This is a genomic window from Streptomyces sp. NPDC127092 (assembly GCF_042722475.1).
Lineage (GTDB): Bacteria > Actinomycetota > Actinomycetes > Streptomycetales > Streptomycetaceae > Streptomyces.
Window position 1 is genome coordinate 1 of the sequence record NZ_JBHXFE010000005.1, and the last position, 112,961, is coordinate 112,961.

Annotated in this window: 101 protein-coding genes and 4 pseudogenes (1 of these 105 running past the window's edge); 51 read left to right on the forward strand and 54 right to left on the reverse strand. The window is 73.5% G+C overall.

What is annotated here, in order from left to right; all coding sequences use genetic code 11:
* From ACFWJO_RS05610 to ACFWJO_RS05625, 4 genes are all read left to right on the forward strand, one after another.
* Positions 1–3,243, forward strand: a 3,243-nt coding sequence (locus ACFWJO_RS05610) for an amino acid adenylation domain-containing protein (protein ID WP_386863533.1), incomplete at its 5' end; no start/stop codon positions are given.
* A gap of 6 nt (positions 3,244–3,249) precedes the next feature.
* Positions 3,250–4,560 carry an MFS transporter gene (locus tag ACFWJO_RS05615; RefSeq protein ID WP_386863534.1) on the forward strand — a complete coding sequence of 437 codons (1,311 nt, stop codon included), beginning with the start codon at positions 3,250–3,252 and terminating at the stop codon, positions 4,558–4,560.
* Between the two features lie 132 nt (positions 4,561–4,692).
* Positions 4,693–5,592 (forward strand): dimethylargininase, encoded by a 900-nt coding sequence (gene ddaH / locus ACFWJO_RS05620; protein ID WP_386863738.1) that lies wholly within the window; start codon positions 4,693–4,695, stop codon positions 5,590–5,592.
* A 302-nt stretch (positions 5,593–5,894) separates the two neighbouring features.
* Complete coding sequence (locus tag ACFWJO_RS05625; RefSeq protein WP_386863535.1) at positions 5,895–6,101, forward strand: hypothetical protein; 207 nt, start codon at positions 5,895–5,897, stop codon at positions 6,099–6,101.
* Between the two features lie 41 nt (positions 6,102–6,142).
* Here ACFWJO_RS05625 and ACFWJO_RS05630 read toward each other — a convergent pair whose 3' ends face one another.
* Positions 6,143–9,334: a BTAD domain-containing putative transcriptional regulator gene (locus ACFWJO_RS05630; protein ID WP_386863739.1), complete on the reverse strand. Its 3,192-nt coding sequence runs from the start codon at positions 9,332–9,334 to the stop codon at positions 6,143–6,145.
* A gap of 342 nt (positions 9,335–9,676) precedes the next feature.
* Between ACFWJO_RS05630 and ACFWJO_RS05635 the strand changes: the two genes are divergently transcribed.
* The gene (locus tag ACFWJO_RS05635) at positions 9,677–10,720 is read left to right on the forward strand and encodes a hypothetical protein (RefSeq protein ID WP_386863536.1); all 1,044 of its coding nucleotides are present in this window, start codon (positions 9,677–9,679) and stop codon (positions 10,718–10,720) included.
* Positions 10,721–10,754: 34 nt separating this feature from the next.
* Here the strand turns inward: ACFWJO_RS05635 and ACFWJO_RS05640 are convergent, their stop codons facing one another.
* The 3 genes from ACFWJO_RS05640 to htpX form a co-directional block, all read right to left on the reverse strand.
* A complete protein-coding gene (locus tag ACFWJO_RS05640; protein WP_386863537.1) occupies positions 10,755–11,876 on the reverse strand; it encodes a lipid II:glycine glycyltransferase FemX in 1,122 nt (373 codons plus the stop codon).
* Positions 11,877–11,994: 118 nt separating this feature from the next.
* Entirely contained in the window at positions 11,995–12,633 is a 639-nt protein-coding gene (locus ACFWJO_RS05645) for a hypothetical protein (protein WP_386863538.1), read from the reverse strand.
* Between the two features lie 5 nt (positions 12,634–12,638).
* Complete coding sequence (htpX, locus tag ACFWJO_RS05650; protein ID WP_386863539.1) at positions 12,639–13,556, reverse strand: zinc metalloprotease HtpX; 918 nt, start codon at positions 13,554–13,556, stop codon at positions 12,639–12,641.
* A gap of 177 nt (positions 13,557–13,733) precedes the next feature.
* Here htpX and ACFWJO_RS05655 point away from each other — a divergent pair, with 177 nt between their 5' ends.
* The 4 genes from ACFWJO_RS05655 to ACFWJO_RS05670 all read left to right on the forward strand — a co-directional run bounded on the left by ACFWJO_RS05655 (position 13,734) and on the right by ACFWJO_RS05670 (position 17,016).
* Complete coding sequence (locus ACFWJO_RS05655; RefSeq protein ID WP_386863540.1) at positions 13,734–14,120, forward strand: GNAT family N-acetyltransferase; 387 nt, start codon at positions 13,734–13,736, stop codon at positions 14,118–14,120.
* An 88-nt stretch (positions 14,121–14,208) separates the two neighbouring features.
* Entirely contained in the window at positions 14,209–15,219 is a 1,011-nt protein-coding gene (locus ACFWJO_RS05660) for a PfkB family carbohydrate kinase (protein ID WP_386863541.1), read from the forward strand.
* A gap of 29 nt (positions 15,220–15,248) precedes the next feature.
* Entirely contained in the window at positions 15,249–15,956 is a 708-nt protein-coding gene (locus tag ACFWJO_RS05665; protein ID WP_386863542.1) for a ribonuclease H, read from the forward strand.
* Positions 15,957–16,287: 331 nt separating this feature from the next.
* Positions 16,288–17,016, forward strand: a complete 729-nt coding sequence (locus ACFWJO_RS05670; protein WP_384412661.1) for a GNAT family N-acetyltransferase — start codon at positions 16,288–16,290, stop codon at positions 17,014–17,016.
* 306 nt (positions 17,017–17,322) lie between these two features.
* Here ACFWJO_RS05670 and ACFWJO_RS05675 read toward each other — a convergent pair whose 3' ends face one another.
* The 4 genes from ACFWJO_RS05675 to ACFWJO_RS05690 form a co-directional block, all read right to left on the reverse strand.
* Complete coding sequence (locus ACFWJO_RS05675; protein ID WP_386863543.1) at positions 17,323–17,715, reverse strand: STAS domain-containing protein; 393 nt, start codon at positions 17,713–17,715, stop codon at positions 17,323–17,325.
* A gap of 118 nt (positions 17,716–17,833) precedes the next feature.
* Positions 17,834–18,754: a universal stress protein gene (locus ACFWJO_RS05680; RefSeq protein ID WP_386863544.1), complete on the reverse strand. Its 921-nt coding sequence runs from the start codon at positions 18,752–18,754 to the stop codon at positions 17,834–17,836.
* Positions 18,755–18,836: 82 nt separating this feature from the next.
* Positions 18,837–20,483: an FAD-dependent oxidoreductase gene (locus ACFWJO_RS05685; protein WP_386863545.1), complete on the reverse strand. Its 1,647-nt coding sequence runs from the start codon at positions 20,481–20,483 to the stop codon at positions 18,837–18,839.
* A gap of 38 nt (positions 20,484–20,521) precedes the next feature.
* The gene (locus ACFWJO_RS05690; RefSeq protein WP_386863546.1) at positions 20,522–21,436 is read right to left on the reverse strand and encodes a diiron oxygenase; all 915 of its coding nucleotides are present in this window, start codon (positions 21,434–21,436) and stop codon (positions 20,522–20,524) included.
* Positions 21,437–21,597: 161 nt separating this feature from the next.
* Here ACFWJO_RS05690 and ACFWJO_RS05695 point away from each other — a divergent pair, with 161 nt between their 5' ends.
* Both ACFWJO_RS05695 and ACFWJO_RS05700 read left to right on the forward strand, forming a co-directional pair.
* Positions 21,598–22,017 carry a DUF4440 domain-containing protein gene (locus tag ACFWJO_RS05695; protein ID WP_386863547.1) on the forward strand — a complete coding sequence of 140 codons (420 nt, stop codon included), beginning with the start codon at positions 21,598–21,600 and terminating at the stop codon, positions 22,015–22,017.
* A 58-nt stretch (positions 22,018–22,075) separates the two neighbouring features.
* Positions 22,076–23,065, forward strand: coding sequence for a sigma-70 family RNA polymerase sigma factor (locus tag ACFWJO_RS05700; RefSeq protein ID WP_386863548.1), 990 nt, complete (start codon positions 22,076–22,078; stop codon positions 23,063–23,065).
* On the opposite strand, the gene ACFWJO_RS05705 is transcribed toward ACFWJO_RS05700, so the two are convergent.
* The 3 genes from ACFWJO_RS05705 to ACFWJO_RS05715 form a co-directional block, all read right to left on the reverse strand.
* Complete coding sequence (locus ACFWJO_RS05705) at positions 23,049–23,417, reverse strand: DUF4180 domain-containing protein (RefSeq protein ID WP_386863549.1); 369 nt, start codon at positions 23,415–23,417, stop codon at positions 23,049–23,051. The genes ACFWJO_RS05700 and ACFWJO_RS05705 overlap by 17 nt on opposite strands.
* Positions 23,414–23,863 carry a helix-turn-helix domain-containing protein gene (locus ACFWJO_RS05710; RefSeq protein WP_386863550.1) on the reverse strand — a complete coding sequence of 150 codons (450 nt, stop codon included), beginning with the start codon at positions 23,861–23,863 and terminating at the stop codon, positions 23,414–23,416. The genes ACFWJO_RS05705 and ACFWJO_RS05710 overlap by 4 nt, the downstream gene beginning before the upstream one ends.
* A gap of 428 nt (positions 23,864–24,291) precedes the next feature.
* Positions 24,292–26,238 (reverse strand): protein kinase, encoded by a 1,947-nt coding sequence (locus ACFWJO_RS05715; RefSeq protein WP_386863551.1) that lies wholly within the window; start codon positions 26,236–26,238, stop codon positions 24,292–24,294.
* Positions 26,239–26,540: 302 nt separating this feature from the next.
* Here ACFWJO_RS05715 and rpmG point away from each other — a divergent pair, with 302 nt between their 5' ends.
* The 3 genes and pseudogenes from rpmG to ACFWJO_RS05730 all read left to right on the forward strand — a co-directional run.
* Complete coding sequence (gene rpmG, locus ACFWJO_RS05720; protein WP_384412628.1) at positions 26,541–26,705, forward strand: 50S ribosomal protein L33; 165 nt, start codon at positions 26,541–26,543, stop codon at positions 26,703–26,705.
* Positions 26,706–26,740: 35 nt separating this feature from the next.
* Positions 26,741–26,863 (forward strand): type B 50S ribosomal protein L36, encoded by a 123-nt coding sequence (gene ykgO / locus ACFWJO_RS05725; protein ID WP_384412625.1) that lies wholly within the window; start codon positions 26,741–26,743, stop codon positions 26,861–26,863.
* Positions 26,864–27,124: 261 nt separating this feature from the next.
* A pseudogene (locus tag ACFWJO_RS05730) lies at positions 27,125–27,850 on the forward strand (aminoglycoside adenylyltransferase domain-containing protein); the annotation flags it as partial.
* A gap of 48 nt (positions 27,851–27,898) precedes the next feature.
* On the opposite strand, the gene ACFWJO_RS05735 reads toward ACFWJO_RS05730, so the two are convergent.
* The gene (locus ACFWJO_RS05735; protein ID WP_386863552.1) at positions 27,899–28,804 is read right to left on the reverse strand and encodes an arginase family protein; all 906 of its coding nucleotides are present in this window, start codon (positions 28,802–28,804) and stop codon (positions 27,899–27,901) included.
* Positions 28,805–29,079: 275 nt separating this feature from the next.
* On the opposite strand from ACFWJO_RS05735, the gene ACFWJO_RS05740 reads away from it, so the two are divergent.
* Together ACFWJO_RS05740 and ACFWJO_RS05745 are read left to right on the forward strand one after the other, a co-directional pair.
* Positions 29,080–30,024 (forward strand): LysR family transcriptional regulator, encoded by a 945-nt coding sequence (locus ACFWJO_RS05740; RefSeq protein WP_386863553.1) that lies wholly within the window; start codon positions 29,080–29,082, stop codon positions 30,022–30,024.
* 90 nt (positions 30,025–30,114) lie between these two features.
* Entirely contained in the window at positions 30,115–31,518 is a 1,404-nt protein-coding gene (locus tag ACFWJO_RS05745; protein ID WP_386863554.1) for a carbohydrate-binding protein, read from the forward strand.
* 101 nt (positions 31,519–31,619) lie between these two features.
* Here the strand turns inward: ACFWJO_RS05745 and ACFWJO_RS05750 are convergent, their stop codons facing one another.
* Together ACFWJO_RS05750 and ACFWJO_RS05755 are read right to left on the reverse strand one after the other, a co-directional pair.
* A complete protein-coding gene (locus tag ACFWJO_RS05750; protein WP_386863555.1) occupies positions 31,620–32,189 on the reverse strand; it encodes a GNAT family N-acetyltransferase in 570 nt (189 codons plus the stop codon).
* Positions 32,186–33,496: an FAD-dependent oxidoreductase gene (locus ACFWJO_RS05755; RefSeq protein WP_386863556.1), complete on the reverse strand. Its 1,311-nt coding sequence runs from the start codon at positions 33,494–33,496 to the stop codon at positions 32,186–32,188. The genes ACFWJO_RS05750 and ACFWJO_RS05755 overlap by 4 nt, the downstream gene beginning before the upstream one ends.
* Before the next feature lie 566 nt (positions 33,497–34,062).
* Between ACFWJO_RS05755 and ACFWJO_RS05760 the strand changes: the two are divergent.
* A pseudogene (locus ACFWJO_RS05760) lies at positions 34,063–34,554 on the forward strand (discoidin domain-containing protein); the annotation flags it as partial.
* A 93-nt stretch (positions 34,555–34,647) separates the two neighbouring features.
* A pseudogene (locus ACFWJO_RS05765) lies at positions 34,648–35,355 on the forward strand (chitosanase); the annotation flags it as partial.
* Between the two features lie 187 nt (positions 35,356–35,542).
* On the opposite strand, the gene ACFWJO_RS05770 reads toward ACFWJO_RS05765, so the two are convergent.
* The 5 genes from ACFWJO_RS05770 to ACFWJO_RS05790 form a co-directional block, all read right to left on the reverse strand.
* Positions 35,543–37,930, reverse strand: a complete 2,388-nt coding sequence (locus ACFWJO_RS05770; RefSeq protein ID WP_386863557.1) for a protein kinase — start codon at positions 37,928–37,930, stop codon at positions 35,543–35,545.
* Between the two features lie 102 nt (positions 37,931–38,032).
* Entirely contained in the window at positions 38,033–38,368 is a 336-nt protein-coding gene (locus tag ACFWJO_RS05775; protein WP_386863558.1) for a hypothetical protein, read from the reverse strand.
* A 176-nt stretch (positions 38,369–38,544) separates the two neighbouring features.
* Positions 38,545–38,805 carry a DUF6296 family protein gene (locus ACFWJO_RS05780; RefSeq protein WP_386863559.1) on the reverse strand — a complete coding sequence of 87 codons (261 nt, stop codon included), beginning with the start codon at positions 38,803–38,805 and terminating at the stop codon, positions 38,545–38,547.
* A 19-nt stretch (positions 38,806–38,824) separates the two neighbouring features.
* Positions 38,825–39,661: an N-formylglutamate amidohydrolase gene (locus ACFWJO_RS05785; RefSeq protein ID WP_386863560.1), complete on the reverse strand. Its 837-nt coding sequence runs from the start codon at positions 39,659–39,661 to the stop codon at positions 38,825–38,827.
* Positions 39,662–39,720: 59 nt separating this feature from the next.
* Entirely contained in the window at positions 39,721–40,734 is a 1,014-nt protein-coding gene (locus ACFWJO_RS05790; protein ID WP_386863561.1) for an aldo/keto reductase family oxidoreductase, read from the reverse strand.
* A 241-nt stretch (positions 40,735–40,975) separates the two neighbouring features.
* Between ACFWJO_RS05790 and ACFWJO_RS05795 the strand changes: the two genes are divergently transcribed.
* Positions 40,976–41,638 carry an HPP family protein gene (locus ACFWJO_RS05795; protein WP_386863562.1) on the forward strand — a complete coding sequence of 221 codons (663 nt, stop codon included), beginning with the start codon at positions 40,976–40,978 and terminating at the stop codon, positions 41,636–41,638.
* 34 nt (positions 41,639–41,672) lie between these two features.
* Here the strand turns inward: ACFWJO_RS05795 and ACFWJO_RS05800 are convergent, their stop codons facing one another.
* On the reverse strand, positions 41,673–42,056 hold the full coding sequence (locus ACFWJO_RS05800) for an ATP-binding protein (RefSeq protein WP_386863563.1): 384 nt from the start codon (positions 42,054–42,056) through the stop codon (positions 41,673–41,675).
* A gap of 264 nt (positions 42,057–42,320) precedes the next feature.
* Between ACFWJO_RS05800 and ACFWJO_RS05805 the strand changes: the two genes are divergently transcribed.
* Entirely contained in the window at positions 42,321–43,193 is an 873-nt protein-coding gene (locus ACFWJO_RS05805) for a SigB/SigF/SigG family RNA polymerase sigma factor (protein WP_386863740.1), read from the forward strand.
* 98 nt (positions 43,194–43,291) lie between these two features.
* Here the strand turns inward: ACFWJO_RS05805 and ehuA are convergent, their stop codons facing one another.
* The 10 genes from ehuA to ACFWJO_RS05855 all read right to left on the reverse strand — a co-directional run bounded on the left by ehuA (position 43,292) and on the right by ACFWJO_RS05855 (position 51,765).
* Complete coding sequence (gene ehuA / locus ACFWJO_RS05810) at positions 43,292–44,098, reverse strand: ectoine/hydroxyectoine ABC transporter ATP-binding protein EhuA (RefSeq protein ID WP_386863564.1); 807 nt, start codon at positions 44,096–44,098, stop codon at positions 43,292–43,294.
* Positions 44,082–44,723, reverse strand: coding sequence for an ectoine/hydroxyectoine ABC transporter permease subunit EhuD (gene ehuD / locus ACFWJO_RS05815; RefSeq protein ID WP_386863565.1), 642 nt, complete (start codon positions 44,721–44,723; stop codon positions 44,082–44,084). The genes ehuA and ehuD overlap by 17 nt, the downstream gene beginning before the upstream one ends.
* On the reverse strand, positions 44,723–45,397 hold the full coding sequence (ehuC, locus tag ACFWJO_RS05820) for an ectoine/hydroxyectoine ABC transporter permease subunit EhuC (protein WP_386863566.1): 675 nt from the start codon (positions 45,395–45,397) through the stop codon (positions 44,723–44,725). The genes ehuD and ehuC overlap by 1 nt, the downstream gene beginning before the upstream one ends.
* A complete protein-coding gene (gene ehuB, locus ACFWJO_RS05825) occupies positions 45,394–46,311 on the reverse strand; it encodes an ectoine/hydroxyectoine ABC transporter substrate-binding protein EhuB (protein WP_386863741.1) in 918 nt (305 codons plus the stop codon). The genes ehuC and ehuB overlap by 4 nt, the downstream gene beginning before the upstream one ends.
* 23 nt (positions 46,312–46,334) lie before the next feature.
* Positions 46,335–47,234, reverse strand: coding sequence for an ectoine hydroxylase (gene thpD, locus ACFWJO_RS05830; protein WP_386863567.1), 900 nt, complete (start codon positions 47,232–47,234; stop codon positions 46,335–46,337).
* A 53-nt stretch (positions 47,235–47,287) separates the two neighbouring features.
* Entirely contained in the window at positions 47,288–47,722 is a 435-nt protein-coding gene (locus ACFWJO_RS05835) for an ectoine synthase (RefSeq protein ID WP_386863568.1), read from the reverse strand.
* 120 nt (positions 47,723–47,842) lie between these two features.
* Entirely contained in the window at positions 47,843–49,129 is a 1,287-nt protein-coding gene (gene ectB, locus ACFWJO_RS05840) for a diaminobutyrate--2-oxoglutarate transaminase (protein WP_386863569.1), read from the reverse strand.
* Between the two features lie 104 nt (positions 49,130–49,233).
* The gene (gene ectA / locus ACFWJO_RS05845) at positions 49,234–49,917 is read right to left on the reverse strand and encodes a diaminobutyrate acetyltransferase (protein WP_386863570.1); all 684 of its coding nucleotides are present in this window, start codon (positions 49,915–49,917) and stop codon (positions 49,234–49,236) included.
* A gap of 312 nt (positions 49,918–50,229) precedes the next feature.
* Positions 50,230–50,685: a DUF5709 domain-containing protein gene (locus ACFWJO_RS05850; protein WP_386863571.1), complete on the reverse strand. Its 456-nt coding sequence runs from the start codon at positions 50,683–50,685 to the stop codon at positions 50,230–50,232.
* A 141-nt stretch (positions 50,686–50,826) separates the two neighbouring features.
* A complete protein-coding gene (locus ACFWJO_RS05855; RefSeq protein ID WP_386863572.1) occupies positions 50,827–51,765 on the reverse strand; it encodes a GlxA family transcriptional regulator in 939 nt (312 codons plus the stop codon).
* Positions 51,766–52,031: 266 nt separating this feature from the next.
* Between ACFWJO_RS05855 and ACFWJO_RS05860 the strand changes: the two genes are divergently transcribed.
* The 4 genes from ACFWJO_RS05860 (at position 52,032) to fusA (ending at position 56,168) form a co-directional block, all read left to right on the forward strand.
* Positions 52,032–52,571 (forward strand): hypothetical protein, encoded by a 540-nt coding sequence (locus ACFWJO_RS05860; protein WP_386863573.1) that lies wholly within the window; start codon positions 52,032–52,034, stop codon positions 52,569–52,571.
* Between the two features lie 2 nt (positions 52,572–52,573).
* The gene (locus tag ACFWJO_RS05865) at positions 52,574–52,879 is read left to right on the forward strand and encodes a DUF3817 domain-containing protein (RefSeq protein WP_386863574.1); all 306 of its coding nucleotides are present in this window, start codon (positions 52,574–52,576) and stop codon (positions 52,877–52,879) included.
* Positions 52,880–52,968: 89 nt separating this feature from the next.
* Positions 52,969–53,667 carry a hypothetical protein gene (locus tag ACFWJO_RS05870; RefSeq protein ID WP_386863575.1) on the forward strand — a complete coding sequence of 233 codons (699 nt, stop codon included), beginning with the start codon at positions 52,969–52,971 and terminating at the stop codon, positions 53,665–53,667.
* A 491-nt stretch (positions 53,668–54,158) separates the two neighbouring features.
* On the forward strand, positions 54,159–56,168 hold the full coding sequence (gene fusA / locus ACFWJO_RS05875) for an elongation factor G (protein WP_386863576.1): 2,010 nt from the start codon (positions 54,159–54,161) through the stop codon (positions 56,166–56,168).
* A 154-nt stretch (positions 56,169–56,322) separates the two neighbouring features.
* Here fusA and ACFWJO_RS05880 read toward each other — a convergent pair whose 3' ends face one another.
* Positions 56,323–56,679: a VOC family protein gene (locus ACFWJO_RS05880; RefSeq protein WP_386863577.1), complete on the reverse strand. Its 357-nt coding sequence runs from the start codon at positions 56,677–56,679 to the stop codon at positions 56,323–56,325.
* Between the two features lie 44 nt (positions 56,680–56,723).
* Positions 56,724–57,851, reverse strand: coding sequence for a nitric oxide synthase oxygenase (locus tag ACFWJO_RS05885; RefSeq protein WP_386863742.1), 1,128 nt, complete (start codon positions 57,849–57,851; stop codon positions 56,724–56,726).
* A 471-nt stretch (positions 57,852–58,322) separates the two neighbouring features.
* On the opposite strand from ACFWJO_RS05885, the gene ACFWJO_RS05890 reads away from it, so the two are divergent.
* Positions 58,323–59,147 (forward strand): DUF4389 domain-containing protein, encoded by an 825-nt coding sequence (locus ACFWJO_RS05890; RefSeq protein ID WP_386863578.1) that lies wholly within the window; start codon positions 58,323–58,325, stop codon positions 59,145–59,147.
* A gap of 131 nt (positions 59,148–59,278) precedes the next feature.
* A complete protein-coding gene (locus ACFWJO_RS05895; protein ID WP_386863579.1) occupies positions 59,279–60,052 on the forward strand; it encodes a DUF4232 domain-containing protein in 774 nt (257 codons plus the stop codon).
* Positions 60,053–60,077: 25 nt separating this feature from the next.
* Here the strand turns inward: ACFWJO_RS05895 and ACFWJO_RS05900 are convergent, their stop codons facing one another.
* A complete protein-coding gene (locus ACFWJO_RS05900) occupies positions 60,078–60,515 on the reverse strand; it encodes a nitroreductase family deazaflavin-dependent oxidoreductase (RefSeq protein WP_386863580.1) in 438 nt (145 codons plus the stop codon).
* Positions 60,516–60,694: 179 nt separating this feature from the next.
* On the opposite strand from ACFWJO_RS05900, the gene ACFWJO_RS05905 reads away from it, so the two are divergent.
* From ACFWJO_RS05905 to ACFWJO_RS05930, 6 genes are all read left to right on the forward strand, one after another.
* Positions 60,695–64,303 carry a DUF4132 domain-containing protein gene (locus ACFWJO_RS05905; RefSeq protein ID WP_386863581.1) on the forward strand — a complete coding sequence of 1,203 codons (3,609 nt, stop codon included), beginning with the start codon at positions 60,695–60,697 and terminating at the stop codon, positions 64,301–64,303.
* A complete protein-coding gene (locus ACFWJO_RS05910) occupies positions 64,300–65,403 on the forward strand; it encodes an AAA family ATPase (RefSeq protein ID WP_386863582.1) in 1,104 nt (367 codons plus the stop codon). Before ACFWJO_RS05905 ends, ACFWJO_RS05910 begins: the two co-directional genes overlap by 4 nt.
* A complete protein-coding gene (locus ACFWJO_RS05915) occupies positions 65,403–67,790 on the forward strand; it encodes a DUF5682 family protein (RefSeq protein ID WP_386863583.1) in 2,388 nt (795 codons plus the stop codon). Before ACFWJO_RS05910 ends, ACFWJO_RS05915 begins: the two co-directional genes overlap by 1 nt.
* Positions 67,787–68,935 (forward strand): VWA domain-containing protein, encoded by a 1,149-nt coding sequence (locus ACFWJO_RS05920; protein WP_386863584.1) that lies wholly within the window; start codon positions 67,787–67,789, stop codon positions 68,933–68,935. Before ACFWJO_RS05915 ends, ACFWJO_RS05920 begins: the two co-directional genes overlap by 4 nt.
* Complete coding sequence (locus ACFWJO_RS05925) at positions 68,932–70,956, forward strand: hypothetical protein (RefSeq protein ID WP_386863585.1); 2,025 nt, start codon at positions 68,932–68,934, stop codon at positions 70,954–70,956. The genes ACFWJO_RS05920 and ACFWJO_RS05925 overlap by 4 nt, the downstream gene beginning before the upstream one ends.
* Before the next feature lie 78 nt (positions 70,957–71,034).
* Positions 71,035–72,294 carry an MFS transporter gene (locus tag ACFWJO_RS05930; RefSeq protein ID WP_386863586.1) on the forward strand — a complete coding sequence of 420 codons (1,260 nt, stop codon included), beginning with the start codon at positions 71,035–71,037 and terminating at the stop codon, positions 72,292–72,294.
* A gap of 50 nt (positions 72,295–72,344) precedes the next feature.
* Here the strand turns inward: ACFWJO_RS05930 and ACFWJO_RS05935 are convergent, their stop codons facing one another.
* Positions 72,345–73,016: a 2-phosphosulfolactate phosphatase gene (locus ACFWJO_RS05935; RefSeq protein WP_386863743.1), complete on the reverse strand. Its 672-nt coding sequence runs from the start codon at positions 73,014–73,016 to the stop codon at positions 72,345–72,347.
* A gap of 73 nt (positions 73,017–73,089) precedes the next feature.
* Positions 73,090–73,302: a hypothetical protein gene (locus tag ACFWJO_RS05940; RefSeq protein WP_386863587.1), complete on the reverse strand. Its 213-nt coding sequence runs from the start codon at positions 73,300–73,302 to the stop codon at positions 73,090–73,092.
* Between the two features lie 202 nt (positions 73,303–73,504).
* On the opposite strand from ACFWJO_RS05940, the gene ACFWJO_RS05945 reads away from it, so the two are divergent.
* The gene (locus tag ACFWJO_RS05945; protein WP_386863588.1) at positions 73,505–74,983 is read left to right on the forward strand and encodes a glutamate-cysteine ligase family protein; all 1,479 of its coding nucleotides are present in this window, start codon (positions 73,505–73,507) and stop codon (positions 74,981–74,983) included.
* A 125-nt stretch (positions 74,984–75,108) separates the two neighbouring features.
* Entirely contained in the window at positions 75,109–75,705 is a 597-nt protein-coding gene (locus ACFWJO_RS05950; RefSeq protein WP_386863589.1) for a hypothetical protein, read from the forward strand.
* A gap of 33 nt (positions 75,706–75,738) precedes the next feature.
* Here the strand turns inward: ACFWJO_RS05950 and ACFWJO_RS05955 are convergent, their stop codons facing one another.
* From ACFWJO_RS05955 to ACFWJO_RS05970, 4 genes are all read right to left on the reverse strand, one after another.
* Positions 75,739–77,139, reverse strand: a complete 1,401-nt coding sequence (locus tag ACFWJO_RS05955) for a GH1 family beta-glucosidase (RefSeq protein WP_386863590.1) — start codon at positions 77,137–77,139, stop codon at positions 75,739–75,741.
* A 138-nt stretch (positions 77,140–77,277) separates the two neighbouring features.
* Positions 77,278–78,183 (reverse strand): carbohydrate ABC transporter permease, encoded by a 906-nt coding sequence (locus ACFWJO_RS05960; RefSeq protein ID WP_386863591.1) that lies wholly within the window; start codon positions 78,181–78,183, stop codon positions 77,278–77,280.
* The gene (locus ACFWJO_RS05965; protein ID WP_386863592.1) at positions 78,180–79,127 is read right to left on the reverse strand and encodes a carbohydrate ABC transporter permease; all 948 of its coding nucleotides are present in this window, start codon (positions 79,125–79,127) and stop codon (positions 78,180–78,182) included. Before ACFWJO_RS05965 ends, ACFWJO_RS05960 begins: the two co-directional genes overlap by 4 nt.
* Before the next feature lie 135 nt (positions 79,128–79,262).
* Positions 79,263–80,564, reverse strand: a complete 1,302-nt coding sequence (locus ACFWJO_RS05970; protein WP_386863593.1) for an extracellular solute-binding protein — start codon at positions 80,562–80,564, stop codon at positions 79,263–79,265.
* Between the two features lie 308 nt (positions 80,565–80,872).
* Here ACFWJO_RS05970 and ACFWJO_RS05975 point away from each other — a divergent pair, with 308 nt between their 5' ends.
* Entirely contained in the window at positions 80,873–83,641 is a 2,769-nt protein-coding gene (locus tag ACFWJO_RS05975) for a glycosyl hydrolase (RefSeq protein ID WP_386863594.1), read from the forward strand.
* A 73-nt stretch (positions 83,642–83,714) separates the two neighbouring features.
* On the opposite strand, the gene ACFWJO_RS05980 is transcribed toward ACFWJO_RS05975, so the two are convergent.
* Both ACFWJO_RS05980 and ACFWJO_RS05985 read right to left on the reverse strand, forming a co-directional pair.
* Entirely contained in the window at positions 83,715–84,950 is a 1,236-nt protein-coding gene (locus tag ACFWJO_RS05980) for a glycosyltransferase 87 family protein (protein WP_386863744.1), read from the reverse strand.
* 319 nt (positions 84,951–85,269) lie between these two features.
* The gene (locus tag ACFWJO_RS05985) at positions 85,270–86,298 is read right to left on the reverse strand and encodes a LacI family DNA-binding transcriptional regulator (RefSeq protein ID WP_386863595.1); all 1,029 of its coding nucleotides are present in this window, start codon (positions 86,296–86,298) and stop codon (positions 85,270–85,272) included.
* Positions 86,299–86,566: 268 nt separating this feature from the next.
* On the opposite strand from ACFWJO_RS05985, the gene ACFWJO_RS05990 reads away from it, so the two are divergent.
* On the forward strand, positions 86,567–87,427 hold the full coding sequence (locus ACFWJO_RS05990) for a ClpP family protease (protein ID WP_386863596.1): 861 nt from the start codon (positions 86,567–86,569) through the stop codon (positions 87,425–87,427).
* A 26-nt stretch (positions 87,428–87,453) separates the two neighbouring features.
* Here the strand turns inward: ACFWJO_RS05990 and ACFWJO_RS05995 are convergent, their stop codons facing one another.
* Positions 87,454–88,689 (reverse strand): serine hydrolase domain-containing protein, encoded by a 1,236-nt coding sequence (locus ACFWJO_RS05995; RefSeq protein ID WP_386863597.1) that lies wholly within the window; start codon positions 88,687–88,689, stop codon positions 87,454–87,456.
* Between the two features lie 305 nt (positions 88,690–88,994).
* Between ACFWJO_RS05995 and ACFWJO_RS06000 the strand changes: the two genes are divergently transcribed.
* Positions 88,995–89,558 carry a GNAT family N-acetyltransferase gene (locus ACFWJO_RS06000; RefSeq protein WP_386863598.1) on the forward strand — a complete coding sequence of 188 codons (564 nt, stop codon included), beginning with the start codon at positions 88,995–88,997 and terminating at the stop codon, positions 89,556–89,558.
* Between the two features lie 204 nt (positions 89,559–89,762).
* Here the strand turns inward: ACFWJO_RS06000 and ACFWJO_RS06005 are convergent, their stop codons facing one another.
* The gene (locus ACFWJO_RS06005; protein WP_386863599.1) at positions 89,763–90,290 is read right to left on the reverse strand and encodes a hypothetical protein; all 528 of its coding nucleotides are present in this window, start codon (positions 90,288–90,290) and stop codon (positions 89,763–89,765) included.
* Between the two features lie 258 nt (positions 90,291–90,548).
* Here ACFWJO_RS06005 and ACFWJO_RS06010 point away from each other — a divergent pair, with 258 nt between their 5' ends.
* Genes ACFWJO_RS06010 through galE form a run of 3 tightly spaced genes read left to right on the forward strand, consistent with a single transcriptional unit; the run spans position 90,549 to position 92,312 of the window.
* Positions 90,549–91,103 (forward strand): hypothetical protein, encoded by a 555-nt coding sequence (locus tag ACFWJO_RS06010; protein ID WP_386863600.1) that lies wholly within the window; start codon positions 90,549–90,551, stop codon positions 91,101–91,103.
* A 7-nt stretch (positions 91,104–91,110) separates the two neighbouring features.
* Entirely contained in the window at positions 91,111–91,269 is a 159-nt protein-coding gene (locus ACFWJO_RS06015) for a hypothetical protein (protein WP_386863601.1), read from the forward strand.
* 47 nt (positions 91,270–91,316) lie between these two features.
* Positions 91,317–92,312 carry a UDP-glucose 4-epimerase GalE gene (gene galE, locus ACFWJO_RS06020; RefSeq protein ID WP_386863602.1) on the forward strand — a complete coding sequence of 332 codons (996 nt, stop codon included), beginning with the start codon at positions 91,317–91,319 and terminating at the stop codon, positions 92,310–92,312.
* 59 nt (positions 92,313–92,371) lie between these two features.
* Here galE and ACFWJO_RS06025 read toward each other — a convergent pair whose 3' ends face one another.
* Positions 92,372–92,785: a DUF4345 domain-containing protein gene (locus ACFWJO_RS06025; protein ID WP_386863603.1), complete on the reverse strand. Its 414-nt coding sequence runs from the start codon at positions 92,783–92,785 to the stop codon at positions 92,372–92,374.
* Between the two features lie 90 nt (positions 92,786–92,875).
* On the opposite strand from ACFWJO_RS06025, the gene ACFWJO_RS06030 reads away from it, so the two are divergent.
* Entirely contained in the window at positions 92,876–93,490 is a 615-nt protein-coding gene (locus ACFWJO_RS06030; RefSeq protein ID WP_386863604.1) for a TetR/AcrR family transcriptional regulator, read from the forward strand.
* On the opposite strand, the gene ACFWJO_RS06035 is transcribed toward ACFWJO_RS06030, so the two are convergent.
* The gene (locus ACFWJO_RS06035; RefSeq protein ID WP_386863605.1) at positions 93,491–94,201 is read right to left on the reverse strand and encodes a TetR/AcrR family transcriptional regulator; all 711 of its coding nucleotides are present in this window, start codon (positions 94,199–94,201) and stop codon (positions 93,491–93,493) included. It lies immediately after the preceding gene.
* A 122-nt stretch (positions 94,202–94,323) separates the two neighbouring features.
* Here ACFWJO_RS06035 and ACFWJO_RS06040 point away from each other — a divergent pair, with 122 nt between their 5' ends.
* Complete coding sequence (locus ACFWJO_RS06040) at positions 94,324–95,703, forward strand: saccharopine dehydrogenase family protein (RefSeq protein WP_386863606.1); 1,380 nt, start codon at positions 94,324–94,326, stop codon at positions 95,701–95,703.
* A 57-nt stretch (positions 95,704–95,760) separates the two neighbouring features.
* A complete protein-coding gene (locus tag ACFWJO_RS06045) occupies positions 95,761–96,903 on the forward strand; it encodes a hypothetical protein (RefSeq protein ID WP_386863607.1) in 1,143 nt (380 codons plus the stop codon).
* A gap of 93 nt (positions 96,904–96,996) precedes the next feature.
* Here the strand turns inward: ACFWJO_RS06045 and ACFWJO_RS06050 are convergent, their stop codons facing one another.
* The 8 genes from ACFWJO_RS06050 to ACFWJO_RS06085 all read right to left on the reverse strand — a co-directional run bounded on the left by ACFWJO_RS06050 (position 96,997) and on the right by ACFWJO_RS06085 (position 104,900).
* Positions 96,997–98,070 (reverse strand): alpha/beta fold hydrolase, encoded by a 1,074-nt coding sequence (locus ACFWJO_RS06050; RefSeq protein ID WP_386863608.1) that lies wholly within the window; start codon positions 98,068–98,070, stop codon positions 96,997–96,999.
* A 14-nt stretch (positions 98,071–98,084) separates the two neighbouring features.
* A complete protein-coding gene (locus ACFWJO_RS06055; RefSeq protein WP_386863609.1) occupies positions 98,085–99,461 on the reverse strand; it encodes an esterase/lipase family protein in 1,377 nt (458 codons plus the stop codon).
* Positions 99,462–99,717: 256 nt separating this feature from the next.
* Positions 99,718–100,203, reverse strand: a complete 486-nt coding sequence (locus ACFWJO_RS06060) for a DUF3291 domain-containing protein (RefSeq protein WP_386863610.1) — start codon at positions 100,201–100,203, stop codon at positions 99,718–99,720.
* 32 nt (positions 100,204–100,235) lie between these two features.
* Complete coding sequence (locus ACFWJO_RS06065; protein ID WP_386863611.1) at positions 100,236–101,114, reverse strand: helix-turn-helix transcriptional regulator; 879 nt, start codon at positions 101,112–101,114, stop codon at positions 100,236–100,238.
* A 42-nt stretch (positions 101,115–101,156) separates the two neighbouring features.
* On the reverse strand, positions 101,157–101,957 hold the full coding sequence (locus tag ACFWJO_RS06070; RefSeq protein WP_386863612.1) for a hypothetical protein: 801 nt from the start codon (positions 101,955–101,957) through the stop codon (positions 101,157–101,159).
* A 125-nt stretch (positions 101,958–102,082) separates the two neighbouring features.
* Positions 102,083–102,625 (reverse strand): GNAT family N-acetyltransferase, encoded by a 543-nt coding sequence (locus ACFWJO_RS06075; protein WP_386863613.1) that lies wholly within the window; start codon positions 102,623–102,625, stop codon positions 102,083–102,085.
* Between the two features lie 98 nt (positions 102,626–102,723).
* Entirely contained in the window at positions 102,724–103,614 is an 891-nt protein-coding gene (locus ACFWJO_RS06080; protein WP_386863614.1) for an NAD-dependent protein deacetylase, read from the reverse strand.
* Positions 103,615–103,859: 245 nt separating this feature from the next.
* Complete coding sequence (locus ACFWJO_RS06085) at positions 103,860–104,900, reverse strand: vWA domain-containing protein (RefSeq protein ID WP_384423347.1); 1,041 nt, start codon at positions 104,898–104,900, stop codon at positions 103,860–103,862.
* 353 nt (positions 104,901–105,253) lie between these two features.
* Here ACFWJO_RS06085 and ACFWJO_RS06090 point away from each other — a divergent pair, with 353 nt between their 5' ends.
* The 6 genes from ACFWJO_RS06090 to ACFWJO_RS06115 all read left to right on the forward strand — a co-directional run bounded on the left by ACFWJO_RS06090 (position 105,254) and on the right by ACFWJO_RS06115 (position 110,824).
* A complete protein-coding gene (locus tag ACFWJO_RS06090; RefSeq protein WP_386863615.1) occupies positions 105,254–106,975 on the forward strand; it encodes a PP2C family protein-serine/threonine phosphatase in 1,722 nt (573 codons plus the stop codon).
* 323 nt (positions 106,976–107,298) lie between these two features.
* Complete coding sequence (locus tag ACFWJO_RS06095) at positions 107,299–107,763, forward strand: RICIN domain-containing protein (RefSeq protein WP_386863616.1); 465 nt, start codon at positions 107,299–107,301, stop codon at positions 107,761–107,763.
* Between the two features lie 117 nt (positions 107,764–107,880).
* On the forward strand, positions 107,881–108,498 hold the full coding sequence (locus ACFWJO_RS06100; RefSeq protein ID WP_386863617.1) for a dihydrofolate reductase family protein: 618 nt from the start codon (positions 107,881–107,883) through the stop codon (positions 108,496–108,498).
* Positions 108,499–108,502: 4 nt separating this feature from the next.
* Entirely contained in the window at positions 108,503–109,345 is an 843-nt protein-coding gene (locus ACFWJO_RS06105; RefSeq protein ID WP_386863618.1) for an alpha/beta fold hydrolase, read from the forward strand.
* Positions 109,346–109,464: 119 nt separating this feature from the next.
* Positions 109,465–109,926 (forward strand): pyridoxamine 5'-phosphate oxidase family protein, encoded by a 462-nt coding sequence (locus ACFWJO_RS06110; protein ID WP_386863619.1) that lies wholly within the window; start codon positions 109,465–109,467, stop codon positions 109,924–109,926.
* A 172-nt stretch (positions 109,927–110,098) separates the two neighbouring features.
* Positions 110,099–110,824, forward strand: a complete 726-nt coding sequence (locus tag ACFWJO_RS06115) for a hypothetical protein (RefSeq protein ID WP_386863620.1) — start codon at positions 110,099–110,101, stop codon at positions 110,822–110,824.
* A 33-nt stretch (positions 110,825–110,857) separates the two neighbouring features.
* Here ACFWJO_RS06115 and ACFWJO_RS06120 read toward each other — a convergent pair.
* Positions 110,858–111,081 (reverse strand): annotated as a pseudogene (locus ACFWJO_RS06120) (transposase); the annotation flags it as partial.
* A 728-nt stretch (positions 111,082–111,809) separates the two neighbouring features.
* On the opposite strand from ACFWJO_RS06120, the gene ACFWJO_RS06125 reads away from it, so the two are divergent.
* Positions 111,810–112,391 (forward strand): hypothetical protein, encoded by a 582-nt coding sequence (locus ACFWJO_RS06125; RefSeq protein ID WP_386863621.1) that lies wholly within the window; start codon positions 111,810–111,812, stop codon positions 112,389–112,391.
* A gap of 181 nt (positions 112,392–112,572) precedes the next feature.
* Positions 112,573–112,961, forward strand: partial view of a hypothetical protein gene (locus tag ACFWJO_RS06130; protein WP_386863622.1) — the 5' end (the start) only. The gene runs 574 nt beyond the window's last position; 389 of the gene's 963 nt are visible here — the first part of the coding sequence; the start codon lies at positions 112,573–112,575; its stop codon lies off the right edge, out of view.

Sequence of the window (112,961 nt, forward strand, 5' to 3'; positions counted from 1 at the left end):
GCCCTGGACGACCTGGTCGGCTTCTTCGTCAACACCCTGGTCCTGCGCACCGACACCTCCGGAGACCCCACCTTCGCCGAACTGCTCCACCGGGTCCGCGAGACCCAGCTCGACGCCCACGCCCACCAGGACGTGCCCTTCGAGCGCCTCGTCGAGGAGCTCAACCCGGCCCGTTCGCTGGCCCGCCACCCGCTCTTCCAGGTGATGCTGCTGCTCCAGGGCGGCGGCCAGGGCGACCCGGAAGGGGCGCCGCTCGACCTGGCCGGGCTCGCCGCCACCGTCGAACCGGTCGGCGGGTACGTGGCCAAGTTCGACCTCTCCATCGCCATGGGCGAGTCGTTCGACGCCGCCGGCGCGCCCGCCGGACTCGAGTGCGCGATCGACTTCGCGACCGACCTCTTCGACCGGGAGACCGTCGAGTCCCTGGCGGTCCGCCTCGGCCGCCTGCTCTCGGCCGCGGCCGCCCGTCCCGACCGGCCCGTCGGCCGCATCGACCTCCTCTCCGCCGCCGAACGCGCGCAGCTCGTCGCCAGTGCTGACGCGCTGCCGCCGGAGGTGCCGCTGCTGCCCGCCGTCTTCGAGGCCCAGGCGGCCCGTACCCCGGAGGCGACCGCCCTCGTCGCCGGGGACGTGCGACTGAGCTGGGCCGAACTGAACGACCGTGCGGACCGCCTCGCCGACCGCCTGACGGCTGCGGGCGCCGGACCGGACTCGGTGATCGCCCTGGCCCTGCCGCGCTCCGCGGACACGGTGGTCGCGCTGCTCGCCGTACTCAAGTCCGGTGCCGCCTCGCTCGCGCTGGACGCCGAGTACCCGGCCGACCGCACCGCCGCCATGCTCGCCGACGCGGCGCCCGCCCTGGTCGTCACCGGCGACGGCTGGCCCCTGCCCGAACTGCTCGCCGAACTGCCCGCCCTGACCACCGCACCGGTGGACGACACGGACCCGGCGCCCAGCACCGACCAGACGTACGGCACCGCTTCGACGTACGACACGGACCCGGCGCTGAGCACGGACCCGGCGCCCACCACCGACCCGGCGCCCACCACCGACCCGGCGTCCGGCGCACACCCGGCGGCCGAGGCCGGCCGCCGCTCCGCCGCCGGCGACCCGCCGCACCGCGTCGTCGCCTCCGACGCCGCGTACGTCATCTACACCTCCGGCTCCACCGGCCGGCCGAAGGGCGTGGTGGTGACCCACGGTTCGATCGCCGCGCTGCTGGCCTCGCACCGCTCCGCCACCGGCCCGATCGGCGCCGCCGAGCGGCGCCACGGCCGCCGCCGCGTCGCGCTCACCGCCTCGCTCTGCTTCGACGCCTCCTGGGACGGCCTGCTCTGGCTGGCCTCCGGCCACGAGCTGCACCTCATCGGTGACGAGGTCCGCCGCGACGCCGCCGCCCTCGTCCGGCACGTCCGCGAGCAGTCGGTCGACGTCCTGGAGGTGACCCCGTCCTACGCCGAACAGCTCGTCGACGAGGGCCTGTTGGACGCTCCCACAGCCTCGGGCGCCCCGCGCGTGCTGCTGCTCGGCGGCGAGGCGGTCGGCCAGTCCCTGTGGGACCGGCTGCGCGAGGCACCGGCGACCGTCGCCCACAACCTCTACGGACCCACCGAGTCCACCGTCGACGCGCTCGCCCAGCCCTTCGCCGCCACCGAGCGCCCGGCCCTCGGCCGGACCGCCCTCGGCACCCGCGCCTACGTCCTCGACGAACACCTGAACCCCGTGCCGCCCGGCGTCCCCGGCGAGCTCTACCTGGCCGGCGCGGGCCTCGCCCGCGGCTACCTCGGCCGCGCGGCGCTGACCGCCGAGCGCTTCGTCGCCGACCCGTTCGCACCGGGGGAGCGGATGTACCGCACCGGCGACCTGGTCCGCCGCACCCGCGACGGGAACACCGACTACCTGGGCCGCACCGACCACCAGGTCAAGATCCGCGGCTTCCGGATCGAACTCGGCGAGATCGAGCACGTGCTCACCCGGCACCCGCAGGTCCAGGCCGCCACCGTCACCGTCCACGAGGACGACACCACCGGGCCCCGCCTGGTCGCCCACGTCGTCGCGGACGGACCGCTCGACGGGGCCGAACTGCGGGCCTTCGCCGCCGGGTCGCTGCCGGGCTACATGCTCCCGGCAGCCGTCGTCCGGCTCGACGCGCTGCCGCTGACCGTCAGCGGCAAGGTCGACCGGCGCGCGCTGCCCGCGCCGGACTTCTCCGCCTCGCCCACCGGCCGCGCACCCCGGACGGCGCACGAGGAAGTGCTCTGCGAGCTCTTCGCCGAGGTCCTCGGACTCCCGGACCCGGTCTCCGTCGACGACGGCTTCTTCGACCTCGGCGGCCACTCCCTCCTCGCGATGAAGCTGCTCGGCCGGATCCGCACCGCGCTCGGCGCCGACCTCGGCATACGGGCCCTCTTCGAAGCCCCGACCGTGGCCGCCCTGGCCCGGCGCGTCGACCGGGACCCCTCGGACGCGGCCACCACCGACGCCCGCAGCGCCCTCGACGTGCTCCTCCCGCTGCGCGCCGGTGGCACCAAGGCCCCGCTGTTCTGCGTCCACCCGGCCGCCGGCGTCAGCTGGGTCTACTCCGGACTGCTGCGCCACCTCGCCCCGGACCGTCCGGTCCACGGCCTCCAGGCGCGCGGACTGAGCGGAGCGACCGCACCGTCCTCCGTCTCCGAGATCGCCGAGGACTACGTACGGCAGATCCGCGCCGTCCAGCCGGAAGGCCCGTACCACCTGCTCGGCTGGTCCTTCGGCGGAGTCGTCGCCCAGGCGATGGCCGTCGCCCTCCAGGCCGCCGGCCAGGAGGTCGCCCTGCTCGCCCTGCTCGACGGCCTGCCCGCCGACCCCGCCCGGTACGCCGCCGCCGGCACCCCGTCGCCCGGCGACGACCCGGTCGACACCCTCGCCGAACTGCTCGCCTCGCTGGGCCACGACCCCGCCGGCGCCCGCGGCGCGGCCGACCTCACCGCACTCCTCGGCGAGGCCGCCGGCGTCCTGCCCGACGTGTTCGAGCTGCACCGCAAGCTGATGGCCGAGCACGTGCCGGACCGCTACCGGGGCGACGCCGTCTTCTTCGGCGCCACCCTCGACAAGCCCGCCGACTGGCCCTACGCGGCGGCCTGGGGCCCGTACGTCGAAGGCCGCGTCGAGGAGCACCGCATCCCCTGCACGCACGGCGCCATGACGCGGCCGGAGCCCCTCGCACGGATCGCCGCCGTGCTGGCCGAGAAGCTTGGAGAGTGACCCGCCATGACCACCGCTTCCGTCAGGCCGCCGTCCCCCGGCCCCTCCTCGCCGCCGGCGACGCGACCGCCGCGGAGAAGCCGCTGGGGCCTGTGGGCACAGGGCAACTTCCGCAGGCTCTGGATCGGCGAGACGACCAGCGGCCTCGGCACCGCGGTCGGCAACGTCGCCCTCGCCCTGGTGGCCGTCGTCACCCTGGAGGCCTCGCCGTTCACGGTCGGCCTGCTGACCGCCTCCGCCTGGGTGCCGTGGCTCTTCCTCGGCCTGTTCGCGGGCGCCTGGGTGGACCGCTGGCCCCGGCTGAAGGTGATGCTGGTCTGCGACCTCCTCCTGCTGCTGCTCTTCGGCAGCGTGCCGGTCGCCGCCTGGCTGGGCGTGCTGACCATGGCCCAGCTGGTCGTCGTGGCCCTGCTCGCCGGAGCGGTCAAGGTGTTCCTGTCCACCGCGAACAGCGCCGTACTGCCCGCACTGGTCGCCAAGCAGGACCTGCTGGAGGCCAACGTCAAGCTGCGCTCCGGTGACGCGGCGGCGGAGATCGCGGGACCGGGCCTGGCGGGACTGCTCTCCCAGGCGTTCGGTGCGGTCAGCGGACTGCTCGCCGACGCGATCACCTACCTCGTGGCGGCGGTCTGCGTCGGCTCGCTCAAGGTCGAGGAGAAGCCGCCGGCGGTCTCCGAACGGCGCGGGATCCTGCGCGAGATCGGCGAAGGCGTCCGTTTCCTGGTGCGCGACCCGTACCTGCGCACGCTCGCGAGCTTCGCGGCCGTCGGCAACCTCGGCCTCAACGGCATCCAGGCCGTGCAGACCGTCTTCCTCATCCGCAGCGTGGGCGTCACACCCGGCGGCGTCGGGGCGGTGTTCGCGGTCGTGTCGGTCGGCGGCCTTGCCGGAGCGGCGCTCGCCGGGCGGATCGCCCGCCGCTTCGGCACGGCACGGGGGCTGCTCCTCTGCGAGCTGGCCGGCGCGCCGTTCATCCTCCTGCTGCCGCTGGCGGGAGAGCGCCTGCCGCTGGCGGTGAGCGCCGTCGCCTGGGCCGTCGCGGTCTGCGGAGTGATCGCCGGGAACGTCATCGCCGGCAGCTTCTACCAGGCGTACTGCCCGCCCGCGATGATCGGACGGATCCGGGCCAGCGCCTCGACCGTCAACTTCAGCGCGATCCCGCTGGGAGCCCTGCTCGGCGGCTGGCTCGGCGAGGTGCTCGGCGCCCGCACCACCATCTGGATCATGGCGAGCGTGCTGCTCTCCGCCGGCATGGTGCTCCTCGCCAGCCCGCTGCGCGCGATGCGCAGCTTCCCCGAACGCCCGGCGGAGTCCTGACGCACCCGGCCTCCGTCCGGCGGAGCACGGCCCGGTCCGGGTTGCCGATCCGCCGGACGGATCCCGGCCGCCGCCCGGTGTTTCCCGGCGCCACCCGCAGCCCCACCCCTCGTCTTCACCCGCGGCGACCAGATTCGTCCCCCGGATCCGCGCTCGTCCGCGAACCACCACCCTCACCCTCGACCTCACCTTCACCCTTCCACCCCTACGGAGCCTCCCGTGACCCGCATCGCCCGTCCGCGCCGCTTCCTGATGTGCCGTCCGACCCACTTCGAGGTCAGCTACGCGATCAACCCGTGGATGGACCCGGCCAAGCCGGTCGACACCGACCTCGCCGTCCTCCAGTGGGAGCGGCTGTACGAGCTGTACGCCGACCTCGGGCACCGCGTCGACCTGATCGACCCGCTGCCCGGGCTTCCCGACATGGTCTACGCGGCGAACGGCGCGACCGTGGTCGACGGCAGGGTGCTCGGCGCCCGGTTCCGCAACGCCGAGCGGGCCGCCGAGGGCCCCGCCTACCTGGAGTGGTTCCGGGCCAACGGCTTCGTCACCCACGACCCGGTGCACGTCAACGAGGGCGAGGGCGACCTGCTCCTCACCGGCAGCTACCTGCTGGCCGGGCGCGGCTTCCGGAGCGTCTCCGCCGGGCACGCGGAGGCCCAGGAGTTCCTCGGCCGCCCGGTGATCGGTCTCGACCTGGTGGACCCGCGCTTCTACCACCTGGACACGGCGCTCAGCGTGCTCGACACCGACGAGGTCATGTACTACCCGGGCGCGTTCTCGGCGGGCAGCCGCGCGGTGCTGCGCCGGCTCTTCCCGGACGCGGTGCTGGTGGAGGAGGCGGACGCGGAGGTGTTCGGGCTCAACGTCATGAGCGACGGTCTGAACGTGGTGCTGCCGGAGGCCGCGACCGGGGTGGCGGCCAGGCTCAGCGAGCGGGGGTTCCGGCCGGTCGGGGCGGACCTCTCCGAGCTGTTCAAGGGCGGCGGCAGCGTGAAGTGCTGCACGCTCGAGATCCGCGAGGCGGTCTGATCCCGTTCGACACCGGCGGTCACCGCCCCGGTCGACACCGGCGGTCGACACCCGCGGTGGACACGCGCAGTCGACGCGCGCAGTCGACACCCGCGTTCGCCACCCCCGGTCAACGCCCCCGGTCAACGCCCCCGATCAACGCCCCGATCAACGCCCCGATCAACGAGGCCGATCGACGTACGGTGCTCGTACGTCGATCGGCCGTTGAACGTGCCTTGCCATGCTGATCCCATCAGCCCGGAGCACTCCGGAAGCCCCGCAAAAACCCCTTCCCATCAGGGAAGACGTCCTAGGGAGCAGTCATGGCCAAGCGTGCGAACACCCTCGGTGCCACCCGGATCCGCCTGGCCCTCGGGGCCCTCGGCCTCGGCGCGGTGATCGCCCTCGGCGCCACCGGTACGGCGATGGCCGACGGTCCCGCCGCGACCGGCACGTCCACCACCCAGCCGGCCCCGGCCCCGACCCCCACCCCGACCGACGACACGGACTGGAACAGCACCGGTTCCTGAACGACGGCCGTACCACCGAGCAGTACCGTTTCTCCACAGACTCAGGGATCGACCAGGGCGAACGCCGGCTCCTGGAGCAGCCCGGCCACCTCCGCGGCCTCCGGAAGTCCCAGCCGGCAGAAGATCTCGTACGCCTGCCGCAACCGCGCCCCCGCCTCGGCCCCGCGCCCGAGGTCCGCCAGCGAGCGGCCCAGCACCACCAGCGCCTGGGCCTGGTCCCGTTCCGCCCCCAGCTCCTCGCAGAGCACCAGCGCCTGACCGGCGTGGTCGAGGGCCTCGTCGGCCCGGCCGAGCGAGCGGAGACTGTCCGCCAGCCGGTAGCGCGCGTGCGCGGCCCGGTCCCGCAGACCGGCTCCCGTCGCCACCGTCAGACACTCGCCGAACCAGGTCACCGCCTCCTCGTGCCGCCCGAGTCCGTGCAGCGCCAGGCCGAGGACGTACAGCGTGTACGCCCGACCCGGATCGTCCTGCCGGGTCCGCAGCTCCGCGAGCACCTCGTGGCAGATCTCCACCGCCTCCGCCGCCCGACCGCTGCGGACGCGCGCCAGCGCGGCGTTCACGGTCGTCACCAGGGCACCGGACCGGTGCCCCAGTTCGTTCGCGAGCAGCAGCGCCTCGTCGTAGTGGTTCACCGCCTCGTCGAAGCGGCTGAGGAACTGGCAGATCAGCCCGAGGTCGTTGAGTGCCTGCCGCAGGATCACCGTGTCGCCGGCCGTCCGCGCCGCGTCCACCGCCTGCCGGGCCGCCGCCTCCGCCGCGTCGAGGCGGGTCGCCGCCAGGGCGACGTTCCCACGCAGGAAATGGGCCCGTCCGGCGGCCCGCACGTCGCCGTGCCGCGTCGCGGCCTCCGCCAGCGCGTCGGCGGTGGTGGCGAGTTGCCGGCTCGGCGGGGTCAGGACGAACGGGGTCAGCGCGATCAGCAGGTCGATCGCCGCACGCAGGGCGGTGCACCCGACACCTCCCGGCGTGCCCGCCGCCGTGACCGCCGGAGTTCCCGCGCCCGCGTCCGCGGCGACCTGGGCCGCGAGCGCCGCCGCGCCCGCCCGCTCCGCCACGACCCACTCGCGCGCGGCGGCCCACCCGGCCAGCGGTACGCCGGGGGAGCGGGCCGGACCCAGCGCGCCCGCCGCCGGATCGCCCGGAACCGCGTGCTGGAACGCGGTGCAGGCGGTGGCGAGCAGGTGGTCGAGGAGCCGGTCCCGGGCCGCCACCGCCTCCCCGCCCGCCGGTGCGTCGCCCGCCGGGGCAGCGCCTCCCTCTTCCGCCGGGCGCCGCCGGGCGAACGCCCGCAGCAGGTCGTGGTACCGGTACCGCCCCGGGAAGGGCGACTCCACCATCGCCACGTCCACCAGCGCCTCCAGCAGGTCCTCGGCGTCGTACTCGTCGAGGTCGAGCAGCGCCGCCGCGGCCGGCAGCCCGATGTCGGGCCCGTCCACCGAGGCGACCAGACGGAACGCCCGCGCCTGGTCCGCGGTCAGCTGGCGGTAGCTCAGTTCGAAGGCGGCGGCGACCGCGAGGTCACCGATCCGCAGCTCGTCGATCCGCCGCCGCTCCACGTGCAGCCGGCGGCTCAGCGTCTCCACCGTCCAGCCCGGCCGGGCCGCGAGCCGGGCGGCCACGATGCGGACCGCCAGCGGCAGATACCCGCAGGCCACCACGAGGTCGAGCGCCGCCTCCCGCTCGGCGGCCAACCGCTCCTCGCCGATGGTGCGGCCGAGCAGGGCCAGTGCCTCCGAGGGCTGGAACACGTCGAGGTCGACCTGCACCGTGGCCGGCAGCCCGGCCGGGCGGGTGCGCCCGGTGGTGAGGACCGCGCAGCCGACCGAACCCGGGAGCAGCGGCCGGACCTGCGCCGCGTCCTTGGCGTTGTCCAGCACCAGCAGCAGCCGCCGCCCGTCCACCACGGACCGGAACAGCGCCGAACGCGCGTCGAGACCGTCCGGCACCGCGTCGCCCGACACCCCGAGCGCCACGAGGAACCCGCTGAGCACCGCCTCCGGATCGGCCGGTACGGGATCGGAGCCGCGCAGGTCCACGTACAGCTGGCCGTCCGGATAGGACTCCCGCACCCGGTGTGCCACGTGCAGCGCGAGTGCCGTCTTGCCGACGCCGCCCATGCCGACCACGGTGGCGATCACCAGGGCCTGCGCGGACGGCGCACCGAGCGCCTCGTGCAGGACCCGGACGGGTGCCGTCCGACCGGTGAAGTCCGCCGCGTCCGGCGGCAGTTGGGCCGGCCGTGGCGGCGCGGCGGCCGGCCTGCCGGCCGGCGCCTCCCGGCCGCCCTGCTCGCTCCGGCCGTCCCTCCGCCGCCCGCCGTCCGTTTCCTCCCGGTGGCCGCCCGGTTCGTCCGCCCGGGAACCGGCCGTGTCCGGGGAAGCCACCTCGCCGGTGCCGCCCCGGACGACGCCCGTGTCCTTCTGCCCCTCGGCCTCCGCCGAAGCTCCCGCATCCGTTCCCGCCGCCGGCACCGGCCCCTGGCTCACCGCCGTCGCCCCGGCCACCGGGGCCGGCTCCGGCGCGGCCAGCGCCGGATCGCCCTCCAGGATCCTGCGGTGCAGCTGGTCGAGCTCCGCGCCGGGCGCGACGCCCAGCTCCGCGAGGAACAGCTGCCGCGCCCCGCGGTAGACCGCCAGCGCGTCCGCCTGCCGCCCGGCCTGGTACAGCGCCCGCATCAGCAGCCCGTACGCCCGCTCGTGCAGCGGGTGTTCGGTGGTGAGCGCGGTCAGCTCGGGGATGCACCGCGAGTGGCGGCCGAGGGCCAGGTCGAGCCCGATCCGTTCCTCCAGGAGGGTCAGCCGCAGCTCCTCGAGGCGCTGCCGGTGCCGCTCCGCGAACGGTCCGGGGATGCCGGTCAGCGGTTCGCCCTGCCACAGCTCCAGCGCCTGGTTCAGCAGGTCGCGGGCGCGCAGCGGGTCGGTGCGCGCGGTGCGCTCCGCCTCGGCGGCCAGTGACTCCGCCTGCGCCGCGTCGACGGCGAGCTTCGGCAGCACCAGCCGGTAGCCGTCGCCCATCGACACCAGCACGCTCGACGCCTGCCGGCCGCCGTGGCCGGATCTCGCCCCCTCCTCTTCCCCTCCCGGGTCACCCGCGTCCAGCATCTTGCGCCATCGCCACGCGTACGTGCGCACCGTCGTCATCGCCGCGCTCGGCGGTTCCTCGCCCCACAGCGCGGCGATCAGGTCGGTGGCGCTCGCCGAGTACCCCGGCCGCAGCAGGAGAACGGCCAGCATCGCCTGCTGCTGCGGACTTCCCACCTTGAGCGGAGTCACCCCGCGGTGAGCCCGCATCAGACCGAGTAACGAGAAACGGAGATCGCCCATATCCTGCCCCCACCCGCCCCAGACCGTGGCCGCCCCGTTCGGCGCACATGTCAGCCTTTGTGTGACCTTTTTAACCACAGCGTCGCACTCGGTGTCGAGAGCCTGTCGGGTCTGTTGAGTCTGTGGTGATCAGGCGTTGAACCCCGCCGGTCAGAATCGTCGTGCCGCGGGCCCGCCGGAGACGGAACGGCACCGCCCGCCCGCCCCCTCGGCCGCCGGTGGCGCCGGGCCTGACCATACATTCGGAGGCGGATGTCCGTGAACACCGCATTGCTGTACCGGCTGCTCGACACCGACCCGGCGGACGGGCCCGCCGAACTGCTCCACCGCGCCCGGGCCGGCCGTCACCTGCCCCACCTGGTGCTGTCCGCCCTGGCCCGCGACGGCGTACGGATGGGCGAGCCGGCCCGTGCCGAACTCCGCCGCGCCCGCGACCGCGCCGCCCACTACGCCCGCCTCGCGGCCGAACTCGCCCGGTCCACCGGCGTCCGCGCCATCCGGGGCCTGCCGCTCGCCGGCTACTACCCGGCCGGGCTCCTCCGGCCGCTGGGCACCCTCGACCTCGTCGCCCCCGACCAGGCCGCCCTGTGGCAGGCCGTGATCCGGCTGGTCACCGACCACCCGGTGGAGCACATCGACGTGTCCCTGCTTGGCGACCGGCCCCACCACACGGCCGTCACCGTCCACTGGCCGGCCGAGGACCCGCTGGCCGACCCCTGGTACCGCGTCCACCTCACCACCGCGGCCCTGCCCGGCGACGGCGCGACCGTCCCCGTCCGGCCCTACCTCGTCGCCGACCAGCACGTCGAGTGCCTCATCGCCCTCGCCGAGACCCGCCTGCGGAAGCCGGCCCGGACACCCGGTCCCGTCACCGTCCTCGACGTCGCCGGCCTCACCGGCCAGCCCTTCGAACCCGCCGAGACCGCCGCCGTCCTGGCCGCCTACCGCCTGGCCCCCGAGGCCGCCACCCTCCTCGACCACGCCGCCGGCCATCTGCCGCTCGGAGCGCTGGCCGCCGTCCGCGCCGCGCTCACCCCCGAGCTCGGCCCCGAACGACGCCGCCGCGCCGAGGCCACCACCCGACGCCTCGCGACCCGCCACGGCACCCTCCTGCGCCGTACCGTCATCCGCCACACCTGGGACGAGTCCCGTCTGCTCACCCCGGCGCCCGACACGCCCCTGCTCCTCACCCCCGTGGCCGACTACCTCCTCACGCCGACCCCCGTCACACCCGTCACCCCGACCCTCCGCACCGCGGCCCTCCGGGCCCTCCACGAGTGGGACACCGCGTGCTGAGGCGCACGGTCGCGGCCCACCGTCCGCCGGAGCGCTAACGGCGGGACAGGTACAGGCCGAGGGCCTTGTGCAGGAGCCGGTTCAGCGGGAAGTCCCACTCGCCGAGGTACTCGACGGCCCGGCCGCCCGTGCCGGCCTTGAAACGGAGCAGGCCCAGCAGGTGGTCGCCCTCGTCCAGGATGTCGGTGATGCCTCGCAAGTCGTAGACGGCCGCGCCCCGTTCGTGGGCGTCGCACATCATCCGCCACTGGATGGCGTTGTTCGGCTGGACCTCCCGCCTGCGGCCGGTGGAGGCGCCGTACGAGTACCAGACGTGCTCGCCGACGGTCAGCATCGTCGCGGCCGCGAGCACCTCCCCCTCGTGGTGGGCCAGGTAGAGCCGCATGCGGTCGGGGTGCTCGGAGGTCAGCGCCGTCCACATGCGCTCGAAGTACGCCAGGGGGCGCGGGACGAAGCGGTCGCGCTCGGCGGTCTCGACGTAGAGCCGGTGGAAGTCCCGCAGATCCTCGTAGCCGCCCTGGACGACCTTGACGCCGGCCTTCTCCGCCTTCTTGATGTTGCGGCGCCACTGCTGGCTGAAGTCCCCCCGGACCTCCTCCAACGTGCGGCCGGCCAAGGGCACCTCGAACACGTAGCGGGGCTGGCCGGCCGTGAAGCCGTCCTCGCCACCGGGCTCGCTCTGCTGCCAGCCCATGTGCCGCAGCCGGTCGGCGACGCCGACGGCACGCGGCTCCTGCTCCGTGGCCGTCACGTCCCGCAGCCGCCGGGCCGCCGGGTCCGCGATCGCCTCCTTGACCGCCTCGGCGCTCCAGCGCCGCACCACCACGGGCGGACCCATCTTCACCGAGAAGGCACCCCGGCCCTTCAGATACGCCAGCATCGGCCGCAGCCACTGCGCCAGATCGGCCGAGTCCCAGTCGATGACCGGACCCTCGGGCAGGTAGGCCAGATACCGCCGCAGCTTCGGCAGCGGACGCAGCAGCACCAGTCCGGCGCCGGCCAGCTGCCCGCCCTCGTCGAACCAGCCGAGGCTCTCCGCCCGCCAGTCCGGTTTCACGTCCGCCCAGGACGGGACCTGCATATGGCTCACCGACGGGCGGGCCGCGACGAAGGCCAGATGCTCCGCACGGCTGATGGGGCGCAATCGGTAGGTCATGCGGGGTGTTCCTCTGCTGAGCTCGGAAGCGGCGGTCGCTGCCGAGGACGCCCCCGCGGACCGCTCCGGTTCCGTCGGCGCTGGTCAGAGGACCTTTCCGGGCCCGTGAAGGGAGCCGTCAGCCCGCCCCGCCGGCACCGCCGCGGCCCGCGCCCTCGGGTCCCGCCCCGCCGAGCCCCGGCGCGCCCCAGACCGGGAACCAGCGCTCCAGATCGGACTCCATCGCGAGGTCACCCGCCAGCAGCCCTCTGACCTGGAGCTCCAGGGCGTTGTCGCGGGCCTCGGTGCCGTCCGCCCGGGGCGCGAAGGGGTAGAAGGTCCCGCGCTTGTAGAGGTAGACGAGCGCGAGGTCGTGGGCGGCGCCCGGCGCGCGGAACCCCGTGAGCGAGCAGAGTAGGTGCGGGCCGAAACCGGCCTCCTGGAGCAGGGTGTTCACCGCGTGCAGGTCGTTCACGAGCGTGACCAGGTCGTCGGCGGGGCGCCGGGCGGAGAGCCAGGTGTAGCCGTACGCGTCACGGCTGAACGCCACAGGAGCGGCCCCCGCCTTCTCGTCGACGTCGAGCAGTTCCCGCACCTCCTCCTTCAGCCGGGTGAAGGCACCGCCCTCGACCCCGGCGAAGCACACGGATCCCGCGCCGGTCGGCGCGTACCCGGTGCCGGCCTGCAGGGTCAGGGCCGCGGCCGGCAGCGCGAACAGCCGGTCGAGGTCGGGACGCACCGGCCTGCTGCGCCCGAGGATGGCGTCGAGGAGGCCCACCGCGCTCAGACCTCGCCGAGTCGTGCCGAGATCCGGGAAAGCTGGTCGAGCCGCTGCTCCAGGGTGGGGTGGGAGGAGAGCAGCCGGCCCAGGCTCTCCTTCGAGGAGAAGGCCGGTGCGAACCAGAAGGCGTTGTACGGCTCGGCCTTCCGCAGGTCCCGGGTGGGGATCCGGGCCATCTCACCGCTGACCTTGGTCAGCGCCGAGGCCAGCGCCGACGGCCGGCCGGTGAGCAGCGCGGCGGCCCGGTCGGCGGCCAGCTCGCGATAGCGGGAGAGAATCCGGGTGAGGAGGAAGCTGAGCACGTAGACGGCGCCGCTGACGACGGGCACGAGGATCAGGGCGGCGGCCGCGTTGCTGTCACGGCTGCGCCCCAGACCGCTGTAGAGCGCGACGCGGGTCATCATCCCGGCCAGGACGCCGAGGAACGAGGCGATGGTCATCACCGCGACGTCGCGGTGGGCCACGTGGGACATCTCGTGGGCGAGCACGCCCTCCAGCTCCTCCGGTTCCAGCCGCCGCAGAAGTCCGGTCGTGACGCAGACCAGGGCGGTCTTCTCGCCGCGGCCGGTGGCGAAGGCGTTGGGCACGTCGCTGTCGGCGATCGCGACCTTCGGCTTGGGCATGTCGGCGAGCGCGCAGATCCGGTCGACGGTGCCGTGCAGCTCGGGCGCCTGCTCCCGGCTGACCTCGCGCGCACCCATGCCCAGCGCCGCGATCCGGTCGCTGAACCAGAACTGCCCGACGAACAGGCCGCCCGCGACGAGCAGGACGATCGGCCAGGATCCGCGCAGCAGCACCAGCAGGACGCCGACGAAGACCACGTACAGCAGCCCGATCAGGAACATGGTCGTCGTCATGCGGGCCGTGAGCCCCCGGTCCGGGGCGTAGCGCGACCGCGTCAGCGAGCGGCTTCTGCGCATCAGGGGCACCTCTTCCCTCGCCGGTCTTCCCGCCCCTCCTGCCAGTGTGCTCCCGGCGCGCCGGGACCGGGGGACGGGGTGCGCGGCTGCTGCGATACTGACCGGATTCGGCGAGGCCGGGACCGACACGGGTCTTCGGACGCCGTCGCCACCGCAGCCCCGACCGGAAGGCCCGTCATGACCGAGCAGACCGAGCAGACCGCGCACGTGGAGCAGGCGGAGGGCGCCGGGCAGCCGGCCGCGCCGGTCGTCCGGCGCGTCGACGCACGCCACCGCTACGAGATCCTGGTCGCCGAGGAGCGCGCCGGCCTCACCGCGTACCGCGACCGGGGCGACCGGCGGGTCTTCTTCCACACCGAGATCGACGACGCCTACGCGGGACAGGGCCTCGCCTCGATCCTGGTCGAGCAGGCGCTGAACGACGTCCGCGCCACCGGCATGCGGATCGTCCCGGTCTGCCCGTACGTCGCCAAGTTCCTGAAGAAGCACGAGGAGTTCGCGGACATCACCGACGCGGTGACGCCGGAGGTCCTGCAGTGGCTGGACGGCGAACTGGGCCGCTGACCCGGCCCGCTCCTCTCGCCGCCCGCCCTTGCGGAAAATTCTTGCAAGATCTTGCGGGGTGCCTTGGGGCGCTGTTTGACTGCCCGGCATGAGCACCGACACCGCCACGGCCGGCGACCCCGCCCCCACCGCCTCCGCCCCGGTCCTCGACGCCGGCTCCGCCACCCCCACCGACACCGACATCGACGTCCTCGTCCTCGGCGGAGCCGGCGTCGACACCATCGTCTACGTCCCCGAGCTGCCCCTGCCGCTCGCCGACAGCCACATGATCGGCACCGGGATCGTGACCCGGGCCGGGCAGACCGGGGACTTCGTCGCCCTCGGCCTGCACCGGCTCGGGAGGCGCGTCCACCACCTCGACATGCTCGGCGCGGACCCCGAGGGCGACCTGGTCCGCGCCTTCCACCGCGAACAGGGCATCCCCTTCACCGAGGTGCGGCAGGCCACGGGAACGAAGCGCGCGGTCAACCTCGTCGGACCCGACGGGCGCCGGCTCTCCCTCTACGACGCCACCCGCGGCCACGACGACGACCGGCTCCCTCCGGACACCGTGCGCGCCCTCGCCGCCCGTAGCCGGCACGTCCACGTCTCGCTCACCCAGCCCTGCGCGCACACCCTGCCCGAGCTGCGCGCCGCCGGCGTGACGGTCTCGACCGATCTGCACGACTGGGACGGCGAGGCGGCCTATCACCGGTCCTTCGCGCTCGGCGCCGACCTCGTCTTCGTCTCCGCCGCCGCCCTCGACGACCCCGCCCGCACCCTGCGCGACATCCTCGCCGGCGGCCGGGCCTCCGTGGCCGTCGCCACCGCCGGTGCCGCCGGCGCCCACCTGCTCACCCGCGCCGACGACGAGCCCGTCCACGTGCCCGCCGTCGCCCCGGCCGCCCCGGTCGTCGACAGCAACGGTGCCGGCGACGCCTTCGCCGCCGGGTTCCTCCACGCCTGGCTCGCCGGCGCACCCGCCCGGACCTGCGCCCTGTACGGAAGCGTGGCCGGGGCGTACGCCTGCACCGTGCCCTCGACCCGTGCCGAGGCCATCGGCAGGGACGTGCTCGAGGCCGAGGTGGCGCGGCTCGGAGCCGTGCGGGGTGGTCCGTGACCGGTCCCGGCGCATGTCAGGATCGAAGGATGACAGAGAAGATCATCGCGGCGTGCGACGGCGCGTCCAAGGGGAACCCCGGGCCGGCCGCCTGGGCCTGGGTCATCGGGACCGAGGCGGGCGAGATCGCCCACTGGGAGGCCGGGCCGCTCGGCACCGCGACCAACAACGTGGCCGAACTCACGGCCCTCCTCCGCCTCTTGGAGCGCCTGGACCCCGCCGTGCCCGCCGAGGTGCGGATGGACTCGCAGTACGCGATGAAGGCCGTCACCACCTGGCTGCCGGGCTGGCGCCGCAAGGGCTGGAAGACGTCGGCCGGCACGCCCGTCGCCAACAAGGAGCTGGTGGTGCGCATCGACGAACTGCTCGCCGACCGGCGCGTGGAGTTCGTCTACACCCCCGCCCACCAGGTCGACGGCGACCCGCTGAACGACGCCGCCGACCGCGCGGCCAGCCACACCGCCCGCAGCCAGCAGCCCGCCGGCTCCGCCGCGGGTTCCCCGCTGCCCCCGCCGGAGCCCGCCTCCGCCCGCCCCGCCGCCGCCAAGCGGCCCCGCAAGGCGACCGGCGCCTCCCGCCCCGCGCGCGCCGGGGCGCGCTCCGGTTCCACCGCTCCCTCGCTCAAGGCCAGGTTCCCCGGGCGCTGCCGCTGCGGACAGCCGTATGGCAAGGGCGAGACCATCACCAAGAACCCCGACGGCTGGGGCCACCCGGCCTGCGCGGAAGCCGCTTCCTAGAGCCTTGCCCGGGCCTCTCCGGGCCCTGCGCCGGGAACCCTCGGCGGGGGCGGCGGAAAGGCCCTGGCCGGGGCCCTTCCGGGCCCTGCTGGGCCGAACGGGGGATGGGGTAAACCGGACATTCACTCAGCTGTGCGCGCGGGTTCGTGTGGGGTTCTGTTCTCGGGGCCGTCGGGGCTGCATACTGTTCCTCCCGCCACCGATGGCGAACCGTTTCACTTGCCCTTTTCCCCTTGGGCGAAGCGGTCGGCAACGGGCGGGAACCCCTCCCTTTCATCGTCGCCGCGATCCGGCGTGCGATGACCCCTGCCCGTGAAAGACCCGAGGTCCCGTGCCAGTACCTGTAGTCCTGCCCGGGCGCACCGTGCGCCTGGAACCGCTGGCCATGCGCCACGCCGAGGGCATCGCCTGGGCGGGCGCACTGGATCGTGCGGCCTATGCCTACACCTCCGTGCCCCACGGCCTTGACGCCTCTTGCGACTACATCGCCCGCGCCCTCGCCGAACAGGCGGCCGGCCGGGCCCTGCCCTTCGCCATGGTCGACCCCCATACCGGCCGGGTCCTCGGCTCCACCCGCTTCCTGGAACTCGACTACTGGCGCGGACCCGTCATCTGGCCGCCGGTCACCGGGGTGCCCAACGGCGACCCGCTGACCTCGGTCCCCGACGCCGCGGAGATCGGCAACACCTGGATCTCCAGCGAGGCCCGCGGCACCGGCGTCAACACCGAGGCGAAGTACCTCATGCTGCGCCACGCCTTCGAGTCCTGGGGCGTGCGCCGGATCTCCATGCGGGCCGACGCCCGCAACACCCGCTCCCGCGTCGCGATCGAGCGCCTGGGCGCGACCTGTGAAGGGGTGCGCCGGGCCCACTCCCGCGGTCTGGACGGCGTGGTCCGCGACACCGCGTTCTACTCCGTCCTCGACGAGGAGTGGCCGGCCGTCCGCGGCATCATCGAGCTCCGCCTCCCGGGCATGCGTCCGCCGGCCGGCCTCCCGGCGGCGGGCTTCCCCGGCCAGACCCTGGAGCACGGCGGCGCGGGCGAACTGCTGCCGGCCTGAGCACGACACCGCGGGTGCGGACGCCCGCCCGGAGGACTGCCACCGGCCCTGTCGTACGGCCCCGGAGGATTGCCACCGGTCCTGTCGTACGGCCCCGGAGGACTGTCACCGGTCCTGTCGTACGGCCCGGTGGACTGTCACCGGTCCTGTCGTACGGCCCCGGAGGACTGTCACCGGCCCCGTAGTACGGCCCGGAGGACTGCACCGGCCCCGTCGGACCGTCGACGGGGCCGGCGCCCGCGGTCCGGCGGGACGCGTCAGGGGGTGTCTCGCCTCGCCGATCGTGCCGGCCGGCCGCACCGGCCCTCACACCGGTAGCCGCCCGGGCAGGCTCGGGTGCGGTGCCGGCGGTCCCTCGTCGGCCGGCGGTGCGGGCGGCGACGGCCGCAGCACGTCGTCCAGAGCGGCGAGCCGGACGAGCCGCAGGATCATCGGCTGGTCGCAGACGAGCCGCCAGGCCGCGCCCCGGTCCTGGACGCGCTGCGCACAGCGGACCAGGAGGCCGAGCCCCGACGCGTCGCAGAACGTGACGTGGCGCAGGTCGACGGTGAGTGCGGGCGCCTCGCGGGCCAGCACGTCGAGTTCGGGCCGGACGCGCTGCACCAGCACCAGGTCGAGCTCTCCGTACAGCTCGACCGTGGTCAGGCCTTCGCTCGACCGGACGGCGAGGTGCGGATCGCCGCGTCGGATCAGATGCATGGACACGCTCCACTGGATCGGTCCCCGTGCATCGAGGTTCGCGGCCCTTACGGAGGCAGACACGTTTCTCCACATCCGCCATCACCCGAAGAGGTGAAACGGAGGCATTTCCGTCCGCTCAGTGCCTCGACGCGGGCGGCACCACCGCGACCGGGCAGGCGGCGTGGTGCAGGACCGCGTGCGCGACCGAGCCCACGAGCAGCGTCTCGACCCGGTGCCGGCGATGACGCCCCACGACGAGCAGTCCGGCCTCGGCCGAGTCCTCGACCAGCCGCCCGGCCGCGTCGGCGGGCGTGACCGCCGGGACCACCTCGACCTCCGGATAGCGCTCGGCGAACGGCCGCAGTCGCTCCTCCTGCCGCCGGGTCGTGGTGTCCACCAGCTCCGGCATCTCGTCCGGCAGCGGCGGCGGCACCTGGAGCGCGGGCGCGGGCGCGCCGATCAGCAGCGCGGGGGAGGGCGGCACCGGGTAGGCGGTCACCACCTCCAGCGGCACCTTCCGCCGCCGGGCCGCCTCGAAGGCGAAGTCCACGACCTCGTCGGCGGTCTCCTCGACGTGCAGCCCCAGCAGGACCCGGCCCGCCGCCGCGCCGCCTTCCAGGGACGCGGCCCGCGCCTCGTGCGGCACGACGACCACCGGGCAGGGCGCGGAGGCCGCCAGGGCCCGGCTGTTCGACCCGACGAGGAGGCTCGCGAAGCCGCCCCGCCCGCGCGAACCGACCACCAGGAGCCGGGCGCCCCTCGCCGCCTCCACCAGGGCGTCGACCACCGAGCCGTCGAGCGAGGCGTACCGCACGTCGACGCCCTCGGCCCGGGGCCCGACCTCGGCGGCGAGGGCGTCCACGACGGTGTCGGGAAGCTCCGGGGCCGGGCCGAGCGACTCGATCCGCGCGCTGCCGAGCTGCAGCGCCTCCGAGCGGACGTGGGCGACCGTCAGCGGGGCCTCCAGGCTCCGCGCGGTCGCCAGCGCCCACTCCAGGGCTCGCAGACTGTGCTCGGAACCGTCGACCCCTACGACAACAGCTGATTTCTCACTCATGCCTCGCACTCATATCGGGATCATCCACCCCGGCTCGGCTGCCACGCCGGGGGCCCGCCGACGAGGCCCGGGCTCCGTCGGCTCAGCGCGCCGCCCGGCGGCGTCCCCGTGCCGCGGCGAGCAGTTCCGGCACGGTCCCGAGCTTGACCCGGGGCCGCCCCGACTCCTCGCCGCGCGACCGCTCGGCGCGCTCGATCGCGGCGAGCCCGCGCGCGTCGACCACGTGCCGGGCCCGGCCGCGGGCCAGCCGGTCGAAGGCCCGCGCCGTTCCGGCCGGCACCGGCAGGGCGCCGTCGACCGCGTCGGCCAGGAGCGTGCCCACGGTCTCCGCCGCGCAGGTGCGGTTGGCGCCGATGCCGCCGGAGGGGCCCCGCTTGATCCAGCCGACCACGTAGGTGCCCGGCCGGCCCTCGACGCGTCCGCCGTCGTGCGGGACCGTGCCGGTGGCCTCGTCGTACGGCAGTCCCGCGACCGGCAGTCCGCGATAGCCGACCGCCCGCAGCACCATGCCCGCCCCGACCTCCACCGGTCCGGCCCCGGCGCCACCCGTCACGCGCACCGCCCCGTCCAGGATCTCCTCGGGTGCGGAGTGGAAGCGGAACACGATGCGCCGCTCCGGGCCGGGTGCCCGGCTCCAGTCCACCCGCTCGCGGACCGCGCCGCGCAGCAGCGCCGCCTTGTCCCGGGGCCCGGCCGCATCCACGGCGGCCCATGTGCGCGGGTCGTGGTCGTCCACGACCAGGCGGACGCCGGGGAGCCGTCCCAGGGCGAGCAGTTCGGGCGCGGTACAGGAGACGTCCTCGGGTCCGCGCCGCGCGAGCAGCACCACCTCGCGTACGGCGGAGGCCCGCAGCGCGGCGAGCGCGTGGTCGGCGATGTCCGTGCCGGCCAGAGTCTCGGGATCCGTGACGAGGAGGCGGGCCACGTCCAGGGCGACGTTGCCCGCGCCGACCACCACCACCCGCTCGACGTCCGACAGGTCGATCGCGTCGGGCGCGACCTCAGGGTGCGCGTTGTACCAGGCGACGAAGGACGTCGCCGGGATGCTGCCGGCGCGCTCCTCGCCCGGGATGCCGAGCCGGCGGTCGCCCGCCGCCCCTACGGCGTAGACGACGGCGTCGTGGTGCGCGGCCAGTTCCTCCGCCGTAATGTCCGTACCGACGTCGACGCCGAGGTACATCCGCACCCGCGGGTGGGTGTGGAACCGGGCGAAGGTGTCGCCGATCCGCTTGGTCGCGGGGTGGTCGGGGGCCACGCCGTAGCGGACCAGTCCGCCCGCCACCGGCAGCCGGTCGACCAGGGTGACCTCGGCGCTGGTGTGCAGCAGCAGGTCCTCGGCGGCGTACATGCCGGCCGGGCCGGTGCCGACGACGGCGACCCGGAGCGGCGCGAAGTCGGAGGGCAGGGTGCGCGGGAAGGACGGCGCGTCCCACGCGTGGAAGAGGGGCCCGCCCTCGCGCGCGGGGCGCGGCGCGCGGTCCTCGTAGAAGGCCGCGTTCACCGCCGCGTACTCCTTCTGGCCGGCGGTCAGCGCGTCCGCCGGGAAGATCGCGTCGACCGGGCAGGCGTCGGCGCAGGCACCGCAGTCGATGCACGACCGGGGGTCGATGTAGAGCATCTCGGTGCGGCCGAAGTCCGGCTCGTCGGGCGTCGGGTGGATGCAGTTGACGGGGCAGACGGCGACACAGGTGGCGTCGTTGCAGCAGGTCTGGGTGATCGCGTAGGTCATGGTGTCGTCAGCTCGCGGGGCTCCGGTGCGGATACGGCTCAGATGAGGTGGGCGCGGCGGTAGACCGCCACCGCCGGGCGGGTGAGCAGCCCGGCGGAGGCCAGGAACTCCATCAGGCCCGAACAGCTCGACCGCATCAGCGACTTGTGGTGCTCGTTGGCCCGGGCCTCGGCGAGCGCCCGCTCGGTGTCGAGTCCGGCGTTCGCGTACACCTCGCGGTTCACCATGCTGGTGACGATGAAGTACGAGGCGATCGAGACGACCAGGGCCTGGACCTGCCGCCGCAGCCGGCCGGCCCCGCGCAGCCGGGCGCGGGTCTCCTCGCGGGCGAACTTCATGTGCCGCGACTCCTCGACGACATGGATGTTGTTGATGGTCCGGACGAAGGGGACCACCCGCTCGTCGCGCATCCAGTCGCGCTGCATGACGTCGAGCACCTCCTCGGCCACGAGGATCGACGCGTACGCGGCCTCGCCGACCGCCAGCGTCTTGAACGCCCGGCCGAGTTCGAGCACGAAGCGCGGCGGGCGGTAGGCCGGGGCACCGAGCTTGGCGGCACCGCGCCCGAACATGATCGAGTGCCGGCACTCGTCGGCGATCTCGGTCAGGGCCCACTGGAAGCGCGGGTCGGTCGGGTCCTTGGCGTACATGTCGCGCAGCACCATCTGCTGGAGGATCATCTCGAACCAGATGCCGGTGCTGGCCACCGACGCGGACTCCTGCCGGGTCAGCTCCTTGCGCTGTGCCTCGGTCAGTTCCTGCCAGTAGCGGGTGCCGTACAGCGAGCACCACTCGGGGCTCATCCCGTGGAAGTCCTCGTCGAGCGGGGTGTCCCAGTCGACCTCGGTGGCGGGATCGTAGGAGAGCTTGGCGGACGAGTCGAGCAGCCGCCGGGCCGCCTCGCGTTCGGGCTGCGGGGCCTGGTCCGCCGGCTGGACGGTGCTGCTTGCCATGGTGCGGGCTCCTTGAGGACCTCGGAGGGCGGGAACGGAGTCTTGTTAGACGCGGTGTCTAGCAAGCTGTTGGACGGACCGTATAGCAAGGCGGGCCGCGCGCCTACCCGTCGGTACGGAAATTCCTTGCCGCGGGGCCGGCGCCGGGAGAGGATGCGCCCATGATCGACACGAACGACACCGGCGAGTACGGCGGCGGGACCGCCGAGGAGCGGGCCGCGATCGCCGCGGCCGTGGACGGCGAACTGCGCCTCCTGGACCCCGCCGTCCGCGCCTCCGCCGACGAGGCCGCCCGGCTGTTCGACCCCGAGTTCGTCGAGGTCGGCGCCTCGGGACGGCGCTGGACGTACGAGGAGATGCTGGCCGCCCTGCCCGAGCTGGACGGCGCCGCGAAGGAGGGGCCGCGTTTCGAGACTTCCGCCCTGCGCGGCGTGCTCCTCGCGCCCGGCCTCGTCCACCTCACGTACGAGACGGACTTCGGCGGCCGCCGGGCGCGCCGCAGCTCCCTGTGGCGCAAGGGGGACGGCGACGCCGGCTGGCGCCTGTACTACCACCAGGGCACCCCGGTCCCGAAGGGCTGAATGCCCGTGCTTGGATGAGGCGTTCACGCAGGAGGGGCGACCGGGGGAGCGGCAGGACATGCGGGCGAAGGACGACGGCGCGCTGCTGACGGAACGCTTCGAGCGGGACCGGCCGCACCTGCGGGCGGTCGCCTACCGCATGCTCGGCTCGCTCGCCGAGGCGGACGACGCCCTCCAGGAGGCCTGGCTGCGCGCGGACGCCGCCGGCATCGCGGGCGTCGAGAACCTCGGCGGCTGGCTCACCACCGTCGTCTCCCGGGTCTGCCTCAACATGCTCAGGTCCCGCGAACGGCGCCGCGAGGACTCCCTCGACGACCGTCTCGGTGAGCCGGACGTCGACCAGCCCGGGCGCGATCCCGAGGAGGAGGCCGTCATGGCCGACTCCGTGGGCGTGGCCCTCCTCGTCGTCCTCGACACCCTCGCGCCCGCCGAGCGGCTGGCCTTCGTGCTGCACGACATGTTCGCCGTGCCCTTCGAGGATATCGCCCCGATGCTGGAGCGGACCCCGGCCGCCGTGAGGCAGCTCGCGAGCCGCGCCCGGCGCCGCGTGAAGGGCGGCTCGGCCGCGACGCCCGCCGCCGGAACCACCGGAATCAACGGAACCGCCGAAGCCGCCGATGCGGCCGGCGTGGCTGGTGCGGCCCGGGCGGAGGCGGCCCGGCGGCGGCAGGTCGTCGAGGCGTTCCTCGCGGCCACCCGCGGCGGGGACTTCGCGGCGCTGCTGTCGCTGCTCCACCCCGACGTCGTGCTGCACGCCGACCGGATGGTCGTCCCCACGCCCGAACCGGTCGTCGTCGCCGGCGGCCGGGCCGTGGCCCAGGGCGCCATGGCGGCGATGGGCCGGGCCCGCTACACCGGTCTGGCCCTCGTCGACGGGCAGTTCGCCCTGGCGATGGCGCCGCAGGGCAGGCTGCGGCTGGTGCTCGCCTTCACGGTGGAGGACGGGCTGATCACCCGGATCGAGGTCGTGGCCGAGCCGGACCGGCTCGCCGCGATGGAGTTCGGCGTGCCGGAGCTCACCGGGCCCGGCCTCAGCGGACCGGAGTGAGCCGCTCCGCGAGGGCGGCCGTGTCCGGTACGAACCAGAGCTGGGTGCCCCGGTTGGACTCCCGGACGAAGTCCCGCAGCGCGGGACTGTCCTCCAGGTGCCGGGAGATGTCGCCCACGACGGCGAGCCCGAGCCGGTAGTTGGCGAACTTCTGGACGATGTCCCCGGCCACCCGGGTGCGCAGCCGGAAGAAGTCGTCCGGGAGCCTCTCGACCGGTACCGCGACCCAGCTCGCCCCGGCGTGCGAACCCTCGCCGATCACGTCGATCGCCTCGCGCTCCCCGAGCAGGAGCGGGCCCTCGGCCGGGCAGAGGAAGACGGGCGTGCCGTGGAAGTCCCGAAGGGTGTTCACTGTGTGCCTCCGATCAGTGCGTCGAGAACCTTGAGCAGGTCGGCGGTGGTGTCGAGATCGCCGAGGACCACGAACTTCAGCGAGTCCCGGTCCTCGTCGAAGACGGTCTCCACGCGCAGCCGGCCGCCCGAGTCCGGGCCCGTGTCGCCGTGCCGCCCGAGGACCGTGGCCATGACGGCGTTGGCGAGCCGGTCGGCGGTGTGCCGGTCCACGCCGTCGACCTGCACGATGCTCGACACGTCGGCACGCGGCCCCCGAGGAGCGGGGGCGGGAGCGACGGGCGTTCCCGTGAAGGCCTCCAGGTCCTCCCGGCTGATCCGGTACTGCCGCCCGACCCGCGTCGCCGGCAGCCGTCCGTCCCGGACGTAGCCCCGGACGGTCTTCACGTGCAGGTCGAGCAGATCGGCGATCTGCTCGACCGTGTAGTACTGCTGCGCCGCGTTCACGTCACACTCGACCTTCCCTGTCCTTCCCTTACCTTCCCTAATCTATCATTCGAAGAGGAATGACAGGGAAGGTCGGCGACCAAGGGGGTGGAGTGCGTGGCGTACGCGTCGATTTGGGTCTGGGTGAGGCTGCTGCCGGACGTGTCGACCGGCTCCGCCCGCCACGAGACCGGGCCGGCCGGGGCGCCGTCCTCGGCACCACCGCGCCCCCCGCCGAAGACGCCGCCGCCCGCCCCGGCGCATGGCCGACGGGCGGGCGGTGGGGCGGGCGACGGGACGGGCGGGGAGAACTCACGGCCCTGAACCGGTGACTCCGGTGCGACAGATGCCGTTCTGCGGGCGCGTGCCATTGGGTGCCGCGCTACGGGGGCTCCGTGCCACAGGGCGCCGCGCTACGGGGGGCTCCGTACTACATACAGGGCTCCGTGCTAGAGGGCTCCGTTGCGCCAGACCGTCACGTCCAGCGTGATGTACGTGCTGGGCGACTCCTCCGGCGAGAACGCCTTGACCGTGACCAGACCCATGTGGCCCGTCCCGGTGGTGACGCAGATCTGCCGCCCGGGCGACAGCTTGTTCACGTACACCTCGCGCGTGAACCGGGTGTCCGCCCGGCACGCGGCCAGGGTGGCCTCCTGGCCCGGGTCGAGCAGTACCAGGTTGCCCCCGGTGCTCTCGGCGTCGAGGTATCCGCCGGTGTCGTAGGAGAGCTCGTAACCGCCGTCCTCGCCGTCCTGGGGCCGTACGACCTGGTCGCCCAGGGTCAGGTGGTACCCGGCCGTCAGGTTGATGTTCTTGAACTCGGCGGGCTTCGGCTCGGCCTTGGCGGAAGGCTTCCCGGACGGCGTCGTGCCACCGCCCGTGTCGTCGGAGGAGGAGGCGTCGGACGACCCGCCCGTCCCGGTCCGCTCGCCGGGCTTGCCGTTGCCGCTCGCCGAGTTGTTCTTGTCGTCGTCCTTCGTCAGGACGTACGCGGTGGCGGCGCCGCCCACCCCGAAGACCAGCGCGGCGGCGAGGCCCACCAGCAGCGTCCGCTTGACCGGGCTCTGGCGGGCCGCCGGAGGCCGGCCGCCGGGGTGCGGCGCGTTCGGGTAGGGCGCGTTCGGATAGGGAGCGTTCGGGTACGGCGTCGGATACGCCGGCGCGGTCGGGTAGGCGCCGCTGCCCGGGTACGGGGCCGGAGCCGGGCCCTGCGTCGGCGCGTAGGCGTGCCCTGCGTGCGGCGGAGGCGTCGGGACGGACGGTGCGGCTGCCGGCGGTCCGGCCGGAGCGGGCGTCACCGGAGCGGGCGCCGTGGGGGAGTGGCCCGGTACCGGCCCCGCAGGAGCGGTCGGCGCGTAGCCCGCCGGAGGCCCGGCCGGCGCCGTCGGCGGATGGGCCGGGGGCTGCGCCGGAGCGGCGGGCGCGGGCGTCGGCAGGGGAGCGGGAGCGGCGGCGGGCGCGGGAGCCGGTGCGGGGGTGGCCGTGCGGGCCGTGATCTCCGCGGAGACGGCCCCCGGCAGCCAGTCCTCGGGCCGGCGCAGCACGGTCGCCGCGTTGGCCTCCTGGCAGAGCCGGATCACCTCGGCGACGGTCGGTCGGGCCTCGGGATCCTTCGCGAGGCAGCGCGTGACGAGCGCGCTCAGCCGCTCCGGCACCGCGCCGAGCTCCGGCTGCTCGTGCACGATCCGGTACAGCACCCCGTGCGAGGTGCCCTCGCCGAAAGCGGGCACGCCCGTCGCCGCGTACACGGCGACCTGCCCGAGCGCGAAGACGTCCGTGGCCGGGGTGACCCGGCGCCCGGCCGCCTGCTCCGGGGCCATGAAGGAGGGCGTGCCGATGGTGACGCCGCTGCCGGTGAGCGAGGTCGCGTCGGCGGCGTGCGCGATGCCGAAGTCGATGACGCGGGGGCCGTCGGAGGCGAGCAGTACGTTGGACGGCTTGAGGTCGCGGTGCACGAGGCCCGCGCCGTGGATCACCTGCAGTGCCTCGGCCATGCCCGCGACCAGCAGCAGCACGGTCTCGACGGGCAGGGCTCCGTGCGCGACGACGGCGTCGGCGAGCGAGGGTCCCGGGACGTACGCGGTGGCCAGCCAGGGCCGTGTGCCCTCGGCGTCGGCGTCGATGACGGGCGCGGTGAACAGGCCCTGCACACGCTGTGCCGAGCGGACCTCCTGGGCGAAACGGCGACGGAACTCGGCGTCCTCGCCGAACTCGGGCCTGATCACCTTGATGGCGACGGGCCGCCCGCCGGGCGTGTACGACAGGTACACCTTGCCCATGCCGCCGGCTCCGAGCCGGGCGGCCAGCCGGTAGCCGGCGACGGTCGTCGGGTCGTCGCCCTCAAGCGGCTGGAAGACCGCTGACGCGCCGGCGCTGCCCGGCTGCTGACCACTCATCAATTCTTTCTCCCCGTGCGGAACTAAGGATCCCGGTTGTTCGCCCGGCACCTTATCCGCTGCGGAGCGGTCGGTGTGACCGCTGATCCTGCGAGGGCGGGGGCGGGCGAAGCATCACAGGGCGAGGCCGAGCGTGACGACGTCGAGGGCGGTGGCCACGTCGGCGGGCAGGTGATCACTCACCGGGCCACCGTAGGCGGTCGCCCTCGCGGGAATGCGGCCGGGGGTGACGGCGTTGCACAGGGCGAGGCTGACATGCCCGAGTCAAACGAGCTCGACGGCGGCAGCCGGAAGGAGCACCCATGCCACGCACCACCCAGCGCCCCGTGGTCACCCTCCGGTCCACGGCCGGCACCGGCGTCACCTACGTGACCCGCAAGAACCGCCAGAACGACCCCGACCGCCTCGTCCTGCGCAAGTACGACCCGGTACTCGGGACACACGTCGACTTCCGCGAGGAACGCTGACCGCGAGCGGTCGGACGAGAGAGCGAGACGCCACGATGAAGGTACGCAACTCCCTGCGCGCCCTGAAGGCGCGCCCCGGCTCCCAGGTGGTCCGCCGCCGTGGCCGGACGTACGTCCTCAACAAGAAGGACCCGCGCGTCAAGGCCCGCCAGGGCTGACACCCCACGCCGGCCGGCCCCGCCCCCTGCTCCGGGGGCGGGGCCTGCCGGCGCGCGCACGGCGCTGCCCGCGCTCACGGGGCTGCCGACAGCTTCCCCTCGGGCCGGGCGGCAGCGCGCCCGCCTCCTCAAGGACACGGACGGGCGGGATGGAGCGCGCCGCCCGGCCGTCGGCCGCCCGCCGCCGCGAAAACGCCGTGCGAGCCGGTCAAGCGTCCCGGTACGCTCGCCCGGCCCAAGTCCCAGTGTTCAGGAGGTCCGTTGGCCACCGCCCAGACCGACGCCGTCGTCCGGCTCGTCCGCGCCGTCCTCGGAGAGCGGGCCCTCGGCGCGTACGCGCACGGCTCGGCCGTGCTCGGCGGGCTGCGGCCGCACAGCGACGTCGACGTCCTCGTCGTCGCCGACCGCGGGCTCGGGCCCGACGAGCGGCGGGAGCTGACGGACGGCCTGCGCGAACTGTCCGGCAGCCGCGCCCGTGGTGGTCCCGCCCGGCCCGTCGAGCTGATCGTGGTCGTCGCCGAGCAGATCCGGCCCTGGCGCTACCCGCCCGTCTGCGACTACCTCTACGGGGAGTGGCTGCGCGGGGAGTACGAGCGCGGCGAACTGCCCCGGGCGCAGCCCATGCCGGACCTGGCCCCGCTGCTCGCGATGGCCCGGGCCGGCGACGCCCCGTTCTTCGGACCACCGCCCGCCGAGCTCATCGATCCGGTGCCCGCCGCGGACGTGCGGAGGGCGATCGTCGCGGGCGTCCCCGACCTCATGGCCGACATCGACGCCGACACCCGCAACGTGCTGCTCACCCTCGCCCGGATCTGGACCACCCTGGAGACCGGGCGGATCCGGTCGAAGGACGATGCCGCCGCGTGGGCCCTTGACCGCCTGCCGCCCGACCGCCGGTCGGCGCTGGCCCACGCCCGGGACGTGTACACGGGGCGGGCCGCGGAGGACTGGGCGCCCCGCCGGGCCGCCGTGCGTCCCGACGCCGAGCACCTCCTGGAACGGATCCGGCGGGCGCGGACCGGCACCGGGGCGGGTTCAGGCCCCGGCGAGGGCCGCGACGACGAGATCGGTGAGGAGCGCGCCCGCGGTCCCGTCGGGATCGAGATCGGGGTCGTAGATCGTGACGTTGAGGCCTACGCAGCGCGGGGAGCGGACGAGGGGCCGTAGCAGCGCGGTCACCTCGTCCGGCATCAGGCCGCCGGGATCGGGGCTGTCGACCGCCGGCATGACCTCCGGGTCCAGCACATCGGCGTCCAGATGCACCCAGAAACCGTCCAGGGCCGGCGTCTCCAGGCTGACCGCGGTCGCCGCACCGAGCTCGGCCGCACCCCATTCCCGCAGGTCCGCGACGGTCACGACGGGGATCTTGAGCTCACGCAGCTGGACGAGCTGCGGATCGTCGCGGTAGCCGTCACGGGTGCCGAAGACCCGTACGTCCTCGTCCCGCAGATAGGGCCGCAGTCCCTCCAGGTCGGTGAGATCGGCCTGGCCGCGGCCGGTCGCGAGGGCGAGTTCCTCGCCGCCGGCGGCGCCGATCCGCTCGGAGTTGTCGGGATTGCGGAAGTCGGGAGAGGCGTCGACCGACACGAGGCCGTAGCGGCCGAGCCGGCGCAGCGCGAGCGCGGCGCCGAGCTGGATGGAGCAGTCGCCGCCGAGGACGAGGGCGAAGTCCCCGGCGGCCACGTGGTGCTGGACGCGGTCCGCGAGCCTGACGGTGTACGAGGCGAGGGCGGCGGCGTTGAAGACGCCGTCGCCCTCCCGCCAGTCGCCCCGGTCGTAGCGCGGCGGCACCACCACCCCGCCCTCGAAGGCCCCGAGCCGCCGCACGATGCCGTTCTCGCGGAGCGCGCCGGCCAGCTTGTAGCAACCGGGCACGGTGCCGGGCGCCGGCGGCCGGAGGCCGAGGTTGGACGGGGCGTCGACGACCACGATGTTCCGCATGTCCGTCATCCTCGCCGCCCCCGGACCGGCCCGCAACGAACTCGCCCCTGCCGGACGGTGTGTCCACCGCCTCGCCCTTCCCCCCTTGCCCCCTCCGTCTCGCCCCTCGCCTCGCCTCGCCTCGTCCTCCGTCGCGCCCCTCCCTTCGTCCCTCCGACCCCCGCCTCCGCCTCGCCCCTCCGCCTCCCCCCTCCGGCCGGTCGGCCCGGTCACGTGCCCGACCCGTTGCCGCGCTGGTCTGGACCTTTCGGGGTGATGGGCGGCAAGCTCGGTGCATGGACTTGGAGTTGAGGCACCTCAAGACGATCCGGGCCATCGCGGACGCCGGCAGCCTCACCCGGGCCGCGACCGCGCTCGGGCTCGCCCAGCCCGCGCTCAGCGCCCAGCTCAAGCGCATCGAACGGGCCCTGGGCGGAGCGCTGTTCGAGCGCGGCAGGGACGGCGTACGGGCCACCGCCCTCGGCGACCTCGTCCTGGACCGGGCCCGGGTCGTCCTGCCCGCCGTGTGCGAGCTCCAGGAGGAGGCCGTCCGTTTCGCTCGCGAGGGCGCGGCCGGCCACCGGCTCGGCGGTACTCACGGGCCGCTGCTCGGCGGCCTGGTCGACCGGTTGGCCCGCACGGGCCGGGAGGCCCCGGTCACCACGTACACCTCCTGGTCGGAACGGGACATCGCCGGAGGGGTCGCCGCCGGGCGGCTCGACTTCGCCCTCGTGGGGGTCTGCGGCGAGAGCAGTCCGCCCGAGGCCGGGCGGCTCGCCTGGACGGAGGTGGCGCGCGACCCCGTCCACGTGATGCTCGCCGTCGGCCATCCGCTCGCGTCCCGCTCCGAGATCGACCTTTCCGAACTCGCCGCGGAGGCGTGGACCGACGTGCCCGGCGACGGCTGCTTCGGCGACTGTTTCGCCGCCGCGTGCGTGCGGTCCGGCTTCACGCCGGTCTGCGTGTACGAGACGGACACCGCCTCCTGCGTCCATCTGGTACAGGTGGGGCGGGCCGTCGGACTGTGCCGGGCCACCTTCCCCGCCACGCCAGGACTCGTCACCAGACCCCTCGTCGGCAACCCGCTGATCTGGCGTCACCTGCTGGGCTGGCACCCGGAAGGGCGCGCCGCGAGCCACGCGCCCGAGGTCCTCGCCCACGCCCGCGCGGCCCACGCGGACGCCCTGTCGCGCAGCGCGGCGCGTCTCCCGGCGCCGGCGGCCGGCGGGCAGGGGCCATAACGCGATGACAGGGGCGGACTGACAACTCCCGCCCGGCCGACGGGATTTCTACGGTTTCGGCAGTTCCCCCACGAAACCGAGGAGATCCGCATGCTCCGACGCTCCGTCCGCACGGCCGGCACCGTGCTGGCCGCCGCCGGACTGGCCCTAGCCGCCCTCCAGGCCGCGCCCGCCACCGCCGCGGCGCCCACCGCCGCCTCGCCCGCCGCCGGCACGGCCGGCGGTTCGGCTTCCGCCGGGCCGGCCGTCCGCACCGCTTCGGACACGCTCGGCGCGTACGCCGCACCGCCCGAGCTGCTCCAGGCCATGAGCCGGGACCTGGGCCTGAACCGTGCCCAGGCGCTCAGCCGGCTCGCCCACGAGGCCGAGGCCGGCGCCACCGCCGCCCGCGTCCGCCAGGGCCTCGGCGACGCGTTCGCCGGCGCCTGGGTGGACGGGCCCGAGTCCGCCACGCTCACCGTGGCCACCACCCGCGCCGCCGACCTGCCCGCGATACGGGCCGCGGGCGCCCGGGCCCTCCTGGTGCCCCACGGCCTGACCGCCCTGGAGCGTGCCAAGGACACGCTCGACCGCTCGGCCGGCGCCGACGCTCCCGTCCGCTACGTCGACGTCCGCACCAACCGCCTCGTCGTCGAGGAGACCCGCCCCGGAGCCGTCGCACGGCTGCTCGCCGCGACGGGCGTCCCGCGGGGACTCGTCACGGTGGTCCGCACCGCCCAGGCGCCCCGGCCGCTGTACGACATCCGTGGCGGCGACGCCTACTACATGGGCGGTGGCCGCTGCTCCGTCGGCTTCCCCGTCACCCGTGGCACGACACAGGGCTTCGCCACCGCGGGCCACTGCGGGCGCGCCGGCACGACCACGACCGGCTTCAACCAGGTCGCCCAGGGCACCTTCCAGGCCTCGGTCTTCCCCGGCAACGACATGGCCTGGGTGGCCACCAACACCAACTGGACCGCCACTCCCTACGTCAAGGGCTCCGGCGGCGCCAACGTGCAGGTCACCGGCTCCGTGCTGCAGCCCGTCGGCGCCTCCGTGTGCCGGTCCGGCTCGACCACCGGCTGGCACTGCGGCACGATCCAGCAGCACAACACCAGCGTGACCTACCCGGAGGGGACCATCTCCGGTGTGACCCGGACGACGGTCTGCGCCGAGCCGGGCGACTCGGGCGGCTCGTACATCTCCGGCAGCCAGGCACAGGGCGTCACCTCGGGCGGATCGGGCAACTGCTCCAGCGGCGGCACGACCTTCTTCCAGCCGCTCAACCCGATCCTGCAGAACTACGGCCTGACGCTGAAGACCACCGGCTCCGACCCGGGCCCGGGCCCCGGCCCCGGCGAACCCGAGCCGGGCGGCACCTGGAAGGCGGGCACGGTCTACGCGGCCGGTGACGTCGTCACCTACGGCGGCGCGAGCTACCGCTGTCTCCAGGGCCACCAGGCCCAGACGGGCTGGGAGCCGCCGAACGTCCCGGCGCTCTGGCAGCGCGTCTGATGACCCGTCCCGGCGGGCCGCGCCACCCGGCGCGCCCCGCCGGGACCTCCTGTTCCTGCCGAGCCCGGCGCCCTCCCCGTGGCCGCCTCAGCCCGCCACCCCTATGGCGCCGGATGCGCCCCCGCCCCCGCCCAGGAGTGCACGTGCATCGGCCGCGGACGCGCGGGCGGGTCGGCGGCCAGCGTGTGGTCGGTGGGGAAGCCGCCGGCGAGGGCCGTACGGCAGGAGGCCTCGTTGCCGAGCGCGTGCACCAGCTCGAACCGGCGGCCCGCGAACGGGCTGTCCGGAGCTCCGGCCGCCCAGGCGGTGGCCGGAGCGAGCGCGAGGGAGGCGATGCCCCGGCCCCGTGCCGCGGGCGCCGTCCAGTAGCCGACGCGCACCGCGCCCGCCGCGGCGGTGAACGCCACGTGGCCGACCGGCTCGCCCGGCCCGGCCGTGTCCTCCTCGACCACCGCGAACGCGACGCGCGAACCGGCCCGGCGGCCCCGGTGCTGCTCCGCCACCCAGGCCCGCGCGTCCTCCTCGCCTTCCAGACGGGTCGCCAGCCACCGCCGCATCAGCGGGTCCCGGTGGTGCCGTACGAGCGCGTCGACGTCCTCGTACGCCCAGGGCCGCAGCAGCAGCGACGGACCGCCCGGCACCCGCACGCGCGGCGTCCCGGCCCGTCTCACGCCCGGCTGCCCGGGGCGAGCAGCACCCGGGCCGCGCGCAGGAGCAGGGCGGGCCGGGTGAGGGCGCGCGGGTGATCGATGAGGTTGACCACGTTCGTGTATGTGGTGTTGACCACGGAGTCGAGCACCGAGGCCTCCGTCAGGCGGTCGCCCGCCCAGCGCAGCAGCCGGTAGCCGGGCGGGTAGGGGCCCGTGACGTGCGGCTGGGCGAGGTCCGCGGTGGTCGACAACTGCCAGGCCGCGTCGACCACGACCGCCGCCCGCCGGAAGTAGCCCCACGAGGGTTCGTGCCAGGCGGCGCCCGAACGCAGGTGCGCGGCAAGGCAGTTCGCCTCCAGGGCGGCCAGCGTGAGGCCCTGCCCGTACACGGGGTTGACGCTCGCGAGGGCGTCGCCGACGACGGCCAGGCCGCCGGGGAGCCTGCCGAGGCGCGCGTAGTCGCGGCGGACGCTCTCCGCGAAGCGGAAGGTGTCCACCTCGCCGGTCATCTCGCACACGTCGGCGACCGTGCGCAGCGGTTCCACGCACCGCCGCATCCGGGCCAGGAACTCGGCGGGATCGGCGCCCGGGCGGTGCCCCGCGTAGCCGGCGAGGACCACCGACCAGCGGCCGCCCTCCACCGCCGCGAGCGCGCCGGGCTCGGTGAGACCGGGCTGGTGGTCGCTCTTCGGGCCGGGGATGGAGTGGGCGACGACGGTCGTGCCCAGTTCGTCCCCGCGCCGGAACGAGGCGGTGGCGTAGCCGAGGTCGACCCGCATCCGGCCGACCGGCGCCCGCTCCCAGCCCGCTTCCTCCAGCCAGTGGCCGAGCCGGCTGGACCGGCCCATGGCGTCGACGGCGAACCCGGCGTCGACGACCTCGCCCTCCGCCGTGGTCACACCGCGCACCCGCCCGGACTCCAGGAGCAGGCCGCGGGCCTGCGCGCGCACGATCCGCACGTTCGGAAGCGCGCCGACCCGGTGGCGCACCCCCGCCTCCAGCAGCGGGCGGCTGGCCCCGAGCATCCGCTGCCCGTCCGCGGGCGCCTTGAGCCGCCCGTCGACGTAGAAGCGGACGTCGTCGCCCTCGCCCATCCGGGCCCCGTCCGCGACCAATTCGGCGGTGATGCCGGGAAACCAGTGCTCCAGCTGGCTGTGCCCCTGCGCGAGCAGGGCGTGCAACTGCCGCCGCTGCGGGGCCCTGGACCCGGTCCCGTCCGCTCCGATGTCGTCGGGTTCGAGGACGACGACCTCCTCGGCGAAGTCGCTCAGCACCCGGGCCGCGAACAGCCCCGCGTAGCTCCCGCCCATGACAACGGCCCGCTTCACACAACCCCCCACCACGCCCGCCGCCTCCTGCGACGACCCGCCCGCGACCCTACCGCCCGGGCCCGCCGTCATGATCACCGGCGCTCGGCGAACGAGGCCTCCAGAGCGGCGACATGACGGGCCTCGGCATCCTTCCGTACCGCGGCGAAACGGCGGTCGACGACCAACACGGGAAGCGTCCAGAGGCCTGGGCAACGGTGTCCCCGCGCCCCTCCTGGATCCCGGCGGTCCGCACGGCCGTACGCATCCGGAGCCCAGTAGCCGCGCCGCGCCCAGCGTTCGGCGGATCCGGCGAGCATCCACCCCTCCGGGGTCGGGAAAGTGTGCGATGCGTGAACGGGCAGGTCAAGAGGGTTCCGGTGGCCACGGCGGCCCTTGCGGCGGCCCGGTCGGAGGGTCCGGCTCAACTCCCTTTGCCGTTCACCCTCTTGCGTCGCTCCGAGGCTCCTCATACTCTCACTGCGCATGTTAGGAAGCTTTCCTAACTGTTCTCTTCGCTCAGGAACCCGTCCGCCTGAACACGGGACCGCCGCACCACACGCGACCGCCCGGGAAAGTGAAGCGAGATGCCCCCCACCAACACCGTCCCCACCGTCGACACCGGCGGCACCACCCACACCGGCGGCGCCGCCAGCACCGGCAGCGCGCTCCGGCGGCGGCGTCGTCGCGCCGCCGCCCTCGTCGTCGGCGCCGTCACCGGACTGCTGCTGCCCGCCCTGTCCGGTCTCGGCCCCGCCGCCAACGCGGCGGCCGGGAACCTCGCACAGGGGCGGCCCGTCACCACCTCGTCGAACGAGACCAGCTCGCTCACCGGCACCAAGGCGGTCGACGGGTCCACCACCACCCGCTGGGCCAGCGCCGAAGGCGTCGACAACCAGTGGATACGGATCGACCTCGGCGCTGGCACCGCCGTGAAGCGGGTCGTCCTCAAGTGGGAGGCGGCCTACGCCAAGGCCTACCGCGTCGAGCTCTCCGACGACGGTTCCTCCTGGCGCCAGGTCTACGCCACCACCACCGGCGACGGCGGCACCGACGACCTCGCCGTCAACGGCACCGGACGCTACCTGCGCGTCTTCGGCACCCAGCGGGGAACCCCGTACGGCTACTCGCTGTGGGAGGTCGAGGCCTACGGCGGCACCACCATGCCGCCGGCCCCGGGCACGGGCCTCGACGACCCGGCCAAGAAGGAGATCGCCATGAAGCTGGTCTCCACCTTCGAGAACTCGTCCCTCGACTGGCGCGCCCAGTTCGCGTACATCGAGGACATCGGCGACGGCCGCGGCTACACGGCGGGCATCGTCGGCTTCTGTTCCGGCACCGGCGACATGCTCGACCTGGTCGAGCGCTACACGGCCAAGAAGCCCGGCAACCCGCTGGCCTCCTATCTGCCCGCCCTGCGCCGGGTCAACGGCACCGACTCCCACGAAGGCCTCGACCCGGGCTTCCCGAACGCCTGGCGCCAGGCTGCCCAGGACAGCGTGTTCCAGCAGACACAGGAGGAGGAACGCGACCGGGTCTACTTCAACCCCGCCGTCTCCCAGGCGAAGAGCGACGGCCTGCGCGCACTCGGCCAGTTCGCCTACTACGACGCCGCCGTGATGCACGGCGAGGACGGCTTCCGCTCCATCCGCGCGGTCGCCCTCTCCCGGGCGCTCCCGCCCTCGCGCGGCGGCGACGAGAAGGCCTACCTCCACGCCTTCCTCGACGCGCGCGAGGAGGAGATGCGCAAGGAGGAGGCGCACAGCGACACCACCCGCGTGAGCACCGCGCAGCGCCGCTTCCTCAACGAGAACAACTTCGACCTCAACACGCCGCTGTACTGGAGCGTCTACGGGGAAGCCTTCTCCATCACCAGCTGAGCCGCCGGGTCCGACGGCGACGGCCGGCGGTGGCGGTACGGGCAGCAGTCCGCCTGCTCCCGTACCGCCGCCACGGCGTCCTGCCGCCACGGCGTTCTGCCGCCACGGCGTCCCCGAGGCCCCGGCCCGTCCGCGCGCCCGCCCGCCCCGAACCAGCGGCAGACGGACCTCGTCCGCGAACCGTTCGTCAGCGCCAGGCCGGGTGGGCCTCGGGCTTGTCACCGGTCGTCAGCCGGCGCTCACCGGTGCCGTCCGCCCGTACCGCCCAGATCACCGGCTCCTCGTACGGACCGCGCACGAACGCCAGCCAGCGGCCGTCCGCCGACCACGCCGGGTCCATCTCGTGCTCCGCGGTCGCCACCAGCTTCCGGTCGCCGGTGCCGTCCGAGCCGACCACACGGATGTCTCCCTTGGTCGCGCCCTGGTACGTGCCGGCGGTGTACGCGAAGGTCCGGCCGTCCGGCGACCAGACCGGGTCGAGAGCGGGATGCGGCAACCGGGTCACCTGACGCGGTCCACGCCCGGGATCGGCGGGATCCACCAGGTGGATCTGCCAGTTGCCCTTCCCCACCTCCAAGCAGATCGCGATCTGCTTCCCGTCCGGGGACCACGCCGGATCCTCCACCCGGCCCTCCCCGTAGGTGAGCCGGCGGACCGAGCCGTCGGCCACCGTCACCTCGTACAGCTGCTGCACGCCGTCCTTGACGCGCAGCACGGCGAGGCGCGTGCCGTCCGGCGACCACGACACCCTCCCGCCGGCGATGGCGGCGACCCGCCGCGCACCGCTGCCGTCGGCCTTCGCCGTCCACACCGCGGCGCCGTCCGCGGACTTGCGCGTGAAGGCGAAGGACCCGCGGTCCGGCGCCCACTGGGGCAGCATGTCGCACGTGCCGTCGGTTCCGTCGGCGGCGTTCCGCACCAGTTGCCGCGGCGCGTCCGTCGCCGCCGGCCGTACGGCGATCACGGCGTGGCACTCCTGGGGCCAGCCGGGCGCGACGTCCTGACGCACGAGGAGCGGAGCCGTCGGGAACGCGCCGGGGGAGGCGCCGGCGGTCGGCCCGCCACTGCCCGCCCCGCCGCCCGTCCGGTCGCCGGAATCGCCCTTCCACGGCGCCCAGATGAAGACACCCGCGACCGCCGCCGCGCACACCGCGACCGCGACCGCCGTCAGGAGCCCGACGCGCTGCCGGGAGCGCGGCCCGGGGCGGTCCGTGGGCCCGACGGGCCCGGTGCCGGGCCCGAGGGTGTCGGGGACGGTGACCTCGGGGCGTACGGGAGTCGGCACGGGCGCGGGGACGGGAACGGGGACCGGGACGGGGACGGTCGGCACCGGTACGGGCGCGGGCTCGGGTGCGGGCTCGGACGCGGCTATCGGCTCGGGCTCGGCCACCGGGCGGGGCCCGGGGGTCGCTACCGGCTCGGTCACCGGGTGGGACTCGGGGGTGGGTGCGGGCTCGGGCCTGGGCGTGAGCTCCTGCTCAGGTACCGGGGCGGGCAGGGGTGCGGGTACCGGCTCGGGGCCGCGGTTGGGCTTGGGCCGGGGCCCGGGTACCGGCTCGGGTGCGGCTTCCGGCGCGGTCTCCTCGTCCGCCTGCTCCGTCTGCCCGGTCTGTTGCGTCTGTTGCGTCTGTTCCGGCTCTTCCGTCCGGCCCGCCGGCGCAGGCCGGTCCGTCACGTCCGTCTCCGGCGTGAGCGCGGTCGTGGCGTCTCCGGGCGCCGTCGCGAGCAGCACCGTCGCGTCGTCCGGCAGCCAGCCGCCCTCGACCGGGTGCTGGATCGTCAGACCGTCCAGGAAGGCCGCGGGGGTCGGCCGTCGCGCCGGGTCCTTGGCCAGACACGCGGCGACCTGCGCCCGCAGGAGCTCGGGGACGGCGCCGAGGTCCGGCTCCTCGTGCACGACCTTGTAGAGCCAGGCCGCGGAGCCGCCCTCGCCGAACGGCGAGCCGCCCGCCGCCTGGCACAGCACGACCCCGAGCGCGAACATGTCGACGGCCGGCGTGATCGTGCCGCCCGTGAGCTGCTCGGGAGCGAGATAGCCCGGAGTGCCCACCTGGAGCCCGGTCCGGGTCAGGGCCGTGGTGCCGTCCAGGGCCCGCGCGATGCCGAAGTCGATGACCCGCGGCCCGTCCTCGGCGACGACGATGTTCGCGGGCTTCAGGTCCCGGTGGATCACCCCGGCCCGGTGGATGGCCTCCAGGGCCTCCGCGAGCCCGGCGGCGAGCACGCTCAGGGTGTCCGCCGGCAGCGCGCCCACCTCGTCGAGGACGGTCCGCAGCGTGGGCCCGGGCACGTAGGCGGTCACCAGCCAGGCCGGGCGACCGTCGGGATCCGCGTCGACCACCGGAGCGGTGTGGAAGCCGCCGACCCGCCGCGCCGCCGCGACCTCCTGCGCGAACCTGCGGAGGAACTCGGGGTCCGTGCCCAGCTCGGGCCGTACGACCTTGACGGCGACCGCCCGCCCGGACCGGGAGCGGCCCAGATAGACCACGCCCATGCCACCCTGGCCGAGCCGTCCGACCAGCCGGTATCTTCCGTCCCCCACGGACTCCGGGTCACCGGCTTCCAGCGGCCTCATGCTGCCCCCTCGCGAAACGAACGTGCAGTGGTTCTCCTACCAGGCGCGCGGTGCTCCGGTCGAGTCGGGCACCGCGCGGTCGGGCCCCGGGCAGGGCGTCGCTCAGCCCAGGTCGTGCTCCTCCCAGGTCTCGTCGTCGGGGTCGTACTCGGTCCGCGCGGACTCCCAGGTGGCGGAGGCGAGCTCGACGCCGGGGACGGAGCCGAGGAGCTCCACCGGGTCGATGAAGTGGGCCAGGGAGCCGGACGGGTCGATCTCGATGGCCTCCACGGACTCGGCGCGCTCGGCGTCGTCCATGTAGGTGTCCTCCTGGACCTGGGCGAGCGCGGCGGCCTTGAGGGCCTTCTCGTCGGTGATCTCGGCGATGAGCTCGATGTTCACGCGCACATAGCGCGGGGCGGTCTGCTCGGCAGCGGATGAGGGGTCGAAACTGGTCATCCGGGCAGCTTAGGGCCTGTCCCGCCCGGCCCGCCGCAGGGCCGCCCCACGGCCAGTTCGGCTCACCCGCCGCGGAGTCGCCCCACGGCCTGTTCGGCTCCGTCCTGTTTCCTCCGCCGGAGGGCCCTGGGGCGGGCCTCGCGGGGATGACGCGGATCAGTGCCGGACAGACGGATCTAGGCGACGTCCGGAACTCCGGGGTCCGGTGCTTCGGGCAGCGGCCGGGCGACGACGTGCTGCGGAAATTCCTGGTGGCCGCCCGAGGCCAGCACCCGCACCTCGTCGCGATCACTGATCTCGGCGCGGATGATGCCCGTCGTGTCGGCGTAGACGGGGTGCCCGCCGGGTCCGCTGGCCGCGGTCCGCTCGACGACCACGACGTCGCCTGCCTCGCCCGCACCGCCGGAGAACACCAGCTCGTACCTGCGCGTGCTCACCGCACCAGTTTACGTCCGGTCACGTCCGGGGTCCGGTCGTGCCGGTCCCGAGGACCTCGTCGGTCACGGCGTCCACCAGGGCGGCCAGGGCGACTCCCAGGGCGCGTGCGCCCGCCCCGGCGGGGCCGCCCGGCTCGGTCATGTAGCGGTCGCGACGGATCTCCACCATCAGGGCGCCGACCCGCGGATCCCGCCCGTAGTGCGCCAGCGGCACGTACGTCCCGGCGAAGGGACTGTCCGTCCCGACCCCGCCGAAGCCGGCGAACGCGCGCCGGGCGGCGGCGAGCAGCGCGGGCGGCGTGTGGAAGGCGTCCGTGCCGAGGCAGACGGGCGGGCGCGGGCCGTCGCCGTGGAGTTCGTACGGGAGCGCTTCCGTCGGGTACGAGTGGACGTCCACGATGATCGCGCGCCCGGTCGCCGCGAGCCGCTCGTCCACGGCGCGGGTCACGGCGTCGGCGTACGGCGTGAAGTACCGCTCGACGAGCGGCGCCGGGTCGAAGCCGCGCGGACGGAGTTCGGCGCAGTGCGTCGTGCGCGTGTACACGGCGCCCATCCCGACCGCGAGCATCTCCTCCCGCTCGTCGGGGAACCGCTCGGGGTCGACGACCAGCCGCGACAGCCGGTTGACGAACCGCCAGGGCGCCGTGCCCGCGGACGCGGCGGCCACGGCGGCGATCTCCTCGGTGTGGGCGTCGGTGATGTGGTCAAGCTCCCGCTCCAGTGCGGCGTCGTCGAGGACGATTCCGGCGCGCACGTCCGGGGGCACCGTACGGGAGGAGTGCGGCACGTGCAGCAGTACGGGGGAGTCCGGCGCTCCTGCGAGGAGCTCGTAGGAGGGTGCGTCGGCATCGGTCATGGGACGGGCTCCTGGGTGGTCGTCCTCGGCGGTGGTCATGGGCGGCACACGGCCCGTCTCTACGGCAGGGCTGCGCCGCGTGCGGTGATCCACAGGCGGTACCACTCCTCGTGGCCGAGCGCCGCCGGGTCGCCGGTCGCGGCGTCCTGGCAGGCGCGGACGCGTGCCGGGTCGGTGGTGCCGATGACCGGGGTGATCCCGGCGGGATGACGCTGGAGCCACCACAGCACGATCGTCTCCGGCGTGGTGCCCTTGGCCTCGGCGAGCCGCGCGACCAGTGCGGCCGTGGCCCGCTCCTCGGGCGTCTCCTGGCGTCCGGTGTAGCGGCCCTGGGCCAGCGGGCCCCACGCCTGCAGCGTGATCCCGTGCCGCAGACAGTGCTCGACCGTGCCCGCGGGGAAGCCCACGGCGGCCGACGCGGGCGTGTTGACGAGCACGCCGTCCTCGAGCCAGTCCCGCCGGAGCAGGCTCATCTCCAGCTGGTTCACGACGAGCGGCAACCCGAGCCGGTCCTGGAGGCGGGCGATCTGGGCGGCGTTCATGTTGGAGACGCCGAAGCGGCGCACGAGTCCCTGCCGGTGCAGCGATTCCAGGGCCTCGGCGACCTCGGCGGGGTCGGCGAGCGGGTCGGGCCGGTGGAGCAGGAGGACGTCGAGGTGGTCCGTCCGCAGCCGGTCCAGGCTCTCCTCGACCCGGCGGACGATGCTGGGCCCGCGCAGGTCGTACATGCCGGGCCGGTCCCCGTCGGCGAGCCGGATCCCGCACTTCGACTGCAGCGTGATCCGCTCGCGCAGGCCGGGCGCACGTGCCAGGACCTCGCCGAACACGGCCTCGGCCTTGCCGTGCCGGTAGATGTCGGCATGGTCGAAGGCGGTGATCCCGCTCTCCAGTGCCGCCTCGATCACCGCCTCCGCGGCGTCGACGTCGGCGGCCTCCCAGGGACTCGGGTCCCAGCTGCCGCCGAGCCCCATGCAGCCGAGGACCACCCGGGCGGCGCCCACCGGGGGCTGCGCGGTCTGCTGGGCGGCGGGCTGCGCGGCACGGCCGCCGTCGTGCGTCTCGGTCGAAGTCACGGCCTCACCCTCCCACAGGCCGCCGCCGACCCTGCCCGCGCGGGCGCGGGCGCGGGCGCCGGACCCGGGTCGTAGCGCCTTCAACGTTTTGTATACAATCTGCGTGGTCGTGTCGCCCTCATCCGGGCGACGCGGGCGTGGGCGCAAGGGCGGGCCGACTGTCGACCACAGGGCTCGTACGCCTGCCCGTTGATCCTGCCCGCCGCCGGCCCCGACGCCGCCCGCCCGGAAACACCTCACCATGAGCACCGACACCGACACCTGCACCGTCACGCCCGCAGCCGACGACACTCCGCGCGAGACTCCGGCCGAAAGCCTCACAGCGACGGAGACCGGGGCAGCGAGCGGGCCCCGGACGACCGCGAGGGGGGCCCGGACGGCCGCGAGCGGGACCGGGACCGCGAGCGGGGCCCGTACCGGCGTCGTCCGCGCCCCGGCGCGCCCGGCGCCCGCTGCGGCGTTCCACAGTGTCGGGGCCGTCACCCTCGTCCTGCTCGGTCTGGTCGCGATCGGCGCAGCGATCCACGAGCCCGTGCTGATACCGCCGCTGGCCGCCAGCGCCGCGCTGGTGCACAGCGCGCCGACGCTGCCGCTCTCCCAGCCGCGCAGCGTCGTCGTCAGCCACCTGCTCGCCGCCGCGGCGGGCTACGCCACGCTCGCCGTGGCGGGAGCCAGCGCCTGGGCCGCCGCCGTGGCGGCCGGCGTCACGCTCGCCCTCACCCACCTCGCCCGCACCCCGCACTCGCCCGCCTGTGCGACCGCCGTGGTGGTGGTCCTCCAGGCGCCCGCCCCGGCCCGCTTCGTGCCGCTCCTGTTCGGGGCCACCGTCGTGCTCGTCCTGATGGAGTTCGCGGTCTCCCGGATACGCAAGGGCGCACCCAGGTACCCCGCCTATTGGTGGTGACCCGGACGGACGCCGCCCGACGCCGGCGCCGGCGTCACCGGTCGAGCGGCACCACCGCGCGCACCGTCTTGCCGTCGGGCCGTACGTCCACCGTCACTTCGCGGGACAACCGCAGCACGATCGGCCAGCCGTAACCGCCCGGCCGCAGGTCCTGCGTCCGGCAACGGCGGCGCGGCGGGCACCGGCTGGCGTCGCTGACCGAGACGGCCACACTGCCCTTGCGCACGTCCAGGGCGAAACCGGTCACCCCGCCGCCGTGCCGCTGTGCGTTCGTCACCAGTTCGGTCGCCACGAGCATCAGGTCGTCGACCTGCGGGGACGGCACCGAGGCGCCGGGCGCGAGGGCTCTGCGGATCGACCACCGGGCATCCGCCGGGGTACGGACTCCGGGCGAGGTATCGCCCCTCGTGGTCATCATGGGCTCCTTCCTCCCTCACCACGTGTTCCGGCGGGTCCCGCCTGCCCGCCAAGTCCGAAAAGATGCGCGATGTCCTGACTGGCGTGCCGTCAGGAGGCCTGCCGGCCGGGAACCACGAGCGGAGGACCGGCGGCCGTGGCCGAAAACGGCAGCGGAAACGGTCGACCGTCAACCGGTACGCGTGCGAGCGCCGAGCGCGGGTAGGCGATGCGCCACAAGCGAACGTCCGGCGAGTAACAGGAGGTTGTCCCCGTGCGGACCGAGATGGTCAAGGCGACGACGACGGCGGCCGTGGAAGACGGCGTGCCCAGCGACCTGCCCGTGCTCGAGGCTCCTCACGAGGTCGCGCCCCAGGACGCGCGCGCCCTGTCGAAGGTGTTCTTCCGGGAGCTGGCACGGCGGGAGGAAGGAACGGAAGGCCACCAGTACGTCCGTAACACCCTCATCGAGATGAACACCTCGCTCGTACGCTTCGCGGCCGGCCGCTTCCGTGCCCGCGGCGACGAGATGGAGGACATCGTCCAGGTCGGGATCATCGGCCTGATCAAGGCGATCGACCGCTTCGACCTGAGCCGGGAGGTGGAGTTCGCGACGTTCGCCGTGCCGTACATCGTCGGCGAGATCAAGCGGTTCTTCCGCGACTCGACCTGGGCCGTGCACGTGCCGCGCCGCCTCCAGGAGGCCCGGGTCGAACTGGCCAAGGCCAACGACGAGCTGAGCTCGCACCTCGGCCGGGCGCCGCGCGTCGCGGAACTGGCGGAGCGGATGGACCTGTCCGAGGACGAGGTGATCGAGGCCCAGATCGCCGCGAACGGCTACCACACCTCGTCCCTCGACGCCGCGATGGGCAGCGGCGACGAGGAGGACGCCGACGCGTCGCTCGCCGACTTCATCGGCGAGGAGGACCCGGCGCTCGAACTCTTCGAGGACTTCCACACGCTCGCGCCGCTCGTCGAACTGCTCGACGAGCGCGACCGGCTGCTGCTGCACCTGAGGTTCGTGGAGGAGCTGACCCAGGCGGAGATCGGCGCCCGGATCGGCGTGTCCCAGATGCACGTCTCCCGGCTTCTCGCCCGCAGCCTCGCCCGACTGCGCGAGGGCATGCTGCCGGAGACCTCGGCCAACCCCACGCGCTGACCCGCCCGTCCTCCTCCGCCCTCCGCCGGCGCGCACCCGTCACCCTCCGCCGGCGCGCACTTCGCCCTCCGGCGCGCACCCGCCGCCCTCACCCCACCTCACCGCACCGCCCGCAGGAACGCCCGCGTCCGATCGTGGCCGGGGTCGTCGAGGAGTTCGTCCGCGCGGCCCGACTCCACGATCCTGCCCTGGTCGAACATCAGGATGCGGTCCGAGACGTCGCGGGCGAAGCCCATCTCGTGCGTCACGCACAGCAGCGTGATGTCCGTGGCGCGGGCGACGTCGCGCAGGACGTCGAGGACCTCCGCCACCAGCTCGGGATCGAGCGCCGACGTCACCTCGTCGAGGAGAAGGATCTCCGGCCGCATCGCCAGCGCGCGGGCGATCGCCACCCGCTGCTGCTGGCCGCCGGAGAGCCGGGTGGGCCGGGCGTCGACCTTGTCGGCGAGGCCGACCATGCCCAGCAGTTCCCTCGCCCGTACCTCCGCGGCATCCCGGCTCTCCCGGAGCACGTGCACGGGCGCCTCGACGACGTTCTCCAGGACGCTCATGTGCGGGAAGAGGTTGAAGTGCTGGAAGACCATGCCGATGCCGCGCCGCCGGGACGCGAGGTACCGTTCGCTCGCCGGCACCAGCTTGCCGGCCCTTCCGCCGCCGCCCTGCCCGGCCGGCATGTGCGAGTACGGCTCGCCCGCCACATGGATGGCGCCTTCCGTGACCCGCTCCAGCGTCATGAGCAGCCGCAGGATCGTGGTCTTGCCCGAGCCGCTCGGGCCGATCAGCGTGACCCGCTCGCCGCGCCCGACCGCCAGGTCGAGCCCGTCGAGCACGGTGTGCTCCCCGTACCGCTTGGTCACCCGGTCGAAGCGCACCGCTTCCGCCGTGTCCTCAAGCCCCTCTCGCAAGGCGTGCCTCCAGTCGTCGTACCAGCACGGACGTCGGCCAGCTCGCCAGCAGGAACACCGCGGCGGCCAGCGTGAAACTCTCCAGATAGGCGAAGTGCGTGCTGCCGAACGAGCTCGCCTCGTGCACCATCTCGTGCACCGTGATCACCGACAGCAGCGGCGTCTCCTTGAACATGGAGACGGCGTAGTTCCCCAGCGGCGGCAGCACGTTGCGGACCGCCTGCGGCAGCACCACCGCACGCCACACCCGCCGGCGCGGCAGCGAGAGCGCCGTGCACGCCTCCCACTGGCCCTTCGGTACGGCGTCGATGCCGGTCCGGTACACCTCGGAGAGGTACGCGGCGTAGTGCACGCCCAGGACGAGCACGCCGAGCACCAGCGCGTCGAGGCCCGGAACCAGCACCCACGCAGCGAACAGCTGCACCAGCAACGGCGTCGAGCGGACGAACGCGGCGGCCGCGTTCACCGGCCCCGCCACCCATCGCGGCCCGGCCCGCCCGACCAGCGCCAGCACGAGGCCGAGCAGCAGCGCCACCCCGAAGCCCAGCACGGTCGCCACCAGCGTGACCCCGAAGCCCTCCAGCACGGCGGGCAGCGCGGCCCACGCCGCCTCCCCGTCCCACATCACCCGTCACCGCCCGTCCCCAGCCGCGCCCTGGCGGCCCGCTCCAACGCGTTCATCAGCAGACTCAGCACTCCGGCGAGCACGCCGTACACCGCGAGCAGCAGCAGGTACGCCGCCGCCGTGTCACCCGTCGCCGAGCGCAACTGGTCGATCTCGAAGGTGAGATCGGGCACCGTGACGAGGGACAGCAGCGGCGTCGCCTTCAGCAGCTGGACCAGCAGGTTCTTGAACGGCGCGACCATCAGCGCGTGCGCCTGCGGCAGCACCACACGGCGCAGCCGCAGGACGGGACCCATGCCCAGCGCCACCGACGCCTCCAGCTGCGCATGGGGCACGGCGGCGATCGCACCGCGCACCACCTCGGCCCCGTACGCCCCGAAGTTCAGCCCGAGCGCCACCACGGCACAGGCCAGCGGCTCCAGCCGGAAGCCGAGCATCGGCAGCGCGAAGAACAGCCAGAACAGCTGCACGTACAGCGACGTGCCGCGGAAGAACTCGACGACCGTCCTGGCCGCGCCCCGCACGGGCAGCCGCCGCGAGCCGGACATCAGCCCCAGCCCGTACGCGAGGACGAGGGCGAGCCCGGCGCCGAGCGCCGTCGCCTCCACGGTGACGAGCAGTCCCTCACCGAGGCGCGGCAGCGCCCGCTCCAGCTCCGCCAGGAACGCGCTCACACCCGTCCCCGGCCCGCGCACAGGTCGGCGGTGCGCAGTCCGCGCGGCGGCGCCTCGCGCTCGGTGAACCCGTAACGGCCGATCAGACCCACGTAGCGCGCCGGATCGCCCGTGATCCTCGCCAGCTCACGGTCGAAGGCGTCCCGCAGCGCCCGCGCACCGGGCCGGAACACCGCCCCGCCCGCGCTCCACTGCTTCACCCCGTCCACCTCGGGCACGAACGGCGTCGCCACCTCCACCGCCGCGCCCCGGTTTGTCCTCGCGAGCCAGCGCAGCGAGATGCCGGTCAGCGCGAAGGCGTCGATCCGGCCGGCGAGCAGGGCGTCCAGACCGTCCTGCTGCTTGGCCAGCGTCTTCACCGACCCGTCCGGCACGCCCGCCGCCTTCGCGTACGAGGCCTCCACCGCGGCGGACAGCACGCCCACCGTCGCGCCCTCGCGGGCGCAGGACGCGAAGTCGCCGAGCCGCTTCGGATTGCCCTTGCGGACCATCAGCGCGGTGGTGGAGACGAACTCGGGCGCGGAGAAGATCACCTTGGCGCACCGCTCGGGCGTGATCGACATCCCGGCGCTCACCACGTCGAAGCGGCCCGCCAGGAGACCGGGTATCAGTGCGCCGAACTCGGTGAGTGTGGGGCGCAGTTCGGGCACGCCGAGCGCCGAGAACACCTCACGGTGCAGCGTCGGCGCCTCGCCGGAGAGCCGGTCGCCGTCCTGGAAGCCGTACGGCGCCTCACCGGCGAAGCCCACCCGTACGAAGCCCTGCTCGCGCAGCTTCCCGAGCAGGTCCGCGTCCTCCTTCGGCGCGCCCGTGCCCACCTCGGTGCGGCTGCACGCGCCCAGGAGTCCGGCGACCCCGACGGCGGGAGCCAGGGCGAGGAAGCCGCGCCGTTTCATCGACGTCATCGACTTCATCGACGAGGTTCGGGACAAGGCGCTCACCCGACCGGCGTGACATCGCGCGCGGCGATGAACGAGGGGCGGCGCACCGGCGCCGCGAACGGCAGCTCCGGCGCGTTCTCGACGCTGTTGAAGACCAGGAACACATTGCTCCGCGGATACGGGGTGATGTTGTCGCCCGAGCCGTGCAGCGCGTTGCAGTCGAACCAGGTCGCCGAGCCGGGCGCGCCCGTGAAGTGCCGGATGCCGCACGCGTCCGCGAAGGTCGTCAGCGCCTCGTCCGACGGCGTCCCCGCGTCCTGCATCTGCAGCGACCTCTTGTAGTTGTCCTTCGGGGTCTCGCCGGCGCAGCCGAGGAAGGTGCGGTGCGAACCCGGCATGATCATGAGGCTGCCGTTGGTGGTGTGGTTCGCGGTGAGCGCGATCGACACCGAGACCGTCCGCATCCGGGGCAGACCGTCCTCGGCGTGCCAGGTCTCGAAGTCGGAGTGCCAGTAGAAACCGCTCGCGCCGAAGCCTGGCTTGACGTTGACCCGCGACTGGTGGACGTACACGTCGGAGCCGAGGATCTGCCGGGCGCGCCCGACGATCCGCGGGTCGGCGGCCAGCCTGGCGAACACCTCGCTGATCCTGTGGACCTCGAACACGGAGCGGATCTCGCGCGAGCGCGGCTCGACGACGGCCCGCTCGTCCTCGCGCACGTCCGGGTCGGCGACCAGTCGGTCCAGCTCGGCCCGCAGCTCGGTGACCTCGTCGGGAGTGACCAGCTGGTCGACGGTGACGAAGCCGTCGCGCTCGTACTCCTCCAGTTCACGGGCCCAGAACGGCCCGGGCGTTCCGGGTTCGGCCCACACGACGGGATCCTTGCGGCCGATCAGCTGCTCCTGGGCGCCTCGGGTGGGGTAGAGGTCGACGGGGCGGGTGGGGGCGGAGGTCATGACGGGCGGTGCCTTCCTTTCTCGTACGGACTCTTGGGGGCGGGTGCGGTGCCTCAGGCGGTGTGCGGGCCGGACCCGTGGTCGGGCTCGGGCTCGGGCTCGGTGAGGAGCGGGTAGACGCCGTTCTCGTCGTGGTCCTCGCGGCCGGTCACCGGCGGGTTGAAGACGCACAGGCAGCGGAAGTCCTCCTTGACCCGGAGGGTGTGCCGCTCGTGCCCGTCGAGCAGGTACATCGTTCCGGGGGTGATGGTGTACGTCGTGCCCGTCTCGTGGTCGGTGAGCTCGGCCTCTCCGGCGGTGCACACGACGGCCTCGACGTGGTTCGCGTACCACATGGACGTCTCCGTCCCGGCGTAGAGCACCGTCTCGTGGAGCGAGAAGCCCACCCGCTCGCGGGCGAGGACGATGCGCTTGCTCTCCCAGGTGCCGGAGGCGGCACGGACGTGGCGGTCGGTGTTCTCGATCTCGGCGAAACTGCGGACGATCATGCGGGATGGCCTTTCGGTGGTGCGGGTGATGCCGGTGGTGCTGGTTACCGGTGGTGCTGGTGGTGCTGGTGGTGCTGGTGGTGCTGGTGGTGTTGTCGCTGGGCCCAGGGCCCGGCGGCGTCAGAGGGCGACGCGCTCGGCGGCGTGCCGGACGGAGCGGGCCAGGATGCCGAGCCCCTCGTCCAGCTCGTCGTCCGTCACGGTCAGCGGCGGCAGCAGCTTGACGACCTCGTCATGGGGCCCCGACGTCTCCAGGAGCAGCCCCAGTTCAAAGGCCCGCCGGCACACGGCCGCGGCCCGCTCCCCGTCGGTGAACTCCAGGCCCCACACGAGCCCGCGGCCGCGCAGGGCCACACCGGAGCGGCCGTCCTCGCCGAGCAGGTCGCCGAGGGCGCTCTCGATCCGGGCGGCCCGGGCGAGGGTGCGGTCGCGCAGGGCGTCGTCGCGCCAGTACGTGTCGATGGCGGCGGTGGCCGTGACGAAGGCCGGGTTGTTGCCGCGGAAGGTGCCGTTGTGCTCGCCCGGCTGCCACACGTCCAGCTCGGGACGGAACAGGCACAGGGCCATCGGGAGGCCGTAGCCGCTGATGGACTTCGACAGCGTGACGATGTCGGGGGTGATGCCCGCCTCCTCGAAGGAGAAGAACTCGCCCGTGCGGCCGCAGCCCATCTGCACGTCGTCGACGATGAGGAGCATCTCGTGCCGCCGGCACAGATCGGCGAGCCCGCGCAGCCACTCGGCGCGGGCGACGTTGATCCCGCCCTCGCCCTGCACGGTCTCGACGATGACGGCGGCCGGCCGGTCGAGGCCGGAGCCCGGGTCGGAGAGCAGACGCTCGAACCACAGGAAGTCCGGCATCCGGCCGTCGAGGTAGTGGTCGTACGGCATCCGCGTGACGTGCGGCAGGGACACTCCGGCGCCCGCGCGCTTGGCGGCGTTGCCGGTGGTGGCGAGCGAGCCGAGGGACATTCCGTGGAAGGCGTTGGTGAAGGAGACGACCGTCTCCCGGCCGGTGATCTTGCGGGCGAGCTTGAGCGCGGCCTCGACGGCGTTGGTGCCGGTGGGGCCGGGGAACATCACCTTGTAGTTCAGGGCGCGCGGTTCGAGGACCGCCGAGTGGAAGGTCGCCAGGAAGTCGCGTTTGGCGGTCGTCGACATGTCGAGGCCGTGGGTCACGCCGTCGCGGGCGAGGTAGTCGAGCAGTGCCCGCTTGAGGACCGGGTTGTTGTGGCCGTAGTTGAGGGACCCGGCCCCGGCGAAGAAGTCGAGGAAGGGCCGCCCGTGCTCGTCGTACAGCCGGCTCCCGCGGGCCTGCTCGAAGACCACCGGCCAGGCGCGGCAGTAGCTGCGCACCTCGGATTCGACGGTCTCGAAGACGGACGGGGCGGCGATGTCGGTGAGGGTCACGGTTCTCCCGTATCTCGGTTTCGCGGTGGGACTTGGTGGGGCTTGGCAGGACGGGGCGGAGCGCGCGGAGCGCATCCGTCCGGGCGGATCGGCGGGCGGCGGCCCTACGGCAGGGGCGGCGTCAGGGGGCCGATGCGGTACAGCACCTCCGGCTCGTGGGCCGTGGCGCCCTGAGCGTCGAAGCCCGGTGCCTCGGAGGCCTGGGAGGCCTGGGAGGCGTGGGCCTGGGAGGCCTGGGAGGTCCCGGCGGCGTCGGTGGCCGCGGAGGCGTCGGCGTCGTCCGCGGGGAAGGTGTCGACGGCGTCCGCGGGGAAGGCGTCGGCGGCGAAGAGGACCTCCCGGGTCAAGGCCGCGCCGTGGCGGCGCGCGAACGAGCGGAACAGCCGGTCCGAGGCCACGTTCCCCGGGGTGACCGTCGCCTCGATCCGGATCGGACCGTGCCCGGCCGCCGCCACCCTCGCGGCCAGGGCGTCGAGCAGTGCACCTGCTACCCCGGATCCGCGATGCGAACCGTCGACGGCCACCTGCCAGACGAAGAGCGTCCCCGGCGCCTCCGGACGCAGATAGCCGGTGACGAAGCCGAACGGTCGTCCCGTGGCGTCACGGGCGACGGCGGTCGTGGCGGCGAAGTCGCGGCACCACAGCAGGTAGCTGTAGGGCGAGTTGAGGTCCAGGTCCTCCGCCGCGCGGGCGATCCGCCAGAGGTCGGCGCCGTCGGCCGGCCGGGCGGGCCCGATGTCGAGGGCGGTCACCGGGGCCTTCGGGGACGTCATGTGTGCTGCGGTCATGTGGGCCGAAGCTACCCAGCGGTCGAGAGAACTTCCTGGTCCGACGGTCTTGCGCGAAGGCTGCGGGGTGCGATAGGTGCGCGGGCGGATACCGCCGCGCAAGTCCGCCGCTCGGCACGGGGTGAATCCGGCGATGCCGGGACAAAATGACCGTTTATAACGGCTGGATAACGCCTCCTGGGCGTCTTGACGGTCCCGTCAAAGTACCGGACAACCTGCGGTGATGCGCGTTTGAAGCGGAGCGGCCGGGTCAGGAGTACGGGTTCGGCGCCGCACCCGGACCGTGTGGCGAGCCACCGGCAGCCCGCCGGGTCACTCCTCGTCGACGAGGTGCACGGCCGCCTCCTCGGCGGAGGCCGCACCACCGTCGATGCCGACGTCCCGCGCGAAACCCTCGAGCGGCGAGAGCGCGCGTCCGTCGTCCATGGCGACGAGACGGCCGGCCCGGCGACCGCCCACCTCACCGTCCAGCGGCTCCCCGTCGGTGTCCGAGGCGTCGCCGATGCCGTCCCAGTCGAGGTTCGGGTCGTCGTCCGGGACCTCCTCGGCGAGCCGCTGGTCCAGGCTCTCGCCCCGCAGCCGCTCGGCCGCGGTGACACCCGTGTGCTCGACGGCCCAGGGCCGGTCCGGAGGCGCGTATCCCTGGTCGAGCGGGCTGTCGAGCGGACCTTCCAGCGTGTCCGAGGCGTCGAGCAGCCCCGCGTCGTCCTGCACCTCGCTGCCGTCGGGCTGGTAGACGTCGTCGCCCCAGGCCTCGTTCTCGGTCATTGCGGAACACTCCAGACACTTCGGCCGCTCGTCGATCACGAGCCGCTTCCATGCTCCGCGCCCCGCCCCCGCCCCGCCACCGCACGACCGCCGCGCGCGTGCCCCTGGGCGGCGGCGGGGGGCGGGGCGGCGGTCGGCCGGTCAGGCGAAGCTGCGCCGGTACGCGTGCGGGCTCACGCCTGTGGTGCGCTTGAAGCGGTCCCGGAACGCGGTGGGGGAGCCGAAACCGACCTGGGCGCCGATCCGCTCGACGGAATGGCCGGTGGTCTCCAGAAGGTGCTGCGCCTGCCGGATCCTCGCCCGGTGCAGCCACTGGAGCGGTGTCGTGCCGGTCTGCTCGCGGAACCGGCGGATCAGCGTGCGGGAGCTCATACCCGCGGCGGCGGCGATCTCGTCGAGGCTCAGGGGCCGGGCCAGGTTCTCCCGGAGCCAGTCGAGCAGCGGCTCCAGCTCGGAGCCCCGCGGTACGGGAGGCCGGTCGTGCACGATGAACTGCGCCTGCCCGCCCTCCCGCTCCAGCGGCACCACGGACAGCCGCGCCGCGTCGGCGGCGACCGCCGACCCGTAGTCGGCCCGGACCATGTGCAGACACAGGTCGAGGCCCGCGGCGGCGCCGGCCGAGGTCAGGAACCGTCCGTTGTCGACGTACAGCACGTCGGCGTCGACGGTGAGCGCCGGAAACGTCGCCGCCAGCAGGTCCGCCGCCATCCAGTGCGTCGTCACCCGCAGCCCGTCGAGCAGCCCGGTCGCCGCCAGCGGGAAGGTCCCGACGCAGATCGACGCGATCCGGGTCCCGTTCGCCGCGGCCGCGCGCAGCGCGTCCCGCACCTCCTCGGGCAGCGGCGCCGTGGGATCACCCGTGCCCGGTACGACGACGGTGTCCGCGTCCCGCAGTCCGTCCAGGCCCCACGGCGCCCGCAGGGCGAACGGCCCCGCGTCCACCTCCGGCCGGGCCGCGCACACGCGCACCTGGTAGCCCGGCCGCCCGTCGGGCAGTCGGGTGCGGCCGAACACCTCGACGGGCGTGGCGAGATCGAACGGGATCACCCGGTCCAGGGCGAGGACGGCGACGGTGTGCATGGCGGGAATATAGCCCACCACCGTATTCCCGCCATGGCCGGCTCCGAGGCAGCTGAACCGATTCCTGGGCCGCGGAGGACGCCTCGGCATGCCGCAGAACACGACTTGGGGAGCGCTTGGCCAGGGCTGTGGCAGCAGTTGGCGATTTTCCGTCGATGTGTGTCACTACCGCCACTGGGGCGGTGAACGATCACGGCATAGCGTCGTCGGCGCCGCCGGTCGTTTCCGCCCGGCAGGCCACGCCCGCCCGCCTTCGAAAGCCCGTGATGACCACCCTGTTCCTGACCCTGCACGTCCTCGCCGCCATCGTGGCCGTCGGCCCCGTCACCGTCGCCGCGAGCATGTTCCCGCCCGCCTGGCGCCGCGCCCTGCGGGCGCCCGAAGACCCGGAGGCGCGCAGCGCGCTCGGCACCCTGCACCGGATCTGCCGGGTGTACGCGACCGTCGGCATCGCCGTACCCGTCTTCGGCTTCGCCACCGCGAGCGGTCTCGGCGTCCTCGGCAGCGCCTGGCTCATCGCCTCCGTCCTCCTGACCGCCGCCGCTGCCGCGCTGCTCGCCCTGGTGATCCTTCCGGCCCAGGCCGGCGCACTCGCGGCGCTGAACGCGCCACCCGCACCTGACGCCCCGCCCGCACCTGCCGCCCCGCCCACACCTGCCGCGCCCTCCGCCCCGGCCGTGCCGTCAGCCGCCCCCGCGCCCACGGGCGCCGCCCGCCTGGCGATGCCGACGGGCGTGTTCAACCTGCTCTGGGCCACCGTCACGGTCCTGATGATCATCCGCCCCGGCTCCACCACCGGGGTGTGAACATGGACCTCCGTCCCCTGCGCGCCGCCGCCCACGCAGAGCTCGTCACGCTCCTCCTCATGCTGGCAAATCTGGCCACCGTCCATCTGCGGCCCGTCTCCGCCCTCCTGGGCCCGGCCCACGGCTGCGCCTACCTCTTCGTCGTCGTGGCCACCTGGCGGCTCGCCCGGGCCACGCCGCCGACCAGGGCCGTCGCCCTCGTGCCCGGTGTCGGCGGCCTTCTCGCACTGCGCCGACTGCGTGCCGCGACCGCCCGTCCGGCGGTCGGATCCGGCCGCCACGACCCTCCAGAGGGACCCGGGATGTGAACCTTCGACGCGCACGGGGTAAAACCATGGCCAACACCCCTCTCACCTGAACGGAAACGCGCGCGTTGAGCATGCTCCCTGGATCACGTGTGCCAGGCAGGACCTGGACGATCCGACTGACCGGTCACCCCGACCACTCCGCGACGGTCACCTGCTCCACGCCGGGCTGCCGCATGCCGGCCCGGTCCAAGGACCTCCAGACCCTGCGGGTCTTCGCCGCCGAGCACGTCCGGGCCCACGCCCGGCTGGCCGCCCCGCGGCCCAACGCGGCCTGCGCCTGCGGGGCGAGCGACTGCCGGCACCACGCCGCGCGCACCACGTGCACCGGCCGTACCCTCCTCGTCCTCATCCACAACCCGGCCGTCGCCGAGGTGTGGACCCTCGCGGAGATCTGCCAGGCCTGCGCGCCGCAGATCTCCCACGCGAGCGTGCTCGCGGGAGCCGGCGGAGGAGGCGGTGCCCGCGACTCGCTGGCCGCTCGCGCCGCCGCCGCGACCGCGGCCGCCGCCACCGGTGCGGCGGGAACGGCCCCGGGAGCGTCCACGGGAACGCCCGGCGGAACGTCCGCGGGCGCCGCTCCGGGCGCACCCGTGGCACCCGCCCCTCCTGCCGTCCCGATGATGTTCTCGTCCCCGGAGGCCGCCGGCGGCCCCGTCGCCCCCGTACCGTCCCCCCACCGCAGGCGCGCCCGCCGCAGCGGCGGCCGCGGCGGTCAGGGCGGTCAGGGTGGCCAAGGCGGCCAGGGCGGCCAGGGCGGCGGAGGCCGCCGCTCGCGCGGCCGCTCCTGACGACCGCCACCCGCCGCCCGGCCTCCCTCGTGCGACGGAGGCCGGGCGTTACGTACGGGACCGTCACGCGGAGCCGGGCCGGGGGCTCCGTCCCGTTCGCCCTGCTCGTCCTGCTCGTCCTGCTCGGCGGAACCGGGCCGAGAAAAACCGGTGTCCCCTCGCGCCCCGCGCTGCCTAGACTCCAGCCCGTACCGCCGAACGGACCATGAACCGAAGGGAGATGACCATGCGCGCCACGCCGACCGCTGTCGCCGTCGCCGCCGTCGTCTCCCGCGCCCGGTACGACGTGATCCTGGCCTCTTCGTCGCTCCGGTGCCGGCTGCGCGGCCGCCACCGCTGACCCGCGACGAACCCCGCCCTCGGGCCCCCACGACGGAACGACCGTACGGACTGCGCCGTACGGCCCCGTCCGCCCGCTGCGTCCGGCCCCGCACCGTCACGGGAATCGCGCTGCCCTGCCACCGCATCGCACGCGAAGGACCACCCACATCATGCGTACCCGCATCCGCAACCTCGGCATCCTGGCCCACGTCGACGCCGGCAAGACGACGCTCACCGAGCGCTTCCTCTACCTCACCGGCGCCACTCACAAGCGCGGCGAGGTGCACGACGGCACCACCGTCACCGACTTCGACCCGCAGGAACGCGACCGCGGCATCACCATCTTCGCCGCCGCCGTCAGCTGCGACTGGGACGGCCACCGGCTCAACCTCATCGACACGCCCGGGCACGTCGACTTCGCCGACGAGGTCGAACGCGCGCTGCGCGTCCTGGACGGCGCCGTCGCCGTCTTCGACGCCGTCGCGGGCGTCGAACCGCAGAGCGAGTCCGTGTGGCGCCAGGCCGACCGGCACGGCGTACCGCGCCTCGCCTTCGTCAACAAGCTCGACCGCGCCGGCGCCGACCTCGACACCGCCGTCGAGTCGATCCGCACCCGCCTCGGCACCGTGCCGCTGCCCGTACAGCTGCCCATCGGCCGCGAGGACGCCTTCACCGGCGTCGTCGACCTGGTCCGCATGCGCGCGTACACCTGGCGGCCCGGCTCCGACACGTACGAGACCGGCCCCGTGCCGGAAGCGCTGGCCGAGGAGGCGGTACGGCGACGACACCGGCTCGCCGAGACCGTCGCCGAACGGCATCCCGCCGCCCTGGAGGAGTTCTGCGCCCACGGCACCCTCGACGAGCGGACGCTGACCGCCGCCCTGCGCGACCTCACCCTGGCCGGCGAGGCCGTGGTGGTCCTGTGCGGCTCCGCCTACCGCAACCGGGGGATCGAGCCGCTGCTCGACGCCGTCGTCGCCTACCTGCCCGCCCCCGCCGACCTGCCGCCGGTACGGGGCGAGCAGCCGGCCGACCCGACGGCGCCGCTCACCGCGCTCGCCTTCAAGGTGACCACCACGCCCACCGGCCGCATGACCTTCCTCCGCCTCTACGCGGGCACCCTGCGAAAGGGGGACACCGTGCTCGACACCACCGCCGGCCGCACCGAACGGATCGCCCGCATCCTGCGGGTCCAGGCCGACCGCACCACCGAGGCCGACCACGCCGCCGCCGGAGACATCGTCGCCGTCGTCGGGCCGAAGACCGCCCGCACCGGTGCCACGCTCTGCGCACCCGACGCGCCACCCGTGCGCCTCGAACCGCCCGTCTCCGCCGACCCGGTGGTCTCCGTCGCGATCGAGGCCCGGCTCGGCCGCGACACCGAACGCCTCGCCACGGCGCTCGCCCGCCTCACCGAGGAGGACCCCTCGCTCACCGCGCGGACCGATCCCGAATCCGGGCAGACGGTCCTCTCCGGCCTGGGCGAGCTCCACCTGGAGGTCGCCGTCGAGAAGCTGCGCCGCGCCCATGGCCTCGACGTCACCGTCGGCCGGCCGCGCGTCGCCTACCGCGAGACGCCCGCCCAGGGCGTCACCGGCCTGACGTACCGCCACGTCAAACAGGAGGGCGGTGCGGGCCAGTTCGCGGTGGTGGTCCTCGACGTCGCACCGCTGGACGACGCCGACGGGGAGGAGCGGCGGGACTTCGTCTTCCGCTCGACGGTGACCGGCGGACGCGTTCCGCAGGAGTTCGTCCGCGCGGTCGAGGCCGGCTGCCGTGACGCCCTGGCCGACGGCCCGCTCGCCGGCCACCCGGTGACCGGCGTACGCGTCACGCTCACCGACGGCGCCACCCATGTGAAGGACTCGTCCGAGCTCGCCTTCCGCACCGCCGGACGGCTCGCCCTGCGCGAGGCCCTGCGCACCGGTGGCACCACCCTGCTGGAACCCGTCGTGGAGGTCACCGTCACCGCGCCCGACAGCGCCGTCGGGACGGTGCTCGGCGACCTGACGGCCCGTCGCGCCCGGATCACCGACTCCACCACCCACGCGGACACGGCGGTCCTGACGGCGGCGGTCCCGCTGGCCGCGCTCTTCGGCTACGCGACGCACCTGCGCAGCCGTACCCAGGGCCGTGCCACGTTCACGACCCGCCCGGCGGGTTACTCCCCGGCGGTCTGACGGTCCGAGAGGGGCGTACCCGAGAGCCCGGCCGAGCCCGGCGGCCCGGGGCCCGGCACCACGCGCGTCGGGCCCCGGGACCGGGGTCCCTCGGCTGGGCCCTCGGGGCACGGCCCGGGGACTCGTCCCCCTGGACGCGGGGGGCAGCCCGCCTTCAGCTCCGGCGTTCGTCGACCGGTGCGCCGCCGAAGCCGATCTCGTTTCCGTCAGGGTCGCGGAACGTGGCCTTGCGCACCCCGTTCCCGTACGTCTCGCGCTGCATGGGGCGCAGGCCCCGGGCCGCGATGTCGCCGATCACGGTGTCGAAGTCGTCGACGAACAGGGTGTGTATGGCGTGGCCCGCGTGCCCCGGCCGGTGCTCGATGTACAGGGAGCGGTGCTCGGCCACCTCCCACACCGCTTCGGTGTCGTTCGGGTAGAACGTCGGCGGCGAGCCGAGCAGCCGTTCGTACCAGGCGAGCGCCGAGGCGTAGTCGCTGACGGGGATTCCGGCGAAGAGGTGCACGGCCATGCCACGAGCCTAAGCCGTGATCTCCGGGCCCGCCGGGTCACCCGTCACGCCTCACGGGCGAGGAACGCGGGGCGCAGCGACGGGTCCACCGGGTCGTAGTACCGGTGGAAGACGGGGGTCGCCGAGCCGGACACCGGCGGGACGATCCAGCTCCAGTCGGCGGGCGTCGGCCGGCCGTGCCGGCTCTCCTGCGCGATGTGCCGCAGGAACCGCTCGGACTCGGTGTGGTGGTCCGCCATCGTCACGCCCGCCTCCTGGAAGGAGTGCAGAACCGCGACGTTCAGCTCGACCAGCGCCCGGTCCCGCCACAGCGTGCGCTCGGAGGACCGGTCGAGCCCCAGCCGGTCCGCCACCGTGGGGAGCAGGTCGTAGCGCTCGGCGTCGGCGAGGTTCCGGGCGCCTATCTCCGTCCCCATGTACCAGCCGTTGAAGGGTGCCGCCGGATACCGGATGCCGCCGATCTCCAGAACCATGTCGCTGATGGCCGGCACCGTGTACCAGCGCAGCCCGAGCTCGGCGAACCACGGGTGGTCGGGATGCCGCAGCGGCACCTCCGTCACGGCCCCGTCCGGCAGCTCGTACCACTCCGGCCGTGCTCCGGGCCGCTCCCGCACCATCAGCGGAAGCACCTGGAACGCCTCGTCGTCCCGCTTCCATCCGAGGTCAGCGGCCTGCGCGGTGAGCCCGGCGCTCCGCGGGTCGCCGATCCAGCGGCCCTCTGCCGTGCGGTGCCCGGCGTAGCGCACCAACTGGTCGTTGACGATCCGAGGCCCGGGCCGTCCCGGCCGGTCCGGAGCGAACACCGAGACGACCGGCCGGATCCGGCCGCCGTTCCCCGCCTGCCGCAGATGCTCGAAGCACTGCTCGGCGATCGCGTCGGCGGCCGTGACCTCCCGCAGGTCCCGGACGACGAGACTCCGCCAGTAGAGCCGTCCGATGCACCGGGCCGCGTTCCGCCACGCCACCCGGGCCCCGAAGGCCAGCTCGGCGGGGGAGTGGGTGTAGGTGCCGGTGCGGCCGATCTCGGTCAGCACCTCGCGCAGCCGTCGCTCCACGTCGCCCGCCTGCGGCTGCTCCCGGTGGAACTGACGGACGAAACGCTCGGCCTCCTGCCGGAGGGGCCCGGCGGCGCCGGGGGCGACCGCGGGCGGCGCGGGCGCGGGCGGAGGCACGTACGGGCAGGCGCCGGGGCCGACGGGAGCGAGACGAGTGACGGGGCCGACGGCGGCGACGGTGCTCACGGCGGCGGCGGGGCCGGTGGCGGTGACCCGGCCGGTGGCGGCGACGGGTGCGGACTTGCGACGGCGACTGAGACTGAAGACCAAGGTGTTCCCTCCCTGGCCCCATGACTACCGCACGAAGTCGCGCGAGTGTGGAGAGTAGTCGAACTCCGCCCGGTGGCGGCCCCCGCGCTGCTAAGGTGCCCCCTCTCCGGCGGGGCGAAGGGCGGTCCCTCCCGCGCTCGGGCGACGGCGGTTCCCCACCTGGCCCCCGTGGCGGTGCGATGCCCGGCCTCCCGCGCCAGGATCGAGATGACCTCGTACGCCGAGGCGCGCCCAGGTACGCGAGGCACGTGCGGCACGCCGGGTACGCCGAGGCGCGACCACACCACGGGACGAAGCCCGCAGGATACGGAGGCTGCCATGGCCACAGGTTGGGAACCGCGTCCCGTGGCGGACGACGAGGCGGGAGAGTTCCGCCCGGTCATGGACGTGCCCGCTCCCGGGCGGCAGCGACGCTGGACGGTGTTCCTGCGGTGGCTGCTGCTCCTGCCGCAGTTCATCGCGGTCGTGCTGCTGTCGATCGTCGCCTTCTTCGTGACGATCGCCGGCTGGTTCGCCGCGCTGGTCCTCGGCCGGCTGCCCGACCCGATCGCGACCGTCCTCGGCGACATCCTCGCCTACCAGACGCGCGTCAACGCGAGCTCGAGCCTGCTCGTCGACCGGTATCCGCCGTTCGCCTTCGACGCCCCGGACTATCCGGTACGCATCGAACTGCGCCGCACCCCGCTCAACCGGCTCGCGGTGCTGTTCCGGCTGATCCTGATGATCCCGGCGGCGATCGTGAGCAGCCTCGCGCAGTCCGGCTGGCTCGCCGTCAGCTGGGTGTTCTGGCTGATCGGCATCGTCCTCGGACGGCTGCCCGAACCGGTGTTCGCCGCGACGGCGGCCGTCGTGCGCTTCCGGATGCGGTTCAGCGCGTACGTGATGATGCTGACGCCCGTCTACCCGAAGGGCATCTTCGGCGACGAGCCCGCCCCCGCGGCCCAGCAGCCGCACTCGGCGACGCGCCCGCTCCTCCTGGGCACGCCGGCGAAGGTCCTGGTCTGGCTCTTCCTGCTGCTCGGCCTCGCGGGCCACATCGCCAACGGCACGGTCACCCGCACCGACGACGACGGCTACGCCCGCTCGAGCGCCTCCGTGGCCCCCGGCCGGCCGCTCGACCAGGGTCCTTCCGGCGGACGATGATCGCCTTTCGTCATGGGCGCGTCACGGAACCGCCACAGCGGTGTGCGGAGGGAACCCGCCCGGTCAGCGTGCCGTGTACCTGCATGCGAGTGCCGGTACGGAACCGGTCGTCGAACCTCGGGGAGCACCACATGAAGTACACAGCAGGCATCGGCCGGACCGCGGCGGCGCTGGCGACGGCCCTGGCGGCCGCGGCTCTGATGACGGGCTGTACGCCGACCGGCGACGAAGGCGCGGCCGGCGACCCGTCGGCGCCGCCCACGGCCTCTGCCACGGCCGAGCCCACGCCCACGGGCGGCGACAAGGGCGGAACGACCAGCGGCGGCGAGAGCAGAGGCTCCACGGGCGGCACGTCCTCCTCGGGCGGGGGCTCCACCGGCGGTACGTCGTCGGGCGGTTCGTCCTCCGGCGGTTCCTCCGGCGGTTCCTCCTCCGGCGGCACCGGCGCCGGGGCGCAGAAGCCGTGCGCGATCGGCGACATCAAGGTCTCCGAGGCGCACCAGGCCGACGTCCGCCCGCCGGGCACGGGGACCGGAGCCGCCGTCGTCTCCGTCACCAACACCTCGGCGTCCGCCTGCAAGGTGTACGGCTACCCGACGGTCGCGGCGGCGGGCAACGGCTCACCGGACAAGAACAAGCCGCTGCCCACCACCCACACCGGCCCGGCCGCCACCAACGTCCTGCTGGCCCCCGGCGCCCGCGCGTGGACGAAGCTCACGTTCGTCCAGGTCCAGGGCGAGGCGGACGGCTACTGCGAATCCGGCGCGACCCCGGCCACCTACCCGACGATGGTCATCGGGGTGCTCGGTGCCGGGAAGCACCAGATCGCCATGGACGACGGCGTCTTCGCCTTCTGCGACGACAAGGTGACCGTCACCGCCTGGTCCTCCGTCAAGCCGTCGTAGGGCATGCGCAGGGAGCGCGAGTTCGTCAGCCCACGGGCTCCGCGACGAAGAGCGGGATCTCGCGCTCGGTCCTGCGCTGGTAGTCGGCGTAGTCGGGGAACGCCGCCACCGCCCGCTCCCACCACACCCGCCGCTCCTCGCCCGACACGAGCCGGGCCCTCATGTCCCACACCTTCGGTCCGTCCCGCAGCTCCACCAGCGGAGCGGCGAGCAGGTTGTGGTACCAGACGGGATGCTTCACGGCACCGCCGTTCGACGCGACCAGCGCGTACGCCCCCTCGTGCTCCACCCGCATCAGGGGCGTCTTGCGGATCTTCCCGCTCTTCGCCCCGACGCTGGTGACCAGGACGACCGGCAGTCCCCGCATCGTCGTGCCCTTGGTACCGCCTGACGACTCGTACAGCTCCACCTGGTTCCGCACCCACGTCGCCGGGCTCGGCTCGTACACACCTTCAAGCGCCATCTCGACCTCCTTGCCCACCGTCAACACCGGTGTGCGGGCGGGTATTCCGTGTCGCGACGCGACGCCCGGCGCCCGGTGCCCGCTGCGGTCCGGTGCCCGCTTCCGGCGGTCGGCAGCGGCGTTGTCAGTGCCGCTGGTTAGTGTGCGAGCAGTTGATCTCGTACACAAGGGGAGGGCCCGTGCGGCGTTGGGAGCATGCCGGTGACGGCTCGGCGAAGTTCTGGGAGGCCGGTGTCGACGGCGTGTCGGTGACGGTGCGCTTCGGGCGTGTCGGCACGGCGGGCCAGACCCGGGTCAAGGAGTTCGAGAGCGCCGACGCCGCCGAGTCCTACCTGGTCAGGACCATCGGCGAGAAGGAGCGCAAGGGATACGCCGCCGTCGGCGATGCCACCGGCACGCCCGCCGCCACGGGCGGCGGGCCCGCCCCGACGCCCGCCGGGACCGACGTCGCGGCCCCGCTCGCACGGCCCGACGAGGACACGTTCACGCTGCCCGCCGCATGGAAGCGGAACCTCCGCCCGCGGCGCGGCGGGACCCCCGTCACGGTCCGCCCGGTCGAGGAGCGGGGCGCCGCCCGCCTGAAGCGGTGGCGCACGCAGTTCACCGCGACCGTCGACCGCGCGCTCGACGCCGCCGAGAGCGACGCCGGCCTCGTCGACGCCGCCCGCGCCCACGAGACCGGCCGGCCCGACCCCAGGGGAGCCGCCGTGATCGCCTCCCTGTACCCGCACGAGGTGGACCGCGGCGCGCTCGCCGACGCCTGGGCCGACGCCCACGGCCTGCCGTTCGCCGCCTGCGCCGCCGTCGAACTCCTCGAGTGCCGTCGGCAGTGGAAGCAACGGCAGAACCTGACCACCGCCTTCGGCGTCGGCATCGCGCCGGAGCACGAGAACCAGTGGCAGCGCGCCATCGGCTACCTCACCCTCGACCGCGTCCGCGCCCTGCTCGCCGTCACGGACGACGACACCTACGCCGCCGCCGTCACCGCCCTCGCCGACCACCGCACCAGCCCCCGCCGCAAGGCCTCGGTCAGCTACCTCGTCCCCACCGAACACCACTGGGTCGAGGAGTGCCTGGCCGACACGGCCGTCCGCGAACACCCCCACCTGTGGGTACGGGACCTGCTGCTCTGCTCGGTGGGCTCCGCTTCCCACATCGCGGCCTACGGAGGACGCGTCGACATCGGATGGCGCGGCTGGACCGCCGCGACCGTGGCCACCGTCGCCGACGGCGTGGGCCCGGTGACGGCCCCGCTGATCGCGGCCGAGCTCAACCGGTCGTACATCGACGCCGAGGACACCAAGGCGATGGCCGGAGCGCTCGCCGAACTCCCCGTCGACGAGGCCTTCCAGGCCCTCCTCGACCGGCTCGACGACAAGCACGTACGGGCCGCGGTCGCCGCAGCGGCCCGCCGCTTCCCCGTCCGCGCGCTCCGGCTGCTCGCCACGACGGCGAAGGGCGCCGGCACGAACGCGGCCACGGCCCGCCGGATGCTCGCCGCACACGTGGCCGCCCACCAGCAGCTCGTGCTCGACGTCCTCGCGGAACTCCCCGCGGACGTCGCCGAGACCGTACGGCCGCTCACCGAGGAACCGGACCCGGCCGACGAAGCACCCCTGGATGCCCTGCCCGCGCTGCTCACCAGCCCGCCGTGGACCGTGAAGCGCACCACCGTGAAGCCGAAGGTGGTCGAAGGGCTCGTCCCTCCGGCCGTCTCCCGCATCGACTGGCTGCCCGAGGAACGGGCCGACTGGGCCCGCGCCGAGTCCTGGGTCAGCGGCTGGCAGCCGTACCAGCCCATGGAGAAGCTCGTCGAAGCGCTTCAGAAGGGAACCCTCCCGCACTGGCAAGCCGTCGGCGTGTTCACCCACGGCCCCGCCGAGGCCGTCCGGCCCCTGCTCGCCGACTGGAACGGCCTGGACCACTCGTACGACGGGGCGAACGCCTTCAAGCCGATGATCGCCGCCCACGAGCTGGCCGCCCTGCCGGCCGCGCTCCGCATGGCGACCCGTGAGCCCACCCACCTGGCCCCGATCCTGCTGCCCTTCCTCGACACCCGGGTGGCCCGGCTGATGGCGGACTGGCTGCACCGCCTCAAGACGGCCGGGCGCACCGCACGCGGCTGGCTCGCCCGGCACGGCGCGGACGCCGCCCGGCTGCTCGTGCCCGACGCGGTCGGCGCCCCGGGACCTGCCAGGACGGCCGCCGAAGGCGCGCTGCGGGCCGTCGCCGCCACTCACGGAGCGGACAGCGTGCGCACCGCGGCCAAGGAGTACGGCGAGGAGGCCGCCGCGGCGGTCGAGACCCTGCTCGCCTCGGACCCGCTCGTGACCGCCCTGCCCGCCCGGATGCCGAAGCCCGTCGCCTGGGCCGAGCCGCGGGTGCTGCCCCGGCCGCGCCTGCGGGACGGCGGCGCCGCCCTCCCCGCCCAGGCCGTCGGTCACGTCCTGACCATGCTCGCCGTCTCCAAGCCCGGCGCGCCCTACCCCGGCGTCGCCCGGGTGCGCGAACTGTGCACACCCGCGTCACTCGCCGAGTTCGCCTGGGCGCTGTTCGAGGAGTGGCGCATCGTCGGCATGCCGCCCAAGGAGGCCTGGGCACTGCACGCGCTCGGCTGGTTCGGCGACGACGACACCGTGCGCGCGCTGACCCCCCTCATCCGCGCCTGGCCCGGCGAAGGAGCCCACCAGCGCGCCGTCGACGGACTCGACGTGCTCGCCGCGATCGGCACCGACACGGCCCTCGTACACCTCCACGGCGTCTCCCAGCGGGTGAAGTTCAAGGCCCTCAAGCAGCGCGCCCAGGAGAAGATCGCCGACGTCGCGGCCGAACTCGGCCTGACCGGCGAGCAGCTCGCCGACCGGCTGGTGCCCGACCTCGGCCTGGACCCCGACGGCAGCACCGTCGTGGACTACGGCACCCGACGCTTCACCGTCGGCTTCGACGAGCAGCTCAAGCCCTACGTCCGTGCCGAGGACGGCAGCCGCCTCAAGGACCTGCCCAAGCCGGGCGTGCGCGACGAGACGGAACGCGCCACCGCCGAGCGCAAGCGGTTCATGACCCTCAAGAAGGACGTCCGGTCCGTCGCCGCCGACCAGGTGCGGCGTCTGGAGTCGGCGATGGTCGAGGGCCGCTCCTGGACCGGAGCGGAGTTCCGGCAGCTCTTCGTCGAGCACCCGCTGGTGTGGCACCTCGCGCGCCGGCTGGTCTGGCATGCCGAGCACGAGGGCCGCGGCCTCGCCTTCCGCATCGCCGAGGACCGGACCTACGCGGACGTGGACGACGAGACCGTGACCGTCGCGGACTCGGCCACCGTCACCCTGCCGCACCCGCTGCACCTCACGGACGAACTCGACGGCTGGGCCGAGCTGTTCGCCGACTACGAGATCGTCCAGCCGTTCCCGCAGCTGGGCCGGCCCGTGCACAGGGCGACCGAGGAGGAGGCCGCGGGCGCCCGGCTCACCCGGTTCGAAGGCGTCACCGTCCCCGTCGGCAAGCTCCTCGGCCTGCAGAAGCGCGGCTGGGAGCGGGGCGAACCCCAGGACGCCGGCACCGAGCGCTGGTTCTCCCGCCGGCTCGGCCCCGAGCGCCATCTCGTCATCGAGCTGGACCCGGGCATCGCCGTCGGCCTCGTCGGCGACTTCCCCGACCAGAAGCTGGACACCGTCTGGCTCGACAAGCAGCCCCGCGACCACTGGGTCTCCCGCGCCTACCCGCTGCGCTTCGCCGACCTCGACCCGGTGACCGTCTCCGAAATCCTCGCCGACCTCACGGAGCTGACCTCATGACCACCCTCCCCGAGCAGGAGCAGCGGCTGCAGCGCCCGCCCGCCGAGGTCCGCCACGCCGAGGAGCTGGCCGCCCTGCGCGCCGCCGACACCGACCCGCGCCCGCCGGGCTGGCAGCTGAGCCTGCGCGCCGCCCGCCGGTTCGTCATCGGCGACCACGAAGCGGGCATCAGCCGGAAGTTCGTCGGCGACACCGCGCTCGTCGAGCGTGCCCTGGTCACCCTGGCGACCAACCGCGGACTCATGCTCGTCGGCGAACCCGGCACCGCCAAGTCCCTGCTGTCCGAACTCGTGGCGGCGGCCGTGTCCGGCGACTCCACGCTGGTCGTCCAGGGCGGCGCCGCCACCACCGAGGACCACATCAAGTACTCGTGGAACTATGCCCTCCTCGTGTCCGAAGGCCCCTCCGAACGCTCGCTCGTGCCCGCCCCCATGCTCAAGGGCATGGCGGAAGGGCGCCTCGTCCGCTTCGAGGAGATCACCCGCTGCCCGCTCGAAGTGCAGGACTCCCTGCTCTCCCTGCTCTCCGAACGAGTCGTCGCCGTACCCGAGCTGGAGGGCCCGCAGGGCATGGTCTTCGCCCGGCAGGGGTTCAACGTGATCGCCACCGCCAACACCCGCGACCGCGGCGTCAACGAGATGAGCGCCGCCCTCAAGCGCCGCTTCAACTTCGAGACCGTCTTCCCCATCACCGACCTCGACACCGAGATCGCCCTCGTCGAAGCGGAGGCCAGCGCCCTGCTGCGCCGCTCGGGCGTCACCGTGGCACCCGACCGGGAGGTCCTCGAAGTCCTCGTCACCACCTTCCGCGAACTGCGCTCCGGCGCCGCCCACGACGGCGGCGGCACCGACCGGCTCTCGGCCGTCATGAGCACCGCCGAGGCGGTCTCCGTCGCCCACGCGGTCGGCGTCCGCGGCTGGTTCCTGCGCGGCGAGCCCGGCGACGCGGCCGACGTCGTCACCTGCCTCGCGGGCACGGCCGCCAAGGACAGCCCCGAGGACCTGGCCCGGCTGCGCCGGTACCTGGAGCAGCGGGTCGCCGGGCGGCGCGGCGCCCAGTGGAAGGCGCTGCACGCGGCCCGGCACCTGCTGGCGGGCTGATGACCGTCACGTACCTCGGCGTGCGCCACCACTCACCCGCCTGCGCCCGCCTCGTCGCCCGCGCCATCGAGGAACTGCGGCCCGCGCACGTGCTCGTGGAGGGCCCGTCCGACCTCAACGGGCGCCTCGACGAGCTGCTGCTCGGCCACGAGCTGCCCGTCGCCGTCTTCAGCCACTACCGCGACGCGGAGCGGGCCGCGACCTCCTGGACCCCGCTGTGCGACTACTCGCCCGAGTGGATCGCCCTCACGCGGGGCCGGGCCGCCGGGGCCGAGGTCCGGTTCATCGACCTGCCCGCCTGGCACCCCGCGTTCGAGGGCCGCGCCAACCGGTACGCGGACGCCGAGGCGCGCTACGCCGACGCCACCGCCCGGCTCTGCCGCCGCTTCGGCGTGGACTCGGTGGACGCCCTGTGGGACCGGATGGTCGAGGCCGACCCGGACGCCGCCGACCTGACGGCCCGCCTGGAGACGTACTTCGACGTCGTCCGCGGCGACACCGAGGCCGACGCGCCGGACCGGGCCCGCGAGGAGTACATGGCCTCGTGGGTCCGCGCGGCCCGCGCCGCCGCCGGCGACCGGCCGGTCCTGGTGGTCACCGGCGGGTTCCACCGCCCCGCGATCCGCCGCCTCGCCGAACGACCGCCCACCGACGGCCCGGACACCGAGGGACACGACCGGACCTGGCCCGAGGTGCCCGCCGCGCCCGAGGACGCCGTCACGGGCAGCTTCCTCGTGCCCTACTCCTTCCGGCAGCTCGACGCGTTCGCCGGCTACGAGTCGGGCATGCCCTCGCCCGCGTACCACCAATGGCTGTGGGAGGACGGCCGGGAGGCGGCCGGCGACCGGCTCGTGCGGTCGGTCGTCGGCCGCCTGCGGGCCCGCGGCCATCCCGTGTCGACGGCCTCCCTCGTCGCCGCACGAACCTCGGCGCTCGCGCTCGCGGCCCTGCGCGGACACCCCGGCCCCGCCCGCCTCGACCTGCTCGACGCGCTCGCCGGAGCGCTGGTCACGGAGGCCCTCGACGAGCCGCTGCCCTGGACCCGGCGCGGCCCGCTGCGGCCCGGATCGCACCCGGTCGTGGTGGAGATGGTGGCGGCGTGCGGAGGCGACCGGGTCGGCGGACTCCACCCGGACACCCCCGTCCCGCCGCTCGTCCACGACGTGACGGCCCGGCTCGCCGCCCTCGGGCTCGACACCGGCCGGCCCGTGACGGTCCGCCTGACCGAACCGTCAGGGCGCGAGCGCAGCCGCGTCCTGCACCGGCTGCGCGTGCTCGGCGTCCCCGGACACGAGCGGGTCTCCGGGCCGTCACACGGCACCGATCCGGTCGTCGAGGAACGCTGGGAACCCCGTCCGCCGGCGGGCCGCGAGGCCGCGCTGATCGAGGCCGGCGGCTTCGGTGCCCGGCTCGACGAGGCGGCCGTCGTGGCCCTCGGCGACCACGCCACGGCCGCCGGAACCGACTGCGGACGCCTGGCCGAGGTCCTGTTCGACGCGGTGGCGTGCGGCGCGACCGAGCTGGCCGGGCCCCTGATCGCCCGGCTGCGGTCGGGCCTCGCCGGGGCCGCCCGGCCGGGCCCGCTGGGCACGGCCCTCGCCACCGCGCTCGGCCTCTGGCGACACGACCGCGTCTACGGCGTGGCCCGCGCCCCGCTGCTGGGCGCCGTCGTCGACACCGCCGTGTCCCGCGTGCTCTGGCTCGTCGAAGGCACCGGCGGCGCGACGGCCTCGACCGGCCCCGACCGCGAGCGGCTGCGCGCCCTCGCCGCGGTCCGCGACGCCTACCTCCACGCCGACACCCTCCTCACCGTGCCGCGCGAGGCCGCCGTCGACGTGTTCCGGCGCGTCAGCCGCGACCCCCTGGCGCCCCCGGACCTGCGGGGCGCGGCCTTCGGACTGTGCCGCGTCCTGGACACGGCACAGCACACCGCCGGCCGGGGCACCGACGCCGGCACCGGCGACGACACGGTCACCCGGCGGCAGGCGCCGGAACACGCCGAACCCGCCGTCGCCGTACGGGCCGTCAGCGAGCCGCGCGTCCTCGGCGACTGGCTCGCCGGTCTCTTCGCCGTCGCCCGCGAAGAGCTCGGCGCGACGCCGGGGCGGCGCGGGCCGCTCGTCGCGGCCCTCGACGAGCTCGTGGCCGCCATGACCGACACCGACTTCCTCGTCGCCCTGCCCTCCCTCCGGGACGCCTTCGCCTACTTCCCGCCCGCGGAACGCGAGCAGATCGCCGCCGGCCTGATCGAACGCCGCGGGCTGCGCGGCTCCTCCCGCGCCCTTCTCCGCACCACCGCCGACCCGCTGCTGATCGCACGCGCACGGGAACTGGAGGACCACGTGTCACGCACCCTCGACCGCTTCGGCCTCGGAGCCGGCCGATGACGCCTCGGAACGCCATCCCGGCCGCCGACGAAGGCCTCGAGCGGTGGCGGCTCATCCTCGGCGCTCCCGCCGAGCGCCACACCGGGCCCCTCGGCGCCACCGCCGCCGCCCGGGACGCGGCCCTCGACTGGCTCTACGGCCGAGACGCCGAGCAGGCCCGTCGAGGAGTGCGCGGCACCGGCCGCGAGGGCGGCGACGGCGCCTCCGCCGTGACGCCCGTGGACTGGCTCGACGACATCCACCGCCTCTTCCCCTGCGAGACCGTGGAACGCCTCGAACGGGACGCCGTCGAGCGCTACGAGATCCACGAGATCGTCACCGACCCGGCCGTCCTCGAACGCGTGGAACCCGACCAGGCGCTCCTCAAGGCGGTCCTGCGCACCAAGCACCTGATGAACCCCGAGGTGCTGCGCCTCGCCCGCCGCATCGTCGAGACCGTGGTGCGGCGCCTCATGGAGCGGCTCACGCCCGAGGTGCGCCGCTCCTTCACCGGCACCCGCTCGCGCCGCCCCAGCCGTCTCGCCCTCGCCCGCGACTTCGACTTCCACGGCACCGTCCGAGCCAACCTCGCCCACTACCTGCCCGAGGAGCGCCGGCTGCTCATCCAGCGGCCCCGCTTCCACTCCCGCACCCGCCGGCACCTGGAGCAGTGGCAGCTGATCCTCCTCGTCGACCAGTCCGGCTCCATGGTCGACTCCGTCATCCACTCCGCCGTGACGGCCGCGAGCCTGTGGGGACTGCCCGGACTGAAGACCCACCTGGTCGCCTTCGACACCTCCGTGGTCGACCTGACCAGCGACGTCACCGACCCCGTCGAGCTCCTCATGCGGGTACAGCTCGGCGGTGGCACGGACATCGCCCGCGCCGTCGCGTACGGCACCGGGCTCGTCGACAACCCGCGCCGCGCCATCGTCGCGCTCGTCACCGACTTCTACGAGGGCGGCGACGCCTACCGGCTGGTGCGCGGCGTCCGCGCGCTCGTCGAACAGGGCACCACCGTGCTCGGACTCGCCGCCCTCGACGAGGAGGCCCGGCCCGCCTACGACCGGCAGACCGCCCAGCGCCTCGCCGACGCGGGCGCGCACGTCGGAGCCATGACACCCGGTCAGCTGGCCGAGTTCGTCGCGGAGAGGCTCGGCCGATGACCCGAACCGACCTCCTCGCCCTGGACACCACCACCCTCGCCGCGCTCACCAACCGCGGACTCGTCAAGCGCGCCGCCAAAGACCTCGACGCCGGCGCGGGCGCCACCGTCACCACCGGCCCCGAGGGCGCCCTCACCGGCGCCTTCCCCGACGGCACCACCGTCTCCCTCGCCCCCGCCGCGGGACTCGACCAGGGCGTGTGCAGCTGCGGCGCGCCCGGCGTCTGCCGCCATCTCCTCGGCCTCGTCCTCGCCCACCAGAGAGCCCACACCCTCCCTCCGCGGACCGGCGACGGCGCCGGTGAAGGCGACGCCGACGGCACCGAACCGGACACACCACCGCAGCCATGGCAGCCGTGGTCCCCGGGCGCCACCGACGACGAGACCCTGACCGCCGCCATAGGCGCCCGCGCCATGGCCACCGCCCGCCGAACCCTGGCCCGCGGCTACACCGCACGCCTGCGCCACCCCACGCCCGACGACCCCGCCGCCGTCGCCGAACTCCCCACCTGCACCGTCCGCTTCCCGGTACGGGACGGCGTTGCCCATGCCGTCACGGACGCCGCCGACGCCCTGCGTGGCGAGTCGGTCGCGCTCGCCGTGTGGGCGTTCCGCGCCGCGCTCGAGGCGAGCCCCGGCGCCCCGCCGCACCAGGTCGACGTCGGCGGCCGTACGGTCACGGCGGCCCGCGGCGCCGCCCTGGCCTCGGCCGGCTCCCTCGCGGCCGAACTGCTCCTTGACGGCGCCGCGCACACCGGCCCCGTCCTCACCGCCACCCTCGGCCGGATCCGCGACGAGCTGTCCGCGGCCGCCCTGCACTGGCCCGCGGGCGTCCTCACGGACATGGCCGTCCAGGTCGGGCAGTACGCCGAGCGCGGCGCCCGCTTCCGCGCCGAGGAGCTGGCCGCGCTGCTCGCCGAGCTCGACGCCCGGACCCGGGCCGGCGGCGGAGGACTCGCCGAGGCCCAGGTCCTCGGCACCGGAGAGCGGGGCGACACCCCGCTGCGCCGCATCCGGCTCACCGCCCTCGGCTGCCGCGTCTCCGGCACACCGGCCGACCGCACGGCGGAGGTGTTCCTCGCCCACGGCGGAGCCGGCATCGCCCTGGTGCTGCGCCGCCGTTGGGCCCTGGCCGAAGGCCAGGAGCCGGCCGGACACGACCTGGCCGCACGCCGCCTCCTGGGCACCACCCTGCGCGCCGTCGCCACCGGCAACCTGGTCAGCGAGAGCGCCTCCCGCACACCGGGACGCACCGTCACCATCGGCGGCGGCAGACTCGCCGCCACGAGCGTCACCCCGGTCGGCGCGTCCTGGGCCGAGCTCCCCGAGCCGCTGCTCGTACGGGACTTCGCCGCCCACGCCGCGGCACTGCGCGAGCTGCCGCCCCGCTTCCTCCGCCCCCGTATCGAGGCCGACACGGTCCGCGTGGTCGAGATCCACGCGGTCGAGGACATCGGCTACGACCCGGCCCGCCAGCAGCTCACCGCGACGGTCCGCGACGCCCACGGCACACCGGCCACGGTGGCCGCGCCCCACAACCCGTACGCGCCCGGCGGACTCGACCTGCTCGCCGCCGCCCTGCGCGGCGAGCACGGCGTCCCGCGCCACCTCAGCTGCGCGGTCCGCGCCGCGGGCGACGGCCTCGTGCTCGACCCGATCGCGGCACTCACCGGCGACGGCGTGCTCGTCCCCGACCTCGCGCCCCCGGCCCCCGCGTCACGCCTCGCCCCGACCTCCCACCCCGTACCGGGCGACCCGGTCACCGCCGCCCTGGAATCCGGCCTCACCGCCCTGTCCGCCGCGACCGTCCACGGCCTGCGCCGGCTGCCCGAAGGCGCCCGCACGGCCCTCGACGACGCGGCGGCCGGCCTGGCCCGCATCGGCCTCACCACCGCCGCCGCGCACCTGCGCGCGATACCGGCGGCCCTGACGGCCGAGGGCCCCGAGGCGACCGTACGGCTCTGGCTCGACGCCGAGCTGTACCTCCTCACCGCCCAGGAGCTGCACGCCCGTACCGCCTGAACGGCCGACCGGGGGAGCCGACCGCCACCCCGGTGCGCCGACCGCTCCCGCCCGGGCGACGGGGTTACGGTCGGCGCCATGCGCGATCACGGAGACGGCGGCGGCGACCAGGACACGGGCGGCGGGCGTGATCGTCAGGGATGGCTGCGGTGCCTGCTCGCCGGCGCGGTGTTCGTCGTCTGCATGGCGGGCACCACGCTGCCGACCCCGCTCTACCCGCTCTACCAGCAGGAATACGGCTTCTCCGAACTGACCGTCACCGTCGTCTACGCGGTGTACGCCTTCGGCGTCATCGGCGTGCTGCTCCTCGCCGGCAACGCCTCCGACACCGTCGGCAGACGCCCGGCCCTGCTGTGCGGCCTCGGCTTCGCGGCGGCGAGCGCCGTGTGCTTCCTGTCGGCCGACGGCCTGACCTGGCTGTACGCCGGACGGCTCCTGTCGGGCCTGTCGGCTGGCCTGTTCACCGGCGCCGCCACCGCGTACGTCATGGAACTGGCCCCGCCCGGCGGCGCCTCCCGCGCGACGCTCGTGGCCACCGCCGCCAACATGGGCGGACTCGGCTGCGGGCCGCTGCTCGCCGGGCTGCTCGCCGAGTACGCGCCCGAACCGCTCCTCCTGCCCTTCGCCGTCCACCTCGCCCTGGTCGCCGCCTCCGTCCTCGTCCTGCTGAAGCTCCCGGAAACCGTCACCGACCGCCGGCCCCTCTCGACCGTACGACCGCAGCGCCCCGCCCTGCCGCCGCAGGTGCGGGCCGTGTTCGTGCCCGCGTCGATCGCCGCGTTCGTGGGCTTCGCCCTGTTCGGGGTGTTCACGTCGGTCAGCCCGGCGTTCCTCGCCCGCTACCTCCACGTGGACAACCACGCCGTGAGCGGTCTCGTCGTGGCGATCGCCTTCTTCGCCTCCACCGCGGGACAACTCGCCGTCGGCCGCGTCGGCGTCGCCCGCTCCCTGCCGCTCGGCTGCGCCGTCCTCTTCACCGGCCTGGTCCTCCTGGCCGCGGCGCTGTACACCGACCAGCTGGCCCTCGTCGTCCTCGCGGCCCTCGTCGGCGGCACCGGTCAGGGCCTCGCCTTCCGCGCCGCCCTGTCCGCCGTCGCCCAGGCGGCACCGGCCGACCGCCGGGCGGCGGTGATCTCCACGCTCTTCGTCGTCGCCTACACCGGAATCTCCATCCCGGTCATCGGCGTCGGCCTCCTCGCCGACCCGCTCGGCCTGGAAGGAGCGGGCCTCGTCTTCATCGCCTGCATGCTCACCCTGATCGTCCCCGCGGCCGCGTACCTCCTGCGCCGCCCGGTCCGCGAACCGGGCGACGCCCGACGAGACGAGCGAGCGTCCTAGGGGGTGTCTCGAGGGCGCCCCGACACTCCGTAACTCCGTGGCGACCGGTCCTACGCGTCGGCGTCCGTGACCGGCCGGAGCACCATCAGCGGTCCCTCGCGCCGTGCCACCATCGCGAACCCGAAGCGGTCGACCTCCAGACAGAGGTCGACGTCCCGCTCGTGCACCGCCCGGTGGTCGCCCCGCACGCCCGTGGCCAGCTCGTGCGCCGCGCGGGACTCCCGTGCCCGCCGCACGTACGGCTCCGCGTCGACACCCGGCCCCCTGCGACGCCGCTCGGCGATGTACTCGGCACAGGCCCGGTCCTCGTCGGCCAGGCCGTCCTCACCGGTGACGACGAAGGTCACCGGGCCGGTCACGCTCCGCAGCGCCGCGGCCGTCGCCCCCGCCACCACGAAGCCCGCGCACAGCACCAGATCCGCGTCGGCGACCGCGAGCGCGCCGACGGTTCCCGCCGTTGTTTTCTGCACCACCGTGCGGCCGGACAGATCCGCCGCACCGATGTGCCCCGGCGAGTTCACGGCGTCGAAGCCCTCCGCCGGCGCGCCGTCCTTCAGCGCCAGCCAGCCCGGCCGGTCCGCCTTCAAGGCCAGCGCCTCGTCCGCCGACGCGGCGAGCACGATGCGCTCCGCGCCCCGCGCGAAGGCCCACGCGGCCACGGTGAACGCGCGCATCACGTCGACGACGACGGCCACCCGGGGCACGTCCGTCAGCTCCGGTATGCCGAGGAAGCGATGATCCGGCGTGTCGCGCTCCCCGGGCCGCGGCGCAGCCGTCTCACCGGCCCCCGCGGTCTCACTCACCGCCGCCGTCCCGTCCGCCGTCACCCAGCCTGTTCGGGTTCGACGTGCGGCTCGCGCGCCGCGCGCCCCGTACGAGTTCGCCCGCGCCCAGCGTCACCGCGGCCACCGCCCGCACCCAGCGCGGGCCGCCGCGCGCGGCCCAGACCACGCAGACGCACCCCGCGAGCGCCAGCACGAGGACACCGCTCAAGATCAGCACGACCATGCGTGCTCCCCCCTCATCGCCGTTCATGTTCCCTGGTCGCCGCCATTGTGGCAGTCCGGCCCCTACAGGCGGGCCCCTGCCTGCCCCGTCAGGGGGGCGCACGCGCGGGCCCGCCCGGGCGCGGGCGGCGCGAGGGTGGCACGCTGAAGGGAGAAGGATCCGCTCCGACGAGAGTCCCTCCGACGCGAGCCCTGGAGGATCCATGGGACGTGACGTCCCGGCGCTGACGTTCACCCGTGACGACCGTCGCCGGTTCCGCGACAGGACGCACGCCTGCCTCGACGTCTTCGCCCGGCTGCTGCGGGAGTCACGCTTCGACACCGAGCGGCCACGCGTGGGCCTGGAGATCGAACTCAACCTCGTCGACGAGACGGCCCGGCCCGCCATGCGCAGCGCGGAGGTGCTCGAGGCCATCGCGGATCCCGCCTGGTCGAGCGAGCTCGGCCGGTTCAACCTGGAGATCAACATCCCGCCCCGCCGGCTCACCGCGGGCGGCCCCGACACCTGGGAAAGCGAGATCCGCGACGCCCTGAACCACGCCGAGGCCAGGGCCGCCGCCATCGGCGCGCACCTGGTCATGATCGGTACCCTCCCGACCCTCGAACGGGAGGACGTGAACCGCGACGCCCTGTCCGAGAACCCGCGCTACCACCTCCTCAACGACCAGATCTTCGCCGCACGGGGAGAGGACCTCCTCATCGAGGTCGACGGCGTGGAACGGCTCCGCACCTACGCGGACAGCATCACGCCGGAAGCGGCCTGCACCAGCACCCAGTTCCACCTCCAGGTCGCACCCGAGGAGTTCGCCGCCCACTGGAACGCCGCCCAGGCCGTCGCCGGCGTCCAGGTCGCACTCGCCGCGAACTCGCCCTTCCTGTTCGGCAAGGAACTGTGGAGCGAGACCCGGATCCCGCTGTTCGAGCAGGCCACCGACACCAGGCCGGACGAGATCCGAGTCCAGGGAGTCAGACCCCGGGTGTGGTTCGGCGAACGCTGGATCACGAGCGTCTTCGACCTCTTCGAGGAGAACACCCGCTACTTCCCGGCACTCCTGCCGCTGTGCGACGACGAGGACCCCGAGAAGACCCTCGACCGCGGCGAGATCCCCCACCTCGCCGAACTCACCCTCCACAACGGCACGATCTACCGCTGGAACCGCCCTGTCTACGCGGTCGTCGACGGCGTCCCGCACCTCCGCGTCGAGAACCGCGTGCCGCCCGCCGGACCGACGGTCGCCGACGTGATGTCGAACGGCGCCTTCTACTACGGCCTCGTCCGCGCCCTCGTCGACGAGGACCGGCCCGTCTGGTCCCGGATGTCCTTCGCCGCCGCCGAGGAGAACCTCCACGCGGCGGCCCGCCGCGGCATCGACGCCGAACTCTTCTGGCCCGGAACCGGCCAGGTGCCCGCGACCGAACTGGTCCTGCGCCGACTCCTCCCGCTCGCCCACCGGGGCCTGGAGACGCTCGGCCTGGACGCCGGCTGGCGCGAACCGCTCCTCGGCATCGTCGAACAGCGCTGCGTCAGCGCCCGCAACGGAGCCGTGTGGCAGTCGGAGACCTTCCACCACCTCCACGACATCGCCCACCTGGACCGGCCCGCGGCCCTGCGCCGCATGACCCTCCAGTACATCGACTTCATGCACCTCAACGCCCCGGCCCACACCTGGCCGGTGGAGTGACCGCCGACCGGCTGACCGACTGACCGGCTGACCGGCTGTCCGGCTGTCAGTGCCGGATGGCACAGTGGGAACCCGCCGGGTCCGGTACGGGACCGGCCCGGCGGGCACGAGAGGAGCCAGGGGCCTTGGGGGACTACTTCGAGCGGGTCGTCGACCTGGAGGTCACACAGGAGGAGGCGGGCGAGGCGGCGGCACGGGCGATCGACTGGCTCGTCGCCGAGGGCGTCGTGACCCGCGAGACCGACGCCGACCGCATGTACAGCCTCTACGCGGACGAGGGCCACCTGCCCGGCCCCCGCTGGGCCGAGGCCGTCGTGCACGACGGCTGGGAACCGGGCCCGCTCGCCGTCGTCACCGGCCGCCACCACCACGTGGGCGGCCAGGGCGAGGACGACGCGGAGTACGCGGTCTGCCCGCACTGCGCCACGCGCACCACCTTCATCGACTACCCCGCCTCCTTCGAGCCCGACGAGACCGTCTGGGCACCGTTCCGCGCCGCCGTCGAGGCCTGGGAGGCGACCGGCGCCGGCGAGGCCACGCTCGCCACGTGCGGCACCTGCGGCGCCGCCTCACCGGTCACCGACTGGCAGTGGCCCGACGAGTACGCGCTCGGAGCGCTGACCTTCGAGTTCTGGGGATGGCCGCCGCTCTCGGACGAGTTCGTCGCCGAACTCACCGATCGGCTGGGCCACCGCACGGCCCGCCACATGGGCAAGTTCTGAGAACCCGCCGCCTGCCCGCGGCCCCCTCCACGGTCAGGCCGGCAGCCCTCCCCGCGCGATGACGTCCGCGTACCAGCGGGCGCTGTCCTTGAACGTCCGGCGCTGCGTCGCGAAATCGACATGGACGACGCCGAACCGCTTGCTGTAGCCGTAGGCCCATTCGAAGTTGTCGAGCAGGGACCACAGGAAGTACCCGCGGACGTCGGCCCCGTCCTCGATCGCGCGGTGCACGGCCGCCAGATGGGCGTGCAGATAGGCCACCCGCTCAGGGTCCTTCACCTGCCCCGAGGGGTCGGCGTAGTCGTCGTACGCGGCGCCGTTCTCGGTGACGACCAGCGGCACGCCCGGCAGCTCGTCCCGCAGCCGGACGAGGAGTTCGTGCAGCCCGTCGGCGTCGACCGGCCAGTCCATGGCCGTCCGCGGGCCGGGAACGGGAACGAAGCGCACGTGCCGCTCCGCGCCCGCCCACGGCGAGGGCGACTCCGAGCTGCCGGCCGCGACGGCGGTGGGGGAGTAGTAGTTGATGCCGAGCGAGTCGACGGGGGCGGACGCCGTCCGAAGGTCCCCGTCCTGGACGAAGGCCCAGTCCGTGACCGCCGCGGTGTCGGCGACGAGGTCCTGAGGAAGCCTGCCGTGGAAGACCGGGTCGAGGAAGATCCGGTTGCCGACGGCGTCGATCCGACGGGCCGCGTCCATATCCTCCGGCGCGTCGCTGTGGGCCCGTACCGCGTGGAGGTTGAGCGTGAGCGACACCTCGGCCGGCTCGGGGAGCGCGGCGCGCAGCGCCTGCACGGCCAGGCCGTGGGCCAGGTTGAAGTGGTGGGCGGCCCGCAGCGAGTCGACGGCGCTGGTACGGCCCGGCGCGTGCACCCCGTTGCCGTAGCCGAGGAAGGCCGCGCACCAGGGCTCGTTGAGGGTGGTCCAGGTCGCGACGCGCTCGCCGAGCGCCTCGGCCGCGAGGCCCGCGTACTCGGCGAAGCGGTACGCGGTCTCCCGCTGCGGCCAGCCGCCCGCGTCCTCCAGCTCCTGGGGCAGGTCCCAGTGGTAGAGGGTCGCCACCGGGCGGATGCCGGCCTCACGCAGCTCGTCGGTGAGCCGCCGGTAGAAGTCCAGACCCTTCTGGACGGCAGGGCCCCGGCCGGTCGGCTGGACGCGCGGCCACGCGATCGAGAAGCGGTAGTCGGTCACGCCGAGCCGCCGCATCAGCGCGACGTCCTCGCTCAGCCGGTGGTAGTGGTCGGCGGCGATGTCGCCGGTGTCGCCGTTGCGGACCTTGCCCGGCGTGCGGCTGAAGGTGTCCCAGATGGAGGGGGTACGGCCGTCCTCGGCGGCGGCACCCTCGATCTGGTACGCGGCGGTGGCGGTGCCCCAGCGGAACCCGGCCGGGAACCGGAGCGACGCGGTGGCGTCAGGACGTGTCTCGAGCACGGTCATGAGCAGGGAACTCCCAGGAAGGTGAGCGGATCACGAGACAGAAGAAGACGAGACAGAAGAAGACGAGAGAGGAGAGGACGAGAGAGGAGAAGACGAGAGAGGAGAAGACGAGAGAGGAGAAGACGAGCGGGCGGAGGATCAGCCCTTGACCGCGCCCTGCATGATCCCGCCGACGATCTGGCGGCCGAGCAGGCCGAAGACCAGCAGCACGGGCAGGGTGCCGAGCAGGGTGCCCGCCATGATCACGGACTGGTCGTTCACGTACCCGCCGCCGAGCTGCCGCAGAGCGACCTGGACGGTCGGCTCGGACGAGGAGAGGGCCACGACAGGCCAGAAGAAGTCGTTCCAGGCGGCCATGAACGTCAGCAGGCCGAGCACCGCCATGCCGGGCCGGGCGATGGGCACGACGATGGACCAGAAGATCCGCGCCGTGGAGGCCCCGTCGACCCGGGCCGCCTCGATCAGTTCGTCCGGCAGCGACTGCACGAGGTACTGCCGCATGAAGAACACGCCGAAGGCGGAGACCAGTCCGGGCAGGATGACGGCCTGGAGCTGGTTCACCCACTGCAGCTCGGCGATGAGCATGAAAAGCGGGATGACGCCCAGCTGCGGGGGGATCATCATCGTGCCGACGGTGATCCCCAGCAGGGCCCCGCGGCCGCGGAAGCGCAGTTTGGCGAAGGCGAACCCGGCGAGCGTGCAGCACAGCACCGTTCCCAGGGTGATCGAGCCCGACACGACGAGGGAGTTCAGCAGCGCCTTGCCGATGTCCGCCTCCTCCACCACCGCCTCGAAGTTCCGCAGGAGGTTCGGGCCGGGCAGAAGGGCCGGCGGCACCTGGGCGAGGTCGGCGTTGGACCGGCTCGCGGCGACGACGGTCCAGTAGAACGGGAACGCCGAGACGAGCACGGCGACGACGAGGAACGCGTACGCGAGTTTCCCGCCCCGCATCGTGCGCCCGGCGCCCGAGCGGCGACGGCGTGGGCTCCTGGCGGGCGCGTCGGGGGCCGGACGGCTGAGCGGCGGATCGGCGAGCGCGGTCATCGGCCGGCCTCCTTGCGTGAACGGCGCCGTGCGATCGCGGCGTTGACGCCGACGACCAGCAGGATCAGCAGGAACATCACCCAGGCGATGGCGGCGGCCCGTCCCAGGTGGAAGAAGCCCCAGCCCTGCTCGTACAGGTAGAGCCCGAGCGTCTGGTACTGGTGCGAGATGCCGCCCGAGACGGAACCCTCGAAGAGCAGCGGCTCGCCGAACAGCTGGGTCGCGCCGATCGTGGAGACGACGACCGTGAAGACGATGGTGGGCCGCAGTCCGGGCAGCGTGACGTGGAAGAACTGCCGCCACCGCGACGCCCCGTCCATCTCCGCGGCCTCGTACAGCTCGTGCGGGATGGACTGCATGCCCGCCAGGTAGATCAGCGCGTTGTAGCCGGTCCAGCGCCAGATGACGATGGACGAGACGGCGATCTGGGAGGCCGTCGTGCCGGTCTGCCAGTCGACCGGCCCGATCCCCACGAGCCCCAGGACGTAGTTGACGAGACCGAAGTCGCGGCCGAAGAGCTGCGCGAAGACGAGGGTGGCGGCGGCGACCGAGGTCGCGTACGGCAGCAGCATCGCGGTACGGAAGAAGGTCCGCCCGCGCAGCTTGTAGTTGAGCAGGTGCGCGAGGCCGAGGGCCATCACCAGCTGGGGCACGGTGGACAGCACCCCGATGGTGAAGGTGTTGCGCAGCGAGGTCCAGAAGAACGTGTCGCCGAGCAGCGCGGCGTAGTTGCCGAGCCCGCGCCACTCCATGTCGCCGGGTGTCTGCAGCTCGACCCGGTACAGCGACACGAACGCCGTGTAGAGGAGGGGGAAGAGCCCGAAGGCGGCGAACAGGGTGAAGAAGGGGGCGATGTAGGCGTACGGGGAGACCTTCTGCCACGCGCGCCGTGCCGCGGGCGGACGGCTCGGGGCCAGGGGTCTCGTGGGTGCGGTCAGGGTCACGATGCGGCCCTTCGGGAGGTGTCGGTGCCTGGGGGAGTGGCCTCCGGCCCGGTCCGGCGGCGGGGCGGGCGTCCCGGACCGGGCAGGAGGCGGCTGATCGGCAGGAGGGGGCGGTTGCGGGCCGGAGGCGGCCGGTCAGCCGATGGTGTTCTCGACGCCCTTCTTCGCGTTCGCCCACGCCTGCTCGGGCGCCGTGCCCTTGCGCTCGACCTCGCCGAGGGCGTTGGTGATCTGCTGGGCGATGTTCTGGTCGTGCACGCCGAGGACCTGCACCGGGGCGGCCTCGGCGGCCTCGCCGAAGATCTTCCCGATCGGCGCACCCGAGAAGTACGGGTCCGTCGCGCCGGAGATCTTCGTGATGGCGCCGGTGGCGGACGGGAAGCTGCCCTGCTTGAGGAACAGCTTCGCCTGCTGCTCCGGCGCGGTGAGCCAGGTGATCAGCTCGTACGCCTCCTTCTTGTGCTTCGCGGCGCGCGGCACGGTCAGGTACGAGCCGCCCCAGTTGCCGGGACCGCCGGGCAGCGCGGCGATGTCCCACTTGCCCTTGCCGGCGTCACCGGCCTGGCCCTTGATGTAGCCGAGCATCCAGGCGGGGCAGGGCAGGGTGGCGAAGGAGCCGGCGGCGAACGCCTGGTTCCACTGCGGCGACCACTGGTCCAGCTTGGCGCTGAGCCCGTCCCGCGCGGCCGTGACGGAGGTGTCCCACGCGGTCCTGAGGGCCGGGTTGTCCTCCCAGATCAGCTTGCCGGAGGCGTCGTAGTAGCGCTCCTTCTGCTGACCGATCATCACGGAGTAGAGGCTGCCGACGCTGTCGAGCCAGGCGCTCTTCGCGGGGGCCTTCGCCTTGTACTGCCGCCCGAGCTCCAGGTAGCCCTCCCACGTCGACCACTTCCCGGCGAGTTCCTCGCGGTCGGTGGGCAGGCCGGCCTTGGCGAGGAGGTCGGTGCGGTAGCACATCGCCTCCGGGCCGACGTCGGTGCCCAGGCCCAGGACCTCTCCGTTCCTGCCGGTGGCCGCCGCCCACTTGGCCTCGGCGAACTCGCCCTTGAGCCGGTCGGCGCCGTGCTTGCGCAGGTCCTCGAACTTGTCGCTCTGCTGCTGGGCGACGGACGCGATCCGGCCCACCTCGACGGCCTGGACGTCGGCGAGACCGCCACCGCCGGCCAGCCGGGTCTGCAGCGACTTCCAGTAGTCGGCCTCGTCCTCGGTGTCGGTCTGCTTGATGGTGACACCGGGGTGGAGCTTCTCGTACTCGGCGTAGAGACCGGCCTCCTTGTAGCCGAAGGAACCGAACAGGTCCACGGTGATCGTGACCTCTCCGCCCGCGCTGTCGGAGGCACCCTCCGTCGAACCCCCGCACGCGGCGAGCAGGGCCCCGGCGAGAGCGACCGCTCCCAGGCGGACGGCGGCTCTCCTGGCGGCTCGGGCAGTGGGCATGGGAAGCCTCCCTTGGCTCCGGATCGAACGAGAACGCGTGATTGAGAGCGCTCTCAACATGCGAGGGGAGCGTGCCCGCGACGCGGCTGTTCCGTCAAGACTCGAAGACGTAACGGGCCGGAACCGGCCTCAACTTCCGGTGCTGCGCCATGTATTGACACTCGTGTTTCGGGAGTCTTACGTTTCCGGCGACCTGAGAGCGCTCTCGGCTACGAGTAGCGGACACGACCCACCGCACTCCGCACTCCGCACTCCGCACTGCCCCCGCCCCCTCGATCCCCACACGTGACGACACGAGGTGTTCCCCCATGGCAGTCCCCCACCCGCGCCCAGCCGCCGCGCTGGTCCTCGCCGCCGCCCTGGCAGCGGCCGGACTGGGACCGGCCGCGACGCCCGCCGCGGCCGCCACCGTCCCCGTGGGCGCCGGCAGTTACTCCGACACCCGGCCCGCCGGAACCTCCGGACCCACCACCAACACCGGCGCGCCCGTCACCCCCAAGGTGACCCCCGCCGCCCAGGGCAAGCCGGTGCCCACCAACGACTGGTGGTCCTCGCTCGCCTTCCAGCGCTACGGCGACAACCCGTACTCCACGCCGATGTACGGCCACCCCCTCACGTACCAGGCCACCGCGGGAGGCCTCGACATCGGCTACCCGACGAGCCCCGCGATCGTCGGCGAGGGCCGCCAGTACGAGTTCGCCCACAAGCGCGACCTCACCCTCGGCCTGACCGGCCTCAACTCGCCCGACACCAAGGCCGACGCCTGGTCCGACTGGACCGTCACGCCCTACTGGTCAGACGGCACCCGCACCCTGCGCACCACCATCGGCCACGGCAGCCCGTTCGTGTACGCCCAGGGCAGCGGCGGCAACGCCCAGATCACCACCGCGAGCACGCCCACCGTCTTCGCCGACCAGGGCAACGTCCTCGGCATCACCGTCGCCGGCCACCACTACGCCCTGTTCGCGCCGACCGGCACCGACTGGAACGTCTCCGGCACCACCGTCAGCACCGCACTCGGCGGAAAGAACTACTTCTCCCTCGCCGTCCTGCCCTCCACCGACGCCCTCGCCACCTTCAAGAAGTACGCCTTCAGCTTCGTCACCGGATCCCGGGTCGACTGGAGCACCGCGGGCGGCACCGTCCGCGCCACCTACACCCTCACCACCGAGGCCAGGGAAGGCACCGAACGCGGCACCCTCCAGGCCCTCTACCGGCACCAGTGGCTCCACACCACCGACGCCCTCACCCCGTACACGTACGTCTCCCCGCGCGGCACCATGAAGGTCCGCGAGGCGGCCTCCTTCACCACCGTCCAGAAGGCGGCGCCGGTCCTCCCCGGTCTGCCCCGCACCGCCGACGTCGACACCGCCACCCTGCGCGCCCGGCTGAACGAGGCCGCCTACGCCTCCGACCCGTTCTCCGGAGCCGTGGACACCTACTGGACCGGCAAGGCACTCGGCAAGCTGGCCCAACTCGTCCCGCTCGCCGACCAGATCGGCGAGACGGCCACCCGCGACCGGCTCCTCTCCCTCCTCAAGGGCCGGCTCCAGGACTGGTTCACCGCGGGCGGCGCCAACGAGTTCTCGTACGACCCGGCGTGGAAGACCCTCACCGGCTACCCCGCCTCGTACGGCAGCGACACCGAGCTCAACGACCACCACTTCCACTACGGCTACTACGTGTACGCCGCCGCGATCGTCGCCCAGTACGACCCGGGCTGGGCCGCCGACTCCGCCTGGGGCGGCATGGTCAGGACCCTCGTCCGCGACACCGCCAACCCCGCCCGCACCGACAGCGCCTTCCCCTTCCTGCGCGGTTTCGACGTCTACGCCGGCCACAGCTGGGCCTCCGGACACCAGGGCTTCGCCGCCGGCAACAACCAGGAGTCGTCCTCGGAGTCGACCAACCTGAGCGCCGCCCTCGTCCTGTGGGGCTCGGCCACCGGCGACAGCACGCTGCGCGACCTCGGCAGCTATCTGCTCGCGACCGAGGGCGAGGCGATCGCCCAGTACTGGTTCGACGCCGACCAGCAGGTCTTCCCGGCCTCCTTCGGCCACGACACCGCGGGCATGGTGTGGGGCAGCGGCGCCGCCTACGCCACCTGGTGGACCGCCAACCCCGAGGAGATCCACGGCATCAACGTGCTGCCGGTCACCGGCGGATCGCTCCACCTCGGCGGCCACAAGGAGGCGATCCGCCGCAACATCGCCGAGATGGAACGCGAGAACGGCGGCGCGGCGGTCGAGTGGCGCGACATCCTCTGGGAGTTCCAGTCGCTCGCCGACCCGGCGGCGGCGAAGACGAAGTGGGACGCCGGCAACGGCGCGTACACCCCGGAAGCCGGCGAGTCCAAGGCCCACACCTACCACTGGATCACCAGCCTCGCCGCCCTCGGCGCCCCCGACACCTCGGTGACCGGCGACATCCCGACCTCGGCCGTCTTCGCCAAGGCCGGCGTCCGCACCTACGTGGCCCACAACCACGGCTCCGCCACCCGCACCGTCACCTTCTCCGACGGCAAGACCCTGACCGTGCCCGCGCGCTCCACCGCCACGGGCACCGGCACGGCCACCGACCCGGGCCCGCAGCCGTCGACCGGCAACACCTTCCGGCTCCGCTCCGGCGGCGTCCTCACCACCGCCACCGGCGGCACCCCGGGCAGCGACACCATCCCGTCGGCGGGCGGCACCAACCACGACGGCACCCCGTACAACCCGCTCGTCTACGAGGTCCGCGGCGTCAACGGCACGCTCAGGCCGGGCGGCACGACCACGTTCCGCCTCCCGGTGGACGCCGGCACCGCCGTCGGCCTCGGCCAGCAGGTCCGGATCAGCTATGACCTGACCGGCGACGGCACCTTCGACCGCACCGAGACGTACCACTACTTCGCGACCGACCCGATCCCGGGCTGGGAGGAGTACAACCAGACCCGCGGCCTCAAGAGCGCCACCGGCGGCCTGGGCAACCTGGCGAACGGCACCGTACGCCTGGAGGTGTGGAGCGCGATCGGCAACGCCGACTCCCGGCTCCAGACCGGCACGGACACGGCCGTCGTGGTCATCCCGTACGACTGACACGACTGACACGACGGCCACGGCAGGCCGACGGCGGGCGAGGGGCGATCCCCACGCCCGCCGTCGGCCGTCTTCACGCCACCTCTGATCCGCGGCACAAGGCCGGCCGGCCGAGGTCGGCGCCCGCGGGGTGTGCCGGCGCCGCCGTCTCGCGCCACAGGCGGTGGCACGACAGCAGGGCCGCCGTGAGCAGCAGGCCGTTGCGGACGACCATGAGCGTGTTGCCCAGGGCCGTACCCTGCATGACCTCCAGGTAGTAGGTGGGGAAGGCGAGCGCCGTCACGGCCGTCGCGGCCAGCAGCACCCAGGCCACCGGCCGCTGGGTGGTGCACCGGGAGGTGAGGCAGACCGCCGCGAGTCCGAGCAGCCAGACCATGTACTGAGGGCTGATCACCCTGCTCGTGACGGTGAAGAGCAGCACCGCGGCGAGGGCCGCGTCGAACGGCGTGGCCTCCGTCCACCGCGACGCCCGGCCGCGCCAGAACATCAGCCAGCCGAAGGCGGCGGCCGTCAGGAGCAGCGACAGCTGGGCCACCGTCCCCACCTGCGGACCGCTGAACTCCAGGGCTCCGTAACGGGACTCGATCCCGATCGGCGCTCCCGACGCCCGCATCAGCCCCAGTACGGTGCCGCCCAGGGACTCGATCTGCACTCCGCGGGCGCCCTGCTGCTGGAGGAAGTCGAAGCTGTGTCGGAACGCGAGGGCGAGGACGGCGAGCAGCGCCGCCGCGGTCACGGCGGCGGACCGCCACGCGTCCCTGCCGGTACGGCCGCGTTCCAGGCCCAGCAGGGTGAGCAGCGGCCACACCTTGACCAGGGCCCCGAGCGCGGCGAGCGCCCCGCCCAGGCGCGGGTCGCGCCGGCTGCTCAGCAGCGCGAGGACGGCGAGGGCGGTCACCTGGATGTCGAACCGGCCGTGCGGCACGTTCAGGAGCAGCGGCAGACCGGCCGTCCACAGCCAGGCACCCGCGGGCCGCCGGCCCGGGCGGGCCAGCGCCAGCGCGACCAGCGCGTCCGCGGCGAAGGTGAGGACGAGGAAGGCCGCGAAGTAGTCCAGGAACGGCAGGAGCTCGGGGGACAGGAACAGCAGGCCCGCGCCCGGCGGGTACTGCCACGTGACGTCGTCGACCGGGAAGGAGCCGTCGGCCAGCTGCAGGGCCCAGCGCGGATAGAGGAACTCCACCTCGTCGTTGACGTTCCTGACGCCGATGCCGTCCCGCACCAGCAGGTACAGCATGCCGAGCCGGGTCAGCACCCAGACCGGCACGAGGGCGAGGGCCGGGATGCGCGGCGAGCGGGCGGCGTCCATGTGGTGAGCCGCCCGGACGAGCACCCGGGCTGCGGCGCTGCGGCCGGGGACGACATTCTGCTGCGTCATGGCTCCGGAATGTAGACGGCCCCGGCAGCCGCGCCGGTCACCGAACCGCGCGTCCGCCGTGCCGTCCCCCGTGGGGCGGGTAGGGAGAGACCCAGGTGGCCCCGCCTGCGACTCGGCCGGCCCAGTCCGAAACGAGGCCGCTGGGGAGGGGGTCCGCTCGCTCGGAACGGGGTCTGCTGGGAACGGGGTCTGCTCGGGAACGGGTCTGCTCGCTCGGAACCGGGTCCGCTCCGACGAGGGGCGCGAGCCCTCAGGCCGACGCGCGCCGCACCAGACTCGTCGACGTGATCACGGACGCGGTCGCCGCGTCGGCCGCACCGTCGAGCACCCGCATCAGCAGCCTGACCATGAGCCGGCCCATGCCCTCGATGTCCTGCCGCACCGTCGTGAGTGCGGGCTCGGTGTCCCGGACCACCAGGTCCATGTCGTCGAAGCCGACGACCGCGATGTCCTCCGGCACCCGGATCCCGCGCCGGCGCAGGACCTGCAGCGCACCTGCGGCCATCAGATCGTTCGCGGCGAAGACGGCGTCGACGTCCGGCCGCCGGTCGAGCAGTTCGTCCATGGCGCGGGCTCCGCTCTCCCGGGTGAAATCGCCCTGGCACAGCAGCTCGGGATCGGCGTCGACGAGCACGTCGTGGTAGCCGGCGATCCGGTCGACCGCGGAGGTCTGGTCACGCGGCCCCGCGAGGTGCGCGATCCGACGGCGTCCCAGGTCCGCCAGATGCCGCACCGCCTGCCGTGCCCCGCCCCGGTTGTCGCAGTCGACGTACGGCACGGCCGGGCCCGAACCCACCACCGGACGGCCGCCGAACACGGCCGGGACCCTGCTGCGGGCGATCAGCGCGGGCAGCCGGTCGTCGCTGTGCAGCGAGAAGGCCAGCGCCCCGTCCACGTGGCCGCCGGCCAGATAGCGCGCGATCCGCCCGTGATCGCCGGGCCCCTCCACCCAGAGCAGCACCAGCTGGGCGTCATGGGCCGTCAGCTCCCGGCTGATGCCCCGTACCTGCTGCTCGAAGAAGGGGTCGGAGAAGATACGGAACTCCGGCTCTGCGATGATCACCGCGACCGCGCCATGACGCCGCGTCACAAGCGAACGGGCCGCGTGGTTGGGAACGTAACCCAGCTCCTCGACCGCCTCCCGCACCTTGTCCACCAGTGCCTGCCGCACGCCCGCGCCGCCGTTGACGACCCGCGAGACCGTCGCCCGCGACACGCCGGCACGCGCCGCGACGGCTTCCAGCGTGGGGCGGGACGGCCCCGTGGTCTGCTCGGGCAAGGCAGGCACTCCGTGTTCCCCTGTTCTGCTCCGCGGCCGAGGCCGCACCACCGGTCCGACGCCGATCAGGATAGACGCTCCGCGCCGGGTGTTGAGAGCGCTCCCAGAGCCGCACGAGGCGTGCGTCCCGCGCGTACTCCGATCGGCCGCAGACTGTGACGGAAGGCGCCGCGAGGGGAACCCCTGCATGCGTACGACGCCACGCCCGGTCGCCGGCCGGCCCGGCTGCCCACCTCGTCGTCGGACTCCCGCAGGAGGAAGACCCGGAATGACCTCCGCCTCCGAGGACCCGAACACCGAACGCGGCAGGGCCGCGGGCGCCGGTGCGCGCGCCGGATCCGACAGGGCCGCGGGCGCCGGTGCGCGCGCCAGGCCGGACGGCAACGCCGGCCCTGGGGCCAACGCTGCCGGCCTCGGCGCGAACGCCGACACCGACGCGCCCGCCGCCCCCGGCGCGAACGCCGACACTGACGCGCACGCCGCCCCCGGCGGGACTGCCGACACCGACGCCGCCACTGATCCCGCCACTGATCCCGCCACGGACCCCGGCGCGGCCCCCGGGGCGGAACCCGCCGCGGACCCCACCCCCGACCCCGTCCTCGACCGGCTGCTGCGTCACGGAATCCTCCACATCGCCGAGCCGATCACCGACCGGACCGCCGAACGTGTCAACGCCGCACTGCTGCTCCTCGCCGCCGAGACCGACCGCCCCGTCACCCTCTACATCAGCTCGCCGGGCGGATCCGTGCCCGCAGGCATGGCGATCTACGACGTCATGCGGCACATCGACAACGACATCGTCACCATCGGCCTCGGCTACTGCGCCTCGATGGCCCAGTTCCTCGTCTCCGCGGGCACGCCGGGCAAGCGCTACGCCCTGCCCAACGCCCGCATGATGCTGCACCTGCCGGCCTTCGCCCAAGCCCCGACCGGCACGGCCGAGGCCGGCCGGCACGGGGAACTGCGCCACAGCAGGGACCGCGTCGCCGAGCTGATCGCGGAGTTCACCCACCGCGAGGTCGGCCAGGTGGTACGGGACTTCGCCGACGACCGCTGGCTCACTCCCGAGGAGGCCCTGGAGTACGGCCTCATCGACCACGTCCTGGACGCGTCACCGCACGAGCACTGACGGACGGCGTCCGCGCCGCGCGGTGGTCAGCCGAAGTCGGGGATGAGGTGGCGCGGGGCGAGTGCGGCGGCGATGCGCTGGGTGATGAGGTGGGCGGAGTGGCTGTCCTCGGCGCCGGGGCCGCTCGTCGTCGAGACGGCGATGGCCAGCCGCTCGGCCGGGAGGTACGCCTGGGAGGCGGAGTAGCCGAAGAACAGGGGGTGCTGGGCGACCCAGTCGCCGAGAACGAGCACGCCCAGGCCGTAGTGCGTCGCCTCGGTGTTCGCGATGCACACCGTGGCCGGACACTTGTTCGTCGGCCGGCCGAGGCCCACCGTGCCCGGGTTCAGCAGCGCCCGGTAGGAGGAGGGGGAGAGCAGCTCGCCGGAGCCGATGCCGACGGCGGAACGTTCCAGGTCGCAGATGTCGGTGGTCTCCACGGCGCCGGGGGCGGTAGTCCACGAGGGGTTCCAGAAGGTGGACTCCTCGTAGGTCCCGCGGTCGGCGGTGAAGGCGTGCAGGACGGGCTCGGGAATCTCGGGCGTGAAGCTGTTGCGGGTCTCGCGCAGCCCGAGCGGCCGCAGGACCTCCCGCCGCAGCAGGACGTCGAGGCGGGTGCCGGTGATCTTCTCCAGGGCGGCGCCGAGGAGAAGGAAGTTGGCGTGCGAGTAGCTCCAGTTGGTGCCGGGCTCGTACCACCGCTGCTCGTCGGTCGAGAGCTTCACGAGCTCCTTGGCCGTCCACTGGCGGAACGGGTTGGCGGAGACGGCGTTCTGGAACGCGGGCAGGTGGACGTAGTCGACGAGTCCGGTGGTGGAGGCCGCGAGCATGCGCAAGGTGATCCGCTCGCCGTGCGGCAGGTCGGGCAGCCAGCGTGCGACGGGGTCGTCGAGCCCGACCCTGCCCTGGTCGACCAGCCGTAGCAGCGCCGTACCCATGTAGCTGATGGCGATGTTGCCGTTCCGGAAGTGCATGGCGGGTTCGGCCGGAACGCCGGTCATCGACTCGCCGAGCGCGGTGGTGACGAGCTCGCGACCGTCCATGGTGACCCGCAGGATCACGGACTTGAGGTCCATCTCCTTCTTGGCCCGCTCGGCGATCCGCAGGATGTCGCGCCCGGGCCCGCGGTCGGGCAGCCGCGAACCGACGCACCGCCGGTCGTGCCCACCGTCCCCGGACGCACCGCCCTCGGCGGTGGCGGGGGCGCCGAGGGCGGAGAGGGCGAGCAGCGCGGTCGCGGCCGTGACGGCGGCGAGGCGTGACGTGATACGAGCGGGTCTCATGGCCGGAGTATCGACGGCCACCATCCCCTGCCAAGACCCACCGCCCGCTCGACCCGCGGCAACGTCACCCGTCAGGACCGCGAGGACCACCGCATCGCTGTTCGCCGGCATCGACCCCGCGCCGCGGACGGCACCCACGGACGCCGTCACCCCGCGCGAGGCCGCGATCCCGGCGAGGCGCCGGACCGGAGGGTGACGGGTCAGCCGGCCGGACACACGGGTCGAGCCGACCTGCCCTGCAGGTACGCCGTCCGTTCCTCGGGCGTCAGGTCTCGGCCGACGTTGCGGACGTCCCGCGGAATCCGATGGCGCGACCCGGCTTCGGCGTCGAGAATCGGCGGGTGCACGAAGTGAAGCTGTCCGACGGGGTCGTCACCCTGTCCCCCCTACGCCTGGACGACGTGGAGGCGCACCTTGCGGGGGAAGACGAGCTACTCGTCCGCTGGCTCAACGGCGGTCCCGGCACGCGCGAGGGCACCGAAGCGTACTTCCGGCACTGCCGGGAGCAGTGGGACACCGCCGGGCCACTCCGCGCGTTCGGCATCCGGATGGGTGCCGACGAGGTCCTCACGGGCACGATCGACTTGCGGTTCGCAGGAGAAGGTCTGGCGCCGGGCCAGGTGAACGTCGCCTACGGCCTCTATCCGTCCTGGCGCGGGCGTGGCCTGGCCACCCGCGCGGTCCTGTTGGCCTCCCAGTACGCGGCGAGCGAGGGCGGGGTCGAGGCGGTAATCCAGGTTGAGCCCGGGAACCCCGCATCTGCCGCGGTCGCGCAGCGGGCCGGGTTCACTCCCGGCACGCCGACGCACGGCTCGGACGGCACACGCTTCGACTGGTACACCCGGGCCCTGCACGCCGGCACCCGGTGACGACCAGCTGTTACGGGACGGCCCTGAGGGCCTGTCCGGCGGATCAGGGCTGGTCAAGCCCTAGGCCGGCTAAGCCCTAGGCCGGCTAAGCCCTAGGCCGGCTAAGCCCTAGGCCGGCTAAGCCCTAGGCCGGCCAAGCCCTAGGCCGGCCAAGCCCTAGGCCGGCCAAGCCCTAGGCCGGTCAGACCCTAGACCGGTCAGACCCTAGGCCAGCCACTCTCTCAGCAGCGCCTCGCGCTGTGACACGCGGGGCGAGCCGCCTTCCCAGGTGCGGCCCCATTCCGACATCGCCGTGAGCGTGGTGGCCATGGTGGCCGCGCCTTCCGTGAGACGGGACAGGAGGGCGCGGGAGAGCTCGACCTCGGTGGGGGAGTAGCCGACGGCTGCCGCCACGTACGCCTTCAACTCGTGCTCGCCGTCGGCCGATCCGACGGTCAGCGTCATCAGCGGCGGTGCCTCGCCCGTGCGGGTCGGGCCGACGGGTGCGGCCAGGTTCATGACCGTGTCCAGTGCCACTTCCGTGAACACGCCGACCTGTCGCATGAGGGTCTTCACGGGCGCGTCCGACACCGTCAGGGCGTTGACGTCCTCCCACAGGTACAGCCCGTCCTGCCCGTCGCCGAGCGCCACCACGCCCTTGGACGTCAGTCGCACACCAGGCGCCATGCCGGTCGGCTTCGCCCCCACGTACACGTCGCCCTCGGCGATCCAGAAGAGGCCCACCATGGCCATGCGTTGCTCGATTCCCCCGACGACGGCGGCGCCGTCGAGTCACACATCAAACGATCAGGTCACGTCCGGAACGCGCGGAGCGGCAGGAGAGTTCCCGCAGAGGGCAGAGCTGCCGGGGGCGCGCGCGTGACTTCTTCGGGCCGGTGAGTGCGCCCAGTTGACGCTCCGATGTCGGGATTTGCCAGCTTCTCGTCCGATCGGTGCCCTACGGTACGGCCAGGCCGCGCAGCGAGGCGCGGTCAGGTGAGGAGGTCTCCTGTGTCATCGCCCTGCGACCCTCAGCACGCTCCCGCCGGCGACGTGGGTGCGGCGCTCATGGTGATCGACTCCCGGCTCAAGGCCCTCTACGACGGCAGGACCGAAGTCGACCCCGTACAGCAGCAGCTGATCGACCAGTTCGTCGCCTCGTTAGGCCCCGAGGAGGCCCATGACCTCCTCGACGGCGCGTGCACGCTCATCTTCATGTTCATGAAGTGGCTGCGGGCGGTGCACGAGGACCATGACAAGGACGTGATCGAGTACGTGGTGCCCAGCCTCGTGGCCGCCATGCGCAACATGCCCAGGAGTGTCCGCCCCGAGGTCATCCCCACGATGGCGGGCCTGGTCGTGGCTGCGGGTACCGGCCTGAGCCCGAGTCTGTGGCGCAAGCAGTTCGGAGAGTGGACCAGCGAGGAGATGAACCCGCTGGAGGCGACGGCGTTCCTGCTCGCGGAGCACATCAACCGGATCACCGACGACCGCGACTTCGCCAGCCGCCTGATCAACGATGCGCTCACCGGGGCGGACGAGGAACGACGGCGCCGGGGGCTGTAGTCGCGGCATGGCGTTCAAGGAACCCACCGTGCAGAGGTTCGCCACCCCGGCCGCCACCACCGCCCTCTCCGCCGTCCTCGACATCCCCGCCGGCCACGTCCGCCTCAGGACGGCGACATCACCGCCCGCAGCCTCTGATCAGGCGGTTCCCCGTCAACTCCGTTAGCCTTGCGCCTTCGTCGCTCCACACCTCGAGGAAAGGCCCGGAAGATCGTGAAGGTTCTCATCGCCGGCGGAGCCGGCTACATCGGAAGCACCGTGGCCTCGGCCTGCCTGGACGAAGGGATCACCCCGGTCGTCCTCGACAGCCTCGTCACAGGGCGACGGGAGTTCACGGACGGCCGGGCCTTCTACGAGGGCGACATCTCCGACGGGGCGCTGATCGACCGCGTCTTCTCCGAACACCCCGACATCACCACGGTGGTGCACTGCGCGGCGCTGATCGTCGTGCCCGACTCCGCCGCGAACCCGATCGGCTACTACGAGGCCAACGTCGGGAAGAGCCTCGACTTCCTCCGGCACCTCCGGAGGAACGGCTGCGACCGCCTCGTCTTCAGCTCCTCGGCCTCCATCTACCAGGCCGAGGACGGCTCTCCCGTCGACGAGGACGCCCCGCTGGGGCCGCAGAGCCCGTACGCCAGGACCAAGGCCCACTGCGAGGGCATGCTCGCGGACATCGCGGCGGCCGGACAGATGCGCGTCCTGTCGCTGCGCTACTTCAACCCCATCGGTGCCGACCCGAAGATGCGTACGGGACTGCAGCTCAAGCGGCCGAGCCACGCGCTCGGCAAGATGATCTCCTGTCACCAGGAAGGCGCGCCCTTCCCGGTCACCGGAACCGACTACCCCACTCGTGACGGCAGCGGGATCCGGGACTACGTTCACGTGTGGGACCTGGCGGCGGCCCATGTGGCGGCGATCCGCCGCTTCGACGCGCTCCTGACGGAGGCCACGTCGTCCATGGCGATCAACCTCGGCACCGGCTCGGGCACCACCGTGCGCGAACTGTGCGCCGCGTTCAACGAGGTGGTCGATACGCCGCTCGCCACCGTCGACACCGATCCGCGCCCCGGCGACGTGGCCGGCGCCTACACCGACAGCGACCGCGCCGAGCGACTCCTCGGCTGGACACCGCAGTTCTCCCTGGAGGAGGGCATCCGGTCCTCCCTGGACTGGATCCCGGTGCGCGACGACATGCTGCGCGACTGACGTACTCCGGTTCGCCCGGATGCGTTACCCGGGTTCGAATCCCGGCGGCGGCTGCGTGCTCACCGCCCGACGGTCACGGCGTCCACGTCGCTGCGCGAGCGCCGCTCCTCCGCGTCGGACAGCCAGAAGAAGACCGGCGGCAGGACGAGTTCGACGGCCGTCAGGGCGACCTGGAATCCGTGCGGCCAGCCGTGTACCGCGAGCGAGAGCAGGCGGCCCACGCCGCCCAGCAGGAAGACTCCGGCCAGCCACCGCACCGGCCGAGCCGGGATCGGGCGCTGCCGCGCGGTCCAGAGCCAGGCCAGTCCGTAACCGGCGAAGCAGGCCCCCATGAAGCGGCCCCAGCTGTCGACCGTCGCTCCTGCGGAGCCGGCGCCGGGGATCGCCGCGTTGCCGAGTGCCACGTGGGAAAGCCCGATCAACACGCAGGCCCAGCCCATCAGCTGGGTGAGAGTGCGCAGAGCGCTGGCCATGTTGCCTCCAAGCCGGATCGCCGAAGCTTAGTTGACATGCGTCTACTACCTTGCGTGCGCTAGTGGACATGTGTCAACTAAGCTTCTCCCGTGCCTCCACGCCAGCGCCTCACCCCCGCCGACCGCCGCGCCCAGCTCCTCGCCGTCGGTGCGCGGCTCTTCGCCGCGCACCCCTACGCCGACGTGCTGATGGAGGACGTCGCGGAACAGGCCGGAGTCTCCCGCGCCCTGCTCTACCGCCACTTCCCCAGCAAGCACGCCCTCTTCGCGGCCGTCTACCAACAGGCGGCGGACCAGCTGCTCGCCGACACCCGGATCGACCCGGCCGATTCCCTGGTGGAGCAGCTCGTCCAGGGCATGGACGTCCACCTCGACTACTTCGTGGCGAACCGCAACGCCGTCCTCGCCGCGAACCGGGTCCTCGCGGGCGACCCCGTGATCCAGACGATCATGACGAACGAGCTGGACGCACTCCGCGAACGACTGCTCGCCGTACTCCCGCTCGCGGACGAGAGCGCCCGCGAAGCCGTGTCCGGCGTCCTGAAGAGCTGGCTGGTCTTCGTCCAGGTCCTCTGCGTCGACTGGCTCGCCGCCGAGACCTGCACCCGCACCCAGCTGCGCGACGTCTGCGTCGGCGCGGCCCTCGGCGCCCTCCGGCCGCTGCTCGCCGAGGACCCCGCCCCCGACTGGCCGCCGCGCCCCTGATCACTGTGCCGCCGACGCGGCCAGCCGCGCCTCCGCGCCGTTCAGGAGCGTGTCAAGGACGACCGGATAGGCGCTGAGGTTCATCCGGTGCGCCAGCAGGTGCGCCGTGGCGGCGATGTGCGGATGGGTCTCGGCGGGGAGCCGGGCGTAGGTGGAGGTCCACATGTCCTCGTCCGCCTCCCGGGCCTCGTCCTTGATGGCGAGCGCCCCCGCGTCCAGGGCGGCGAAGGCCAGCGCCAGATCGATGAAGGCGTGGTACACGCCGACCGCGTCGGCGTCGCCGAAGCCCGCGCCGCGCAGGATGCCGAGGATCGTCTCGTCCACCGCGATCTCCCGCGGCCGACCAGTGACCCGGCTGGCGGTGAGCACGGCGGCCTGCGGGTGGGCGAGGTACGAGGCGTGGATGGCCAGCCCCAGCGAACGCAGGTCGGCCCGCCACTTCCCGGTGGCGGTCCAGTTGTCCAGGGCCCGGCCCATCAGCTCCTCGCCGATGGCCCGCGTCAGGTCGTCGAGGCCGGCGAAGTACCGGTACAGCGTGCTCGGATCTGCACCGAGGGCGGCGCCCAGTCGGCGGGCGGTCAGCCCGGAACTCCCGTGCTCGCGCAGCATCCGCAGCGCCGTCCGCACGATCAGCTCCTCCGACAGCACCGTGCCCTGCCGGGTCGGCCGTCGCCTGCGGCGCTCCGCCTCCGGAACCACCTTCTTGGCCATCGCGCACCTCACCCGCCCCGAAACCCTTATGCCAACGCCGTAGACCTTAACAACCGCCCTCGTGTTGCATCGAGGCGTTCCCGGGCGCTCGCCCGGACCGTCTCGACAAAAGGGTGTGTGACATGCGCGTACTTCTCGTGGGTGCGGGTGGCGTCGGAACCGCCGTCACCCGGATCGCAGCCCGCCGTGACTTCCTGACCCACATGGTCGTCGCCGACTACGACCTGGCCCGAGCGGAGGCGGCCGTCGCCGCACTCGATCCGCACGACGGCGCGCAGGAGCGGCGACAAGCCGGCGCGCAGGAGGGTCGACAGGGCGGCGCGCAGGACGGCCCGCAGGGTGGCGCTGAGCACCGCACGCAGGACCGCTCGCACGACCGCACGCAGGACAGCCCTCCGGGCGGCCCCCAGAACGGCCCCCAGGACCGCCGCTTCAGCGCCTGCCGTCTCGACGCCTCCGACGAGGCCGCCGTACGCCGCGTCCTCGTCGAGCAGCGCTGCGACGTGCTCCTGAACGCGACCGACCCCCGCTTCGTGATGCCCTTGTTCCGGGCGGCGCTCGCCGCCGGCGCGCACTACGTGGACATGGCGATGTCGCTGTCCGTGCCGCACGCGACCGCGCCGTACGAGCAGTGCGGGGTGAAGCTCGGCGACGAGCAGTTCGCGCTGGCCGGGGCCTGGGAGGACGCCGGCCGCCTCGCGCTGGTCGGGATGGGCGTGGAGCCGGGCCTCTCCGACGTGTTCGCCCGCTACGCGGCGGACGAACTCTTCGACGAGATCGACGAGCTCGGCGTCCGCGACGGCGCCGACCTCAGCGTAGAGGGCCACGACTTCGCACCCTCCTTCAGCATCTGGACCACCATCGAGGAGTGCCTCAACCCGCCCGTGGTGTACGAGAAGGAGCGTGGGTGGTTCACCACGGCCCCCTTCAGCGAGCCGGAGGTCTTCGACTTTCCGGAGGGCATCGGCCCGGTGGAGTGCGTGAACGTCGAACACGAGGAGGTGCTGCTGATGCCGCGCTGGCTCGACGCGCGCCGGGTGACGTTCAAGTACGGCCTCGGCGACGACTTCATCGCCAAGCTGAAGACCCTCCACCAGCTGGGCCTCGACTCCACGGACAAGGTCACCGTCCCCGGCGAGGACGGCCCGGTACGGGTGTCCCCCCGCGACGTCGTCGCCGCGTGCCTGCCCGACCCCGCCACCCTCGGCGACCGGATGACGGGCAAGACGTGCGCGGGCACCTGGGTCAGGGGGACGAAGGACGGTGCTCCCCGCGAGGTGTACCTGTACCACGTCGTCGACAACGAGTGGTCGATGCGCGAGTACGGGTCCCAGGCCGTGGTCTGGCAGACGGCCGTCAACCCCGTGATCGCCCTGGAGCTGCTGGCCGCCGGTACGTGGAAGGGCAGCGGCGTCCTCGGCCCCGAGGCCCTGCCGCCCCGGCCGTTCCTCGACCTGCTCACCGCGTACGGGTCGCCGTGGGGCCTGCGCGAGGAGCGCTGACCCCGCCCCGACTGATCTCTGTTGCCCGCGGGACGGCCATGGGTGATGATCCCGGGCGTGTCTATTCTCGTATCCGCCCTGATCATCGGCCTGGCAGGCGTGGTGGTCGGCACGTACCGCACCCGCTTCCGCCCCCGCTCCCGCTCCCGAAGATCCGCCCGACCCGCCGTCGACCCGTGGGTGCGCGACTCCTTCGTCCCCGCCGCGTACGGACTGGTCCCGCGCGAGGTCCTGGACGCGGGGCGCGCCGGGCCGGCGCAGCCGCTCCACCGCCTCAAGGAGATGCAGGCCGTCGCCGACTCCGCGTGGAGCGGCGACTGGCGCCCGGCGGCCGCGTACGTCGCGGCCGCCGGCGACGACTGGGACGAGCGCTGGTCCCGGACCGAAGTGCTCCAGCAGATCGCGGGCGACGACGACGAGTGGCTGGAGGCCTGGCGGTCCGAGCAGCCGGAGAACGGCGACGCCGCGACGCTCCACGCGAGCATGCTCCTGCACCGCGCCTGGGAGATCCGCGGCTCCGAGTACGCCCACAAGGTTCCCGCCGAGCGGATGAACCAGTTCCAGGCGATGCTGCCGCAGTCGATGACCGCCGCCGTCGACGCCTCGCGGATCGACCCCCGCAACCCCGGCCCGTGGGTCGTCATGATCACCGCGGCGCGGGCGCTGTCGTACTCCCACAACCAGTTCCGCGCCCTGTGGGCCGGGCTGACCGCCCGCGCCCCGTACCACTACTCCGGCCACTGGCAGGCCCTGCAGTACTGGTGCGGCAAGTGGCACGGCTCCGACCGGCTGATGCTGGACTTCGCCCGGCTGACCGTCGAACGCGCCCCCGCCGGAAGCCCGATGGCCGGAACGTACCTCCACGCCCTGCGGGAACTGGACGGTCGCGGCGGCACGGGCGGCGCGCGGGCCCGCAAGTCCCGCGAACTCCTGGAACGCGTGGCCTGGTCCCTGGGTCAGGTCGCCCCCGACAACGAGGCCCTGCCCCGGCTGCGACACCTGCTGGCGCACTACCTCCTGGAGGCACGCAGCCATGACGCGGCCCTGGAGCAGTTCCGTCTGATCGGACGCTGGTGCGGCGCCCACCCGTGGAACGACTCCGACGACCCCGTCGCCGCGTTCGATCACGCGCGCGGCCTCGCCGCCAAGGGGGCGAAGCGGCAGGCGCACGACAAGGGCACGGCGACCATGCCGCTCTGACGCCTGGTCGCTTGCCTGATCGCCCGCCTGGTCGCCCGTCCGGACGCGCGTGCGGATAGCGGTTACCCCCGTTACGCCGTCACTCGTGCGCCGTCACGTCGACAGGACGTCGAGCAGCGCCGCGCCGAACTCCTTGGGCCGCTCGATGTGGACCGCGTGCCCGGCGCCGGCTACGGCGACCTCCCGCACCTTGCCGCCCGCCGCCGCGTAACGGTCCAGGACGTGACGCGTCTGCGCCACCATCGGCTGCGCCGGAGTGCCGTCCCAGCCCGGTACGGCGCCGATCGCGCCCAGGTGCGCCACGTCGAACATCGAGGTGTCGGAGACGATGACGTCGTCCTCTCCCCGTACCCACAGCACCGGCGGCTTGGGATCGACCAGGTGCAGATCCGCGACGCGGAAGTGGGTCGGGGCGAGGCAGTTGAGCACGCCGCGGGTGCCGGGCGCGATGCCCGGCCAGGCGGCGGACGCCGTGCTGTCGCCGGGGTAGTGGTCGTCGCCGGTGCGCGTGGTGAGCATCGACTCGACGTACGCGTCCTCGTGTTCGAAGCGCAGCGGGGGCTTGACGTAACAGGCGGTGAGGACGGAGCGCGGCGAGAGCGGCGAGTCCTCACCGCGGTCGCCCTCGGCGAGCAGCCGTACGAACTCCGGATTGGCCGTGCCGCCGCCGGAGCCCGCCCCGTCCGGGGAGTTGAGGACGCCGTCCACCCCGTGCGTGCCGCCGAAGCCGTACGGGGACACCGGGTTGACCAGCGTCAGGGAGCGCACGGCGGCCGGGTGGTCGCGCAGGTACTGCATGACCACGCCGCCGCCCATGGACCAGCCGACCAGGTGCACCGGCCCGATGCCGAGGGCGGCGAGGAGCGCGTCGAGGTCGTCGGCGTAGTCCCGCAGGCCGCGTGTGGCGTCGACGGGCAGTGGGTCGGTGCCGCCGAATCCGCGCAGGTCGACGGCGACGGGGCGGTAGCGCTGGGGCAGCGAGGTCAGTGTGGTGTGCCAGAACGCGGAGGAGGAGACGTTGCCGTGGACGAAGACGACGGGCTCGCCCCCGCCCCCACCCTCGGCCCCGCCCCCGCCCTCGGCCCTCGCCTCCGTGATCTGCTGCGTCAGTCGGGCGGTGGCGACGCGGCGGGTGCGGAGTGTGGTCATGTCGGGTCCCGTGGTCATGGTTTCGAGGTCCTTCAGGAGAGCCAGGCGGCGACCTGGGCGGCGACGGAGCTGTGCCAGCCCAGCTCGAGGTGGTTGGCGCCCGCGACGGTGACCCTGCCGCCGACCGTCGGGATGCCCGTGGTGTCGAGCGCGCTGGAGACGAAGACGACGCCGTCGCTGGGCCCGCGGTTCTCGTTGAAGATGCCGAGGACGTCGGCGGACCCTCCGGCCAGCAGGTAGGCGGTGACGGAGGCGGGCACTCCGGCGCTGTGCAGCGGTCCGATGAGCGAACCGGCGTCGACGGCCGCCTGGATGCCGCCGCCGGCGGTGTAGAAGCCCTGACCGCCGTAGTACGTCGTGTACCAGTCCTGGGCGGCGCCGTCGACTCCGTACACCCCGTCCCAGCGCGCCAGCATCTGACGCTGACCGGGGTAGTTGTCCTGACCGCCGGACGGCGTCATCGAGAACTCCGGGTGTGCGGCGTACGTGCCGTAGCAGGTCATGTGGGAGTGCGGGGACGGGGCGTTGACCTTGCCTCCGCACTCCGGCCAGATGGAGAAGCGGTGGGCCCACCCATGGGCGTACGGGTAGTCGTAGCCGCCGTTCGGGCCGCCGAGGGTGACCAGCCGGCGTACGTCACCGGCGTACGCCCGACCCCAGCTCGGCCTCAGGGACGACACGTACGCGCGGGTGGACATCTGGCCCTTGCTCCAGCCGACCAGGTCCACCTTGGCGACGCCCAGCTTCGCCTTGATGACGGCGATCGCGTCACCGACGACCTGCGCCTGCATGAGGTTGTCGCCCTGCTTGTGCGCGAAGCCGACGGCGAAGACCCGGTGACCGCGCCCGGCCAGATACTGCATCAGCCCGGTGGACGGACAGGAGGCGGCGCCGCAGCCGTAGCCGCCCGCCTCGCCGGGATTGGCCCAGGCGCGGTCGGCGGTGTCGTTCGCGCCGTGCACGAGGAGGACGGGCGTCGTGCGGCTGCCGGAGTTCCAGCCGGGGGCCGAATAGAGCAGGAACCGGTCTGAGGAGGGCCGGGCCACGCCGCCGAAGTAGGTGACGCGCTTGCCGTCCTGATCGCCGCGGCCGTCCGGCGGATAGCCCTCGGTGCGGAACCCGCTGGTCGTGTCGCGGTACCGCTCGACACTCTCCCAGCCGTTGGTGACGGTCCCGGCGCCGTAACTCGCTTCGAGCGTGAGATACGAGGGCGTCGCGGCAGCGGCAGTGGTGGTTGTGGCTGTGGCTGTGGCTGTGGGTATCGGTCTGGCCGTGGCCGTGGCCACGGCCGTGCCGCTTGCGGCGGCGGGCGAGTCCACGACGGCCGCGGCGACGACCCCGACCGCCGCCAGGACACGGGCGGCGGCACGCAGCCGCCACCAGCGCTCCGGCCCCCGACTGTCGACCATGCCCCGGTACCTCCCGCTCGTGCGCGCACGGCGCGTCCGTCTGCCGACGCCCGACGCCCTTCCGGGCGTTGGGTGTCCACACGCTAGGTGGGAGGACGGACGACGGGGCATGTGGGCGAGCCACACAAACCGCAGCACGGTCATGGGGTTTGGCGGCCCAGGAGGATCGATGCAGAGAGATGGGGGGAGTGGGTGGGTGCCGGTGGCGTTCTCTACGCCGCCGGCCCCGCCCCCGTGGCCGCCGACGGCGCACTCGTCACGCCGGCAGATGCCGGGCGGCCTCGGCGGCGGTGTAGGAGGAGGCGAAGGTGAACGCGCGCGGGGACGGTCCGTGCGTCCGCAGGTCCGCCAGCCGCTCCAAGGCCTCGTCGACCGTCGGGATGTGCCCGGCAGGGACCCACCAGAGCACCAGGTGCGCCTCGACGTGCCGCGCGAACCAGTCACGGCGCCGGCGCATCACCTCCAGGTGGCCGCTTCGGTAGGCGAAGTCCCACAGGGCTTCCTGCGTCTCCCACACCGACAGGTTGACGACGACGTCCTCGCCCGCGGGGCGCAGGCCGGTGGCGTCGGCCGCTCCGTCCTCGACGAGCCGCCAGACGAAACCGGGCGCGTCGTCGGCGGCGGCGTTGACCGGGTCGAGCATCTCCACGAACGGCGCCAGGCGCGGGTCGTCGAGCGGGTGAAGGAGCGTGGCGACGTTGAGCTGGGCGAGGTGGGCGGCGACAGGCGCGGATGCGGTCATGGCGTCATCCCAGCACGGCCGGCTTTTCTATGTCAACGCTCATTGTTTTTAGAGCTTTCGACCACCACGCAACATTCCCCGGGGCGGGCGTCCATGCGGGCGCGGACGGAACCGTCGGTGCCGAGCAGCCCCTCGAGGAGGGCGAGATTCATGCCGCAGACGAGCGGCGGGAAGCGTTCGGCGACGGCGTGGAAAGGGCAGTTACGCATGCGGACGACAGGCGTCGCGCCGCCTCCGGTCACATTCCCGACCCGCCCGGTCGCCTCGGCCTGCCCACTCGCCTCCGCGCGCCCGGTCGCCTCGGCCTGCCCAGTCGTCTCCGCCCGCCCGGTCACCTCGACCTGCTCGGTCGCCTCGACCTGCGTGGTCGCCGCAGCTGGCTCCGTCGAACCCGTGACACTTCCCGCGTCGTCTTCGGCACCGTTCTCGCCGCCGCCCTCGGCGAGGCCCTCCAGATGGGGCTCGTACCCGCGGGCGGCCAGGATCTCCATGGCCTCCTGGAGGCCGCCGCAGGGCGCCGCCGAACCCCGCAGGGCCTCACCCCGCCGGCGCGCGGCCGCGCAGAGCGCTGCGTCCAGTCCGGCCTGCTCGGCGGCCTCGGCGAGCAGCTCGGCGGCCGTGCGGTAGTCGCGGGCGGGCAGCGACACCGACCGCTCGCCGGCGGCCCGCGTGTACACCTTGGCGGGCCGCCCGGCGCCCGGCCCGGAGCGCCCCGTCAGTCGCCGGCTGCCGCTCTCCAGCAGCCCCGCCTCCGTCAGCTTGTCCAGATGGTGCGCGGCGAGAGTGCGCGCCACGCCGGCGGCCTCGGCCGCCTCGTTACGCCCGACCTCGCGGCCCTGAGCCGCCACGTACTCGTACAGGCGGCGTCGTACGGGGTCCTGCAGGGCCGCGATCGCGTCGATGTCCTCCATGCCGCCATTCTAGGAACGACGCACGTTGGAGATAGAAGCCTGTCAGTCACCGCTCCGGTAGCTCATGAACCAGTGGGTGTCGAAGTAGCGGGCCATGGTGAACCGGTGGCGCGGGTCGGTGAGGACACGGCAGACGAACTGGGCGGTCCCGCAGTCGAAGGGGACTTCCTCGCCGTCGAACGTCTGCACGACGACGCGCCAGCGGTCCGGTTCGTCCCCGTCGGCCCTCCAGCAGTACAGGTCCTCGTGCTCGGTGCTCGCCCAGACGAGCAGACCGTCTTCCCTGAAATACGTCCACGGCTCCTGGTGCAGCCCGAGAAAGCCGTCGAAGGCGCCCTCGCCGAACGCCTCGACCATGCGCTTGTAGTCACGCGGAAGCGCGGTCCTCAGACGGGACTCCACTTCCGCCCAGTCCACATCGGGCCGCTCGTCCGGCCACTCGGTGCGGCCGGTGATCCTCCTCAGCCGCTCCACCCAGTCGGCGTCCTCGTCCGGAGCGACCGCCGAGGTGCCCGGCACCTTCCGCGGAGCGACCACCAGCACGGGCCGCTCGACGCCCTCGCCGTCCCGCACCGCCCCGGTGCCGATCCACTGATCCCCGTACGCCCAGGCACGTATCGTCACGGCCTGGTCCTTGAAGGGCGCGAGAAGGGCCGCGCCCCTGGACTCGTCGGCCGTCGGATCGGTGAATCCGTCGGCGGCGAGGGTGCGCGGGGCGCCGTACCGGCCACTGAGCAGGTCGGTCAGCTCCGGCAGTTCCCCCTCGCCCGGCAGGTACATGTGGGCTTCCTGCGGGCCGAGTCGGTCCAGCAGGTCGCTGATGGCCGCTTGCGTGAGCTCCATGGCGGACAGTGAAGCGCACCGCACTGACATCACCGTCGGCGGCCACGACGTCCGCCTCGGCCTCGGACCCGCCGGAGCCGGCCGGCTCCCTTCCCAAGGGCCGGCCGCGACCATCCGCACACGTCTCAGCCCTGCGCGTCCGGCTTCCACTCGTGTGCGAGGAGGCCGAGCAGCACCTCGTCGAGGAACTCGCCCAACACCCAGGCCGAGGAGCGCAGTACGCCCTCGCGGACGAAGCCGTTGCGCTCGGCGGAGCGCAGCATGGCGTGGTTGTCCGACAGCGTCTCGATCTGCAGCCGCTGCAGCCCGCGCACGACGAAGCCGTAGTGGCACAGCGTCGCGACCACGTCGGTGCCGTAGCCCTTGCCGCGGGCGGACGGCAGCAGGCCGAGGCCGATGTGGGCGCAACGGTTGTGGGTGTCGATGCCCCACAGGTTCGCCGAGCCGACCAGCGTGCCGCCGTCCAGCTCGATCACCGAGAACGAGACGCTCCCCTGCGCGGTGTCGTCGACCACGAGCCGCGGGTCGTTCGATCCGGGCGTGATCGGCCGCCACGGTCCGGCCTCGGCACGGGAGGCGTTGACCACGTCGTCGTAGAGCTCGGTCCGCAGGATCGGTATGTCGTCCTCATGGCGGGCCCTGAGCCCCACCTTGCTGCCTTTCAACATGCAAGCTTCTTATCCGGCCCGGTGCTTCGGCGGCAAACCAATAACGCGGCCATCCTTCCGTGCGCCGAGGCGCCGTTCCGGCCGCCGGCCGCTCCTGCTCAGCCGCCGTCCAGGGAGACGGCCAGCTGGTCTGCGACGGTGGTGAGGGCCGGGCCGAGGGGCAACGCGATCCGGGTGAGGGCGTGGCGGTCACCCCGCGTCGGATCCTGGTTGACGATCACCACCGGCTTACCGGCCTCGGCCGCCTGACGGACGAACCGAAGGCCAGACATCACCGTCAGTGACGACCCGAGAACCAACAGGGAGGACGCCTCCTGGACCAGCCTGCGACAGTGCTCCACCCGCGGCGCCGGAACGTTCTCGCCGAAGAACACCACGTCCGGCTTCAGCACGCCGCCGCACACCGTGCAGGGCACGACGCGGAAGTCTCCCACCTGCTCGTCAGTGAGATCCGCGTCGCCGTCCGGGTTGATCCCGGCCGCCACCGGCGAGAAGCCGGGATTGGCCTCCTCCAGTCTCCGAGCCAGTTCCCGGCGGGAGCTCAGCGCCCGGCAGGAGAGGCAGACGACACGGCTGAGGCTGCCGTGCAGCTCCACCACGCCCTCACTGCCGGCCGCCTGATGCAGACCGTCGACGTTCTGCGTGATCACGCCCGACAGCAGGCCGTGCCGCGCGAACGCGGCCACGGCCCGGTGCCCCGCGTTGGGGCGGGCACGGCCGAACGTGCGCCAGCCGAGATGGCTGCGCGCCCAGTACCGGCGCCGGGCGTGCACGCCGGCGGTGAAGTCCTGGTAGGTCATCGGCGTGTGCCGGCTCAGGCTCCCGCCCTCGCCCCGGTAGTCGGGGATGCCCGACTCCGTCGAGATGCCGGCCCCGCTGAGTACCACGACACCACCGGCGCGCAGCGCGTCGGCGACAGGCTGCAGATCCGTGGTGCCCGGCGGGAGGTCTTCCTCCGGGGTCCAGCTCAACGTAGGGCGCATCCGCATGCCGCCAGGGTACGAGACGGTCCGGGAGGCCTCATCCTCCCGGACCGGCCGCGGCCCGAGAGCCGGCTGTGGCTCCCGAACCGGGCCGCCGATCCCGAGCTGTGGTCGGAGAGCCGGTTGTGGCTCCCGAACCGGGCCGCCGATCCCGAGCCGCGGCCCGAGAGCCGGCTGTGGCTCCCAATCCCGGCCGTCGATCCCGAGCCATGGCTCCCTGCCAGGTCAGCTCATGACGACCAGCCGCCAGGTCAGCTCATGACGAGCAGCCGCGTGTTCGGCACGAGCTTGCGGTTCACGCTGGTGCTCTGCACGAAGATCGTGTAGTCGTCGTTGTGGTCGGGCTTGATCCTGACCTCCTCGTCGGGCAGGCCGAGCAGCGCCCGGGCCTCGGGCCCCGTGTAGACCCGGTCGGTCTTCTTCTCCAGGACGGCGATCTGCTTGCGCGCCTGAATCTTCTCCGACTTGCTCAGCTGGTAGAAGGCACAGCCGGTGCGGTAGGTGTGCCCGGACTCGGTGACCCAGTTCCGGATCGCGGCATCTCGCGTGACCGGAATCAGCTGGTACTGCGAGGCGTCCACCGGAGTGAGGCCGGCGGCCTTGATGGTGTCCTTGTTGACCGCCTCCGCGCCGGTGGAGAACACCGTCCGAGAGCCCCGGATGCCCTTGGTGCGGCCGATCATGAACTTCTCGGTGGCCTCCTGGATGACCTGCCCGGCCTCCTCCAGGCCCCGCGTGCTCGTCGCGTCCCAGATGGCGATGTTGTCCTTCGGGAAGCCGCAGCTCATGGCCTCGCGCTTGCCCATCTGGTCCGGCACGAGGACGGCCAGCGTCCAGTTGTCCTGCTGCGTCTCGATCATCTCGGCGACAGCGGCCGTCAGAGCGCGCGGGTCCCTGGAAGGGGCACCCGGGCAGCGGTGGCTCGCGTTCTCCTGCCCGTCCGTCAGCACGAACGTCAGGAAGCTGTGGTCCCCGTACAGTTGGGCCGTCTGCGCAAGCTCGTGCTGGGACTTCAGCGCGGCCGCCAGCAGCGCCGTCATTCCGCCGACCCGGTAGAGCTGCTTCAGCGAGGGCATCCGCAGCACGTCCTTGTCGTAGATGACGCACTCCACCTTGTCGGCGAACACGTACACCGTGACCCGCGTCTCCTGGTCCAGCTCCCGCGAGCGGCGGGCGAGGTAGGCGATCTGCTGGTCGGCGACCTCGACGACCTTGTTCCTCAGGTGCGACATGGACGAACTGGCGTCCAGCACGAGAGCGACGTGGTTGATGTAGTTCTGGCTTACGGACAAGACAGGCCCCCTCTTTCCGACTTGATGCTCCTACCGTCTCATCCACCACTGACAATCGATCTTGCTCGCTGCGGGAGCGCGGCAGCGGCGACGGACGTCCTGCCACGCCCACCGCACCCACCGCGCCCACTGCGCCGCCCGCGCCGTCCGCGTCCGCCGGGCCTGTCGCGCCCGCGGTGCCGCAGACCCCTGGCGTCGGCCTCGACATCGGCCTCGCCATCGGGCTCGGCATCGGGCTCCCGTACCGGACGAATGATTCGCCTCCCGCTGGGCAGCGGCGCTAGAGCAACCGGTTGTACGAGGGCCAGGCGCCGGTCCCGGCGGCCTGCCAGTCGGCCTGGGAGGCGACGATCATGAACTTTCCGCTCCCCGACACTGTCGAAGAGCTGAAGGACCTGATCGGGCGGGAGGTGTCCGCCCTCCGCTCCTCCGTACGCCGGACCGCGGAGCGACCTCCGGACCCGGCGGCGGACGTGATCGCGCCCGTGCAGATGCTCGCACCCGCGTCGGCCGCCGCGGCCGGACAGGCGGCGGCCTCGTCGCGCTGTCTGTGCACCATCCATGACCAGGGCGCCCCCGGCATCTGCGCGGCGCTCGACGCCATCCCGGCCTCGGCGCTGCTGCTCGAACCCCTCGTCGAGGAGGGCACGGGGACCGTATGGGACTTCCGTATCGTCGCCGGCAACCGGATCCGGTCCGCAGACTGGCTGGAGGCACCGGACCGGCAGGTGGGACAGCGGTTCCTGGAGGCCAGGCCAGGGGCCGCCGGCAGCGGCCTGCTCGCCGCCCTCGCGGACGTCCTCGCCGGAGGCGCGCCGCTGGAGGGCCGGGTCGTCGACTACACGGAGCAGCGCCTTGGCCGGCTCCACCGTGCCCCGTTGCTCTACTCGGCCGCGCGCTGCGGAGAACAGGTCCTTGCGACCTGGCGGCCCGTACAGAGCCGTACGGAACTGCTGACCATCGACGCGCAGTACCTGGCCTCGCTCGGCTGGGGCAGCTGGGACCTGCTGTCGGGGAAGGTGACCTGGTCGGAGGGGCTCAGCCGGATCTTCCACACGGAGATCCAGATGCCGTGGACGCTGGAGCAGCTCTGCGACGCCCTGCTGCCGGACGACCTGACGGCCTTCGCCGAGTTCCTGACCTCCGTTCTCGCGGGCGAGGAACCCGCCTGGACCAGGATCAGGTTCGTCGTCCTGGGGGAGCTGCGCACGCTCGACCTGATGGGACGCCCGGTCGCCGGCACCGACGGCCGACCGTGGGCGGTCAACCTGGTCGCCCGTGACCTCACCCCGCAGATCCGAAGCCGCCGCCGGCTCGCCGAGACGGAGCGAGAGTCGGACCGGCTGCGCCGTCAGGCGCAGGTCGAGCGCCGGGTCGCCGACGCCCTGCGCGAGGCGCTGCTGCCCACGCACTCCGAGGCCCTGGCCGCCGTCGGCCTGACCGTGGCGGCGTCGTACCGGCCCGCCGAGCCGGACGCGGCCGTGGGCGGCGACTGGTACAAGTGCCGCCTGCTGCCGGACGGCAGGGTCCTGGTGGCGATCGGTGACGCCGCCGGGCACGGACTGGACGCCGTGGCGCGGATGGCGCAGCAGCGCCACGCCCTGGCCGGGCTGGCGCAGACAGGTGCGTCGGCCGGGGAGATCACGACCTGGCTGAACGAGCTGGTGTGCAGCGAACCCGCGGGCCAGACCGCCACGGTGATCGCCGGGCACATCGACGAGGACCGCGTCTGGCACTGGGCCGACGCCGGCCACCCCGCGCCACTGCTGCTTCGCCAGGGCCACGCCGAGCCCCTGCACGCCGACCAGCGCGGCCCGCTGCTCGGGGCCCTGCCGGGGTACGCGTACGAGACCCGCGACACCCCGCTCCGACGTGGCGACCTGCTCCTCCTCTACACCGACGGAATCGTGGAGCGCCGGGGCGAGGACGTCACCAAAGGCATCCAACGCCTCGCTGACGCCGTGACCCGCTCCGAAGGCAACGAGCCCGACAAGCTGATCGAGTCGATCCTGGCGGACCCGGATCAGGCCGGTCACGAGGACGACGCGTGCATGCTCGCGATCCGCGTGGGCTGAGCGGTCCAAGGGGAGTTCGGCCGATGGAAAGCCGTGCACACTCAATTCGCCGTTCGAGGCCTGGACCGATGTCGTGAGCACCTGCACAGCTTGAGCACCCGGACAGCTTGGGCACCGGGCGGCTGCTATCGGGCCGGCACACTGACGCGTCCTGGCCCGCACTTTCATGATCCCGCGGCCGGTCGGTGGTGTGGAAGATCGACGACCGAAGATCAGCGGGCGAAGATCGACGGCTTGACTACCGAACGTAATTGACTACTCTCTGTGTGTGATCATCCGCGTACGGTGCGGAAGACGCACAGCAAGCAACAGGGGTCATACGCATGAGCATTCGCTTCGCCGCCACCGCCGTGACGCTCGCCCTGGCGGGCGTGTTCGGCCCGGGGATGGCATCGCCGGCCGGGGCGGCCGACTACTTCGAGATCCGCACTGACCAGGACGGCCGCTGTCTGACCTCCAACGGCGACAACGTGGAGGTCCGCAGCTGCGCAGGGGTCGGGAGCCAGCTGTGGTTCTGGGAGGGCCGCAAGCTGCGGAACCTCGCCGAGCGCCACTGCCTGGACGTCCGCAACGGCGAACTCAACGCCCCTGCCCAGGTCGTAGGGGACTGCCACGGGCAGGCCAACCAGCGGTGGGACGTCGTGAATCGCCAACTCGTCACCCAGGTCAACAACCAGTGCCTGAGCATCCAGTATGCCGGTGACCCGAGCCAGGGCGCCGGCATCAACCTCCGCGACTGCACGGGTGCGGCCTGGCAGCGCTGGGACGTGCCCCTTCCGCCGGCCTAGCTCGATGAGGTGACAGATACGGCCGGCGCGGGCCGGAAGCCCGCGTCGGCCGCGTGCCGCCCAACCGAATCCCGCCGCGAGCGATGAGTTCGGGCGCAAGAACGGGTCTGCCTTGATATGACACGAATCATCGCTGACATCTCCGTCTCGCTCGACGGGTTCGTCACCGGTCCCGACCCCGGCCCGGACAACGGTCTGGGGACGGGAGGCGAGGCCCTGCACACGTGGGCGTTCTCCGACGATCCCGACGACCGCCGGGTACTGAGCGAGGCAACCGCCCGTAGCGGCGCCGTCGTCCTCGGCCGCCGTCTCTTCGACGTGGTCGACGGTCCCCAAGGCTGGGACGACACGTCCGGCTACGGCGCCGGCGAGGTCGGCAAGCCCGCGTTCGTCGTCGTGACGAGCTCGCCGCCGGAGGCGGTGCGCACCCTCGACCTCGACTGGACGTTCGTGACCACCGGCCTGCCCGACGCGGTCACCGCCGCGCGCGAGCGGGCCGAGGCCGCGTCCTCGGAGAGCGGCAAGGACCTCGACGTCGTCCTCATGGGCGGCGGTGCCACGATCCGCTCCGCCTTCGACGCGGGCCTGGTCGACGCACTGACACTGCACCTCGCGCCCGTCGTACTGGGCGCCGGGACACCACTGTTCACCGGCGGACCGCCGCGCACACTCGTGCAACGGAGGGTGATCCCGACGTCGACCGCGACGCACCTGACCTACGACGTACTCCGGTGATCCGATGACCACTGTCAAGGCGAACGAGATCTCCCTGGGCATCGAGTCGTTCGGGGACGACGACGCGCCACTAGTCCTGCTCGCGGGCGGGACGACGATGCTGTCCTGGCCCGACGCGCTGTGCGAGCGCCTCGCCGCCGGCGGACGCCGTGTGGTGCGCTACGACCTGCGCGACAGCGGGGAGTCGACGACGAACGACCCGGAGGCGCCCGCCTACACCCTGCGCGACCTCGCCGCCGACGCGGCGGCCCTTGTCGACGCGCTCGGCGGAGGGTCCGCACACCTCGCGGGCATCGGTGTCGGCGGGATGGTCGCCCAGGTGGCCGCGCTCGACCATCCGGGCGCGTTCTCCGCGCTCACCCTGGTCGGCACCCGCCCGGTCGCCCCTGGCCCGCCCGACGACGACCTCCCCGACCATGACCGGGCGACGATGAGCCGGCTGTTCGCGCGCCCGATGCCCGACTGGACGGACCGCGAGGCGGTCGCGGAGTTCGTCGCCGCCGGCGCGGAGATCCGCGGCGACGACCCCGTCGCCGCACGCTCGACGGCCGCGCGCATCTGGGACCGCACGCCCGGCACCGCACCACCGGTCCAGTTGGCGAATCAGCTCGGCCTGGTCTTCTCGCGGCTCGACTGCGCACCCCGTTGGCGCGAGCGCCTGCCCGAGATCGAGCTCCCCACGCTCGTCGTCCACGGCCGCCGGGACCGGTTCTTCCCCGTCGGCAACGGCGAGGCACTCGCACGCGAGATCCCCGGGGCCCGGCTGCTCGTCCTCGAAGAGGCCGCCACCGCGATCCCGGAGGCGTCGGTGGACGAAGTCGCCGAGGCGATGCTCATGCTCGGATAGACGCCGGGGCCTCAGGCGGAGAACCCCTCCACGAGCAGCGCTCCTGGGCTGCGCTCAGCCTCCGGGCTTAGGACCCGCGCCCCATGCGTACGGTGAACCTGCTGGCTAAGGTCACGCCCATGCAAGCAACGGAGACCGTCGTCCGCGACACGGCGGCGCGCAGGCGGGACACCCTCGAACGGCTCACCTCGGAGCGCGACATATGGGTCTCGACGTCCCACCCCGACCACGGCCCGCATCAGGTGCCACTGTGGTTCCTGTGGGACGGGCAGGCAGCGTGGATGTGCACCGGCGCGAACTCCGCGACCGCGCGCAACGTACGCAAGGAACCGCGCGTACGGCTGGCACTGCCGGACACCGTCGACGTGGTGCTCCTGCAAGGAGAGGCGACGTGCCACTCCACGTGGGACGTGCCGAAGGCCGCCGCGGACGCCTTCGCGGGCAAGTACGGCTGGGATCCGCGTACGGAGGAGACTCCCCGTCTGTACCTGCGCGTGACACCGCAGACCGTCCGCGCCTGGCGCGGAGTACCGGAACTGCGCGGCCGGGTCGTGATGCGCGACGGCACGTGGCTGGGATAGCGCGGGCGTAGGCGAAAGCGGCGCCGCTGGCGCTACCCGTGGATTGCCGTGCGAGAACGGTCGCCTCCCCTCTGACCGCGAGTTCGTCGCAGCGGACGACTACGACGGGGTGCATCAACCGGTGGCTGCAACCGCCTAAGGGCCGGGCGCCACGAGGCGCTTTAATGCCCAGGTGGTGAACTGGACGGAGATGCATGACTGCTATGGGGATGTCGATCGAGTCCCCGCGCTTCTTGAACAGGTGGAGCGCGAGGACGACGCCGAAGCCTGGGAGGAACTGGGATACCGGCTGGTCCTCGAGCACGACCTCGTCTTCCCCGCCAGCTTTGCCTCCCTGCCGCGCCTGGTATGCCTTGCCTCCAGGAGTGCACGGGCGCGCGGTCTGGCGGGAACGATCCTGCGATGCGCGGCAGGACACCACGGCTGCGATGATCTGCTGGCGAACTGCGCCAACGAGATCTCCGAGTTCCGCGAATTGTTGGACCGACACCTGCAGTCGCGGCCGGTTGACTACCTCGCGACCTTCCTCGCTTCGCTCGCTGCCATGGAGGAGTACCACTGGAGTGCCGTCCTGGGGGACTTCACGGACGACTTCTACCAGCTGGCCTGCCCGCACTGCGCCGTGGAAGTGACGATCGCCATCGGAGGCCACGGGCGCTATTCAGCGATCCGGGACTGGAACCTGGGCGACGTGGACCGCCGTGACCTACGCCCGGCGCTCCCCGAGGCACTCTCTGGTACCGGCCGGTGGATGTACGAGACTGCCGTCCGCGACGGGCGCGGGGCACTCGCGGACGGAATCACCCACCTCTTCGGCAAGGCTGAATGCCCACAGTGTGCCAGTGTGTTCGACGTCGCGGACGAGTACACATCCGCCAACCGGCCCGTCCTGCGGTAGGCCAAGGTGGATCGGAAGCGGGCAGATCTGATCCTGTTCCCGGGTGCCGTCCTTCGACCACCTGCGGCGCCTGTCATCCACCTGCCGATCGCATGGGCAGGGGCCCGCCACGGGATACCAGTCCGTTGCCAGAGGAGAATGCCGTTGACCATGACCCGGTGAGTCTTCCGCCGCCCGCCTCTGCCTGCGCTCCTCCGCAGGTGCGGTTCTAGCCGGGCCCATTCCGCATCTGTCAGATCACCCCTCGCACAGAGGATCGGTTGCGCTCATGCTGCTGAACCCACTCGATGCCCCGGCCGCGGTGTCAGCCGCAGCTGAACCGCTCGAGGACCTGCTCGATGACTGCAACCATGTGGCGTCCCTCTATCTGTTCCCTGTCGTCCTGTGGTCGAGACGCCGACCGGTCATGACTGGATGACAGGTCTTGCCCAGGCCGTGTACGACGCGGGGGCGAGCGGACACCAGGTGAGTACGCCGGTCGACCCGTTCGAGGCGCCGCAGGCCTGGCGGGACGTTCTCCGCCGGCAGGTGACCGACGGGTTCATGCAGCCCGCCCACAGGTACGCGGACCCATCCTGCGTACGCCTGTCGAGATCCGGCAGGCCGGCGAACTCGCCGACGGCATCGCGGACCTTTTCGAAGCGCATCTGGGTCCCGTCCGAATCTCCGGCGACGTCAGCGGGCCCCACGCGGGCGCCGTATGGTGGCGCAACGTGCTGCTGGTCACCCGGGACTGGGCCACCATCCTCCATCTCGGAATCTGCGACTGACTGACGCGGCCGGTGACTGGCAGCGCCTTGGGGGCGCATGCTGCGGCGCACGCAACCAATTGCCCTTGGAATATGCCGACTTCCCTGCGGGACTGATTCGCACTGCCCCATGGTGGATGGGGGCGGCCCGAGCGGGCCGTCTCTCTACGTCATACGTCTACGTCACACGTCTACGTCTACGTTTACGTTTACCGCCGAAGAGGGAGGCCTGCGCGATGAGTTGGAAGCGTGAGGGATTCGAGTCGCACGAGGGCGAGGTCGGGGTGCTGCTCGCGGACGGCAGCGAGCCGGGGCCGGTCTACTTCGACATGGGCAGTGGTGGCTACTTCCACGAGTCGACGGACTGGTGGGTCTACACCGGCCACTCGCGCAGGCCCACGGCCACGTCGATGCGAGGCCGCTGCGCCTGCGGATGGCGCGGCACGCGCACCTTCCCGATCGACTGGCAGCAGGTCGACCGCGACGACCTCGGTGCCTACGACGTCTCCGGGCCGCAAGCGGACTGGGAGGCCCACCTGGACGAGGTCGCGGCGCGCACGGTGCCACTGCCCGAGGACGTCGCCGACCTGCTGAACCGGCTGCACGAACGCCTGGACGAACTCGTCGACGACCACCCGCTCACCGTGCTGAAGGCCGCGAACGAACTCGAATCGGCCGTTGCCCTCTTCGGCCCCCTGGCCACCAGGTTCCTCAGCGGCGGTGAGGAAGACGCGGTCGCCCAGGTCGCCGCGGCCCTCGGCATGACCGAGAAGGCCGCCGGCTTACGCCTGAGGCACTACCGCTACCTGACGCTCTGACCGCGTGCCCGGCCCCCGGACGCACCACCGAGATGAGTGGGTCGAAGTCCCGCGGCAAGACGCTGCCCAATCTCGTCCTATCCAGTCCCGTCCCGTTCTCACGGGTAACCTGACCGGCCATACGGCGTAGCCGCTGCCGCGCGGTCGCCCCGCTACGGTGCAGGCCGCGCACAGTGGAGTGGTGGATGTCGAGCTGATCGCCGATGAGCTGTACGGGCTCAAGCCGTCGGAGTTCACCGCGGCGCGGGACGCCTACGTCGCCGAGGCCCGCAGAGCGAAGGACTCCGCTGCGGCGAAGGCGATCGCCGGCCTGCGCCGGCCCCCGCTCTCGGCGTGGACCGCGAATCTCCTGGCCCGTCAGCGGGCCAAGGAAGCAGAGCAGTTCCTCGCGCTGGGGGAAACCCTGCGCGAGGCGCACCGCACCCTCGACGCCGAGCAGCTACGGGCGGCGAGCCGCCAGCGCCACCAGCTCGTCACCGCGCTCGCCCACACGGCCGCCGTTCTGGCCCGGGAGGCCGGGCAGCCGGTCAGCGACACGGTGCTGCGCGAGATCGAGCAGATTCTCCACGG

Excerpts from the sequence above, each read along its gene's own strand:
- ACFWJO_RS05615 (WP_386863534.1), top strand. The coding sequence starts at position 3,250 with ATGACCACCGCTTCCGTCAGGCCGCCGTCCCCCGGCCCCTCCTCGCCG.
- ACFWJO_RS05625 (WP_386863535.1), top strand. The coding sequence starts at position 5,895 with ATGGCCAAGCGTGCGAACACCCTCGGTGCCACCCGGATCCGCCTGGCC.
- ACFWJO_RS05630 (WP_386863739.1), bottom strand. The coding sequence starts at position 9,334 with ATGCTGGCCGTTCTCCTGCTGCGGCCGGGGTACTCGGCGAGCGCCACC.
- ACFWJO_RS05635 (WP_386863536.1), top strand. The coding sequence starts at position 9,677 with ATGTCCGTGAACACCGCATTGCTGTACCGGCTGCTCGACACCGACCCG.
- ACFWJO_RS05640 (WP_386863537.1), bottom strand. The coding sequence starts at position 11,876 with ATGACCTACCGATTGCGCCCCATCAGCCGTGCGGAGCATCTGGCCTTC.
- htpX (WP_386863539.1), bottom strand. The coding sequence starts at position 13,556 with ATGCGCAGAAGCCGCTCGCTGACGCGGTCGCGCTACGCCCCGGACCGG.
- ACFWJO_RS05655 (WP_386863540.1), top strand. The coding sequence starts at position 13,734 with ATGACCGAGCAGACCGAGCAGACCGCGCACGTGGAGCAGGCGGAGGGC.
- ACFWJO_RS05660 (WP_386863541.1), top strand. The coding sequence starts at position 14,209 with ATGAGCACCGACACCGCCACGGCCGGCGACCCCGCCCCCACCGCCTCC.
- ACFWJO_RS05665 (WP_386863542.1), top strand. The coding sequence starts at position 15,249 with ATGACAGAGAAGATCATCGCGGCGTGCGACGGCGCGTCCAAGGGGAAC.
- ACFWJO_RS05675 (WP_386863543.1), bottom strand. The coding sequence starts at position 17,715 with ATGCATCTGATCCGACGCGGCGATCCGCACCTCGCCGTCCGGTCGAGC.
- ACFWJO_RS05680 (WP_386863544.1), bottom strand. The coding sequence starts at position 18,754 with ATGAGTGAGAAATCAGCTGTTGTCGTAGGGGTCGACGGTTCCGAGCAC.
- ACFWJO_RS05685 (WP_386863545.1), bottom strand. The coding sequence starts at position 20,483 with ATGACCTACGCGATCACCCAGACCTGCTGCAACGACGCCACCTGTGTC.
- ACFWJO_RS05690 (WP_386863546.1), bottom strand. The coding sequence starts at position 21,436 with ATGGCAAGCAGCACCGTCCAGCCGGCGGACCAGGCCCCGCAGCCCGAA.
- ACFWJO_RS05695 (WP_386863547.1), top strand. The coding sequence starts at position 21,598 with ATGATCGACACGAACGACACCGGCGAGTACGGCGGCGGGACCGCCGAG.
- ACFWJO_RS05700 (WP_386863548.1), top strand. The coding sequence starts at position 22,076 with ATGCGGGCGAAGGACGACGGCGCGCTGCTGACGGAACGCTTCGAGCGG.
- ACFWJO_RS05715 (WP_386863551.1), bottom strand. The coding sequence starts at position 26,238 with ATGAGTGGTCAGCAGCCGGGCAGCGCCGGCGCGTCAGCGGTCTTCCAG.
- rpmG (WP_384412628.1), top strand. The coding sequence starts at position 26,541 with ATGCCACGCACCACCCAGCGCCCCGTGGTCACCCTCCGGTCCACGGCC.
- ykgO (WP_384412625.1), top strand. The coding sequence starts at position 26,741 with ATGAAGGTACGCAACTCCCTGCGCGCCCTGAAGGCGCGCCCCGGCTCC.
- ACFWJO_RS05735 (WP_386863552.1), bottom strand. The coding sequence starts at position 28,804 with ATGCGGAACATCGTGGTCGTCGACGCCCCGTCCAACCTCGGCCTCCGG.
- ACFWJO_RS05740 (WP_386863553.1), top strand. The coding sequence starts at position 29,080 with ATGGACTTGGAGTTGAGGCACCTCAAGACGATCCGGGCCATCGCGGAC.
- ACFWJO_RS05745 (WP_386863554.1), top strand. The coding sequence starts at position 30,115 with ATGCTCCGACGCTCCGTCCGCACGGCCGGCACCGTGCTGGCCGCCGCC.
- ACFWJO_RS05770 (WP_386863557.1), bottom strand. The coding sequence starts at position 37,930 with ATGAGGCCGCTGGAAGCCGGTGACCCGGAGTCCGTGGGGGACGGAAGA.
- ACFWJO_RS05775 (WP_386863558.1), bottom strand. The coding sequence starts at position 38,368 with ATGACCAGTTTCGACCCCTCATCCGCTGCCGAGCAGACCGCCCCGCGC.
- ACFWJO_RS05785 (WP_386863560.1), bottom strand. The coding sequence starts at position 39,661 with ATGACCGATGCCGACGCACCCTCCTACGAGCTCCTCGCAGGAGCGCCG.
- ACFWJO_RS05795 (WP_386863562.1), top strand. The coding sequence starts at position 40,976 with ATGAGCACCGACACCGACACCTGCACCGTCACGCCCGCAGCCGACGAC.
- ACFWJO_RS05800 (WP_386863563.1), bottom strand. The coding sequence starts at position 42,056 with ATGATGACCACGAGGGGCGATACCTCGCCCGGAGTCCGTACCCCGGCG.
- ACFWJO_RS05805 (WP_386863740.1), top strand. The coding sequence starts at position 42,321 with ATGGTCAAGGCGACGACGACGGCGGCCGTGGAAGACGGCGTGCCCAGC.
- ehuD (WP_386863565.1), bottom strand. The coding sequence starts at position 44,723 with ATGTGGGACGGGGAGGCGGCGTGGGCCGCGCTGCCCGCCGTGCTGGAG.
- ehuB (WP_386863741.1), bottom strand. The coding sequence starts at position 46,311 with ATGAAGTCGATGACGTCGATGAAACGGCGCGGCTTCCTCGCCCTGGCT.
- thpD (WP_386863567.1), bottom strand. The coding sequence starts at position 47,234 with ATGACCTCCGCCCCCACCCGCCCCGTCGACCTCTACCCCACCCGAGGC.
- ACFWJO_RS05835 (WP_386863568.1), bottom strand. The coding sequence starts at position 47,722 with ATGATCGTCCGCAGTTTCGCCGAGATCGAGAACACCGACCGCCACGTC.
- ectA (WP_386863570.1), bottom strand. The coding sequence starts at position 49,917 with ATGACCGCAGCACACATGACGTCCCCGAAGGCCCCGGTGACCGCCCTC.
- ACFWJO_RS05850 (WP_386863571.1), bottom strand. The coding sequence starts at position 50,685 with ATGACCGAGAACGAGGCCTGGGGCGACGACGTCTACCAGCCCGACGGC.
- ACFWJO_RS05855 (WP_386863572.1), bottom strand. The coding sequence starts at position 51,765 with ATGCACACCGTCGCCGTCCTCGCCCTGGACCGGGTGATCCCGTTCGAT.
- ACFWJO_RS05860 (WP_386863573.1), top strand. The coding sequence starts at position 52,032 with ATGACCACCCTGTTCCTGACCCTGCACGTCCTCGCCGCCATCGTGGCC.
- ACFWJO_RS05865 (WP_386863574.1), top strand. The coding sequence starts at position 52,574 with ATGGACCTCCGTCCCCTGCGCGCCGCCGCCCACGCAGAGCTCGTCACG.
- fusA (WP_386863576.1), top strand. The coding sequence starts at position 54,159 with ATGCGTACCCGCATCCGCAACCTCGGCATCCTGGCCCACGTCGACGCC.
- ACFWJO_RS05880 (WP_386863577.1), bottom strand. The coding sequence starts at position 56,679 with ATGGCCGTGCACCTCTTCGCCGGAATCCCCGTCAGCGACTACGCCTCG.
- ACFWJO_RS05890 (WP_386863578.1), top strand. The coding sequence starts at position 58,323 with ATGGCCACAGGTTGGGAACCGCGTCCCGTGGCGGACGACGAGGCGGGA.
- ACFWJO_RS05895 (WP_386863579.1), top strand. The coding sequence starts at position 59,279 with ATGAAGTACACAGCAGGCATCGGCCGGACCGCGGCGGCGCTGGCGACG.
- ACFWJO_RS05900 (WP_386863580.1), bottom strand. The coding sequence starts at position 60,515 with ATGGCGCTTGAAGGTGTGTACGAGCCGAGCCCGGCGACGTGGGTGCGG.
- ACFWJO_RS05910 (WP_386863582.1), top strand. The coding sequence starts at position 64,300 with ATGACCACCCTCCCCGAGCAGGAGCAGCGGCTGCAGCGCCCGCCCGCC.
- ACFWJO_RS05915 (WP_386863583.1), top strand. The coding sequence starts at position 65,403 with ATGACCGTCACGTACCTCGGCGTGCGCCACCACTCACCCGCCTGCGCC.
- ACFWJO_RS05920 (WP_386863584.1), top strand. The coding sequence starts at position 67,787 with ATGACGCCTCGGAACGCCATCCCGGCCGCCGACGAAGGCCTCGAGCGG.
- ACFWJO_RS05925 (WP_386863585.1), top strand. The coding sequence starts at position 68,932 with ATGACCCGAACCGACCTCCTCGCCCTGGACACCACCACCCTCGCCGCG.
- ACFWJO_RS05930 (WP_386863586.1), top strand. The coding sequence starts at position 71,035 with ATGCGCGATCACGGAGACGGCGGCGGCGACCAGGACACGGGCGGCGGG.
- ACFWJO_RS05940 (WP_386863587.1), bottom strand. The coding sequence starts at position 73,302 with ATGGTCGTGCTGATCTTGAGCGGTGTCCTCGTGCTGGCGCTCGCGGGG.
- ACFWJO_RS05945 (WP_386863588.1), top strand. The coding sequence starts at position 73,505 with ATGGGACGTGACGTCCCGGCGCTGACGTTCACCCGTGACGACCGTCGC.
- ACFWJO_RS05955 (WP_386863590.1), bottom strand. The coding sequence starts at position 77,139 with ATGACCGTGCTCGAGACACGTCCTGACGCCACCGCGTCGCTCCGGTTC.
- ACFWJO_RS05960 (WP_386863591.1), bottom strand. The coding sequence starts at position 78,183 with ATGACCGCGCTCGCCGATCCGCCGCTCAGCCGTCCGGCCCCCGACGCG.
- ACFWJO_RS05970 (WP_386863593.1), bottom strand. The coding sequence starts at position 80,564 with ATGCCCACTGCCCGAGCCGCCAGGAGAGCCGCCGTCCGCCTGGGAGCG.
- ACFWJO_RS05975 (WP_386863594.1), top strand. The coding sequence starts at position 80,873 with ATGGCAGTCCCCCACCCGCGCCCAGCCGCCGCGCTGGTCCTCGCCGCC.
- ACFWJO_RS05980 (WP_386863744.1), bottom strand. The coding sequence starts at position 84,950 with ATGGACGCCGCCCGCTCGCCGCGCATCCCGGCCCTCGCCCTCGTGCCG.
- ACFWJO_RS05990 (WP_386863596.1), top strand. The coding sequence starts at position 86,567 with ATGACCTCCGCCTCCGAGGACCCGAACACCGAACGCGGCAGGGCCGCG.
- ACFWJO_RS05995 (WP_386863597.1), bottom strand. The coding sequence starts at position 88,689 with ATGAGACCCGCTCGTATCACGTCACGCCTCGCCGCCGTCACGGCCGCG.
- ACFWJO_RS06000 (WP_386863598.1), top strand. The coding sequence starts at position 88,995 with ATGGCGCGACCCGGCTTCGGCGTCGAGAATCGGCGGGTGCACGAAGTG.
- ACFWJO_RS06005 (WP_386863599.1), bottom strand. The coding sequence starts at position 90,290 with ATGGCCATGGTGGGCCTCTTCTGGATCGCCGAGGGCGACGTGTACGTG.
- ACFWJO_RS06015 (WP_386863601.1), top strand. The coding sequence starts at position 91,111 with ATGGCGTTCAAGGAACCCACCGTGCAGAGGTTCGCCACCCCGGCCGCC.
- ACFWJO_RS06025 (WP_386863603.1), bottom strand. The coding sequence starts at position 92,785 with ATGGCCAGCGCTCTGCGCACTCTCACCCAGCTGATGGGCTGGGCCTGC.
- ACFWJO_RS06035 (WP_386863605.1), bottom strand. The coding sequence starts at position 94,201 with ATGGCCAAGAAGGTGGTTCCGGAGGCGGAGCGCCGCAGGCGACGGCCG.
- ACFWJO_RS06040 (WP_386863606.1), top strand. The coding sequence starts at position 94,324 with ATGCGCGTACTTCTCGTGGGTGCGGGTGGCGTCGGAACCGCCGTCACC.
- ACFWJO_RS06050 (WP_386863608.1), bottom strand. The coding sequence starts at position 98,070 with ATGACCACGGGACCCGACATGACCACACTCCGCACCCGCCGCGTCGCC.
- ACFWJO_RS06055 (WP_386863609.1), bottom strand. The coding sequence starts at position 99,461 with ATGGTCGACAGTCGGGGGCCGGAGCGCTGGTGGCGGCTGCGTGCCGCC.
- ACFWJO_RS06060 (WP_386863610.1), bottom strand. The coding sequence starts at position 100,203 with ATGACCGCATCCGCGCCTGTCGCCGCCCACCTCGCCCAGCTCAACGTC.
- ACFWJO_RS06065 (WP_386863611.1), bottom strand. The coding sequence starts at position 101,114 with ATGGAGGACATCGACGCGATCGCGGCCCTGCAGGACCCCGTACGACGC.
- ACFWJO_RS06070 (WP_386863612.1), bottom strand. The coding sequence starts at position 101,957 with ATGGAGCTCACGCAAGCGGCCATCAGCGACCTGCTGGACCGACTCGGC.
- ACFWJO_RS06075 (WP_386863613.1), bottom strand. The coding sequence starts at position 102,625 with ATGTTGAAAGGCAGCAAGGTGGGGCTCAGGGCCCGCCATGAGGACGAC.
- ACFWJO_RS06080 (WP_386863614.1), bottom strand. The coding sequence starts at position 103,614 with ATGCGGATGCGCCCTACGTTGAGCTGGACCCCGGAGGAAGACCTCCCG.
- ACFWJO_RS06090 (WP_386863615.1), top strand. The coding sequence starts at position 105,254 with ATGAACTTTCCGCTCCCCGACACTGTCGAAGAGCTGAAGGACCTGATC.
- ACFWJO_RS06095 (WP_386863616.1), top strand. The coding sequence starts at position 107,299 with ATGAGCATTCGCTTCGCCGCCACCGCCGTGACGCTCGCCCTGGCGGGC.
- ACFWJO_RS06100 (WP_386863617.1), top strand. The coding sequence starts at position 107,881 with ATGACACGAATCATCGCTGACATCTCCGTCTCGCTCGACGGGTTCGTC.
- ACFWJO_RS06105 (WP_386863618.1), top strand. The coding sequence starts at position 108,503 with ATGACCACTGTCAAGGCGAACGAGATCTCCCTGGGCATCGAGTCGTTC.
- ACFWJO_RS06110 (WP_386863619.1), top strand. The coding sequence starts at position 109,465 with ATGCAAGCAACGGAGACCGTCGTCCGCGACACGGCGGCGCGCAGGCGG.
- ACFWJO_RS06125 (WP_386863621.1), top strand. The coding sequence starts at position 111,810 with ATGAGTTGGAAGCGTGAGGGATTCGAGTCGCACGAGGGCGAGGTCGGG.